Source organism: Streptomyces sp. NPDC048504 (genome assembly GCF_043200035.1).
Classification (GTDB): Bacteria; Actinomycetota; Actinomycetes; order Streptomycetales; family Streptomycetaceae; genus Streptomyces.
Window position 1 is genome coordinate 56,334 of sequence record NZ_JBICXA010000013.1, and the last position, 115,343, is coordinate 171,676.

Annotated in this window: 97 protein-coding genes, 1 pseudogene and 1 riboswitch (2 of these 99 cut by a window edge); of the genes and pseudogenes, 71 read left to right on the plus strand and 27 right to left on the minus strand. The window is 70.5% G+C overall.

The window, feature by feature from the left end:
• The 3 genes from glyA to gcvT form a co-directional block, all read right to left on the minus strand.
• Positions 1 to 1,076: the 5' portion of a serine hydroxymethyltransferase gene (gene glyA / locus ACGFY9_RS29580; protein ID WP_393759172.1), read on the minus strand. Its footprint begins 199 nt before the window's first position; 1,076 of the gene's 1,275 nt are visible here — the first part of the coding sequence; it begins with the start codon at positions 1,074 to 1,076; its stop codon lies beyond the left edge, outside the window.
• 15 nt (positions 1,077 to 1,091) lie between these two features.
• The gene (gene gcvH / locus ACGFY9_RS29585; RefSeq protein WP_019058529.1) at positions 1,092 to 1,469 is read right to left on the minus strand and encodes a glycine cleavage system protein GcvH; all 378 of its coding nucleotides are present in this window, start codon (positions 1,467 to 1,469) and stop codon (positions 1,092 to 1,094) included.
• A gap of 111 nt (positions 1,470 to 1,580) precedes the next feature.
• A complete protein-coding gene (gene gcvT, locus ACGFY9_RS29590; RefSeq protein ID WP_393759174.1) occupies positions 1,581 to 2,723 on the minus strand; it encodes a glycine cleavage system aminomethyltransferase GcvT in 1,143 nt (380 codons plus the stop codon).
• 142 nt (positions 2,724 to 2,865) lie between these two features.
• Positions 2,866 to 2,965: riboswitch (glycine riboswitch) on the minus strand.
• A gap of 149 nt (positions 2,966 to 3,114) precedes the next feature.
• Between gcvT and ACGFY9_RS29595 the strand changes: the two genes are divergently transcribed.
• The 10 genes from ACGFY9_RS29595 (at position 3,115) to ACGFY9_RS29640 (ending at position 14,427) form a co-directional block, all read left to right on the plus strand.
• Entirely contained in the window at positions 3,115 to 3,798 is a 684-nt protein-coding gene (locus ACGFY9_RS29595) for an AAA family ATPase (protein WP_393759522.1), read from the plus strand.
• Between the two features lie 64 nt (positions 3,799 to 3,862).
• The gene (locus ACGFY9_RS29600) at positions 3,863 to 4,648 is read left to right on the plus strand and encodes an enhanced serine sensitivity protein SseB (RefSeq protein ID WP_393759176.1); all 786 of its coding nucleotides are present in this window, start codon (positions 3,863 to 3,865) and stop codon (positions 4,646 to 4,648) included.
• Between the two features lie 176 nt (positions 4,649 to 4,824).
• On the plus strand, positions 4,825 to 5,613 hold the full coding sequence (locus ACGFY9_RS29605) for an enhanced serine sensitivity protein SseB C-terminal domain-containing protein (protein WP_393759178.1): 789 nt from the start codon (positions 4,825 to 4,827) through the stop codon (positions 5,611 to 5,613).
• Positions 5,614 to 5,956: 343 nt separating this feature from the next.
• Positions 5,957 to 6,955, plus strand: coding sequence for an ABC transporter permease (locus ACGFY9_RS29610; RefSeq protein ID WP_033282773.1), 999 nt, complete (start codon positions 5,957 to 5,959; stop codon positions 6,953 to 6,955).
• Positions 6,956 to 7,008: 53 nt separating this feature from the next.
• On the plus strand, positions 7,009 to 8,757 hold the full coding sequence (locus tag ACGFY9_RS29615) for an ABC transporter substrate-binding protein (protein WP_393759180.1): 1,749 nt from the start codon (positions 7,009 to 7,011) through the stop codon (positions 8,755 to 8,757).
• Between the two features lie 75 nt (positions 8,758 to 8,832).
• Entirely contained in the window at positions 8,833 to 9,840 is a 1,008-nt protein-coding gene (locus tag ACGFY9_RS29620) for an ABC transporter permease (RefSeq protein ID WP_033282771.1), read from the plus strand.
• On the plus strand, positions 9,837 to 10,943 hold the full coding sequence (locus tag ACGFY9_RS29625; protein ID WP_393759182.1) for an ABC transporter ATP-binding protein: 1,107 nt from the start codon (positions 9,837 to 9,839) through the stop codon (positions 10,941 to 10,943). Before ACGFY9_RS29620 ends, ACGFY9_RS29625 begins: the two co-directional genes overlap by 4 nt.
• Positions 10,940 to 12,235: an ABC transporter ATP-binding protein gene (locus ACGFY9_RS29630; protein ID WP_393759184.1), complete on the plus strand. Its 1,296-nt coding sequence runs from the start codon at positions 10,940 to 10,942 to the stop codon at positions 12,233 to 12,235. Before ACGFY9_RS29625 ends, ACGFY9_RS29630 begins: the two co-directional genes overlap by 4 nt.
• 97 nt (positions 12,236 to 12,332) lie before the next feature.
• Complete coding sequence (locus ACGFY9_RS29635) at positions 12,333 to 13,724, plus strand: M1 family metallopeptidase (RefSeq protein WP_393759186.1); 1,392 nt, start codon at positions 12,333 to 12,335, stop codon at positions 13,722 to 13,724.
• A 46-nt stretch (positions 13,725 to 13,770) separates the two neighbouring features.
• Positions 13,771 to 14,427: a trimeric intracellular cation channel family protein gene (locus ACGFY9_RS29640; protein WP_393759188.1), complete on the plus strand. Its 657-nt coding sequence runs from the start codon at positions 13,771 to 13,773 to the stop codon at positions 14,425 to 14,427.
• On the opposite strand, the gene ACGFY9_RS29645 is transcribed toward ACGFY9_RS29640, so the two are convergent.
• Positions 14,336 to 15,574, minus strand: coding sequence for an alpha/beta hydrolase (locus ACGFY9_RS29645; protein ID WP_393759190.1), 1,239 nt, complete (start codon positions 15,572 to 15,574; stop codon positions 14,336 to 14,338). The genes ACGFY9_RS29640 and ACGFY9_RS29645 overlap by 92 nt on opposite strands.
• Positions 15,575 to 15,737: 163 nt before the next feature.
• On the opposite strand from ACGFY9_RS29645, the gene ACGFY9_RS29650 reads away from it, so the two are divergent.
• A complete protein-coding gene (locus ACGFY9_RS29650; protein ID WP_393759192.1) occupies positions 15,738 to 16,601 on the plus strand; it encodes a thioesterase family protein in 864 nt (287 codons plus the stop codon).
• Here ACGFY9_RS29650 and ACGFY9_RS29655 read toward each other — a convergent pair.
• Positions 16,594 to 17,181 (minus strand): TIGR03086 family metal-binding protein, encoded by a 588-nt coding sequence (locus ACGFY9_RS29655; protein ID WP_393759194.1) that lies wholly within the window; start codon positions 17,179 to 17,181, stop codon positions 16,594 to 16,596. The genes ACGFY9_RS29650 and ACGFY9_RS29655 overlap by 8 nt on opposite strands.
• Before the next feature lie 78 nt (positions 17,182 to 17,259).
• Here ACGFY9_RS29655 and ACGFY9_RS29660 point away from each other — a divergent pair, with 78 nt between their 5' ends.
• The gene (locus ACGFY9_RS29660) at positions 17,260 to 18,237 is read left to right on the plus strand and encodes a helix-turn-helix transcriptional regulator (RefSeq protein WP_393759196.1); all 978 of its coding nucleotides are present in this window, start codon (positions 17,260 to 17,262) and stop codon (positions 18,235 to 18,237) included.
• A gap of 140 nt (positions 18,238 to 18,377) precedes the next feature.
• Positions 18,378 to 18,749 (plus strand): hypothetical protein, encoded by a 372-nt coding sequence (locus tag ACGFY9_RS29665; protein ID WP_318018966.1) that lies wholly within the window; start codon positions 18,378 to 18,380, stop codon positions 18,747 to 18,749.
• 468 nt (positions 18,750 to 19,217) lie between these two features.
• On the opposite strand, the gene ACGFY9_RS29670 is transcribed toward ACGFY9_RS29665, so the two are convergent.
• Entirely contained in the window at positions 19,218 to 19,841 is a 624-nt protein-coding gene (locus tag ACGFY9_RS29670; protein WP_393759198.1) for a TetR family transcriptional regulator, read from the minus strand.
• 149 nt (positions 19,842 to 19,990) lie between these two features.
• On the opposite strand from ACGFY9_RS29670, the gene ACGFY9_RS29675 reads away from it, so the two are divergent.
• From ACGFY9_RS29675 to ACGFY9_RS29685, 3 genes are all read left to right on the plus strand, one after another.
• On the plus strand, positions 19,991 to 20,158 hold the full coding sequence (locus tag ACGFY9_RS29675) for a hypothetical protein (RefSeq protein WP_365306810.1): 168 nt from the start codon (positions 19,991 to 19,993) through the stop codon (positions 20,156 to 20,158).
• Positions 20,159 to 20,223: 65 nt separating this feature from the next.
• Positions 20,224 to 20,520 carry a DUF4190 domain-containing protein gene (locus ACGFY9_RS29680; RefSeq protein WP_393759200.1) on the plus strand — a complete coding sequence of 99 codons (297 nt, stop codon included), beginning with the start codon at positions 20,224 to 20,226 and terminating at the stop codon, positions 20,518 to 20,520.
• Between the two features lie 74 nt (positions 20,521 to 20,594).
• On the plus strand, positions 20,595 to 21,758 hold the full coding sequence (locus ACGFY9_RS29685) for a cysteine desulfurase family protein (RefSeq protein WP_393759202.1): 1,164 nt from the start codon (positions 20,595 to 20,597) through the stop codon (positions 21,756 to 21,758).
• A gap of 13 nt (positions 21,759 to 21,771) precedes the next feature.
• On the opposite strand, the pseudogene ACGFY9_RS29690 reads toward ACGFY9_RS29685, so the two are convergent.
• Positions 21,772 to 23,334: pseudogene (locus tag ACGFY9_RS29690) on the minus strand (multicopper oxidase family protein); the annotation flags it as partial.
• A gap of 214 nt (positions 23,335 to 23,548) precedes the next feature.
• A complete protein-coding gene (locus tag ACGFY9_RS29695) occupies positions 23,549 to 24,298 on the minus strand; it encodes an N-acetylmuramoyl-L-alanine amidase (RefSeq protein ID WP_393759204.1) in 750 nt (249 codons plus the stop codon).
• Positions 24,299 to 24,358: 60 nt separating this feature from the next.
• Here ACGFY9_RS29695 and mnmA point away from each other — a divergent pair, with 60 nt between their 5' ends.
• A complete protein-coding gene (mnmA, locus tag ACGFY9_RS29700) occupies positions 24,359 to 25,489 on the plus strand; it encodes a tRNA 2-thiouridine(34) synthase MnmA (RefSeq protein WP_393759206.1) in 1,131 nt (376 codons plus the stop codon).
• A gap of 82 nt (positions 25,490 to 25,571) precedes the next feature.
• Here the strand turns inward: mnmA and ACGFY9_RS29705 are convergent, their stop codons facing one another.
• Positions 25,572 to 26,357, minus strand: coding sequence for an alpha/beta fold hydrolase (locus ACGFY9_RS29705; RefSeq protein WP_393759208.1), 786 nt, complete (start codon positions 26,355 to 26,357; stop codon positions 25,572 to 25,574).
• A 57-nt stretch (positions 26,358 to 26,414) separates the two neighbouring features.
• Entirely contained in the window at positions 26,415 to 26,738 is a 324-nt protein-coding gene (locus tag ACGFY9_RS29710; protein WP_393759210.1) for a DUF427 domain-containing protein, read from the minus strand.
• A gap of 50 nt (positions 26,739 to 26,788) precedes the next feature.
• Between ACGFY9_RS29710 and ACGFY9_RS29715 the strand changes: the two genes are divergently transcribed.
• The 5 genes from ACGFY9_RS29715 (at position 26,789) to ACGFY9_RS29735 (ending at position 33,868) form a co-directional block, all read left to right on the plus strand.
• Entirely contained in the window at positions 26,789 to 27,328 is a 540-nt protein-coding gene (locus ACGFY9_RS29715; RefSeq protein ID WP_393759212.1) for a TIGR00730 family Rossman fold protein, read from the plus strand.
• A 7-nt stretch (positions 27,329 to 27,335) separates the two neighbouring features.
• On the plus strand, positions 27,336 to 28,034 hold the full coding sequence (locus ACGFY9_RS29720; RefSeq protein WP_393759214.1) for an SDR family oxidoreductase: 699 nt from the start codon (positions 27,336 to 27,338) through the stop codon (positions 28,032 to 28,034).
• A 104-nt stretch (positions 28,035 to 28,138) separates the two neighbouring features.
• A complete protein-coding gene (locus tag ACGFY9_RS29725; protein ID WP_393759216.1) occupies positions 28,139 to 29,146 on the plus strand; it encodes a methionine synthase in 1,008 nt (335 codons plus the stop codon).
• A gap of 15 nt (positions 29,147 to 29,161) precedes the next feature.
• A complete protein-coding gene (gene ligA, locus ACGFY9_RS29730; protein ID WP_393759218.1) occupies positions 29,162 to 31,354 on the plus strand; it encodes an NAD-dependent DNA ligase LigA in 2,193 nt (730 codons plus the stop codon).
• Positions 31,355 to 31,624: 270 nt separating this feature from the next.
• Positions 31,625 to 33,868, plus strand: coding sequence for a putative bifunctional diguanylate cyclase/phosphodiesterase (locus ACGFY9_RS29735; protein ID WP_393759220.1), 2,244 nt, complete (start codon positions 31,625 to 31,627; stop codon positions 33,866 to 33,868).
• A 92-nt stretch (positions 33,869 to 33,960) separates the two neighbouring features.
• On the opposite strand, the gene ACGFY9_RS29740 is transcribed toward ACGFY9_RS29735, so the two are convergent.
• Complete coding sequence (locus tag ACGFY9_RS29740) at positions 33,961 to 34,545, minus strand: TetR/AcrR family transcriptional regulator (RefSeq protein ID WP_393759222.1); 585 nt, start codon at positions 34,543 to 34,545, stop codon at positions 33,961 to 33,963.
• A 97-nt stretch (positions 34,546 to 34,642) separates the two neighbouring features.
• Here ACGFY9_RS29740 and ACGFY9_RS29745 point away from each other — a divergent pair, with 97 nt between their 5' ends.
• The 6 genes from ACGFY9_RS29745 to gatB all read left to right on the plus strand — a co-directional run bounded on the left by ACGFY9_RS29745 (position 34,643) and on the right by gatB (position 39,221).
• Positions 34,643 to 35,014, plus strand: a complete 372-nt coding sequence (locus ACGFY9_RS29745) for a DUF4267 domain-containing protein (RefSeq protein ID WP_393759224.1) — start codon at positions 34,643 to 34,645, stop codon at positions 35,012 to 35,014.
• 46 nt (positions 35,015 to 35,060) lie between these two features.
• Positions 35,061 to 35,555 carry a cupin domain-containing protein gene (locus ACGFY9_RS29750; protein ID WP_393759226.1) on the plus strand — a complete coding sequence of 165 codons (495 nt, stop codon included), beginning with the start codon at positions 35,061 to 35,063 and terminating at the stop codon, positions 35,553 to 35,555.
• A 92-nt stretch (positions 35,556 to 35,647) separates the two neighbouring features.
• On the plus strand, positions 35,648 to 35,944 hold the full coding sequence (gene gatC / locus ACGFY9_RS29755; protein ID WP_007384860.1) for an Asp-tRNA(Asn)/Glu-tRNA(Gln) amidotransferase subunit GatC: 297 nt from the start codon (positions 35,648 to 35,650) through the stop codon (positions 35,942 to 35,944).
• A 5-nt stretch (positions 35,945 to 35,949) separates the two neighbouring features.
• Positions 35,950 to 37,452: an Asp-tRNA(Asn)/Glu-tRNA(Gln) amidotransferase subunit GatA gene (gatA, locus tag ACGFY9_RS29760; protein ID WP_033282745.1), complete on the plus strand. Its 1,503-nt coding sequence runs from the start codon at positions 35,950 to 35,952 to the stop codon at positions 37,450 to 37,452.
• Complete coding sequence (locus tag ACGFY9_RS29765) at positions 37,449 to 37,691, plus strand: hypothetical protein (RefSeq protein WP_019068646.1); 243 nt, start codon at positions 37,449 to 37,451, stop codon at positions 37,689 to 37,691. Before gatA ends, ACGFY9_RS29765 begins: the two co-directional genes overlap by 4 nt.
• 15 nt (positions 37,692 to 37,706) lie before the next feature.
• Positions 37,707 to 39,221: an Asp-tRNA(Asn)/Glu-tRNA(Gln) amidotransferase subunit GatB gene (gatB, locus tag ACGFY9_RS29770; protein ID WP_393759228.1), complete on the plus strand. Its 1,515-nt coding sequence runs from the start codon at positions 37,707 to 37,709 to the stop codon at positions 39,219 to 39,221.
• Between the two features lie 51 nt (positions 39,222 to 39,272).
• On the opposite strand, the gene ACGFY9_RS29775 is transcribed toward gatB, so the two are convergent.
• A complete protein-coding gene (locus tag ACGFY9_RS29775; RefSeq protein WP_393759230.1) occupies positions 39,273 to 40,055 on the minus strand; it encodes an SAM-dependent methyltransferase in 783 nt (260 codons plus the stop codon).
• 117 nt (positions 40,056 to 40,172) lie between these two features.
• Here ACGFY9_RS29775 and ACGFY9_RS29780 point away from each other — a divergent pair, with 117 nt between their 5' ends.
• From ACGFY9_RS29780 to ACGFY9_RS29810, 7 genes are all read left to right on the plus strand, one after another.
• Positions 40,173 to 40,466 carry a hypothetical protein gene (locus tag ACGFY9_RS29780; protein ID WP_393759232.1) on the plus strand — a complete coding sequence of 98 codons (294 nt, stop codon included), beginning with the start codon at positions 40,173 to 40,175 and terminating at the stop codon, positions 40,464 to 40,466.
• 218 nt (positions 40,467 to 40,684) lie between these two features.
• Entirely contained in the window at positions 40,685 to 42,928 is a 2,244-nt protein-coding gene (locus ACGFY9_RS29785; RefSeq protein WP_393759234.1) for an MMPL family transporter, read from the plus strand.
• Complete coding sequence (locus tag ACGFY9_RS29790) at positions 42,906 to 43,481, plus strand: GNAT family N-acetyltransferase (protein WP_393759236.1); 576 nt, start codon at positions 42,906 to 42,908, stop codon at positions 43,479 to 43,481. Before ACGFY9_RS29785 ends, ACGFY9_RS29790 begins: the two co-directional genes overlap by 23 nt.
• A gap of 35 nt (positions 43,482 to 43,516) precedes the next feature.
• A complete protein-coding gene (locus tag ACGFY9_RS29795) occupies positions 43,517 to 44,125 on the plus strand; it encodes a hypothetical protein (protein WP_393759238.1) in 609 nt (202 codons plus the stop codon).
• Positions 44,126 to 44,334: 209 nt separating this feature from the next.
• Positions 44,335 to 44,520, plus strand: coding sequence for a hypothetical protein (locus ACGFY9_RS29800; protein ID WP_393759240.1), 186 nt, complete (start codon positions 44,335 to 44,337; stop codon positions 44,518 to 44,520).
• 113 nt (positions 44,521 to 44,633) lie between these two features.
• Positions 44,634 to 47,696 carry an AAA family ATPase gene (locus ACGFY9_RS29805; RefSeq protein ID WP_393759242.1) on the plus strand — a complete coding sequence of 1,021 codons (3,063 nt, stop codon included), beginning with the start codon at positions 44,634 to 44,636 and terminating at the stop codon, positions 47,694 to 47,696.
• A gap of 46 nt (positions 47,697 to 47,742) precedes the next feature.
• Positions 47,743 to 48,204, plus strand: a complete 462-nt coding sequence (locus ACGFY9_RS29810) for a DUF6191 domain-containing protein (RefSeq protein ID WP_393759524.1) — start codon at positions 47,743 to 47,745, stop codon at positions 48,202 to 48,204.
• A gap of 145 nt (positions 48,205 to 48,349) precedes the next feature.
• Here ACGFY9_RS29810 and ACGFY9_RS29815 read toward each other — a convergent pair whose 3' ends face one another.
• On the minus strand, positions 48,350 to 49,510 hold the full coding sequence (locus ACGFY9_RS29815) for a PQQ-dependent sugar dehydrogenase (RefSeq protein WP_393759525.1): 1,161 nt from the start codon (positions 49,508 to 49,510) through the stop codon (positions 48,350 to 48,352).
• A 200-nt stretch (positions 49,511 to 49,710) separates the two neighbouring features.
• Complete coding sequence (locus tag ACGFY9_RS29820; protein ID WP_393759244.1) at positions 49,711 to 50,709, minus strand: aldo/keto reductase; 999 nt, start codon at positions 50,707 to 50,709, stop codon at positions 49,711 to 49,713.
• Positions 50,710 to 50,785: 76 nt separating this feature from the next.
• Between ACGFY9_RS29820 and ACGFY9_RS29825 the strand changes: the two genes are divergently transcribed.
• The 6 genes from ACGFY9_RS29825 (at position 50,786) to serA (ending at position 60,937) form a co-directional block, all read left to right on the plus strand.
• Positions 50,786 to 51,748: a 2-hydroxyacid dehydrogenase gene (locus ACGFY9_RS29825; protein WP_393759246.1), complete on the plus strand. Its 963-nt coding sequence runs from the start codon at positions 50,786 to 50,788 to the stop codon at positions 51,746 to 51,748.
• 446 nt (positions 51,749 to 52,194) lie between these two features.
• Positions 52,195 to 55,173 (plus strand): putative bifunctional diguanylate cyclase/phosphodiesterase, encoded by a 2,979-nt coding sequence (locus ACGFY9_RS29830; protein WP_393759248.1) that lies wholly within the window; start codon positions 52,195 to 52,197, stop codon positions 55,171 to 55,173.
• Positions 55,174 to 55,410: 237 nt separating this feature from the next.
• Positions 55,411 to 57,264, plus strand: coding sequence for an acetolactate synthase large subunit (locus ACGFY9_RS29835; protein ID WP_393759250.1), 1,854 nt, complete (start codon positions 55,411 to 55,413; stop codon positions 57,262 to 57,264).
• Positions 57,265 to 57,284: 20 nt separating this feature from the next.
• A complete protein-coding gene (ilvN, locus tag ACGFY9_RS29840; RefSeq protein WP_033282732.1) occupies positions 57,285 to 57,812 on the plus strand; it encodes an acetolactate synthase small subunit in 528 nt (175 codons plus the stop codon).
• 141 nt (positions 57,813 to 57,953) lie between these two features.
• The gene (gene ilvC, locus ACGFY9_RS29845) at positions 57,954 to 58,952 is read left to right on the plus strand and encodes a ketol-acid reductoisomerase (protein ID WP_019058578.1); all 999 of its coding nucleotides are present in this window, start codon (positions 57,954 to 57,956) and stop codon (positions 58,950 to 58,952) included.
• 395 nt (positions 58,953 to 59,347) lie between these two features.
• Positions 59,348 to 60,937 (plus strand): phosphoglycerate dehydrogenase, encoded by a 1,590-nt coding sequence (serA, locus tag ACGFY9_RS29850; RefSeq protein WP_393759253.1) that lies wholly within the window; start codon positions 59,348 to 59,350, stop codon positions 60,935 to 60,937.
• 123 nt (positions 60,938 to 61,060) lie between these two features.
• Here serA and ACGFY9_RS29855 read toward each other — a convergent pair whose 3' ends face one another.
• Positions 61,061 to 62,602, minus strand: coding sequence for an MFS transporter (locus ACGFY9_RS29855; RefSeq protein ID WP_393759255.1), 1,542 nt, complete (start codon positions 62,600 to 62,602; stop codon positions 61,061 to 61,063).
• Positions 62,603 to 62,700: 98 nt separating this feature from the next.
• On the opposite strand from ACGFY9_RS29855, the gene ACGFY9_RS29860 reads away from it, so the two are divergent.
• Positions 62,701 to 63,291 (plus strand): TetR/AcrR family transcriptional regulator, encoded by a 591-nt coding sequence (locus ACGFY9_RS29860; RefSeq protein WP_393759257.1) that lies wholly within the window; start codon positions 62,701 to 62,703, stop codon positions 63,289 to 63,291.
• 9 nt (positions 63,292 to 63,300) lie between these two features.
• On the opposite strand, the gene ACGFY9_RS29865 is transcribed toward ACGFY9_RS29860, so the two are convergent.
• Complete coding sequence (locus ACGFY9_RS29865) at positions 63,301 to 64,515, minus strand: helix-turn-helix domain-containing protein (RefSeq protein WP_393759259.1); 1,215 nt, start codon at positions 64,513 to 64,515, stop codon at positions 63,301 to 63,303.
• A gap of 126 nt (positions 64,516 to 64,641) precedes the next feature.
• Positions 64,642 to 64,788 carry a hypothetical protein gene (locus tag ACGFY9_RS29870; protein ID WP_393759261.1) on the minus strand — a complete coding sequence of 49 codons (147 nt, stop codon included), beginning with the start codon at positions 64,786 to 64,788 and terminating at the stop codon, positions 64,642 to 64,644.
• A gap of 212 nt (positions 64,789 to 65,000) precedes the next feature.
• On the opposite strand from ACGFY9_RS29870, the gene ACGFY9_RS29875 reads away from it, so the two are divergent.
• From ACGFY9_RS29875 to ACGFY9_RS29925, 11 genes are all read left to right on the plus strand, one after another.
• Positions 65,001 to 66,182: an NADP-dependent malic enzyme gene (locus tag ACGFY9_RS29875; protein WP_393759263.1), complete on the plus strand. Its 1,182-nt coding sequence runs from the start codon at positions 65,001 to 65,003 to the stop codon at positions 66,180 to 66,182.
• A 54-nt stretch (positions 66,183 to 66,236) separates the two neighbouring features.
• Entirely contained in the window at positions 66,237 to 67,523 is a 1,287-nt protein-coding gene (locus tag ACGFY9_RS29880) for an adenylosuccinate synthase (RefSeq protein ID WP_393759265.1), read from the plus strand.
• A 72-nt stretch (positions 67,524 to 67,595) separates the two neighbouring features.
• A complete protein-coding gene (locus ACGFY9_RS29885) occupies positions 67,596 to 69,107 on the plus strand; it encodes an FAD/NAD(P)-binding protein (protein WP_393759267.1) in 1,512 nt (503 codons plus the stop codon).
• A 32-nt stretch (positions 69,108 to 69,139) separates the two neighbouring features.
• Positions 69,140 to 70,057 (plus strand): formyltransferase family protein, encoded by a 918-nt coding sequence (locus ACGFY9_RS29890; protein WP_393759269.1) that lies wholly within the window; start codon positions 69,140 to 69,142, stop codon positions 70,055 to 70,057.
• Positions 70,058 to 70,108: 51 nt separating this feature from the next.
• A complete protein-coding gene (locus ACGFY9_RS29895) occupies positions 70,109 to 71,188 on the plus strand; it encodes a thioesterase domain-containing protein (RefSeq protein WP_393759271.1) in 1,080 nt (359 codons plus the stop codon).
• A 43-nt stretch (positions 71,189 to 71,231) separates the two neighbouring features.
• Positions 71,232 to 72,515, plus strand: a complete 1,284-nt coding sequence (locus ACGFY9_RS29900) for an MFS transporter (protein WP_393759273.1) — start codon at positions 71,232 to 71,234, stop codon at positions 72,513 to 72,515.
• Positions 72,516 to 72,554: 39 nt separating this feature from the next.
• Complete coding sequence (locus ACGFY9_RS29905) at positions 72,555 to 75,782, plus strand: amino acid adenylation domain-containing protein (protein WP_393759275.1); 3,228 nt, start codon at positions 72,555 to 72,557, stop codon at positions 75,780 to 75,782.
• A 33-nt stretch (positions 75,783 to 75,815) separates the two neighbouring features.
• Entirely contained in the window at positions 75,816 to 77,399 is a 1,584-nt protein-coding gene (locus ACGFY9_RS29910) for an amino acid adenylation domain-containing protein (protein ID WP_393759277.1), read from the plus strand.
• Positions 77,396 to 78,712, plus strand: a complete 1,317-nt coding sequence (locus ACGFY9_RS29915; protein ID WP_393759279.1) for a hypothetical protein — start codon at positions 77,396 to 77,398, stop codon at positions 78,710 to 78,712. The genes ACGFY9_RS29910 and ACGFY9_RS29915 overlap by 4 nt, the downstream gene beginning before the upstream one ends.
• Positions 78,709 to 79,155: an NUDIX hydrolase gene (locus tag ACGFY9_RS29920; RefSeq protein ID WP_393759281.1), complete on the plus strand. Its 447-nt coding sequence runs from the start codon at positions 78,709 to 78,711 to the stop codon at positions 79,153 to 79,155. The genes ACGFY9_RS29915 and ACGFY9_RS29920 overlap by 4 nt, the downstream gene beginning before the upstream one ends.
• Complete coding sequence (locus ACGFY9_RS29925) at positions 79,152 to 80,522, plus strand: MFS transporter (RefSeq protein WP_393759283.1); 1,371 nt, start codon at positions 79,152 to 79,154, stop codon at positions 80,520 to 80,522. Before ACGFY9_RS29920 ends, ACGFY9_RS29925 begins: the two co-directional genes overlap by 4 nt.
• A gap of 21 nt (positions 80,523 to 80,543) precedes the next feature.
• Here the strand turns inward: ACGFY9_RS29925 and ACGFY9_RS29930 are convergent, their stop codons facing one another.
• The 4 genes from ACGFY9_RS29930 to ACGFY9_RS29945 form a co-directional block, all read right to left on the minus strand.
• Positions 80,544 to 81,800 (minus strand): MFS transporter, encoded by a 1,257-nt coding sequence (locus ACGFY9_RS29930; RefSeq protein WP_393759285.1) that lies wholly within the window; start codon positions 81,798 to 81,800, stop codon positions 80,544 to 80,546.
• Positions 81,801 to 81,833: 33 nt separating this feature from the next.
• Positions 81,834 to 82,532 carry a Type 1 glutamine amidotransferase-like domain-containing protein gene (locus tag ACGFY9_RS29935; protein WP_393759527.1) on the minus strand — a complete coding sequence of 233 codons (699 nt, stop codon included), beginning with the start codon at positions 82,530 to 82,532 and terminating at the stop codon, positions 81,834 to 81,836.
• 72 nt (positions 82,533 to 82,604) lie between these two features.
• Entirely contained in the window at positions 82,605 to 83,264 is a 660-nt protein-coding gene (locus ACGFY9_RS29940) for an HAD family hydrolase (protein ID WP_393759287.1), read from the minus strand.
• 30 nt (positions 83,265 to 83,294) lie between these two features.
• On the minus strand, positions 83,295 to 84,569 hold the full coding sequence (locus tag ACGFY9_RS29945; RefSeq protein ID WP_393759289.1) for a PucR family transcriptional regulator: 1,275 nt from the start codon (positions 84,567 to 84,569) through the stop codon (positions 83,295 to 83,297).
• Between the two features lie 129 nt (positions 84,570 to 84,698).
• Here ACGFY9_RS29945 and ACGFY9_RS29950 point away from each other — a divergent pair, with 129 nt between their 5' ends.
• From ACGFY9_RS29950 to ACGFY9_RS29965, 4 genes are all read left to right on the plus strand, one after another.
• On the plus strand, positions 84,699 to 85,625 hold the full coding sequence (locus tag ACGFY9_RS29950; protein ID WP_393759291.1) for a proline dehydrogenase family protein: 927 nt from the start codon (positions 84,699 to 84,701) through the stop codon (positions 85,623 to 85,625).
• A 59-nt stretch (positions 85,626 to 85,684) separates the two neighbouring features.
• Complete coding sequence (gene pruA / locus ACGFY9_RS29955; RefSeq protein ID WP_393759292.1) at positions 85,685 to 87,316, plus strand: L-glutamate gamma-semialdehyde dehydrogenase; 1,632 nt, start codon at positions 85,685 to 85,687, stop codon at positions 87,314 to 87,316.
• 100 nt (positions 87,317 to 87,416) lie between these two features.
• Complete coding sequence (locus ACGFY9_RS29960) at positions 87,417 to 87,956, plus strand: GNAT family N-acetyltransferase (protein WP_393759293.1); 540 nt, start codon at positions 87,417 to 87,419, stop codon at positions 87,954 to 87,956.
• Positions 87,957 to 88,223: 267 nt separating this feature from the next.
• Positions 88,224 to 88,355, plus strand: coding sequence for a hypothetical protein (locus ACGFY9_RS29965; RefSeq protein WP_366362211.1), 132 nt, complete (start codon positions 88,224 to 88,226; stop codon positions 88,353 to 88,355).
• A gap of 77 nt (positions 88,356 to 88,432) precedes the next feature.
• Here the strand turns inward: ACGFY9_RS29965 and ACGFY9_RS29970 are convergent, their stop codons facing one another.
• A complete protein-coding gene (locus tag ACGFY9_RS29970; protein ID WP_393759295.1) occupies positions 88,433 to 90,031 on the minus strand; it encodes a purple acid phosphatase family protein in 1,599 nt (532 codons plus the stop codon).
• Between the two features lie 142 nt (positions 90,032 to 90,173).
• On the opposite strand from ACGFY9_RS29970, the gene ACGFY9_RS29975 reads away from it, so the two are divergent.
• From ACGFY9_RS29975 to ACGFY9_RS29990, 4 genes are all read left to right on the plus strand, one after another.
• Positions 90,174 to 91,217, plus strand: a complete 1,044-nt coding sequence (locus tag ACGFY9_RS29975) for a 3-isopropylmalate dehydrogenase (protein WP_043680300.1) — start codon at positions 90,174 to 90,176, stop codon at positions 91,215 to 91,217.
• A 263-nt stretch (positions 91,218 to 91,480) separates the two neighbouring features.
• Entirely contained in the window at positions 91,481 to 92,587 is a 1,107-nt protein-coding gene (locus ACGFY9_RS29980; protein ID WP_393759297.1) for a branched-chain amino acid aminotransferase, read from the plus strand.
• Between the two features lie 92 nt (positions 92,588 to 92,679).
• Complete coding sequence (locus ACGFY9_RS29985) at positions 92,680 to 93,750, plus strand: hypothetical protein (RefSeq protein WP_393759299.1); 1,071 nt, start codon at positions 92,680 to 92,682, stop codon at positions 93,748 to 93,750.
• Positions 93,751 to 93,851: 101 nt separating this feature from the next.
• A complete protein-coding gene (locus ACGFY9_RS29990; protein WP_393759301.1) occupies positions 93,852 to 95,084 on the plus strand; it encodes a KamA family radical SAM protein in 1,233 nt (410 codons plus the stop codon).
• A gap of 100 nt (positions 95,085 to 95,184) precedes the next feature.
• On the opposite strand, the gene ACGFY9_RS29995 is transcribed toward ACGFY9_RS29990, so the two are convergent.
• Complete coding sequence (locus ACGFY9_RS29995; protein ID WP_393759302.1) at positions 95,185 to 96,786, minus strand: cytosine permease; 1,602 nt, start codon at positions 96,784 to 96,786, stop codon at positions 95,185 to 95,187.
• A gap of 117 nt (positions 96,787 to 96,903) precedes the next feature.
• Between ACGFY9_RS29995 and ureA the strand changes: the two genes are divergently transcribed.
• The 6 genes from ureA (at position 96,904) to cimA (ending at position 105,032) form a co-directional block, all read left to right on the plus strand.
• Positions 96,904 to 97,584: an urease subunit gamma gene (gene ureA / locus ACGFY9_RS30000; protein ID WP_393759304.1), complete on the plus strand. Its 681-nt coding sequence runs from the start codon at positions 96,904 to 96,906 to the stop codon at positions 97,582 to 97,584.
• Entirely contained in the window at positions 97,581 to 99,266 is a 1,686-nt protein-coding gene (locus tag ACGFY9_RS30005) for an urease subunit alpha (protein WP_393759306.1), read from the plus strand. The genes ureA and ACGFY9_RS30005 overlap by 4 nt, the downstream gene beginning before the upstream one ends.
• A gap of 23 nt (positions 99,267 to 99,289) precedes the next feature.
• The gene (locus ACGFY9_RS30010; RefSeq protein ID WP_393759308.1) at positions 99,290 to 100,306 is read left to right on the plus strand and encodes an agmatine/peptidylarginine deiminase; all 1,017 of its coding nucleotides are present in this window, start codon (positions 99,290 to 99,292) and stop codon (positions 100,304 to 100,306) included.
• Between the two features lie 24 nt (positions 100,307 to 100,330).
• Positions 100,331 to 100,939, plus strand: a complete 609-nt coding sequence (locus ACGFY9_RS30015; protein WP_393759310.1) for a TetR/AcrR family transcriptional regulator — start codon at positions 100,331 to 100,333, stop codon at positions 100,937 to 100,939.
• A gap of 121 nt (positions 100,940 to 101,060) precedes the next feature.
• Positions 101,061 to 103,118 (plus strand): hypothetical protein, encoded by a 2,058-nt coding sequence (locus tag ACGFY9_RS30020; RefSeq protein ID WP_393759312.1) that lies wholly within the window; start codon positions 101,061 to 101,063, stop codon positions 103,116 to 103,118.
• A 309-nt stretch (positions 103,119 to 103,427) separates the two neighbouring features.
• Positions 103,428 to 105,032, plus strand: a complete 1,605-nt coding sequence (cimA, locus tag ACGFY9_RS30025) for a citramalate synthase (RefSeq protein ID WP_393759314.1) — start codon at positions 103,428 to 103,430, stop codon at positions 105,030 to 105,032.
• Between the two features lie 139 nt (positions 105,033 to 105,171).
• On the opposite strand, the gene ACGFY9_RS30030 is transcribed toward cimA, so the two are convergent.
• Positions 105,172 to 107,040: a ricin-type beta-trefoil lectin domain protein gene (locus tag ACGFY9_RS30030; RefSeq protein WP_393759315.1), complete on the minus strand. Its 1,869-nt coding sequence runs from the start codon at positions 107,038 to 107,040 to the stop codon at positions 105,172 to 105,174.
• Positions 107,041 to 107,174: 134 nt separating this feature from the next.
• Here ACGFY9_RS30030 and ACGFY9_RS30035 point away from each other — a divergent pair, with 134 nt between their 5' ends.
• On the plus strand, positions 107,175 to 110,186 hold the full coding sequence (locus ACGFY9_RS30035) for a glycoside hydrolase family 3 N-terminal domain-containing protein (RefSeq protein ID WP_393759317.1): 3,012 nt from the start codon (positions 107,175 to 107,177) through the stop codon (positions 110,184 to 110,186).
• A 36-nt stretch (positions 110,187 to 110,222) separates the two neighbouring features.
• On the opposite strand, the gene ACGFY9_RS30040 is transcribed toward ACGFY9_RS30035, so the two are convergent.
• Both ACGFY9_RS30040 and ACGFY9_RS30045 read right to left on the minus strand, forming a co-directional pair.
• A complete protein-coding gene (locus ACGFY9_RS30040) occupies positions 110,223 to 111,335 on the minus strand; it encodes a sensor histidine kinase (protein WP_393759319.1) in 1,113 nt (370 codons plus the stop codon).
• Entirely contained in the window at positions 111,328 to 112,014 is a 687-nt protein-coding gene (locus ACGFY9_RS30045) for a response regulator transcription factor (RefSeq protein WP_393759321.1), read from the minus strand. The genes ACGFY9_RS30040 and ACGFY9_RS30045 overlap by 8 nt, the downstream gene beginning before the upstream one ends.
• Before the next feature lie 87 nt (positions 112,015 to 112,101).
• Between ACGFY9_RS30045 and ACGFY9_RS30050 the strand changes: the two genes are divergently transcribed.
• Complete coding sequence (locus tag ACGFY9_RS30050; RefSeq protein WP_393759529.1) at positions 112,102 to 113,100, plus strand: endonuclease/exonuclease/phosphatase family protein; 999 nt, start codon at positions 112,102 to 112,104, stop codon at positions 113,098 to 113,100.
• A gap of 65 nt (positions 113,101 to 113,165) precedes the next feature.
• Positions 113,166 to 114,515 (plus strand): hypothetical protein, encoded by a 1,350-nt coding sequence (locus ACGFY9_RS30055; protein WP_393759323.1) that lies wholly within the window; start codon positions 113,166 to 113,168, stop codon positions 114,513 to 114,515.
• Positions 114,516 to 114,631: 116 nt separating this feature from the next.
• On the opposite strand, the gene ACGFY9_RS30060 is transcribed toward ACGFY9_RS30055, so the two are convergent.
• Positions 114,632 to 115,054 carry a MarR family winged helix-turn-helix transcriptional regulator gene (locus ACGFY9_RS30060; RefSeq protein ID WP_393759325.1) on the minus strand — a complete coding sequence of 141 codons (423 nt, stop codon included), beginning with the start codon at positions 115,052 to 115,054 and terminating at the stop codon, positions 114,632 to 114,634.
• A gap of 62 nt (positions 115,055 to 115,116) precedes the next feature.
• Between ACGFY9_RS30060 and ACGFY9_RS30065 the strand changes: the two genes are divergently transcribed.
• A protein-coding gene (locus ACGFY9_RS30065; protein WP_393759327.1) for an FUSC family protein crosses the window boundary here: on the plus strand, positions 115,117 to 115,343 show its 5' portion. It continues 844 nt past the right edge of the window; 227 of the gene's 1,071 nt are visible here — the first part of the coding sequence; it begins with the start codon at positions 115,117 to 115,119; its stop codon lies beyond the right edge, outside the window.

The following is a 115,343-nucleotide window of genomic DNA, read 5'->3' on the forward strand; positions in this document are numbered from 1 at the left end:
GGGGGCCGCGGGTCGTTCGGGACGGCGTTGCGGTTGACCGTGATGCCGACCTCGTGGAGCCGGTCCTCGGCCTGCTGACCGTCGAGTTCGGAGTTCCGCAGGTCGACCAGGACGAGGTGCACGTCCGTGCCGCCCGACAGGACGTCGACCCCTACGGCCTTCACGTCGTCCCGCACCAGGCGCTCGGCCAGCAGCCGCGCACCCTCCACGGTACGCCGCTGCCGCTCCTTGAAGTCCTCGCTCGCCGCGACCTTGAAGGAGACCGCCTTCGCGGCGATCACATGCTCCAGCGGACCGCCCTGGAAGCCCGGGAAGACGGAGGAGCTCAGCTTCTTCGCGAACTCCTTCTTCGCCAGGATGATGCCGCCGCGCGGGCCGCCCAGCGTCTTGTGGGTCGTGGACGTGACGACATCGGCGTACGGCACCGGGTTCGGGTGCAGACCCGCGGCCACCAGGCCTGCGAAGTGCGCCATGTCGACCCACAGGAAGGCCTCGACCTCGTCCGCGATCCGGCGGAACTCCGCGAAGTCCAGCTGGCGCGGGTACGCCGACCAGCCCGCGATGATCACCTTCGGCCGGTGCTCCTTGGCGAGCTTCTCCAGCTCGGCCATGTCGACCAGGCCGGTCGTCGGGTCCACGTGGTAGGCGACCACGTCGAACTGCTTGCCGGAGAAGTTCAGCCGCATTCCGTGGGTCAGGTGACCCCCGTGCGCCAGGTCCAGGCCGAGGATCGTGTCGCCGGGCTTGGCCAGCGCGAACAGGGCGGCCTGGTTCGCGGAGGCGCCCGAGTGGGGCTGCACATTGGCGTACTCGGCGCCGAACAGCTCCTTGACCCGGTCGATCGCGATCTGCTCGGCCACGTCGACGTACTCGCAGCCGCCGTAGTAACGACGGCCCGGGTACCCCTCCGCGTACTTGTTGGTGAGGACCGAGCCCTGCGCCTCCATCACCGCGACCGGAGCGAAGTTCTCCGAGGCGATCATCTCCAGCGTGGACTGCTGCCGGCGCAGCTCGGCGTCGACCGCGGCGGCGATGTCCGGGTCGAGCTCGTGCAGGGGCGTGTTCAGAACAGACATCAGGTGTACGACTCCTCAGCCGGCGGAAAACGCGGTGTACTCGTCGGCGGAGAGGAGGTCGCCCGGCTCCTCCGCGACGCGCACCTTGAACAGCCAGCCGCCCTCGAAGGGGGCCGAGTTCACCAGTGACGGGTCGTTCACCACGTCCTCGTTGATCTCGGTGACCTCGCCGCCGACGGGCGAGTACAGGTCGGACACCGACTTCGTCGACTCCAGCTCACCGCAGGACTCGCCCGCGGTCACCGTGGAGCCGACATCGGGGAGCTGGGCGTAGACGACATCGCCGAGCGCGTTGGCCGCGAACTCGGTGATGCCGACCGTCGAGACGCCGTCCTCGGCGACCGACAGCCACTCGTGCTCCTTGCTGTAGCGCAGCTGCTGGGGGTTGCTCATGGCCTGAATTCTCCTGTACGCGGGGGAGTGCTGATGAATGGGGGACAACGGAGGACATCGGCAGGCAGGGGCGATCCGCCCGGGGTCACAGACGTGACGCTACGACGACTGTCACTTCTCGCGCTTGTAGAACGGCAGCGCCACGACCTCGTACGGCTCGTGACTGCCCCGGATGTCCACGCCGACACCGGCCGTGCCCGGCGCCGAGTGCGCGGCGTCGACGTAGGCCATGGCGATCGGCTTGCCCAGCGTGGGGGAGGGGGCGCCGGAGGTGACCTCGCCGATGACCTGGCCGTCGGCGACCACGGAGTACCCGGCGCGCGGGACCCGGCGGCCCTCGGCGACGAGCCCGACGAGGACGCGCGGCGGCTGTGAGGCGGCGCGCTCGGCGGCGGCCTCCAGGGCGCTGCGCCCGACGAAGTCGCCGTCCTTCTCGAACTTCACGACCCGGCCGAGCCCGGCGTCGAAGGGGGTCAGCTCCGTGCTCAGCTCGTGCCCGTACAGCGGCATGCCCGCCTCCAGTCGCAGCGTGTCCCGGCAGGACAGTCCGCAGGGGACCAGCCCGACGCCCTCGCCGGCCTCGGTCAGCGCCTGCCACAGCTCGACGGCGTGCTCCGGCTTCACGAACAGCTCGAAGCCGTCCTCGCCGGTGTACCCGGTGCGGGCGATCAGCGCGGGGACGCCCGCGACCGTGCCGGGCAGACCGGCGTAGTACTTCAGGCCGTCGAGGTCGGCGTCGGTGAGCGACTTGAGGATGCCGGGGGACTCGGGCCCCTGGACGGCGAGCAGGGCGTACGCGTCACGGTCGTCACGGACCACGGCGTCGAAGCCGTCGCTCCGCTCGGTGAGCGCGTCCAGCACCACCTGCGCGTTGGAGGCGTTGGCCACGACCATGTAGTCAGAAGACGCAGCCTCGGTCTCGGCGAGCCGGTAGACGATCAGGTCGTCCAGGATGCCGCCGTCGGCCCGGCAGATCATGGTGTAGCGGGCGCGGCCGGGGCCCACGGAGGCGATGTTGCCGACGAGGGCGTAGTTGAGGAGACGGGCCGCGTCCGGGCCCGTGACGGTGATCTCGCCCATGTGGGAGAGGTCGAAGAGGCCGGCCTTCGTGCGGACAGCGAGGTGCTCGTCGCGCTCGGAGCCGTAGCGCAGCGGCATGTCCCAGCCGGCGAAGTCGGTCATCGTCGCACCGAGCGAGCGGTGCAGCGCGTCGAGCGCGGTGCGGCGCTTCTCAGGGGTGGCGGTACTGCTCATCGGTCGGTCTCCCAAGGCATGACGGCGAGGTCGTTCCTCCCCATCTGTCATCGGGACCTGAGAGGTTCGCCATGACCGCACGGGCCATGGGTTGCACCTTGGGTGGGACCACCGTCACCGGCGGTCCGCTTTTCAGATGTGCCTCGCCCGCGCGGTAACGGGGCCTGAGAGATTCAAGGGAGGGACTTGCTCCTTCGGCGCCCCAGGTGATGTACGACTGGGGACTCTCCCGCGCGGATTCAAGCGGCCGGTATGCAGTTAGGCGGGCACATCATCGCACAGGCTTTGTAACAGGCCTGTGGCTGGACGCGAACGGAACCGCGAGACACCGTGCATTACCTTCTCTTTACGTTCAGTGGGGAGAACCTTTCCTGACCCCGCAGGGAGGACGATCACGGTGACAAGGACCACGGTGTACGCCACGACCTCGGCCGTAGCGCTGCCCAAGCAGCCCTCGGCCCCGGCCAGGGAGGCATGCCCGGCCCGCCCGGTACCGACGGTCCGCGATCTCCGCGAGCGCGCCGGCCACAGCCCGCACGGACTCCGCTTCGGCCCCCGCGACCTGGTCGTGGTCACCGGCCTGCCCGGCAGCGGCAAGTCCACACTGATGCGGCGAGCGGTGGCGGGCGGCGACGGCGTCCGAGTCGACAGCCAGGACACCCGCGACCGCTGGGACGCCCGCATGTCCGGCTTCCTCCCCTATGCGATCTACCGCCCCCTGGTCCGCCTCGCCCACTACGCCGGACTGCGCCGCGCGCTGCGTTCCGCGTCCGGAGCCGTCGTGCACGACTGCGGTACGCAGACCTGGGTGCGCGGCTGGCTGGCCCGCGCCGCCGGGCGCCGGGGCGGCACACTGCACCTGGTGTTCCTCGACGTCACCCCGGACACCGCGCTCGACGGCCAGCGCGAGCGGGGCCGCGGAGTCTCGCGGTACGCGTTCCTGCGCCACCGCAGGGCCGCCGCTCGCCTGTTGCGCGCGGTGGAGCGCGGCGACCTGCCGCACGGAGTGGGTTCGGCGGTCCTCCTGGACCGGGACGCGGCGGACGTGCTGCGCCGGATCGACTTCGCGGACTGAGCCGCTAGCCTTTTCAGCCACAGCAGGGTTACAGCAGGCGGTTTCACCAGCAGGCGGTAGGTAGATGGACTTCCCGGCGGACTTCCCCGGTCAGGCGTACCCCCACCCCCATCCGCACGGCGGTTGGCCGGGCAACGAGCTGGAGGAGGTGCTCTCGGCGTCCCTCGGCATGCCCACGGCCGGCGGCCGGATCGTCGAGGTGCTCGGCCGCAGCTTCGTCTGGGTCCCGCTCCCCAGCGGCGGCGGCCCGCAGACCGGTCCCCTGGACCTGCCGACGCTGGACATCGAGGGGCAGGCGTACGTCCCGGTCTTCAGCTCCGAGGAGCAGTTCCGCCAGGTCGTCGGCTCGCATCTGTCGTTCACGATCGCGCCCGCGGTGGAGTTCGCCCGCGGGCTGCCCCCGCAGGTCGGCATCGCGGTGAACCCGGGCGGCATGGTCGGCGTCCCGCTGCCGCCCCTCGCGGTGGCCGAGCTGTGCCGCATCGGCCGCACCGCCCTCGACGGTCCCACCAGTGGCGGCCGCGTCCGCCTCTTCGAACCCGACTGGCAGGACGACCCGGTCGACTTCCTCGCCGCCGCCTCCGCCGAGTTCGCCGCGATCGGCGTCGTCGGCTCGGCCCGCCGCTGCCTGGCCTCGATCGAGACGGCCGCCCCGGTCATGTTCGTAGGCGTAGAACTCACCAACTGGGACGGCGACTTGAGAGCGGCCCCGATGGAAGCGCTTGCCCGAGCCCTGGGCCAGGTAACGGTCCAGTGGCAGGTCAACCTGGTCCTCCTGGACGTAACCCAGGACCCGGTGGCGGACTGGATGCGCCAGACGGTACGTCCTTTCTATACACAGGGTCACTAGCAAGCTCGCAAGGGGCAACCAACCCAGGGGCGCGGGGCTGTGTCGATTTGCGGCTCCGCCGCGTGGGCGCGCCCAGCCACGAACGACCCGCACTCGCCAACGCACACAAGGCCCCCACCCTTTGGGCGCTTAAGCTGTTTCCCAACGCAGGCCAACTACCAGAAGGGGCGGTACACGTGAGCGCCAGCGGCACCGCGACCGGCCAGGTCGAGCACATGCTGCGCCAGGTGACGCCCGGGCGCTACGACGCCTACGAGGCGCTCCTCCGCGCCCTCGCGACCCCCCACTCCGGTCAGATCTGGATGCTCCTGTGGCACGGCCAGTCCGGCTCCCCGGACGCCCAGTACGGAAACATGCAGGTCGACAAGTACGGCTACGCCCCCTGCGTCACCTCCGCCCAGGAACTCTCGGCGAGCGGCTGGAACCGCTCCTACGAGGTGGTCGACGGCCTCGACGTGGCCCGCACCCTCTACCCCGACCACTTCGGGCTCTGGCTCAACCCGCACGCGCCGGGCGGCGGCGTCGGCATTCCCTGGCTCGACCTCCGCCGGATCGCCACCGGCCTGGAACGCCAGCCGGCCGGCCCCCTGCGCCTGTCGGAACCGGGCATCGAGATCCCGCAGTTCTACGCCCTGCTCACACAGAACGCCCACCGCACCCCGGCGGTCCGCGCGCTGCGCCGCGCCTGGGTGCAGCCCGCGCTCGGAGCGCCGTATCTCGCGATCGGGCTGGACGTCTACGACACCAGCCCGCCCGCCGTCGACTCGGTGCGCGGCATGATGCAGCAGTCGATCGGCGCGGTCCCGGACGGGCTGCCGGTGTCGACCGTGGCGATGTCCGACGACTACGACCCGGTCGCGCTCTGGCTGCGGGCGAACGCCCGCCCGTTCTACGACCGTGAGGCGCACGCGGCGCCCGCCCAGGCGGGTGGGTACGGATACCCACCCGTCCGTGGTGGATACTGAACCCGCGAGTCCTCTTCCCAGCTTCTCCGCAGGATTTACGTCTACGACACATTTCTTCGCGCGTAGACGGCGGTGTGGTGCCCCGAAAGACGCCGAATCTCCATTCTGTCCCATCTGTCCGGCGTCCGAGGGGCGTTACCCACTGTTCGGATAACGGAATCCCTAGTTAAGCATCACGGTTGCGCATACTTTCGCCGTCAGGCCTGGCGGGTGATCGCAGCCACGCTGAAGACTCGCGACTCAGACACAGGGTCCGGGGACCCATGTCCACTGCAAGTCGACAAAGCCGCTAATCCGCGGCAGGCGTAAGCCGGTAACCACCGGCGAGAGGGGTCGGGTCACAGTGACCGCACCGATCGAGACCACGGGGGCGGAAGCCGGGGCGCAGCCGGAGGCTGTGCTCGCCGGCGCCGAGAAGGGGCAGATCGAGGGCCGTTCCCTTGGACAGATCGCCTGGACCCGGTTCAAGAAGGACAGAGTCGCCGTCGCCGGCGGCGTCATCGTCGTCCTGCTGATCCTGGTCGCGGCACTCTCCCGTCCGATCCAGTCGGTGTTCGGGCTGGATCCCGACGCCTTCCACCAGAACCTGATCGACGCCAACACCTCGCTGCCCAAGGGCGGTTGGGGCGGCATGAGCTGGGACCACCCGCTCGGCGTGGACCCGCAGTTCGGCCGGGACGTCGCCACCCGCATCCTCGAAGGCTCCTGGGTGTCGCTGGTGGTCGCCTTCGGCGCCACGATCCTGTCGAACGTGATCGGCACGATCCTCGGCGTCGTCGCCGGGTACTACGGCGGCCGGGTCGACTCGATCATCAGCCGGCTGATGGACACCTTCCTCGCCTTCCCCCTGCTGCTCTTCGCGATCGCCATCTCGGCGACCCTGCAGGGCGGTGCCTTCGGCCTCAACGGCCTGCCGCTGCACCTGAGCGTGCTGATCTTCGTCATCGGCTTCTTCAACTGGCCCTACCTGGGCCGGATCGTCCGCGGCCAGACCCTCGCCCTGCGCGAGCGGGAGTTCGTGGACGCCTCCCGGGGCATGGGCGCCAAGGCGCCGTACATCCTCTTCCGGGAGCTGCTGCCCAACCTGGTCGGCCCGATCATCGTCTACTCGACGCTGCTCATCCCGACGAACATCCTCTTCGAGGCGTCCCTCAGCTTCCTCGGGGTCGGTATCCAGCCCCCGCAGGCATCCTGGGGCGGCATGTTGCGGGACGCGGTCACCTATTACGAGGTCGACCCCGCGTACATGATCGTTCCCGGCCTCGCCATCTTCGTGACCGTCCTGGCGTTCAACCTGCTGGGCGACGGTCTCCGCGACGCTCTCGACCCCCGCAGCCGCTAGGGCCCGCACCCGAGAGTCCACCAAGTTTCCGACAATGGAGGAAGCAGACCATCATGCGAAGGTCAGCGCTGGCCGCAGTTGCGGCCATCGGCTCCGCGACACTGCTCATGGCAGGTTGCAGCAAGGCCGATGACAGTAAGAGTGACAACGGTACGAAGGCGGCTGGGGCCAACGCAGCGACCAAGGACGTCGTCAACGCCTCTACGCACAAGGGCGGGACGGTCACCTACGAACTGTCCGACGTTCCGGACTCGTTCGACCCGGGCAACACGTACTACGCGTACATGTACAACTTCAGCCGGCTGTACGCCCGTCCGCTGATGACGTTCGAGCCCGGCCCCGGTTCCAAGGGCAACACCCTGGTCCCGGACCTCGCCGCGAGCAAGGGTGTCTCCAGCGACGGCGGCAAGACCTGGACGTACAAGCTGCGTTCGGGCCTGAAGTACCAGGACGGCACGGCGATCACGTCCAAGGACGTCAAGTACGCCGTGGAGCGTTCGAACTTCGCGCGTGACGTGCTCTCCCTCGGCCCGAACTACTTCCAGCAGTTCCTGGTCGGCGGCAAGGACTACAAGGGCCCGTACAAGGACAAGAGCGCCGAGGGCCTCAAGTCCATCGCGACCCCGGACGACACCACGATCGTCTTCCACCTGAACACGGCCTTCCAGGAGTTCGACTACCTGGTCGCGGCGCCGCAGACGGCTCCGGTGCCGCAGGCGAAGGACACCGGCGTCGACTACGTCAAGAACATCGTGTCCTCCGGCTCGTACCAGTTCCAGAGCTACCAGGACGGCAAGCAGGCCGTCCTCGTGCGCAACAAGAACTGGAACGCGGCGACGGACCCGCTGCGCAAGCAGTACCCGGACAAGATCGTCGTGAACCTGAAGGTCAACGCCGACACGATCGACAAGGACGTCCTCGCGGGCAACGCGATCGACATGGGCGGTACGGGTGTCCAGGCCGCGACCCAGGCGCAGCTGCTGACCTCCGCCGACAAGAAGGCGGGCACGGACAACACCTTCGGTGGCCGTCTCGTCTACATGGCGATCAACACCAAGGTGAAGCCGTTCGACAACGTGGCCTGCCGCAAGGCCGTCGAGTACGCCATCGACAAGGTCTCCGTGCAGACCGCCGAGGGCGGCCCGATCCGCGGTGAGATCGCCAGCACCGTCCTGCCGCCGGACATCACCGGCTACGAGAAGGCCGACCAGTACGCCACCACCGGCAACAAGGGTGACGTCGCCAAGGCCAAGGCGCAGCTGCAGGCCTGCGGCAAGACGTCGATCTCGACGAACCTCTCGGCCCGCAGCGACCGCCCGCAGGAGATCTCCGCGGCCACCGCGATCATCAACTCGCTGAAGGCCGTCGGCATCAACGCCAGCCTGAAGCAGTACCCGTCGGGCAAGTACTTCACCGACTACGCGGGTGTCCCGAAGTTCACCGAGCAGCAGAACATCGGCCTGATCATGATGCAGTGGGGTGCCGACTGGCCCTCCGGCTACGGCTTCGAGCAGCAGATCCTGAACGGTGAGGCGATCGGCGCGTCGGGTAACACCAACCTGTCGCAGTACGACAACAAGTCGGTCAACGCCCTCCTCGCCAAGGCCATCGGCACCGAGGACGTGGCCACCCGCAACAGCATGTACGCCCAGATCGACAAGCAGACCATGAGCGACGCGGCCCTCGTTCCGCTGACCTACTTCAAGGTCCTGCTCGCCCGTCCGGCGAACTACAGCAACCTGGTGTCGACGGCGGCCTTCAGCGGCCAGTACGACTACCTCAACATCGGCACCACGAAGTAGTCGTAGCCCCGGAAGGCAGGTGAAGGCATTGGTGCCCGCGGGCTTTGCGGCCCGCGGGCACCAGCGCCGATCCCCGTGATCTCGTACATTCTCCGTCGGACGGTCGCAGCGGTGATCCTGCTGCTGGTCGTCTCCGCGGTCACCTTCGGCATCTTCTTCCTGCTGCCACGGCTCGCCGGCCAGACCGCGGACCAGCTGGCCCAGCAGTACATCGGGAAGAGCCCGTCGGCGGCGGACATCGCCGCGGTCAAGCACAACCTCGGTCTGGACCAGCCCCTTTACCTGCAGTACTGGCACTTCATCAAGGGGATCGTGGCGGGCGCCACCTACAACCTCGGCCCCACCACGGTGCACTGCGACGCGCCCTGCTTCGGCTACTCCTTCAAGGACCACGTCGAGGTCTGGCCGCAGCTCACCTCCCGCCTTCCGGTCACCATCTCGCTGGCCTCCGGCGCCGCCGTGCTCTGGCTGCTGTCCGGTGTCACGGTCGGTGTGATCTCCGCGCTCAAGCCGCGGTCGTTCTTCGACCGCGCCTTCATGGGCGTGGCGCTCGCGGGTGTCTCGCTGCCCATGTTCTTCACGGGCAACCTGGCCATCCTGCTCTTCACGTACCAGTGGCCGATCTTCGGCCGCACCTACGTCCCGTTCACCGAGAACCCCGCGCAGTGGGCCAACACGCTGTTCCCGGCGTGGTGTTCGCTCGCGCTCCTCTACTCCGCCATCTACGCGCGGCTCACCCGCTCGGGCATGCTGGAGACGATGAACGAGGACTTCATCCGCACGGCCCGAGCCAAGGGCCTGCGGGAACGCAACGTTGTTGTCAAGCACGGTCTGCGGGCCGCCCTGACGCCGATCATCACCGTCTTCGGCATGGACCTCGGTCTGCTGCTCGGCGGTGCGCTGATCACCGAGTCGGTGTTCTCCCTGCACGGCATCGGCCAGTACGCGGTGCAGTCGATCGAGAGCAACGACCTGCCCCCGATCCTCGGCGTGACCCTGCTCGCAGCGTTCTTCGTAGTGATCGCAAATCTCCTGGTGGACCTGTTGTACGCCGCCGCCGACCCGCGGGTGAGGCTCTCGTGACCGACCTTGATCCTTCCTCTGCGACTGACGCCGCAGTGGGCGAGCCCGTCAACTCGCCGTCGGCCGCCCCGAGTTCGTTCCTCGAAGTCCGCGACCTCAAGGTGCACTTCCCGACCGACGACGGCGTGGTCAAGTCCGTCGACGGGCTCAGCTTCTCGCTGGAGAAGGGCAAGACCCTCTCCATCGTGGGCGAGTCCGGCTCCGGCAAGTCCGTCACCTCGCTGGCGATCATGGGTCTGCACCGGCTCGGCCCGCGCGGCAAGAACGTGCGGATGACCGGCGAGATCTGGCTCGACGGCCAGGAACTCGTGGGCGCCCAGCCGGACGAGGTGCGCAAGCTCCGCGGCCAGCAGATGTCCATGATCTTCCAGGACCCGCTGTCCGCGATGCACCCGTACTACAAGATCGGCGACCAGATCGTCGAGGCGTACCGGGTCCACCACGACGTCAGCAAGAAGGCCGCCCGCACGCGCGCCATCGAGATGCTCGACCGGGTCGGCATCCCCGAGCCCGCCAAGCGTGTCGACGGCTATCCGCACGAGTTCTCCGGCGGTATGCGCCAGCGCGCGATGATCGCGATGGCCCTGGTCAACAACCCCGAACTGCTCATCGCGGACGAGCCGACGACCGCCCTGGACGTGACCGTCCAGGCGCAGATCCTCGACCTGATCCGGGACCTGCAGAAGGAGTTCGGCTCCGCGGTCGTCCTGATCACCCACGACCTCGGTGTCGTCGCCGAGATCGCCGACGACGTCCTGGTCATGTACGGCGGCCGGTGCGTGGAGCGCGGTCCCGTCGACGAGATCTTCGAGAAGCCGCAACACCCGTACACCTGGGGCCTGTTGGGCTCGATGCCGCGCATCGACCGGGAGACCTCGGAGCGGCTCATCCCGGTCAAGGGCCAGCCGCCGAGCCTCATCAACGTCCCCTCGGGCTGCGCCTTCCACCCGCGCTGCCCGTACGCGGACATCCCCAAGGGCGACGTCACGCGAACCGTGCGCCCCGAGCTGGAGCTGGTCGACGGCGGGCACTGGTCCGCCTGCCACCTCCCGGCTGCGGACCGTACGCGGATCTGGACCGAAGAGATTGCGCCGAAGCTGTGAGCGATACGAACAAACAGGCCGCCACCGCGGTCGTACCGGAGCAGGCGGCCTCCTCGGAGGACCGTGAGGTGCTGCTCAAGGTCGAGGGCCTGAAGAAGCACTTCCCCATCAAGAAGGGGATCCTGCAGCGTCAGGTCGCCGCGGTGAAGGCCGTCGACGGCATCGACTTCGAGGTGCGCAAGGGCGAGACCCTGGGCGTCGTCGGTGAGTCGGGCTGCGGCAAGTCGACCATGGGCCGGGTCATCACCCGGCTCCAGGACCCGACGGGCGGCTCGATCCACTTCGAGGGCCAGGACATCACGACCCTGAACGCGGCCGGGATGCGCCCGCTGCGCCGGGACATCCAGATGATCTTCCAGGACCCGTACGGCTCCCTGAACCCCCGGCACACCATCGGCTCGATCGTCTCGGCGCCGTTCCGGCTCCAGGGCGTGGAGCCCGAGGGCGGGGTGCGCAAGGAGGTCCAGCGCCTTCTGGAGCTGGTCGGTCTGAGCCCCGAGCACTTCAACCGCTACCCGCACGAGTTCTCCGGCGGTCAGCGCCAGCGCATCGGCATCGCCCGCGCGCTCGCCCTCAAGCCCAAGCTCGTGGTGGCGGACGAGCCGGTCTCGGCGCTCGACGTGTCGATCCAGGCGCAGGTCGTCAACCTCATGGACGACCTCCAGACGGAGCTCGGCCTGACGTACGTGATCATCGCGCACGACCTCTCCGTCGTACGCCACGTCTCGGACCGGGTCGCGGTGATGTACCTCGGCAAGATCGTCGAACTCGCCGACAGCACCAAGCTGTACGAGTCACCGATGCACCCGTACACCAAGGCCCTGATGTCGGCCGTGCCGGTGCCGGACCCCAAGCGCCGGGGTGCCAAGAGCGAGCGCATCCTGCTCAAGGGCGACGTCCCCTCGCCGATCTCCCCGCCCAGCGGCTGCCGTTTCCACACGCGCTGCTGGAAGGCCACGGAGATCTGCCGCACGAAGGAACCCCAGCTGGTCGAGCTCCGGCCCGGCCAGCAGGTCGCCTGCCACCACCCGGAGAACTTCGCGGACCAGGCCCCGCAGGACACCGTCCTGCTGAGCGCCGCGAAGGAAGCGGTGGAGCTGGTGGGCGCCGCGGTCCTGGAGAAGCCGGCGGAGACCGAGCCCGAGGCGGAAGCCGGGGCAGAGGCGGAGGAGGCCGCGGCTGAGAAGCCCGCGACCGCCGAAGCCCAGGCCACCTCCGAGGAGACCCCCGAAACCCCGGCCCCCGCTTCCCCCGAAGCGGAATCCGGCGACCAGGAGTCAACTGCCAAGTAGGGCATGACAAGTTGGTAAAGTCATGACCATGACGAAACGGGAGAGTGCAGAGTCGAGCGTGTCCGACTGATCGGAAACGCACCCGAAGGGACGACTCATGGCACTCTCCCGTTCGGCACGTTTAGGGGCCCTCGCTACCGCGGCGGCCTCTTTTCTTGTCATAGCCGCCTCCTCCGCCCCCACCCCCGGCGCCGACGGCATCGGTGACTCCTACTTCCCGCAACTCGGCAACGGCGGCTTCGACGCCCGGCACTACGCCCTCGACGTCGCCTACAACCCCGACACCGACCGCCTCGACGGCCGTACGACACTCACGGCACGCGCCACCCAGAACCTCTCCTCCTTCGACCTCGACCTGCAGAAGCTGGAGGTCACCAAGGTCCAAGTGAACGGAAGACAGGCCCAGTTCACCCGCACCGGCGACGAACTGCGCATCACCCCGAGGGACTCGCTCCGCAAGGGCAGGGACTTCACGGTCACCGTCACCTACGGCGGGGTGCCCGAACCCCTCAACGGACCCATCGTGTTCGGCTCCGACTACGGCTGGATGAAGACCACCGACGGAGTGTTCGTCGCGTGCGAACCCAACGCCGCCTCCACCTGGTTCCCGTCCAGCGACCACCCCTCCGACAAGGCCACCTACGACATCCGCATCAAGGCCCCCAAGGGCCTCACCGGAGTCTCCAACGGCCGGCTCGTCTCGACGTACGACAAGGGCGACTCGACGTACACCCACTGGCGCGAGAGCAAGCCCATGGCGACCTACCTCGCGACCGCCACCATCGGGAAGTTCGACGTGAAGACGGGTACGACCCCCGGCGGCACCCCGATCTACGTCGCCATCGACCCGGTCCTCGCCAACAGCAACAGCGTCGACGTGTACGCCGTGACCGCCGCCGCCACCGACTACTGGTCGCAGGTCTTCGGGCCGTACCCCTTCGAGGAGACCGGCGCGATCGTCGACGACATGCCGGAGGCCGGGTTCTCGCTGGAGGTGCAGAGCAAGCCCGCCTACTCGGCCGTGCGCAACGAGACGACGATCGTGCACGAGCTGGCCCACCAGTGGTTCGGCGACTCCGTGTCGGTCGCGCACTGGAAGGACATCTGGCTCAACGAGGGCTTCGCGACCTACGCCCAGTGGCTGTGGGCCGAGCACCAGGGCACCCGCACCGCGCACGACTCGTTCCTGGCCGGCTACAACTCCCGCCCCGCCGACAGCGCCTTCTGGCAGACCGTCGTAGCGGACCCGCAGCGGGACACCATGTTCGCGTCGGCCGTCTACCAGCGCGGCGCGATGACCCTCCAGATGCTCCGCGAACGCATCGGCGACACCGCGTTCTTCAAGCTGCTGCCCACCTGGACGAAGCTTCACCGCTACGGCAACGCGAGCACCGCCGAGTTCATCAAGCTCGCCGAGAAGATCAGCGGCCGGCAGCTCGACGACCTGTTCCAGACCTGGCTGTTCACGCCAGGGAAACCGACCCTGTAACCCTTGCTTTGAAAGGGAGGCACCCTTCCGCAGGTAAGAATGTGGGGTGCTTCAGCAACTGTTCAGCCCCTCCGTCCAGCACACGCTCGACCTCGTCGGCATCTTCGTGTTCGCCATCTCCGGCGCGCTGCTGGCCGTCCGCAAGAACTTCGACGTGTTCGGCATCGCCGTGCTCGCCGAGGTCACCGCGCTGGGCGGAGGGGTCTTCCGGGACCTCATCATCGGGGCCGTACCCCCGGCCGCCTTCACGGACCTGGGCTACTTCAGCACCCCGCTCGTCGCCGCGCTCCTCGTGTTCTTCCTCCATCCGCACGTGGAGCGCATCCAGGCCGGCGTCAACGTCTTCGACGCGGCCGGCCTCGGCCTGTTCTGTGTCACCGGCACGGTGAAGGCGTACGACTACGGGCTCGGCCTGACCGCCTCGGTGGCCCTCGGCCTCGGGTCCGCCGTCGGCGGCGGCGTGCTGCGGGACGTCCTGGCCAACGAGACTCCGTCCCTGCTCCGCTGGGACCGCGACCTGTACGCGGTCCCGGCGATCGTCGGCGCCACCATGGTCGCCGTCTGCATCCGCTACGACGCGCTGGGCCCGTTCACCAGCGGGCTCGCGGTCGTCACCGCTTTCGTGCTGCGCCTGCTCGCGATGCGGTTCCACTGGCGAGCTCCGCGTGCGTGGAACCGGAGGTCGACCGTCCGTGAGGAGTAGTCGTCCCGGTCTTCGCGTGCGGGTGGTTCTTGCCCATCTCCAGCGTCAGCCAGCGGAAGACCGCCTTCACCTGCGGCCGCCACAGCGCCATCGTGTGGCCGCCGTCACTGCGTGGCAGGAACACCACGTGCACGGTCGTCGGCGCCTCGGCGACGGAGGCCAGAGCGGTGCCCGCCTGGTAGCCGTCGCCGGACTCGCCGGAGATGTACAGGGCGATCGGCGGCGGGGTCTTCTTCGCCTTGAGCAGCAGGTACGGGTTGTTCGCGGCGCGCAGGGCCGGGCTCGCGGCGGCGAGTGAATTGCGTTCGGCGATCGGGTCGTTGTAGCCGGACATGCCCACGGCCGCGCGGTAGCGGTCCGGGTGGGCGACGGCGAGCTTGACCGCGCAGTGCGCCCCGGCCGAGTAGCCGGCCACCGCCCAGCCCGAAGGGGCGGGCTCGGCGCGGAAGTTGTCCATGACCATCTTCGGTACGTCGACGCTCAGCCAGGTGTCGGCGTTGACCGTGCCGGTGATGTTGGCGCAGCCGGTGTCGACGCCGGCCAGCAGGTTGGTGCGCGGCGCGACCAGGATGAAGGGCGCGACCCGCCCGCTCCTCATCAGCGGCAGCAGCTGCTCGTTCGCGTGCAGCGACCCGAACCAGGCCTTCGCCGAGCCGGGATAGCCCGGCAGCAGTTCGACGACCGGGAACCTGTGGTGCCGGTAGGCGGGTTCCTTGTACTGCGGCGGCAGCCACACGTACACCTCGGCGTTGACCCCGGAGACCTGGCCCTTGAGCTGGGTGACCTCGACCCCGCCGGCCGCGCGCATGCCGGGACCCTCGGCGGGGGAGAAGGCCTGCTTCACCTTGGGCAACCGCTTCAGCGAGATGTTTCCGGTGCCGTTCTTGCCCAGGTCGGCGGCCTGCTGGACGTGATTGCCGGTGCCGAGGAGGTCGGCCCAGTTGTCGTAGAGGTTGTTCTGGTTGTTGACCATGACGAAGACCAGGGTGACGGCCGTCGCCTGGGCGAACAGCAGCATCAGGGCCCGTGCCGCCACGCGTACGGCCTTGGGGCCGCGCGTCCGCGACCACAGCACGAGCGGCAGTATGAGGGCGACGATCGTCAGCACGACGGCGGTGTAGAGGAACGGAGTCCCGGTGAGGCTCATGTCCCCAAAGAGGGGGATCACGGGCCGCGCGTCACGGACGAGTTCGGACACTTACCAAGAAATTGCCGGTTCCTCACCCGCCCGGCCGATGGTCTGGCGGTGGTTTCATATGCCCGCAACAACAAAGCTACCGCTTAGTAATGTCATGTTGTACGGTTCATCCATGCGAGAAGCAGCATCCGCCCCGGCGCCCACGCGGGCCACGATCGGCGACAGCGAGTTCGACCGCGACACCGCGGTCACCCGTCGCGCCCCGGGCGTCTACGACATCGACCTCTCGGCCGGCTGGACGATCATCAGCGCTGTCAACGGCGGCTACCTCCTCGCCGTCCTGGGCCGAGCCCTGGCGGACGCGCTGCCCCACAACGACCCGTTCACGATCTCGGCGCACTACCTGACCGCGTCCCAGCCCGGCCCGGCGGTCATCCGCACGGACACCGTCCGCACCGGCCGCACCCTCTCCACCGGCCAGGCCTCCCTCTTCCAGTACGACGAAGAGGGCGGAGAGGTCGAGCGCATCCGGGTCCTGGCCTCCTACGGCGACCTGGACACCCTCCCGGACGACGTCCGCACGACGGCGAAGCCGCCCTCTTTCCCGCCCATGGACCAGTGCTTCGGCCCGGAAGACGGCCCCACTCCCGTCTCCGGCAGCTCGGCCATCGCCGACCGCCTGATGCTCAAGCTCGACCCGTCCACCCTCGGCTGGGCCCTGGGCGCCCCCTCCGGCAAGGGCGAGATGCGCTCCTGGTTCGGTCTGGCGGACGGCCGGGACGCGGACCCCTTGTCCCTCCTCCTCGCGGTGGACGCCCTCCCCCCGACCGCCTTCGAGATCGGCCTGAAGGGCTGGGTCCCCACGGTGGAACTCACCGTCCACGTCCGCGCCCGCCCCGCACCGGGACCGTTGAGGGTGTCGATCACCACCCGCAACCTGGCCGGCGGTTTCCTGGAGGAGGACGCGGAGGTCTGGGACAGCGAGGACCGACTGGTCGCCCAGTCGCGGCAGTTGGCACGCGCCCGCCTCAGCTGACCGGCTTCCGCCCCAGCCAGGCGGCCAACTGCCCGTACGCGTCGGCCCCTTCGGCCACCGGCACGGCCGTGTCGAAGGGTGTGCCGGCGTCCCGCTGCTCGTCCGGGAGGACCCGGCGGGCGATCGCGAGGGCGAACTCCGCCAGTTCCGGGTCGAGTTGGAGAGGGTGGCCCAGGGCCTCGGAGAGGTCCCAGGTGTGCGTGACGCCCTCCATGAGGTAGCCAGAGAGGGCGATATGGCCCGGGGCCTTGCCCCACGGGACCTGGACCAGGGCCTCCAGCCGCGTGTCGTCCGCCCATGCCTCCCGGACCCGGACGCGGGCCTCCTCGTACGCGGCCGGCCAGCTCTCGTCGGTCACACCGTCCACGAAGGGGTGTACGGCCATGCCGTCGCCGCCCTCGCCGATCGTCGCGATGCGGTGGGTGCCGCCGACGAGGTGGCTCAGCAGGGTCCGGACATCGAACTCCGTGCACGGGGTCGGGCCGGCCAGCTGTTCCGGTCGTACCGTCCCGATCAGGGCGGCGGCCTGCTCGGTGGCTCGGGTGTACAGGGGACGGGGGTCGTTCGCGTTGGGGTTCATGGCAGGGATGGTGGATCCATAACCTGACAGATTCCGTCAGCATTTGCCGGAGGGTTTCCGGCCGTGGATCCTGGGGGTGTGAAGGCCGACCGACTGCTCTCGATCCTGTTGCTTCTGCAGACCCGTGGCCGCGTCCCCGCGCGTGAACTCGCCGACCGGCTTGAGGTGTCGGTGCGGACCATCTACCGGGACGTCGAGGCGTTGTCCGCCTCCGGGGTGCCGGTGTACGCCGAGCGCGGGCGGCACGGCGGGATCGAGCTGCTCGCCGGGTTCCGTACGGACGTGACGGGACTGACCGCCGACGAATCGCGCGCCCTGTTCATCCTGGCCGCGCAGGGCGCCCACGCCGCACTCGGCCTCGACGCCGCGCTCGGTTCCGCGCTGCGCAAGGTGATGGCCGCGCTGCCGGCGCCGTACCGGCCGGCCGCCGAGGTGACCTCGCGGCGCATCCTCGTCGATGCCACGCGGTGGAAGGGCGGGCCCCAACCCGCCGTGGATCTGGACGTGTTGCAGGACGCGGTCTTCGCCGACCGGCGGTTGCGACTGCGCTATCGACACAGCGGGGCGAAGGAGCCGAGCACCTACACCGTCGACCCGTACGGCCTCGTCTCCAAGGCCGGTGTCTGGTATCTCGTCGCCGACCGCCGTGCGCGCCCCCGCCTCTTCCGCGCCGACCGCGTGCACTCGGCCACCCTCCTCCCCGACCCGGTGAAGCGCCGCCCGGGCGTCGAACTCGCCGACGCCTGGGAGGAGTTGCGCCGCCAGGTCGAGGAACGCCCCGGCGGACTCGACGTCACCGTCCGCGTCCGCCGCTCCCGCCTCGACATGTTCCTGCGCCTCAACGCCTCCTCGCTCACCGAACTCCCCGAGGACGAGGGCGAGAACGAGTGGGTGACGGTCCGGCTGTCGTACGGCGTCGTCCGCGAGGCACGCCAACTGCTCCAGTTCGCCGACGCGTTGGAGGTCGTATCGCCGCCGGAGGTGCGCGCCGAGGTGGCTGCGGCGGCCGCTTCTGTCACGGAGCTGTACCAGCGAGTAGGCGCGGCCCGGCCGTGAAGTCGCAGGTCAGGGTGGTCTCTTGGGCTGCCCTTTACTCCGCGCACAGGGTGAGGACAGGGCTCGGACAACGAAGCCCTAAGCGGCGTTGGTTGAGTTCCCGTCACAAGACATCCTCATCGTTTTTGGAGTTGTTTCTCATGAAGCGTGCGCGTCTCATCCCCGCAGTGGCCCTGCTGGCGCTCTCGCCCCTGGCCCTGGCGGCCTGCGGGTCGAGCGACTCGTCGTCGTCCTCCGGCAGCGGCAACTCCGGTTCCACGCAGTCCTGTTCCGCCTCCGGCATGCCCACCGGCAACGCCACGGCACGGCCCAGCGGCGCCCCCTCGGGCGCGCCCACGGGCGCCGCGGCCTCGGGCAAGCCGACGGGCATGCCGACCGGCAACGCCTCCGGCATGCCGACCGGTGGCCCCGGCGGGGGCGGCGGACAGGGCGGCCAGGGCGGCGGCCCCGGCGGCGGGTGCGGCGGCGGCCCGGGCGGCGGCCAGATGAGCGGGGCCCCGCAGCAGGGCTGACCGCGGCTCCCGCACAACAGGGGCGGCACACTCGCACACCGGGCGTGCCGCCCCTGTCGCATGCCCGCCGTCCGCACGGAACTCCCGGCCGCAGGTGCGGAGTTGCTACCGGCGTGGAACTTCCGGCCGCTGGTGTGGAGTTGCTACCGGCGTGGAACTTCCCGCCGCTCGTGTGGAGTGGCGACCGGCAGGGAATTCCCGGCCGCTGGTGTGGAGTGGTGACCGGCGCGGAACTTCCGGCCGCTGGTGTGGAGTGGTGACCGGCGCGGAACTTCCGGCCGCTGGTGTGGAGTGGTGACCGGCGCGGAATTCCCGGCGCCGGTGCGGACTTGCTACCGGCAAGGAACTCCCAGCCCCCGGTGCCTAGTTGCTACCGGCGCGGAATTCCCGGCCGCCGGTGCGGACTTGCTACCGGCACGGAGCTGTCGGTCGGCGATGGAGAATTGCCCGGCGGCACCGCACCGCACCTCAGCCCAGCCAGTGCCTCCGGCCCACGCTGATCAACCGCATCTGCTGCTGGGCGAGTTGGGCCACGCGCTCGCGCTCCTCGGGCGACGCCTCCAGTGCCTCCAGGAAGAGTGAGGCCGTGATGAGCATCTGGTCCACATAGAGGTGGGCCAGCATCAGCAGGTCGTCGTCGCGCCAGCCCCGTGACTCGGGGTCTTTGGCCAGCTCGGCCTTCACCTCCTCGGCGAACCGGGCTAGTTGGTCCCGGATGGCCTCCCGCACCGGCTGCACCCCGCCGTGCCGCTCGCGCGCGATGAAGCGGACGTGTGCCGGGTGCGAATCCACGTGATGGGCGATCAACTCGACGGCCCGCGTGATGCGTTGGCCGCTGTCCGCCGGGGCCACCGTCTGCCGGATCATCGGATGCAGACTGCCCAGTGCCTCCTCGACGAGCGCGACCCCGAGGTCGGCCGTGGAGCGGAAGTGCCGGTAGAACGCGGTCGGGGCGACGCCCACGGCCCGGGTGACCTCGCGCAGGCCCAGACTGCTCAGGCTCTGCTCCTCCAGCAGCCCCAACGCGGCGTCCAGCAACGCCTGTCGGGTCTTCTGCTTCTGTACCTGCCGGATGCCGAGGGTGTGACTCATGTCATCCAGTTAACAACTGTTCTCCGTAATTGGAAAGTCGCCGGACGCGCTAGACTCAAGTTCAGTGAACAAGTGTTACTACAACCGTTCACCGAAACGTAACGAGAGCCGTCCGGACGTCCCGGTCGGCTCGGAGGGGGATTCATCCCATGCTGTTCCTCGTCGTAGCGCTCCTGCTGTTCGGCGTCGTGGTGGGCACCGTGGCCCACGCGCCGCTCGCCTTCACCGCCGTCGCCGCCACCGTCATCGCCGTATGGCTGGGCATCTTCGCGCTCCGCGAGCGGCACGGCCGCCGCAGCCGTACGACCGCCAACTGACCGTCCGCGGCTGCCAGTCGACCGCCCGACCCACCACCCGCCCGATCATCGGGAGCTGAACCCACATGCAACTCACCGCACCGGCAACCAGCAGCACCACCAACGACAACGCCGACGTGAAGCCCACCGGCCGTCGTGACGCCGACGGCATGGCCGTCGCGTCCTTCATCCTCGGCCTCGTCGGTCTGCTCGTGCTCAACGTGTTCCTCGGCCCGATCGCCATCGCCCTGGCCGGCGCGGCGCTGTGGCGCGGCACCGCCCGTCGCGGCCGTGCCTTCCTCGGCCTCGGACTCGGCATCGCCGATCTGCTGGTCCTCGTCGCCTTCATGCAGCTGGACAGCACGGTCTCCTGGAGCTTCTAGGAGACCCGCCGGATCCCGCCAGGCGTGCCCGCCCCTCCGGGGTGCGCACCGGGGCCCGTAGAATCGGCGTCACCATGGCATACCTCGACCACGCCGCGACCACCCCGATGCTTCCCGAGGCAGTCGAGGCGATGACGGCCCACCTGAGCATCACGGGCAACGCCTCCTCCCTCCACGCTTCCGGCCGCAAGGCCCGCCGTACGGTCGAAGAGGCCCGGGAGACCCTCGCCGAAGCGCTCGGCGCCCGCCCCAGCGAGGTCGTGTTCACCTCCGGCGGCACCGAGGCCGACAACCTCGCGGTGAAGGGCCTGTACTGGTCCCGCCGCGACGCCGACCCGGCCCGCACCCGGGTCCTGGCCAGCCCCGTCGAGCACCACGCCGTCCTGGACGCCGTCCACTGGCTGGGCGAGCACGAGGGCGCCACCGTCGAGTACCTCCCCGTCGACTCCTACGGCCGGGTCCGCCCCGAGGTGCTGCGCGAGGCGATCGCCCGCAACCCCGACGACGTCGCCCTGGCGACCGTGATGTGGGCCAACAACGAGATCGGCACGGTCCTGCCGGTCCGTGAACTCGCCGATGTGGCGGGGGAGTTCGGCATCCCGCTGCACGCCGACGCGGTGCAGGCCTTCGGTCAGGTTCCGGTCGACTTCGCCGCCTCCGGGCTCGCCGCGGCGACCGTCTCCGGGCACAAGATCGGCGGACCGTACGGCATCGGCGCCCTGCTGCTGGGCCGCGAGTACACCCCCGTACCCGTTCTGCACGGCGGCGGCCAGGAACGCCATGTCCGCTCCGGCACCCTCGACGTCCCCGCGATCGCCTCCTTCGCGGTCGCCGGCCGGCTCGCCGCCGAACAGCGCGAGTGGTTCGCCCGCGAGATCGGCGCCCTGCGCGACGAGCTGGTCTCCGCCGTCCGTACGGCGGTCCCGGACGCGATCCTCGGCGGCGACCCGGTGGACCGCCTCCCGGCCAACGCCCACTTCACGTTCCCCGGCTGCGAGGGCGACTCCCTGCTGCTCCTGCTGGACGCCCAGGGCATCGAGTGCTCCACCGGCTCGGCCTGCACGGCGGGCGTCGCCCAGCCCAGCCACGTCCTCCTGGCCACCGGCACCGATCCGGACCTGGCCCGCGGCACCCTGCGCTTCTCTCTCGGCCACACCTCCACGGAGGCCGATGTGGATGCCGTCGCGAAGGCGATCGGCCCGGCGGTGGACCGTGCTCGCGCCGCCGGGCTGACCTGACCGTCGCTGCCTAACTGTCCGTCACCATGAGGGCGGCCATCATGCCCTCGTCCTCGTGTTGGAGGAGATGGCAGTGGAGCATGTACATATACGTGTCGTCGGAGAAGTCCGTGAACTCCATGGCGATCTCGATCGAGCCGCCACCGACCACTTCGTAGGTGTCGTACCAGCCGAGTTCGACGCCTGTCGGTGTCTCGCCGTTGATCGATATGAGCTGGTACGGCACGTCGTGCAGATGGAACGAGTGTTCCAGCTGGGTGCTGTTCTTGATCGTCCAGATCTCCTTGGACCCCAGCGTGGTGCTGATCATCGCCATGGAGGACATGCTGGTGCCGGCCGAGCCGTTGATCAGCATGGTCGTGCCGCTCTGGCCGAGCGTGATGGTGCGGGCCGTGAAGTCGCTGGTGTCGTAGCGGTCGATCGTGTTGAGGGTGCTGGGGAGGTCGTCCGGGGTGTCGGTGCCGCTCGCGGTGATGGCGAGGACGTCGTAGGTGCCGCTGCCGCCGCGGACCCAGCCGGTGGTGATGACGGCCTGGAGCGTCGCGTCCGCGCTCAGGTCCATCACGAACTCGGCGCGGGCGCCGGCCACCAGCCGGATCGACGTGACGTCGGTCGCCTCGGTCAGATAGCCCTGGTCGGTGGCGATCTGGCTGAGCGTGCCGCCGTCGCTGCGCTGGACGGTGATGATGTCGGAGGGCGAGGCGTTCAGCACGCGGAAGCGGGTGCGGGTCTTGGTGGCCGTGAAGCCGAGCGTGGTGGAGTCGACGTTCGTGCCGTTCAGCAGCAGCGGGTAGCTGAGACCGCTGCTGAGGTAGCCCGCCAGGTCGTACTTGATGTCCCCGGCGCTGTCGGTGGCCAGGCACTGGAAGATCAGCGGGATGTCGTCGACGCCGTAGTCGCTGGGCAGGTCCGACGAGGTGGTCGAGTCGTCCTCGACGATGATCATCCCGGCCAGCCCGTGCACCGCCTGCTTGGCCGTGGTGCCCAGCGCGTGCGGGTGGTACCAGAGGGTCTTAGCGTCGTCGTCGACCGTGAACGTCGGCGACCAGGTGGTCCCGTCGGAGAACGCGACCTGCGGGCCGCCGTCCATCTTGGCCGGGACGTGGGCGCCGTGGAAGTGGACAGTGGTGTCCGCGCCCAGGCTGTTGGTGATGTTCAGCAGCACTGTGTCGCCGTTGGTCCACTTCATGGTGGGACCGAGGAACGACTGGTTGTAGCCCATGGTGCTGCTGGTGACGCCGCTCAGCACCTCGGCGGTGCCGGTCTTGGCCTCCAGGGTGAAGGTCGTGGTGCTGTCGCTGGTCGTGCCCTCCAGGAGGTCCGGGATGACCAGGGTGCTGTCCGCCGCGGACGCCTTGTTCTTCGCCGCGTCGTTCAGCAGTGAGAAGGCGCCTCCCGCCGCGGCGACCGCCGCGATGCCGGCCCCGGCCATACCGCCGAGGAACTTGCGCCGGTGCAGACCCTTGCCCCGGGCCGCGATGTCCTTGCCGTGCTCGCGCTTCTCGGCCGTGGACTTGCGGTGGTAGCCCTTCGCGTCTCTGTTCTCTCCGGACGCGGGCTCGCTGGTGTGTGTCATGGGGTCAGAGATTTGACCTAAGGACTGTGTAAAGACTGGGGAGTTGTTAGTAGTCAGCCGGGCAATCTGTGAAAGGTAAGCGTGCGCGGTCGCTCCCCAACTCCCCTTGAATCAAAGCGGAGTTGGCGTGCCCCAGGTCACATCCGGAGCGGGGGACGCATCGGACACCGCCGTGACTGAAACGACTCATAGCCAAACCGCCATGTGACGCGAGTCACGCTTGTGTCCGGTGTGCCCGCCTTACGAGTGCCATGTACCGGTCCCAGTCCCAGTACCGCCCCGGGTCCGTGTGATCGGTCCCCGGCACCTCCACGTGCCCGATGACATGCTTCCGGTCCACAGGGATTCCGTAGCGCCGGCATATCTCCGCCGTCAGCCGCGCGGAGTTCGTGTACATCACGTCCGTGAACGACGACTTCCGCTCCACGAAGCCCTCGTGCTCGATGCCGACACTGCGTTCGTTGTACTCGCGGTTCCCCGCGTGGAAGGCCACGTCCAGCTCGCGGATCATCTGCGTGATGTCCCCGCGCTGCCGGACGATGTAGTGCGCGGCCGCCTGGTGCGAGGGGTCCTCGAAGGCCTTCACCGCGCTCTCGTAACTGCCCTGTGTGACATGGATGACCACCCGGTCTATCGCGTAGTCGTCCGGCCGGTCGGCCCGCCGGTAGTTCGCCGAGGACGCCGCCACCCACGTGGCCCCCCGGAAATCGACGGCCCCCGGAGTCCGCGGCTTCTCCACCCCCGGCGTCCGCCACCACAACCGCGCCAACTCGTCCCGAGCCACCACAGCGGTCCCTACGGCGGCCACGACCCCGCCGATGAGCAGCGCACGCCGCCCGGGCCGCCGGCCGGCGGGACCCGGTGAGGTGTCCGCGGGACCCGGCGGCTTCCCCGCCCGATCGCCCGGATCGCCCTGACTGTCCTGACGACTTTGATGGTTCTGATCGCTCTGTGTCTCCCCCATGTGATCGTCAACGGATACTCGCGGGCCCCGGTTCCCGAGGACCCGTACCCTGGAAGGGTTATGACTGAGACCTCGCAGCGCCCCCGCCCCCTTCGCGTACTCGCCGCCATGTCGGGCGGCGTCGACTCCGCCGTCGCCGCCGCCCGCGCCGCCGAAGCCGGCCACGACGTGACCGGCGTCCACCTCGCGCTCTCCGCGAACCCGCAATCGTTCCGCACGGGCGCGCGTGGCTGTTGCACGATCGAGGACTCACGGGACGCCCGCCGCGCCGCCGACGTCATCGGCATCCCGTTCTACGTCTGGGACCTTGCCGACCGATTCCGTGAGGACGTCGTCGAGGACTTCGTCGCCGAGTACGAGGCCGGCCGCACCCCGAACCCGTGCCTGCGCTGCAACGAGAAGATCAAGTTCGCCGCGCTCCTCGACAAGGCCCTCGCCCTCGGCTTCGACGCGGTCTGCACCGGCCACTACGCCCAGGTGATCGTGAACGAGGACGGCACCCGCGAACTGCACCGCGCCTCCGACATGGCCAAGGACCAGTCGTACGTCCTCGGTGTCCTGGACGAGCGGCAGCTCGCACACGCGCTGTTCCCGCTCGGCGACACCGTGACGACGAAGGACGAGATCCGCGCGGAGGCCGAGCGCCGTGGCCTCGCGGTCGCCAAGAAGCCCGACTCGCACGACATCTGCTTCATCGCCGACGGCGACACCCAGGGCTTCCTGGCCAACCGCCTCGGCAAGGCCGAGGGCGACATCGTCGACGAGTCCGGCTCCGTCATCGGCTCGCACGAGGGCGCGTACGGCTTCACCATCGGCCAGCGCAAGGGCCTGCGGATCGGCACCCCGGCCGCCGACGGCAAGCCGCGCTACGTCCTGGACATCTCCCCGGTCGACAACACGGTGACGGTCGGCCCGGCCGCCTCCCTGGACGTCAGCGGCCTCACCGCCGTCAAGCCCCGCTGGTGCGGCACGGCCCCCTCCGGCCCCGGCACCTACACCGCCCAGCTCCGCGCCCACGGCGGCGAGACCGAGGTCACCGCCGAACTCGTCGACGGCACCCTGGAGGTGTCGTTCACCGAGCCCGTGCGGGGCGTGGCCCCCGGGCAGGCGATCGTGCTGTACGACGACACGCGCGTGGTGGGGTCGGCGACGATCGCGACGACCACGCGCGCGGCGACGGCGATGGCCTGAGACCACATACTGAGATCAGGGCGCCTGAGGTCGGTCTTGCGATCAGGGCCTGAGACCGGGGTCAAGTCGTCGGGCGGCCGGGTCAGTTCGAGTCCGCGAAGAACTCGGCGAGCACGGGCGCGAGGACGGTCGGGTCCACCATGTGGGTCTGACCGTCCAGGGTGCGATACGTCCCGTCCGGCGCCGCGTCGGCCACGGCCCGCGCGGCCTCCCGCATCCACTCGGCGCTCGCGCCGCCCGCGATGGTGAGCACCGGGACGGACAAGGACGCCAGCCGGTCCGTCGGCACCAATCCGTCCCCCATGGCCGCGTCGTCGTAGGCGAGGGTCGGGGCGATGGCCTCCATGCCGGGCCACACGGGGGAGTGGCGGGCGCCGTCGATCATCTCCGGGGGCGCGCCGGTGAGTGCCATGAAGAGCGCGACGGCGTCGCCGTGGCGGCCCTCGGCGAGGAGTTCCGTGAGGCGCTCGGTGTACTCGGCGCGCTCCTTGGCGCCGGTCGCGTCGAGGGCGAACGGCGGCTCGTACAGGGCGACTTGGGTGACGGGGAGGCCGCTCGCCGCCGCGTGCAGGACGAGGGCGGCGCCGGACGAGTGCCCGTAGAGGGACGCGCTGCCGCCGACGGCGTCGATCAGCGCCGCGAGGTCCTCGACCTCCCGGGCCACCGCGAACGGGGCCGTGTCGCCGCTCGCGCCCCGGCCCCGGCGGTCGTACGGGACGGCCGCGAACCGGTGCGCGAGCTGCGCGGCGAGCGGCAGCAGGCCGTCGCCCGTCGTCATCGCGCCCCCGACCAGGACGACGGGCGGACCCGCACCGATGCGTTCGTACGCGATGGCGGTGCCGTCGCGCGAAACAGTCTTCTTCTCCATGTCGGTGAAGACTGCCGAAGGAACGCCGATTAATCGGTCACGACACTTCTCAATCGGTCACGACACTTCTACTTCGTAGAAGCAGAGGTGGTCCTTGATCTGTGCGACGTCGGGCTTGGGGTCGGGGTACGCCCACACCAGGTCGGGGGCGTCCGGCAGGGACCAGTAGGACGCGTCGCCCTTGAAGGGGCAGTGCGTGTGGGTCTCGGAGGGGGTCAGGAGGTCGAGGCGTACATCCTCCGGAGGGAGGTAGTACCGCACCGGAGAACCGGTCTCCTTCAGGACGAGGGGGCGGTCGCTCTCCGCCAGCACCTGGTCGCCGTGGACGACGCGGACGTGCCGGTCGCCCTGCTCGATCGTGATCGTGTGTCCTTGGGCCATACCGGAAAAGCACTCGCGGGCCCCTGGTTCTTCCCGCGTACGGTGACGACATGAAGATCTGTGTGTTTCTCTCCGCGGCCGACCTGGACGAGCGCTACACGCGCCCCGCGCGGGAGTTCGCGGAACTGCTAGGCAAGGGCGGGCACACGCTTGTGTGGGGCGGTTCGGAGGCCGGGCTGATGAAGGTGGTCGCCGACGGCGTACAGGCGGCCGGCGGGCGGCTGGTGGGCGTCTCGGTGACCTTCCTGGCGGCCTCGGCACGGGCGGACGCGGACGAGATGGTGATCGCCGGCGACCTCGCCGAACGCAAGAAACTGCTCCTGGAGAAGTCCGACGCCGTGGTCATCATGGTGGGCGGCACCGGGACGCTGGACGAGGCCACGGAGATCCTGGAGCTGAAGAAGCACGGCCACACCGACAAGCCGGTGGTACTGCTGAACACCGCGGGCTTCTACGACGGCCTGAAGACCCAGTTCCGGCGCATGGAGGACGAGGGGTTCCTGCCCGTCCCGCTCACCGACCTGGTGTTCTTCGCGGAGGAGCCGGTGGGGGCGCTGGCCTACCTGGAGGAGTCTCTGGGCATCCACTGATGCGAGCATGGCGGACATGGCTACACATGTGATCACCGGAGCCGGTTCCGGCATCGGCGCGGCCGTCGCCCGCCGGCTGCACGCGCGCGGGGACCGACTCGTGCTCCACGCGCGCGACGCGGGCCGCGCGAAGGAACTGGCGGCGGAGCACCCGGGGGCGAGCACCCTGGTGGGCGACTTGGCGGACCCGGACAAGCTCAGCTGGGCGTTCTCGCACCAGAGCCTGCCCGACCGCGTGGACACGCTCCTGCACATCGCCGGGGTGGTCGACCTCGGCCCGGTGGGAGAGCTGACCCCGAAGACCTGGCGCCACCAGCTCAACGTCAACCTGATCGCCCCCGCCGAACTGACCCGCCACTTCCTGCCCCAACTCCGGCTGTCCGGCGGCCACGTCCTCTTCGTGAACTCCGGCGCGGGCCTCCGGGCGAGCGCCGACTGGTCCGCGTACGCCGCCTCCAAGCACGGCCTGAAGGCCCTCGCGGACTCCCTGCGCCACGAGGAACACGCCAACGGCGTCCGCGTCACCTCGGTCTACCCCGGCCGCACCGCCAGCCCCATGCAGGCCAAGGTCCACCAACAGGAGGGCAAGCAGTACGACCCCTCCCAGTGGATCGACCCCGAGTCGGTCGCGACGACGATCCTGATGGCGATCGACCTGCCGGGGGACGCGGAGGTCAACGACCTGACGGTGCGGCCGGGGCGGTGAGGTTGCCCCGGTGAGGTTGCCCCCTAGGGCTCCGCTCAGACCCCGCCAAGGGGCGCAGCCCCCGGGGGCGTCACCCCTGCCCCAGGGTTCCGTAGGCTGCCGGGGTGAGCAACAAACCTACGTTCAGCTTCGGCGCAGCCACCGGCATCGGCTCCCTCCCCGGCACCGATGCCCGGGAAGCCGCGAAGACCGCGACCGGTGCCTTCGAGGACTTCCCGTTCCTGCCCGAGCTGCCCGCCCGGGGACCCGGCGCGGACATGATCGGCCGGACCGCCGGGCTGCTCGTCGAGGTGTACGCGCGTGTGGAGCCCAGCGGCTGGCGGATCGGGGACCGGCCGGGGCGGGACACGAAGCGGGCGTGGGCGTGGCTGGGGGAGGACCTCGACGCGTTCGAGGAGTTCACCCAGGGGTACGAGGGCCCGCTCAAGGTGCAGGCCGTGGGGCCCTGGACCCTCGCCGCCGGCCTGGAGTTGAGGAACGGCGAGGCCGTCCTTTCCGACCCCGGCGCCTGCCGGGACCTCGCGGGCTCGCTCGCCGAGGGCCTGCGCAACCACCTCGCCGACGTACAACGCCGCGTCCCCGGCGCCCAGATCGTGCTGCAACTCGACGAGCCGTCCCTGATCGGCGTACTGCGCGGACACGTCAGGTCCGCCAGCGGCTACCGCACCTACCGCGCCGTAGACCGCCAACTCGTCGAGAGCACCCTCCGCGAGGTGGTCGGGGTGCACGCGAGCGGCCCGGTCGTCGTCCACTCCTGCGCACCGGACGTGCCGTTCGCCCTGCTGCGCCGGGCGGGCGCGGCAGGGGTGTCCTTCGACTTCTCGCTCCTCACCGAGCGTGACGACGACGTGATCGGCGAGGCGGTCGAGGCCGGCACCCGGCTCTTCGCCGGTGTCGTGCCGGGCACGGACACCGCGTTGTCAGACCCTGCCGGTAGCGTCATGGGTGTCAGGACGCTGTGGCGCAGGCTGGGGCTGCGACCGGGACTTCTCGCGGAGGCGGTCACGATCACCCCGTCGTGCGGACTCGCGGGGGCTTCTCCCGAGTACGCGCGCCAAGCCCTCGCCCACTGCGTCCGGGCGGCGAGATCCCTCGCGGACAACCCTGAGTGACGGAAGGACAACACGGTGGCCGGCGACAGGCAAGCGGAGACGACGGTGCCCGCAGAGGCACGGGAGAAGCACGCGCAGCTCGCTGAGCAGATCGAGGAGCACCGCTTCCGGTACTACGTGAACGACGCCCCGGTCGTCAGCGACGCGGACTTCGACAAGCTCCTGCGCTCCCTGGAGGCGCTGGAGGAGGAGTACCCGGAGCTGCGGACGCCGGACTCGCCGACCCAGAAGGTCGCGGGGGCGTACGAGACGGAGTTCACCTCCGTCGTCCACCGCTCCCGCATGCTCTCCCTGGACAACGCGTTCGACGACCTGGAGCTGGCGGCCTGGGCCGAGCGCGTCCAGAAGGACGTCGGCACCTCCGACTACCACTTCCTGTGCGAGCTGAAGGTCGACGGCCTCGCCGTCAACCTGACGTATGAGCACGGCCGTCTCACGCGCGCGGCGACCCGCGGCGACGGCCGGACGGGCGAGGACATCACGCCCAACGTCCGTACGATCGCGGAGATCCCGGACCGGCTGACCGGCGACCGTGTGCCCGACCTCGTGGAGATCCGAGGCGAGGTCTACTTCCCGATGGAGAAGTTCGAGGAGCTCAACGCCCGCCTGGTCGAGGCCGGCGACAAGCCCTTCGCCAACCCCCGTAACGCGGCGGCGGGTTCACTGCGCCAGAAGGACCCCCGCGTCACCGCCACCCGCCCCCTGCACATGGTCGTGCACGGCATCGGCGCCCTGGAGGGCTTCGACCCCCTCACCCGCCTCTCCGAGGCGTACGCCCTACTGAAGACCTGGGGCCTGCCCACCTCCCCGCACAACAAGGTGGTCGACGACCTCGACGGCGTACGCGAGTTCATCCGGTACTACGGCGAGAACCGCCACTCCGTGGCGCACGAGATCGACGGCGTCGTCGTCAAGCTCGACGAGATCCCCCTCCAGGGACGGCTCGGTTCCACCTCCCGTGCCCCGCGCTGGGCGATCGCGTGGAAGTACGCGCCCGAGGAGGTCAACACCAAGCTCGTCAACATCCGCGTGGGCGTGGGCCGTACGGGCCGGGTCACGCCGTACGCCCAGGTCGAGCCGGTGACGGTGGCCGGCTCGGAGGTCGAGTTCGCGACGCTGCACAACCAGGAGGTCGTCAAGGCCAAGGGCGTCCTCATCGGAGACACGGTGGTGCTGCGCAAGGCCGGCGATGTCATCCCGGAGATCCTCGGCCCGGTCGCCGACCTGCGCGACGGCAGCGAGCGGGAGTTCGTGATGCCGGCCGAGTGCCCCGAGTGCGGCACGCCGCTGCGGCCGATGAAGGAGGGCGACATCGACCTCCGCTGCCCGAACGCCCGTGCCTGTCCTGCCCAGTTGAGGGAGCGCCTCTTCTACCTCGCGGGCCGCAAGGCGCTCGACATCGACCACTTCGGTTACGTCTCGGCGGCCGCCCTCACCAAGCCGCTGGAGCCCGCGGACCCGCCGCTGCGCGACGAGGGAGACCTGTTCGGGCTCACCATCGAGCAGTTGCTGCCCATCAAGGCGTACGTCCTCGACCAGGACAGCGGGCTGCCCAAGCGCGACCCGAAGACCGGCGAGGAGAAGATCGCCACGGTCTTCGCCAACCAGCAGGGCGAGCCCAAGAAGAACGCGCTGGCGATGCTGGAGACCATCGCCGCGGCCAAGGACCGCCCGCTGGCCCGCATCCTCACCGGCCTGTCGATCCGTCATGTCGGCCCGGTCGCCGCCGAGGCGCTGGCCCGCGAGTTCCGTTCGATCGAGCGGATCGAGCAGGCCACCGAGGAGGAGCTGGCGAACACCGACGGCGTCGGCGCGATCATCGCCGCCTCGCTCAAGGAGTGGTTCGCCGAGGACTGGCACCAGGAGATCCTGCGCAAGTGGCGGGCCGCCGGGGTCCGCATGGAGGAGGAGGGTTCCGCCGAGGACGAGGGCCCGCGCCCGCTCGAAGGACTGACGGTCGTCGTGACCGGCACACTTGAGCACTTCACGCGGGACGGGGCGAAGGACGCCCTGCAGAGCAGGGGAGCGAAAGTGACCGGTTCTGTTTCGAAGAAGACCTCTTTCGTTGTCGTAGGTGACAATCCTGGTTCGAAGTACGACAAGGCAATGCAGGTCAAAGTGCCTGTTCTGAACGAGGACGGCTTCACCGTCCTGTTGGAACAGGGACCCGAGGCGGCCGCCGAAGTCGCGCTTCCGGTCGAGGAGTAGCGAGGAGCAGCGGTTGAAGGCCACCCGATCGGCGCATACCAGATGCATACGGGTGGCCGGGTCGCATTCGGGCAACCGTCTACGACCGCTGCCCGTGGAAGCCTTCTGCGGCCTACTGTTGAGGTGTGCACCTGCCGTGCCCAGCTGCGGTTGGGGCAACCCCCTGCTCTTGGTGAGCAGGGGGAGGGGTTTTCCAAACGCGGTGCCGTTGACGGAAGTCGGGCATCGGACCGCGTGGCGTGGGCACCGCCGGCTGTGAGAGGGACGGGAATGGAACCGACCGAGAGCGCCCCCCCGGACTCACTGCTGCGCCGGCTCACCGGCGCCTGGCGGGAGAGTCGTTGGGGAGCGCGACCCGTGGAGCGTCCGGGCGCCCAGCCGCGCGCCACCGGACAGTACTCCACACCTGATGCCCGCTACTCCGCGCCACTCTCCGCCGACCCAGGCTCCGACGGCGAACGTCATCTGACCTGGCCCGCGCTGCCCACGGCTGTCGTGGTCGCGGCCGGGTTCGTCCTCGGCGCCGGCTTCTTCCGGGCGTTCACCGGCGGCCACGCGCTCTTCCCGTCCGGCACGGTCGGCTGGTCGCTCGCCGTCCTGACCGGCATCATCGTCGGCCACCTCGTCGCCCTCGGCCGCGCCCGCTGGTGGGGCGGCACCGGCTCGGGCGCCGCCCTCACCCTCGGCGTCCTGCTGCTCTACGGCTGGGTCGCCGCCGGCATGGTCAGCCTCACCGTCGTCGTCCTGGTCGGCATAGCCCGCCGCAACCGCTGGCGCCAGGGCATCCTGCACGGCGCGGTGGACATCCTCGGCATCGCCGCCGGCGCACTCGTGCTGGGCGCCTTCGGCCGGGTGCCGTCCGTCGAGACGCCCTGGAACCCCGACACCTGGACGGTCTACACCGCCCCCGAAGTGGTCCTGGTCGCCGTCGCCTATCTCGCCGTGACCCGCACCCTGCTCTGGTATCTGCACGCCCCGCGCCACGGCGGACTGCCCACCGTCGCCCGCACCGCCCTGCTCAGACAGGGCCTGGTCGCCGTAGCCCTGCTCGGCATCGCGCCACTCATCTGCGTGGTCGCCGTAGCCCAGCCGATCCTGCTGCCCCTGTTCTCGATCCCGCTCATCGCCCTCGACTCCACCCTGTGGATGGCCCGGGCCAGGGCCGAGGAGCAGCTGCGCGACCCGCTGACCGGGCTGCCCAACCGGCAGTGGCTCCTGGAGCGCATCTGGACCGCCCTGGACGACGCCGAGCGCATCGGCGCCAAGGCCGCGCTCATGCTGATCGACCTCGACCGGTTCCGGTCGGTCAACGACACCCTGGGCCATCTCGCCGGTGACCGGCTGCTGTTGCAGATAGCCGACCGGCTGCGGGTGGCGCTGCCGCGCGGGGCGGAGGCCGCGCGGCTCGGCGGCGACGAGTTCGCCGTCCTGCTGCCCGTAGCCGACTCCACGACGTCCGCGACCCGGGTCGCCCGCAACCTCGTCGCCGCGCTCAGCTCCCCGCTCGACCTCGACGGGCTCACCCTCGTCCTGGAGGCCAGCGCGGGTGTCGCCGTCTTCCCCGACCACGCCCTCGATGCCGAGGGGCTGCTGCGCCGGGCCGACGTCGCGATGTACCAGGCGAAGCGGGACCGTACGGGCGTCGAGGTCTACGAGTCCAAGCGGGACTCCAACACCCCGGACCGGCTCGGCCTGCTGGGCGATCTGCGCCGCGCCCTCGACGCGCACGAGGTGCAGCTGCACTACCAGCCCAAGGTCCGCTTCGACGGCCAGGTCGCCGGCCTGGAGGCGTTGGTGCGGTGGGTGCACCCGGAGCGCGGGAAGGTGCCGCCGGACGAGTTCATAGCGATCGCCGAGTCGTCCGGGCTGATGCCCCACCTGACGGAGTACGTGCTCGACACGGCCCTCGCCCAGGTCGCCAGATGGCGCGCCCAGGGCCTGTTCGTACCGGTCGCGGTGAACGTCTCCCCGCGCGACGTCCACACCCCCGGCTTCGCCGGCTCGGTCGCCGCGCGCCTCGCCCGGCACGGTGTCCCGCCGGGCTCCCTCCAGCTGGAGATCACGGAACACGTCCTCCTGGAGGACCCCCAGCGCGCCGCCGACACCCTCAACGGGCTGACCGGGCACGGCGTGAAGATGTCCCTCGACGACTTCGGCACGGGGTATTCGTCCCTGGTGCATCTACGGCGGCTGCCGGTCAGCGAGTTGAAGATCGACCGGTCGTTCGTGGCCCGGCTCGCGGTGGACACGGAGGACGCGGAGATCGTGCGGTGCACCGTTGATCTCGCGCATTCCCTGGGGTTGCTCGTCGTGGCTGAGGGGGTTGAGGACGACGAGACGTGGGAGCGGTTGCGGGATCTGGGGTGTGACGCCGTGCAGGGGTGGCTTGTCGCTGCGGCGATGCCTCCGGAGGACATGACGGCGTGGTTGCGGGCGCGGGGTTCGCGCGGTTGGCAGCGGCCTCGCGCCGCGTTGCCTGCGGCTGCGGCGGATGATCCGGGGCGGATCGGCTGAGGTCGCTGCGCCTATTGGGGTGGGGGCTTCTAATCGTTTGCGGCTGCGGGGCCGTCGTGGCTTGTCGCGCAGTTCCCCGCGCCCCTGAGGGGTCAGCTCACGCCTGTTGTGAAGTGGGCGATCAGTAGCGCCAGCCGCTGCTCGTGGGCCTTCTCGGGTAGGCGGCCGCTGCGCATCAGCGTGACCAGGCCATGGAGGCCCGCCCAGTACGTCTCCGTCAGCAGGCCGGGGTCGTCGCCCTCGGCCGCGATGGGCTCGACGGCCTGGAAGATCTCGCCGAAGGCCGCCTGCAAGGGCGCCGGTGCCTCCGGGGTGGCGAACGGCAGGTCGACCATGTGCGTGAACATCGCGTCGTAGAGGGCCGGGCGGCGGCGCGCGAACGATGTGTACGTCTCGCCGACCGCGCTCAGCGCCCCGCGCGTGCCCTTCGCCGCTGTGCGCGCCGTGTGCAACTCGGCGGCCAGTACGGCGCAGCCCTCCACCGCCACCGCCGCCATGATCGCGCCCTTGTCCTTGAAGTGGCTGTAGAGGACGGGCTGGCTGTACTCGATCTCGGCTGCCAGGCGCCGTGTTGTCACCGCGTCCCAGCCCTCCGTCTCGGCCAGTTCCCGTGCGGCCGAGACGATCAGTTGCTCCCGCTCCGCCCGCTCGCGCTCCCGGCGCGTCTGAATCGTCATGACCCGGATTCTAGCATCGCTAGCGTTCCTGTCGACGCTCTGCTAGCTTCGCTCCAAGAGCTAGCGCTGCTAGAAAACACTCGTGAGGAGAAACGACGTGACCGTCACCGCCTACACCCTGGCGATCGTGCTCGACCTGTTCTGCCTGTTCCTGGGCTACCGGTTCCTGTTCCAGCCGGGCCCTGCCGCCGCCGGTTACGGAGTCCCGGCCGATCCCGCGGGTGACGCCGGCGCCTACCTCACGATCAAGGGCCTCAGGGACGGCACGCTGGGTCTGGTGGGCCTTGCGGTGCTGGCCTTCGCCGGGGCGCATGCCGAGGCCTGGTTCATGCTCTGCGTCGCGGTCGTGCCGTTCGGCGACACCCTGATAGTGCTGCGCCACGGCGGAGCGAAAGCCGTGGCCTTCGGGATCCACTTCGCCACGGCGATCGTTGTACTGATCAGTGCCGTGCTGCTGTTCCTTGCCTGAGCCGTCCGAGCCGCACTCCTCTTCCTCATCCGAACGGGGTCCCGAAATGTCGTTGCTCGTACCGAAGTTCGACGAGTCCGTGATCGTGCGCGATGCCGAGGCCGAGGTGGTGGGCCGGGCGCCGACCACCGTGAAGCTGCTCGCGGACAGCAGCGCGACCGGCGGTGCGCTGTCCACCCAGCGCGTCACCCTCAGCGGGGGAGCGGACGGCGCGAAACCGCACTGGCACGACAACTCCGCCGAGATGTTCTTCTTGCTCGACGGCGCCGCCGAGATCCTCTCCGGCGACCAGGTCGTCACCGCTGGACCCGGTGACCTGGTCGTCGTCCCGCCGGGCCTGCCCCACGCCTTCGCCGCCGCACCCGGCACCGACGCCGACCTCCTCATCGTCATCACACCCGGCGTCGAGCGCTTCGAGTACTTCCGTCACCTGCAGCGCATCTCCCTCGGAGAGGTCGGCCCGGAGAGCCTCCTGGAGGTGCAGGAGCTCTACGACAACCACTTCACGAAGAGCCCGGTGTGGGACGCGCGAGGCCGGTGACCGGGGCTCCGGAGAAACCGTTTAACGGCTGAGGGCCCCCGCCCCATAGGATTGGCGCCAAACCACACACACTCACCCCAGAGGAACGCTGCATGCCTGGCATCACGCGCGAGGAGGTCGCCCACCTCGCCCGGCTGGCGCGTCTGGAGCTGAAGCCCGAAGAGCTCGAACACTTCGCGGGACAGCTGGACGACATCATCGGCGCGGTCGCCCGCGTCAGCGAGGTCGCCGACCAAGACGTACCGCCGACCTCTCACCCGCTGCCGCTGACGAACGTCATGCGCGCGGACGAGGTCCGTCCCTCGCTCACCCCCGAGCAGGCGCTCTCCGGCGCCCCGGCCCAGGAGCAGCAGCGTTTCAAGGTGCCGCAGATCCTGGGGGAGGACTAACCACCATGACGGACCACAGCAGCATCATCCGGCTCACCGCCGCCGAGATCGCCGCGAACATCGCGTCCGGCGTGCTCACGGCCGTCGAGGTCACCGAGGCCCACCTCGCCCGTATCGAGGAAGTCGACGCGAAGGTGCACGCCTTCCTGCACGTCGATCGCGAGGGCGCCCTCGCGCAGGCCCGCGCCGTCGACGAGAAGCGGGCCCGGGGCGAGCAGCTCGGCCCGCTGGCCGGCGTCCCGCTCGCGCTCAAGGACATCTTCACCACCGAGGGCATCCCGACCACGGTCGGCTCCAAGATCCTCGAAGGCTGGATCCCGCCGTACGACGCGACCGTCACCAAGCGGCTGAAGGCCGCCGACGTGGTCATCCTCGGCAAGACCAACATGGACGAGTTCGCCATGGGGTCGAGCACGGAGAACAGTGCTTACGGGCCCACCGGCAACCCCTGGGACCTCACCAAGATCCCCGGCGGCTCCGGTGGCGGTTCCTCCGCCGCGCTCGCCTCCTTCCAGTCGCCGCTCGCGATCGGCACCGACACCGGCGGTTCCATCCGCCAGCCGGCCGCCGTCACCGGCACGGTCGGCGTCAAGCCGACGTACGGCGCAGTCTCCCGCTACGGCATGGTCGCCTTCTCGTCCTCCCTCGACCAGGGCGGGCCCTGCGCCCGTACGGTCCTGGACGCGGCGCTGCTGCACGAGGCCATCGCCGGACACGACCCGCTGGACTCCACGTCGATCGACGCCCCGGTCCCGCCGGTCGTCGAGGCCGCCCGCAACGGCAGCGTGCAGGGCATGCGCGTAGGCGTCGTCAAGCAGTTCCGCGGCGAGGGCTACCAGGCGGGTGTCATCCAGCGCTTCGACGAGGCCGTCGCGGTGCTGAAGGAACTGGGCGCGGAGATCGTCGAGCTGGACTGCCCGTCCTTCGACCTCGCCCTGTCGGCGTACTACCTGATCGCGCCCTCCGAGTGTTCGTCGAACCTGGCCCGTTTCGACGGCCTCCGCTACGGCCTCCGCGTCGGCGACGACGGCACCCACTCGGCCGAAGAGGTCACCTCGATCACCCGTGAGGCGGGCTTCGGCCCCGAGGTGAAGCGCCGCATCATGCTCGGGACGTACGCGCTGAGCTCCGGCTACTACGACGCGTACTACGGCAGCGCCCAGAAGGTCCGTACGCTCATCACCCGCGACTTCGAGAAGTCGTTCGAGAGCGTCGACGTGATCGTGTCGCCGACGACGCCGACCACCGCCTTCCCGATCGGCGAGCGTGCCGACGACCCGATGGCGATGTACCTCGCGGACCTGTGCACCATCCCGACCAACCTGGCGGGCAACTCGGCCATGTCGCTGCCCTGCGGTCTCGCTCCGGAGGACGGTCTCCCGGTCGGGCTCCAGATCATCGCCCCGGCGCTGAAGGACGACCGCCTTTACAAGGTCGGCGCCGCCGTCGAGGCCGCCTTCGTGGAAAAGTGGGGCCACCCGCTGCTTGAGGAGGCACCGTCGCTGTGAGCAACGCACTGTCGAAGGCCAAGGGCTTCAAGAAGTCCAAGTCCGGCACCTATGTGTCCATCGCCACCACCGCGTTCGGCGCGCTGGGCGTCGCCAAGCAGATCAAGAAGGCGCGCACCGAGCACGACACGCTCCGTCTGATCGACGCCACGGTGTCCGCCGTCGCGATCGTCACCGGCCTCGCCATCCTGTACCGCGAGCTGAAGCGGCTGGGCGACGACGACGTCCTGCTGGGCTGAGAGGGAAAGTTCACCGTGACCACCACGACCGACCTGGAGTCGTACGAGGGCGCTCTCGCGTCGTACGACCCCGTCATGGGCCTTGAGGTCCATGTCGAACTCGGCACCAAGACCAAGATGTTCTGCGGCTGTTCGACCGAACTGGGCGCCGAACCGAACTCGCAGACCTGCCCGACCTGCCTCGGCATGCCCGGCGCGCTCCCGGTCGTCAACGCGATCGGCGTCGAGTCCGCGATCAGGATCGGCCTCGCGCTGAACTGCGAGATCGCCGAGTGGTGCCGCTTCGCCCGGAAGAACTACTTCTATCCGGACATGCCGAAGAACTTCCAGACCTCCCAGTACGACGAGCCGATCGCCTTCAACGGCTATCTGGACGTCCAGTTGGAGGACGGCGAGACCTTCCGGGTGCAGATCGAGCGCGCCCACATGGAGGAGGACACCGGCAAGTCGCTGCACGTCGGCGGCGCGACGGGCCGTATCCACGGCGCCTCGCACTCGCTGCTCGACTACAACCGGGCCGGCATTCCGCTCATCGAGATCGTCACCAAGCCGATCGAGGGCGCCGGTGAGCGTGCACCCGAGGTCGCCAAGGCGTACGTCGCCGAGCTGCGCGAGCTGATCCGGGCGCTCGGTGTGTCGGAAGCCCGCATGGAGCAGGGCCAGATGCGCTGCGACGTGAACCTGTCGCTGCGCCCGCACGGCCGCGAGAAGTTCGGCACCCGGAGCGAGACGAAGAACGTCAACTCGCTGCGTTCCGTGGAGCGTGCCGCCCGCTACGAGATCCAGCGCCACGCCGCGGTGCTGAACTCCGGCGGCACGATCATCCAGGAGACCCGCCACTTCCACGAGGACACCGGGTCGACGACCTCGGGCCGCGTGAAGGAGGAGGCGGAGGACTACCGGTACTTCCCGGAGCCGGACCTGGTGCCGGTGGCCCCCTCGCGCGCGTGGGTCGAGGAGATCCGCGCCGGACTGCCCGAGCAGCCGCTGGCCCGCCGCAACCGGCTGAGCGAGGAGTGGGGGATCACCGCGTTCGACATGCAGTCGATCCTCAACGCCGGTGCCATCGACCCGATCGTCGCCACGATCGACGCCGGTGCCGACGCGGCCTCCGCGCGCAAATGGTGGATGGGTGAACTCGCCCGCAGCGCCAACGAGTCCGGCAAGGCGCTCGACGAGCTGCCCATCACGCCGGAGCAGGTCGCCCGGGTCACCGCGCTGGTCACCGCAGGCGACCTGAACGACAAGCTCGCCCGCCAGGTCATCGAGGGCGTCCTCGCCGGCGAGGGCACCCCGGACGAGGTCGTCGAGAAGCGCGGCCTGAAGGTCGTCTCGGACGAAGGCGCTCTCACCACAGCCGTCCAGGAGGCCATCGCCGGCAACCCGGGCATCGCCGACAAGATCCGCGGCGGCAAGGTGGCGGCGGCCGGCGCACTGGTCGGCGCGGTCATGAAGGCCACCCGAGGCCAGGCCGACGCGGCCCGTGTCAAGGAGCTCATCCTGGAGCAACTGGGCGTCAGCGAAGGCTGAGCCAGTACACCGTGCACGGCCCCGGGGACCTGATCTCCGGGGCCGTTCCGGTTATACCCGGCGGCCCACGACCCGCGCGAAGCCGAGGGTGCGTCCTTCATCGGCGCGCACCAACTCCACCGACTCCCGGGCCATGTCCGCCATCCACGCGTACGGACTCTCCTCGGCGCACACCTCGCTCCACAGCAGCCAGTCCTTCCAGCCGTCGGGCTGCCAGTCGGCGGTCTCGACCTCCACGGTGCCGCCGCGGGTCCAGTGGCGGCGCCACCAGGCGGGGGAGTGGAACGCCCAGAAACCGGGGTCCCAGAAGGGCTTCAGGTGCTCCGGTGGTTCGTCGCCCGCCAGTTCCTCCCGGAGGGCGGGGACGACGATCCCGATCCGGCCGCCCGGCTTCAACAGCCTTGTCAGAGTGGGCAGGTAGAGGTCGGCGGTACCGAAGTACTGGTAGGCGTCGACCGACACGATCGCGTCGAACGTGCCGTCCCCGAAGGGGAGATCGTGCGCCTCCACATGCAGGGGGAGCACCCGGTCGGCGACACCCGCCTCGGCGATCCGCACGGCGTTCTCCTCCGGCTTCACCCACAGGTCGGCGGCGGTGACCTGGAGGTCGTACTCCTTGGCGAGGAAGACGGAGGTCATGGCGCGCCCGCAGCCCAGGTCCAGGACACGGGCGCCCGGGCACAGGGTGTCCAGGCCGAGCGCCGGGGCCAGCCATTCCAGCAGCCACAGGGCGTGCGGGCCCATCTGGTTCTCGATGGTCCAGCGGGCGTCGTAGCCGTTGCTGCGTGGATGGCGGGGATGGGTCAGGCGGGCGGACAGGTCGGTGTCGGGCATCGGTGAACGGTGTCCTCCGGTTCTGCGTAGGTTCCAATGAGGAAGCAACGAGATTGTGGAGGACGTCGGTTGGCCGCGCACCAGGTTTCTCAGGCGGAGGCGCTACGCTCGCCCGCCATGGACGGACGCGGAGATTCCGAGATACCGGACTTCGGGGACACGGCGCTGGACGCGCGGCGGGCCCGTTGGACGGCCGCGCTGACCGGTGCCGTACTGGCTCTCGCGGGGGTGGCCGCCGCGGTGCTGCGGGCGAGTGGGGCCGCGCCGGTGCTCGTTCCGGCCGCCTATGCGGTGGGCGCGGCGGTCTGTGCGCTCGCGTCCGTGCTCGGGTCCAGGGGCCGCACCAGGCGGGCGCTTTGGCTGCTGGTCGTCGGGGCGATGGTGATGGCCCTGGGGGACCAGTTCGACTGAGGCGACGGTCAAGGCGGCAGTCCGGGCTACAGAGTTGCCGTTACTGTCCTGTGATCTGGCTCCCACTCCCGTGATTCGGCGCACGAACGTCATGAACGATCATTTTCTGCTGCAAGAGTGGGCTCCGTATTGCTCATGCGTTCTTTGCGGGCTGTTCATCCCTTGAACCAGGATTCCCGGTCAAAGATCCACAATTCGCCATCCCCGGGAGCACGTTCGTGGCAGCCCTTGCCCGCTGGTGTGTTCGGCACCGCCTTGTCGCCGTCCTGTTGTGGCTCGTCGCGTTCGGCGGGGTCACCGCGGCCGCCGCCGTCACCGGCTCGGCGTACTCGAACGACTACGAGGCCCACGGCACCGAGTCAGGTCGTGCGACTCAGCTGCTCAAGGAGGGGTTTCCGGATCTCGGCGGCGACAGCGACACCGTCGTCTGGCGCACCTCACCCGGCTCCGTCCGCGCGGCCGCCGTCGAACAGACCATGAGCGACGCCCTGGACAGGATCACCGACCTGCCCGGAGTCGCCTCCGTCGTCAGTCCGTACGACGGACAGGGCACGGGCCGGATCAGCGCCGACGGACGCACCGCCTACGCGACCGTCACCTTCGCGCACCAGGCCGAGGACATCGACAAGTCCGAGGCACAGGCCGTGGTGAGCGCCGCCAAGGCCGCCCAGACCGACGGACTCCAGGTCGAGTTGGGCGGCAGCGCCATCGCGCTCACCGAGGCGTCGAGCGGGCACACCGCCGAGATCGTCGGGGTCGCCGTCGCCGCCCTCGTGCTGTTCCTCGCCTTCGGCTCGCTCGCCGCCTCGCTACTGCCCATCGGCACCGCCCTGGTGAGCGTCGGCACCGCGTACGCGGCGATCGTGCTGCTCGGGCACGCCCTGACCGTCGCCGACTTCGCGCCCATGCTCGGCATGCTGATCGGGCTCGGCGTCGGCATCGACTACGCGCTGTTCATCGTGACCCGGCACCGGCGCGGGCTGAAACGCGGGCTGTCCGTCACCGAGGCGGTCACCAACGCGGTCGTCACCACCGGACGCGCGGTCGTCTTCGCGGGCGCCACGGTGTGCATCGCCCTCCTGGGGATGCTGATCCTGCGGCTCGGCTTCCTCAACGGGGTCGCGATCGCCGCCTCGTTGACCGTGGTGCTCACCGTCGCGGCCTCCGTGACGCTTCTCCCGGCCCTGCTGTCCTTCATCGGCCCCCGCGCCCTCAGCCGCCGCGAACGGCGCCGACTGGCCGAGCACGGGCCCCAGCCGGAGCTCCCCACCGGCCTCGCCGCCCGCTGGTCCGCGTTCGTCGAGCGCCGGCCCAAACTGCTCGGCACCCTCGCCCTGATCGTCATGGCCGTCCTCGCGCTGCCCACCCTCGCCCTCCACCTGGGCACCTCCGACCAGGGCAACGACCCCAAGGCGTCGACCACCCGCCAGGCCTACGACCTCCTCGCGGCCGGCTTCGGGCCCGGCGTCAACGGCCCCCTCACCCTCGTCACGAAGATCGACGGCGCCGAGGACAAGCTCACCCTCGACAACCTCGACGCCACCCTGCGCACCACCGAGGGCGTCGCCTCCGTGACCCCGGTGACCTACGACGCCGGCGGCTCCACCGGGTACTTCAGCGTCCTACCGGACTCGGCACCGCAGTCGCAGCGGACCAGCGACCTCGTCGACCGGCTGCGCACCGAGGTGCTGCCGCGGGCCGAGACGGGCACCTCGCTCGACATCCACGTCGGCGGGGTGACGGCGAGCTACGACGACTTCGCCGACGTGATCGTCGGCAAGCTCCCGCTGTTCGTCGGGGTCGTCATCTCGCTCGGCTGTGTCCTGCTCCTGCTCGCCTTCCGGTCGATCGGCATCCCGCTCAAGGCCGCCGCGATGAACGTCGCCGCCGTGGCCGCCGCCTTCGGGGTCGTCGTCGCGATCTTCCAGTGGGGCTGGGGGAGCGAGTTCCTCGGCCTGGGACGCGCCGGACCGATCGAACCCTTCCTCCCCGTGATCATGGTGTCGGTCCTCTTCGGGCTCTCCATGGACTACCAGGTCTTCCTGGTGAGCCGGATGTACGAGGAATGGCTGGAAACCGGCGACAACCGCCGCGCCGTCCGCGTCGGCCTCGCCGAGACCAGCCGGGTGATCAACTCGGCCGCCGTCATCATGATCTCGGTCTTCCTCGCCTTCGTGCTCAGCGGGGACCGCGTGATCGCCATGTTCGGCATCGCGCTCGCCTCCGCCGTCGCCCTGGACGCCTTCGTCCTGCGCACCCTCCTGGTGCCGGCCCTCATGCACCTGCTCGGCGGCGCCAACTGGTGGCTTCCCCGCGGCCTCGACCGCGTCCTGCCCCGCATCAGCATCGAGCCCCCCGAGTGCCGCGCCGCCCATGAGAGGCTGGCCGCCGCGACGGACGCCGAGGTGGCGGACGTCCTGGCGAAGGAGCAGGAGCAGGATGTACGCGATATCCCTGGGTGACGACGGAGCCGAACTACGTCCCCTGGAGCCGTGGCACGCCGAGGAGTTCCTCGCGCACCTGGACCGCGGCCGCGAGTTCATCGGCCAGTTCATCACCTTCGGCTCCAAGGCGACGGACGTCGACTCCGCGCGGGCCATGCTCCAGCGCTACGCCGACCTCCGCGCCGCCGACGAAGCGTCCCTGCACGGCATCTGGCTCGACGGCAAACTCGTCGGCGGGGTCCTCTTCCTGAACTTCCACGCCGACCAGGGCAACTGCGAGGTCGGCTGCTGGCTGGAACCCTCCGCTGCCGGGCACGGGCTGATCACCCGGGCGATACGGATTCTCATCGACTTCGCGATCGAGCGGCGCGGCATCCACCGCGTCGAATGGCACGCGGCCGCAGGCAATGAGAAGAGCCTGAATGTTGCCCGCCGCATGGGCATGACCAGGGACGCGATCCTGCGCGAGTCACACCCCCACGGGGGTCTAAGGCACGACATAGAGGTGTGGTCCGTGCTCGCCCCCGAGTGGCGCGAGGCACGCGCGCGTGCGCAACACAGCGATCTTTAAGGAACTTCTCAGACTTCACCCCTACCGTGCGCATCATGGGTACCAAGACTGTTGACGAGGCCGCGAACGAGGCCACCGAGGTGAAGAGCGACGCGGAGACCGTCGATGTCACCAAGACCGACGAGGAAGTGACCGAGCCGGAAACCGCGAACACCGAGGCCGAAGCCGCCGAGGACGAGGACGACCTCTCCGAGGAGGAGTACGCGGCCGAGCTCGCGAAGCTCCAGCTGGAGCACCCCGAGGAGGGCCCCTCCGGCGTCGGCCAGGGCGCGGCCGCGGTCGTCTCCGCCGCGCTCGGCTTCATCTCGCTCTCCGGCGGCTGGGTCGGCACCGTCGCCGCCGCCCGCGAGACCCTCGTGGGCCAGCTCCACACCGCCTCCACCGCGAGCGTGTCCACCCAGATCAAGGAGGTCTACGGCGACGCCTGGCACACCACCGCGCTGTGGGCCGGCATCTTCGCCCTGGTCGGCGCGCTCGTCGGGGTCGCGGCTCTCGTCCGGCCCGCGTTCGGCACCCCGGGCAAGCCGCAGGCCACCTGGATCAAGTCGGTCGCCTGGGCGGGCGTCGCGCTCGGTGTCGTAGGACTGCTCCTGGCCGTCCTGAAGTACACCGACGTCCTGCTCAGCCTGCCGTCGGCCACCTGACCGTCGGCTCGCGCCACCGCACGTAACCAGGGGTCTTAGGGCCTCCGTAAGCACCTTACGGAGGCCCTAAGACCCCTTACGCATGTCTAAGGCCCGCCCGGCCCGGCAAGATGCGGAACTCTCCCGATGTGGCGGACCCCCCTTGGAGACGAAGGTTGAGGCATCGCAACAAGCGAAGCCGAAAAACCGCCTCCACCAAGGGACTTGAGATGTACGAGTACGAACTCCACCAGATCCGTTCCGCCGAACTGCGCCGGCAGGCCGCCAACGAGCGGCTGGCCCGCGAGGCCGTGCGCGGGGCCCGTGCCGCCCGTCGCGAGCAGGCCCGCCGGGCCGCCGAGGGGGAGGTGCATACCCAACGCCCCCGTCGGCACCTGTTCGCCCGCGTCTCGTGACCGTCCGGGCCCGGGAGGACGGCCGTACGGCGCCCGCCCGGCAGGTTCGCGGGGCGCTCCTCCCCGCGGCCGCCCTCCCGAAAACCGGTGCCGCGTTGTCAGACCCGCGTGACATGCTCGCAGGCGTGGAGACCAGGTCCGTCAGTCCGGTCTTCGTCGGCCGCGCCGACGAACTGGACACGCTGAACGATGCGCTCGCCCGCGCCGCCGCGGGCGAGCCGCAGGCGTTGCTGCTGGGCGGCGAGGCGGGCGTCGGCAAGACCCGGCTCGTCGAGGAGTTCGCCACCGCCGCCTGCCGCCGGGGTGCCGTCGTCGCGCTCGGCGGCTGTGTCGAGATCGGCGCGGACGGGCTGCCCTTCGCCCCGTTCTCCACGGCCCTGCGCGCGCTGCGCCGCGAACTGCCCGACGAGCTGTCCGCCGCGGCAGCCGGCCAGGAGGAGGAACTCGCCCGGCTGCTCCCGGAGTTGGCGGAGACGGCCACCTTCCAGCGGGCCGGCCGGCACGACGAGGAGGGCATGGCCCGCCTCTTCGAACTCACCGCGCGTCTCCTGGAGCGCGTCGCCGCCGAGCGCACGGTCGTCGTCGCCCTGGAGGACCTGCACTGGGCCGACGCCTCCACCCGCCACCTCCTCGCCTACCTCTTCCGCACCCTGCGCACCGGCCGCCTCGTCGTCCTCGCCACCTACCGCGCTGACGACATCCACCGCCGCCACCCGCTGCGCCCCCTGCTCGCCGAACTCGACCGGCTCCGCACGGTCCGCCGGATCGAACTGGGCCGCTTCAACCGGCAGGAGGTGGGCCGTCAGATCGCCGGCATCCACGCCGCCGAACCCGACCCCGCCCAGGTCGACGAGATCTTCGAACGCTCCGACGGCAACGCCTTCTTCGTCGAGGAACTCGCCGTCGCCGCCCACGACGGCTGCCGCAGCAACCTCACCGACTCCCTGCGCGACCTGCTCCTCGTCCGGGTCGAGTCGCTGCCCGAGAGTGCCCAGCGGGTCGCCCGGATCGTCGCCGAGGGCGGCTCCACCGTCGAGTACCGGCTGCTCGCCGCCGTCGCCCGGCTCGCCGAGGACGACCTCATCGAGGCGCTACGGGCGGCCGTCGGCGCCAACATCCTCCAGGTGGCCCCCGGTGACGACGGCTACCGCTTCCGCCACTCCCTGGTCCGCGAGGCCGTCGGCGACGACCTGCTGCCCGGCGAGCGCTCCCGCATCAACCGCCGCTACGCCGAGGTCCTGGAGGCCGACCCGACGCTCGTCCCGGCCGACCAGCGCGTCATGCGGCTGGCGAGCTACTGGTACCACGCCCACGACGCCGCCAAGGCCCTCCCCGCCGTCCTGGACGCCTCCGTGGCGGCCCGGGGCCGGCACGCCCACTCCGAGCAACTCCGGCTCCTGGAGCGGGCGATGGAGCTGTGGGACACCGTCCCCGACGCCGTACGCGCGGGGCTGCGCCCCGTCGACTACACCGAGGTGTACCCGCCCTGCGGCTGCGACCCGGAGACCACACCGTTGCGCTACCTCGACCTGATGGCGGAGGCCGCCGTCGCCGGGCGGCTGAGCGGGGAGCGCGAGCGCGCCCTGAAGATCACCAAGCGGGCCCTGCACCTCCTGGAGGACGAGGGCGACCCGCTGCGCGCCGCCTGGTTCTGGGTGCAGCGCTCCGTCCTGGTCCGGTCCCAGGCCCGCGGAGACGGCTGGCCGGAACTCGCCGCCGCGCAGGAGCTGGTCCGCGGACTGCCGCCCTCCGAGGTGCACGCGGAGGTCCTCGCCAAGGTCGCCGGCTGGTCCATGGTCCATGTCCCGGGACCCGACGCCTACGTGGCCGCAGAGCGCGCGGTCGAGTACGCGCGCATGGTCGGCGCCCGCGAGATCGAGATGGACGCCCGCCTCACCCTGGCCGGCCTCATGGTCGCCTCCGGAGACGTCGAGGGAGGCCTCGCCGAACTGGTCGAGGTGAACGAACGGACGGTCGCCGAGGGCATCTCCGCCGTCGCCGGCCGCAGCTATGTGAACCTTCCCTCCTTCCTCGAAACGGTCGGCCGCTCCCGCGAGGCCGTGCCCATCCTGGAGACGGGGCTCGCCTTCGCCAGGAAGTTCGGCCAGTTCGACAAAGAGGCATGGATCTGGGGGAACCTCGCCGAATCCCTGGTCAGCCTGGGCCGCTGGGACGAGGCCGCCGAGGCTGCGACCAAAGCGGAGCGCGTGGACCAGAGCGCCAAACCCCGCGGCTTCCACGCTCGGATCCGCGCCGAACTCGCGCTCGCCCGAGGCGATGTGGCAGAGGCCCGCCGCCAACTGGCCGCCGCCCGCGAGCACTTCGGCACCCACGACGCCGCCCCCCAGCACCATCTGCCACTGGAGCGGATCGAACTCCAGATCGCCACCGCCGAAGGCCGCCTCCTCGACGCCCGCGCCACCCTCGGACTCGTCCTGGACTCCGGTTTCCTCCCCGGCACGTATTTCGAGGTCTGGCCCCTCCTGGTCACCGCGGCCGCCGCCGAGACCCAGGCCGTCGGCCTGCCCGTCGCCGACCCCGGCCGCGCCAAGATCCTCGAACGCATCCGGGAGGCCGCCAAGCCGGTCCCCACCAACGTCCCCGTCTGGCAGGCCCACGAACGCTGGCTCCGCGCCGAACTCCTGCACGCCGAGGGCCGCTCCACCCCGGACGACTGGTCCGAGGCGGTCGCCGCCTTCGAATGCCTCGACCGCCCCTACGACCTCGCCCGCGTCCGGCACCGCCTCGCCGAAGCGCTGCTGTCCGACCCCGACGGGGGTGACGACGAGCGGGACCGCGCCACGGAACTGCTCCGCCTGTCCGCCGCCGTCGCCGACCACCTCGGCGCCCGCCCGCTCGCCGACTCCGTCGCGCTGCTCGCCCAGCGGGCCCGGCTGACGCTCACAAAGGTCCCGGCGCGTAGAGCTGCCCCCGCCGACCCCGTCGAGGCGCTCGGCCTCACCAGCCGTGAGCGGGACGTCCTGCGGCTGGTCTCCGCAGGCCGCACGAACAGACAGATCGCCGAGGAACTCTTCATCTCCCCGAAGACCGCGAGCGTCCACGTCTCGAACATCCTCGGCAAGCTCGGCGTCTCGGGCCGGGGAGAGGCGGCCGCCGTCGCCCACCGCCTTGAGCTGTTCCCGCCCGACCCGCTCACCGCGCGCTCCGCACGATGAGTCGTACGCTGTAGGGGACCGGCACAGGGGAGGCGCCGTGTTCAACATGTTCGAGGAGTTGTTCTCACCGGGCCGCAAACACACCCAGGACGAGGCCAACCGGCTTGAGCTGACCGGGGTCGACGTCGCGGACGGAGACCCCGGGCGTGGGCCGATAGACCTGGAGTCCGGCAGGGTCGTGGTGCGGTTGCGGGAATCCGGGGCGGAAGCCGAGTCCGGTGCCGCGTCCGATCCGGGCGCCGATGCCGGTTCCGAAACCGATCCCGGTTCTGAAGCCGGTTCCAGCGCCGGGCCCGATTCCGGCCCCCTTCCCGCTGCCGAAGCCGATTCCCGCACCGAGACCGGTTCTGGTACCGCGCCCGACTCCCGGTCCCGTCCTGACGCGACCCCAGAGCCCGATCCCGATCCCGAGTCCGCTTCCGGGTCCGCTCCGGAGTCCGAGCCCGAGGCCGCTTCCGATCCGGAGTCAGCTTCCGCTCCCGATCCCGGCCCGGAGTCGGATCCCTAGGCCTCTCCCGACCCTGAGTCCGACCGGGAGTTCGCTTCCGATCCGGAGTCCGCTCCGCCGCCCGGGACCGTGTCGCCCCGGTCCGCTCCCGCGTCCGGACCTGCCTCGCCCGGGTCTGTGTCACCTGGACTTACGTCACCTGGACCTACGTCACCTGGATCTCCAGAATCCGGTCGTCGCCCGATTTGGGTGTGCCCCGGCCGTCCGTGTTGCTGGTGATGAGCCACAGCTTGTCGTCGCCGGCCGAGACGACCGTGCGCAGGCGGCCGTACTCGCCGGTGAGGAAGGCTTGCGGGGCGGCGGATGCCTTCGTGCCGTTCAGGGGGATGCGCCACAGGCGCTGGCCCTTGAGGCCCGCCATCCATATGGAGCCCTCGGCATAGGCGATGCCGCTGGGGGAGGCGTCGTCCGTGTGCCACTGGGTGATCGGGTTGTGGTACTCGGGGTTGTTGCCCTTGCCTTCCGCGTTCGGCCAGCCGTAGTCGTCGCCCGGTGTGATCGCGTTCAGCTCGTCCCAGGTGTCCTGGCCGAACTCCGAGGCGAACAGGCGCTGTTTGGAGTCCCAGGCGAGGCCCTGCACATTGCGGTGGCCGTAGGTGTACACCGGCGAGTTCGGGAACGGGTTGCCCGGCGCCGGGTCGCCCTCCGGGGTCAGCCGAAGGATCTTGCCGCCGAGGGACTTCTTGTCCTGCGCGAGACCCCGCTGACCGCTCTCGCCCGTGCCCGCGTAGAGCATGCCGTCCGGGCCGAAGGCGATGCGCCCGCCGTTGTGGATATAGCCCTTCGGGATGCCCTTGAAGATGGTGTCCGGCGCGCCCAGCTGCTCACCGGCCGGCTTCTTCTCGTCGTACAGGACGCGGACGATGCGGTTGTCCGAGGCCGAGGTGAAGTACGCGTAGATCATGTGGTCCGAGGCGTAGTCCGGGGAGAGCGCGATGCCGAGGAGGCCGCCCTCGCCGGCCGGGGAGACCCCGGACACCTTCCCCAACTCGGTCTTCTTGCTGGTCTTCTCGTCGATCCGGGTGATCGTGCCGTCGTCGCGCGAGGACACGAGCAGGTTCCCGTCGGGCAGCGGGGCGAGGCCCCAGGGCGTCTTCAGGCCCTCGGTGACGGTGCGCAGCACCTTCACGGTGCCCTTGGCGGGCGGGGTCTGCTCGGCGGCCTGCTGGGAGGGGGAGGCGCCCGTAGCCGTACCACCGGACGACGTACCGGAGGGCGCACTCGTGCCGTCGCCCGGAGAACCGCCCCCGTCGGAGGAACAGCCGGCCGTCAGCAGGAGCGCGGACACGGCCAGGGCGGCCGACACGACTCGACGTTGCACGATCAGGTCCTTTCGACGGGCGGGTTCTACTTTTCATACACCGCTCGCGCCGCCCGGGTTCCCGATCACCGAGCACCGACGCACGATCGAGCCGTCGGGCCCGGAGAGCGGGGGCCCCGGTCGGTCCCAGGCGCTCCGGAACCGGTACGGCTGTCAGCCACGAAGCCGGAGAAGCCCCCGCCCCCTCAGTCCCAAGACCCCAACGCCCCCGGCAACTCCGCCACCTCCGCGAGATCCTCCGGCGTCAACCGCAGCCCCGCCGCCCCCGCGTTCTCCGTGACCCACCGCTCCCGCTTCGTGCCCGGCACCGCCACCACATGCGCCCCCTGCGCCAGCACCCACGCCAGGGCCACCTGCGCCGGGGTCACCTCCGGACCGTGGCGGCGGGCCACCCGGCGCAGGCCGGCGACGATCGGCTGGTTCGCGGCGGTCATCTCGGCGGTGAAGCGGGGGTGGCGGGCGCGTACGTCGTCCGGTTCGAAGCCCTCGCCCGGGGTCAGGGTGCCGGTCAGGAAGCCGTTGCCCAGGGGCATCGCCGCGAGGAAGCCGACACCGCGGGCCGCGCACCACGGCAGGAGCGCGTCCAGGGCCTCCGGGGACCACACCGACAGTTCGGCCTGTACCGCCGTGACCGGGAACACCTGTTGTACGCGCTGGAGTTGGCGGATCGTTCCGTCATGGAGGCGTGCCCCGGGGCGGCGGGCGGAGCGGGCGCCGACCGCGCACATGCCCAGCGCCCGTACTTTTCCGGCCTGTACGAGGTCCGCCATCGCGCCCCAGGTCTCCTCGACCGGGACCTCGGGGTCGGCGCGGTGCAGTTGGTAGAGGTCGATCACGTCCGTCTGGAGGCGGCGCAGCGACGCGTCGCACGCGCGTTTCACGTAGCCGGGGCGGCCGTTGGCCACGATGTGCTGTTCGCCGACCAGCAGGCCGACCTTGGTCGACACGAACGCGTCCGCGCGCCGCTCCTTCAACACCCGCCCCAGCAACAGCTCGTTGGTGAACGGGCCGTACATGTCGGCGGTGTCCAGCAGCGTCACCCCCAGATCGAGCGCCCGGTGCACGGCCCTGACCGACTCGTCGCCCCGTCGCCGCGACCCGCTGTAGGCCCAGTGCATCGGCATGCAGCCGAGTCCGACGGCCCCCATCGCGAGCGCCCCCGCGCCGATCGTCCTGCGCTCCACCTGCTCGTGACCTTCCTTCTTCTCGCACCCCAACCTAACCTCTACGCGCGCGTGGCCCTGACATAGCCTCCTGACCATGACTGTTGACGTGTGGCTGCCCATCCCGCCGGAGGAGATCGAAGGGCTCCCCGAGGGACCCAACTACCTGTTCTGGGACGGGGGGGAGGACGGCGGTCAGGCGTTCCCCGGTGATCCCGCCGACTGCGTCCTCTACGTAGTGCCGTACATGAAGCGTCAGCCCGTGAAGACGCGGCCGCTGGAGCGGATGCGGAATCTGCAGGTCATCCAGACGCTCACCGCCGGAATCGACGACATGACCGCGAGCCTCTCGTCGATCGCCCCCGGGGTGCGGCTGTGCAACGCGCGCGGAGTGCACGAGGCGAGCACCGCCGAGCTCGCGCTGGCCCTGACACTCGCCTCGTTGCGCGGTATCCCGGGGTTCGTGCGGGCGCAGCAACAGGAGCACTGGCAGGGGGACTTCCACCCGGCGCTCGCCGACCGGTCCGTCCTCATCGTCGGCTACGGGGCGATCGGTTCCGCCATCGAGGACCGGCTCACTCCCTTCGAGCTCGCGCGGGTGGCGCGGGTGGCGCGCTCCGCGCGCGCCACCGCGCGCGGGCCGGTGCATCCACTCGCCGAACTGCCCGCCCTCCTCCCGGAAGCGGACGTCGTCATCCTCTCCACGCCCCTGAACGAGAGCACCCGTCACCTCGTCGACGCCGAGTTCCTGGCCCGGATGAAGGACGGGGCGCTGCTGGTCAACGTGGCGCGCGGTCCCGTCGTCGACACCAAGGCGCTGCTCGCGGAGCTGGAAACCGGCCGTATCACCGCGGCGTTGGACGTGACGGATCCCGAACCGCTGCCCCAGGGGCACCCGTTGTGGCACGCGCCCGGCGTGCTGATCAGTCCCCATGTCGGCGGGCCCACCTCGGCGTTCCTGCCGCGTGCGAAGCGTCTGGTTGTCGACCAGTTGGGACGATTCGTGAACCGGCAGCCGCTGCGCAACGTGATCCTTACGACAGGCGAAGCGGGGAACTAGCCACAGCAGGGCGGTAATCCGCTTCCGGCACCCTCCGCAACCTTTCGGAAGCGGGGTGTGTACACATCTCCGCTGGTCGTTACGGAGCGTAGAGGAACTATGTCCCTGAGTGACGAGACTGGTGTATCGTCCCGGCAGGGGCTGCGCCGCGCACCGTTCGGCGCCGGGGATGGACATTTCAGACTGTGAGGGGGGCGACGGGCGATGCACGGCCTATGGACGAGCGATCCGACGCGGCGGGGCCGCCGACGGCGACCCTGGCGCACCGCCGCGCGCAGCCGCGGCCATCACGCCGAGCACTGCGGTCGCGGCGGCCATGGCGGCCGCGGCGGACATCACGGCAGCCACAGCCATCACCACCGCAGGCCCAACAGCCGCCGCAGGCACGCTCATCCGGCGCACCGGGGCCCGCGGGACCCGGGAGCGACGCGGACCGGGAGGGCCCGGTGAGTTCGCCACCGTCTCCGACGACCACCCTCAACGGGGCGCTCCGGGACCGGACTTCACCCGGGGCGCGGCAGCCACGACCGCCGGCGACCGGCGGCACGTGGAGCCTGGTCCAGCAACTCGTCCTCGCCCTGGTGTGCGCGGGATACGCCGTCGGTTCCGCGCTCGACTGGGGTTCCCGCCAAGTCGCCCTGATCATGGGTGACTTCGGGCTCAGCGCTGCGGCCGGTGCCGCTGCCGTCTCGTGCTTCCTCTACGCGCGAAACCGCCGTATCCGCTTTCGGCCCGCCTGGCTGCTGTTCTCGCTCTCCTCGGCGATGGCGGCACTGGGCAACGGAGTCTGGGGGTGGTACGAGGTCGTGCTCGAACGGACCGTGCCCAGCCCCAGCTTCGCCGACCTGTTCTTCCTGTGCTTCGCGCCGCCCGCCATCGTCGGACTCCTCGTGCTCGCCAAAAGGCCCGTCACCAAAGCGGGTTGGATCTGTCTGGCGCTGGACGCCTGGCTGATCGGGGGCTCGCTGCTCACGCTGTCCTGGAGCCTCGCGCTGGCCCAGGCCGCCAAGTTCGACGGGCCGAGCGTGGCCCACACCGCGCTGTCGCTGGCGTACCCGCTGCTCGACATCGCGCTGGTCAGCATGGTGCTCGCGCTGCACTTCCGGCGCTCCTCGGTCAACCGCACCGCCGTGAACACCGCGATCGGCGCCCTGGCCCTGACCGTGATGTGCGACGCCCTGTTCACCTCGCCGCTGCTCCACAACAACTACCACTCGGGTCAGTTGCTCGACGCGGGCTGGTTCGCCGGCTCGCTGCTCCTCGCCTACGCCCCCTGGGCCGCACCCCGGCACATCCAGGCCGAGGACGACGGGCACACGCGCGTGGTGCACGAACACCGGCCAGGACAGCGCACCGGCATCCCGCCGCAGGCCTCCGCGCCCGGCGCCGACCAGGGGCGGTATCCGGCCACCCGGCCCATCGCGGGTTCGCTGGCCGCGCTCACCCCGTATCTCGCCGCCGCCGTCTGCACATTGGGGATTCTCTACAACGTCCTCAACGGCCGCAGCCCCGACCGCGTGGTGCTCATCACCGCGGGCTGCGTGGTCCTCGCCCTCGTGGTGCGCCAGGGCATCATGCTCATCGACAACATCACCCTCACCCAGGAGCTGGCGCAGAAGGAGAACCACTTCCGCTCCCTGGTGCAGGGCTCCAGCGACGTCATCATGATCGCCGCCCCGAACGGCATCCTCCGCTACGTCTCCCCGGCCGCCGCCGGTGTCTACGGCAAGGCCGCGGAGGAGCTGGTGGGGACCGAACTGGCCTCGCTCATCCACCCGGAGGACCTCGGCTGCGTGGTGCACGAGGTGCGCCGCTTCCTCACCGCGAACCCCTACGAGGAGTCCACGACCCGCATCGAGTGCCGCTTCCGCTCCGGCGACGACGGCTGGCTGAACGTCGAGTCCACCGTCAACCGCCACCACGGTGGCCTCATCTTCAACAGCCGCGACGTGACCGAACGGGTGCGCCTCCAGGCGCAGTTGCAGCACAACGCCGAGCACGACCCGCTCACCGACCTGCCCAACCGCGCGCTGTTCACCAAGCGCGTCCAGCAGGCCCTGTCCGGCCGCCGCTCCACCGACCGCGGCACGGCCGTCCTCTTCATCGACCTCGACGGCTTCAAGGCCGTCAACGACACCATCGGCCACCAGGCCGGGGACGAACTCCTCATCCAGGCCGCCCGCAGACTCGACGGCGCGGTCCGGCACGGCGACACCGCGTCCCGGCTCGGCGGCGACGAGTTCGCGGCCCTGATCGTCGGCGACGGCACCCGGGACCGCACCGCCCGCGAGCGGCACATCATGGAGCTCGCCGACCGCCTGAGAATCACCCTGTCCCAGCCGTACCTCATCGACGGCAACGATGTCCGGGTCGCCGCCTCCATCGGCGTCGCCTTCGCCGAACCGGGCCTGGGCGCGGGGGAGTTGCTGCGCAACGCGGACCTCGCGATGTACCGCGCCAAGGGCGCAGGCAAGGGCCGCGTCGAGCTGTACGCACCGCAGATGCAGCAGGACGTCGTACGGAAGGCGGAGCTGGCCACGCGGCTGCGGGCGGCGCTGCACGACGGCGAGTTCGCGCTGCTGCACCAGCCCGTGGTGTCGCTGGTGGACGGCCGGATCGCGTCGGTCTCCACACAGGCGCGCTGGCGGTCCTCGCAGGGCGTGCTGTTCACGCCGGCCGAGTTCCTGCGGGTGGCCGAGGACAGCGACAAGACCGCCGAGCTGGGGCGCTGGATGCTGGAGGAGGCCGTAGAACAGGCTGCCGAGCGCACGGCGACCGGGCTCGCCGTGTCCGTCGCCGTGCGGATAAGTGCCCGGCGGCTGCTGGACAAGTCGATGCCGCTCGGCTCGATCGAGGCCCTGCTGACCCGGCACGGGCTGCCGTCCGGTTCGCTGGTGATCGAGCTGTCCGACACCGACCCGAGGATCTCCCTGGACGAACTGGAGCGCCGTCTGACCGCGCTGCGGCGGCTCGGCGTCCGGATCGCCCTCGACGGCTTCGGCAGCGGCTACGCGGCCATCACGACGCTACGGCGGCTCCCCGTCGACGTACTGAAACTGGACCGCAGTCTGGTCGAGGGCGTCGTCGAGTCCGCGCGGCTGCACAAGATCACCAGCGGGCTGCTGCGGATCGCCTGCGATCTCGGACTGCAGTCCGTCGCCGACGGCGTCGATCTGCCGGAACAGGTCGTCGCCCTGCGCGCGATGGGCTGCACGCACGGACAGGGCATGGCCTTCTCCGCGCCGCTGGACGAGTACCGGCTGCGCCGGGCCCTGTCGCGCGGCCACTATCCGGTGCCGCACGGCCCGGCGGAGCCCGCGTTCGCGGGTGGCGCGCTGGGGGTGTACACCAGTGGTGTGCCCGCGGTTTTCGGTGGCGGAACGGCCCTCCGCTCACATAATGAGACTCCCGTCCCACCCACTTGACAGTGGATGCGTGCCGGGGGGAGGGTCAATGCCATGCGCACCCGAATTCTCGTACTTGGAAAGCGCGTCGGCTGAAGCTGGTGACGTCCGGACGGACCCGGAACTCCCAGCGACCGCACCCGGCGCGCTCCCCTCGCTTGCCTCACGGCACGAGGGGTTTTTTGTTGCACAGGATCCAGTCGTGCAGCAGCTAAACCCCGCACAAACCTCGCAAAAACCCTCAGCATCGAGAAGAGAATGACGATGACCGAGCAGGCCACCGGGGCCCATCCGCAGCCGCGGCCCCGATCCGGAGGACAGCAGTCCGCCCCCGAGCACGTCACGGGCGCGCAGTCCCTCATCCGCTCTCTCGAGGAAGTCGGGGCCGACACGGTATTCGGCATCCCCGGCGGTGCGATCCTTCCGGCGTACGACCCGCTGATGGACTCGACGCGGGTGCGTCACGTCCTGGTCCGGCACGAGCAGGGCGCGGGTCACGCGGCCACCGGCTACGCGCAGGCCACCGGCAAGGTCGGTGTCTGCATGGCGACCTCGGGCCCCGGCGCCACCAACCTGGTGACCCCGATCGCCGACGCGCACATGGACTCGGTGCCGCTCGTGGCGATCACCGGGCAGGTCGCGTCGAAGGCGATCGGCACGGACGCCTTCCAGGAGGCGGACATCGTCGGCATCACGATGCCGGTCACCAAGCACAACTTCCTGGTCACCAAGGCCGAGGACATCCCGCGCGTCATCGCGCAGGCCTTCCACATCGCCTCCACCGGCCGCCCGGGCCCGGTGCTGGTCGACATCGCGAAGGACGCCCTCCAGGCGAAGACCACCTTCTCCTGGCCGCCGGTCATGGACCTGCCCGGCTACCGCCCGGTGACCAAGCCGCACGCCAAGCAGATCCGCGAGGCCGCCAAGCTGATCACCACCGCGAAGCGGCCCGTCCTCTACGTCGGCGGCGGTGTCCTCAAGGCACACGCCACCGCCGAGCTGAAGGTCCTCGCAGAACTCACCGGAGCGCCCGTCACCACCACCCTGATGGCGCTCGGCGCATTCCCCGACAGTCACGAGCTGCACGTGGGAATGCCGGGCATGCACGGTGCGGTCACCGCCGTCACCGCGCTGCAGAAGGCCGACCTGATCGTCGCCCTCGGAGCCCGCTTCGACGACCGCGTCACCGGCAAGCTGGACAGCTTCGCCCCGTACGCCAAGATCGTCCACGCCGACATCGACCCGGCGGAGATCGGCAAGAACCGCGCCGCCGACGTGCCGATCGTCGGGGACGCCCGCGAGGTCATCGCCGACCTCGTCCAGGCCGTCCAGAAGGAGCACAGCGAGGGCCACACCGGCGACTACAGCGCCTGGTGGAAGGACCTCAACCGCTGGCGCGAGACGTACCCGCTCGGCTACGAGCAGCCCGACAACGGCTCGCTCTCCCCGCAGCAGGTCATCGAGCGCATCGGCCAACTCGCCCCGGAGAACACCATCTTCGCGGCGGGCGTCGGCCAGCACCAGATGTGGGCCGCGCACTACATCCAGTACGAGAAGCCCGCGACCTGGCTCAACTCCGGCGGCGCCGGGACGATGGGCTACGCGGTCCCGGCCGCGATGGGCGCCAAGGCCGGAGCGCCGGACCAGACGGTCTGGGCGATCGACGGCGACGGCTGCTTCCAGATGACCAACCAGGAACTCACCACCTGCGCCCTGAACAACATCCCGATCAAGGTCGCCATCATCAACAACGGCGCCCTTGGCATGGTCCGCCAGTGGCAGACCCTGTTCTACAACCAGCGCTACTCCAACACCGTGCTGCACAGTGGCCCGGAGGCCGACGGCAAGCAGCCGAGCGCCGGCACGCGCATCCCCGACTTCGTCAAGTTGTCGGAGGCGATGGGCTGTTACGCGATCCGCTGCGAGTCCCCCGACGACCTGGACAAGGTCATCGAGGAGGCGAACTCGATCAACGACCGCCCCGTCGTGATCGACTTCATCGTCCACGAGGACGCCATGGTCTGGCCGATGGTCGCCGCCGGCACCTCGAACGACGAGGTCATGTTCGCCCGGGACGTCCGCCCCGACTTCGGCGACAACGAAGACGACTGAGCGAGAGAGACCACAGAGAAATGTCCAAGCACACGCTCTCCGTCCTGGTGGAGAACAAGCCAGGTGTCCTCGCCCGGATCACCGCCCTGTTCTCCCGGCGCGGCTTCAACATCGACTCCCTCGCCGTCGGTGTCACCGAACACCCCGACATCTCCCGCATCACGATCGTGGTGAACGTGATCGAGGCACTCCCGCTCGAACAGGTCACCAAGCAGCTCAACAAGCTCGTCAACGTGCTGAAGATCGTCGAGCTGGAGGCCGGATCGGCCGTTCAGCGCGAACTCGTTCTGGTGAAGGTGCGCGCCGACAACGAGACGCGCTCCCAGATCGTCGAGATCGTCCAGCTGTTCCGCGCCAAGACGGTCGACGTCTCCCCGGAGGCCGTCACCATCGAGGCCACCGGCAGCAGCGACAAGCTGTCCGCCATGCTCAAGATGCTGGAGCCGTACGGCATCAAGGAGCTGGTCCAGTCCGGCACGATCGCCATCGGCCGCGGCGCCCGCTCCATCACCGACCGCTCGCTGCGCGCGCTCGACCGGTCCGCGTAACCCTCGTAGAAGATTCATCTACGACCGGAAACGGGCGGCCGACAGCAGCCGGCCGCCCGCATTCCGAGACCCGGAGACTTCCCCTCCCGCCGCCGTCATACGGTGGGACGCAACACCTGCACACCAAGGAGAGAACCCAAAGTGGCCGAGCTGTTCTACGACGCCGACGCCGACCTGTCCATCATCCAGGGCCGCAAGGTCGCGGTCATCGGCTACGGCAGCCAGGGCCACGCCCACGCGCTGTCGCTCCGTGACTCCGGCGTCGACGTGCGCGTCGGTCTGCACGAGGGCTCCAAGTCCAAGGCGAAGGCCGAGGAGCAGGGCCTGCGCGTGGTGACCCCGTCCGAGGCCGCCGCCGAGGCCGACGTCATCATGATCCTCGTGCCGGACCCGATCCAGGCCCAGGTCTACGAGGAGTCCATCAAGGACAACCTCAAGGACGGCGACGCGCTGTTCTTCGGCCACGGCCTGAACATCCGCTTCGACTTCATCAAGCCCCCGGCCGGTGTCGACGTCTGCATGGTCGCCCCCAAGGGCCCGGGTCACCTCGTGCGCCGCCAGTACGAGGAGGGCCGCGGCGTTCCGTGTATCGCGGCCGTCGAGCAGGACGCGACCGGCAACGGCTTCGCGCTCGCGCTGTCGTACGCGAAGGGCATCGGCGGCACCCGCGCCGGCGTCATCAAGACGACCTTCACCGAGGAGACCGAGACCGACCTGTTCGGTGAGCAGGCCGTGCTCTGCGGTGGTACGGCCGCGCTGGTCAAGGCCGGTTTCGAGACGCTGACCGAGGCCGGTTACCAGCCCGAGATCGCGTACTTCGAGTGCCTGCACGAGCTGAAGCTCATCGTCGACCTCATGTACGAGGGCGGCCTGGAGAAGATGCGCTGGTCGATCTCCGAGACCGCGGAGTGGGGCGACTACGTCACCGGCCCGCGCATCATCACGGACGAGACCAAGGCCACGATGAAGCAGGTCCTCGCCGAGATCCAGGACGGCACCTTCGCCCGTGAGTGGATGGCCGAGTACCACGGTGGCCTGAAGAAGTACAACGAGTACAAGCAGAAGGACGCCGACTCCCTGCTGGAGAGCACCGGCAAGCAGCTCCGCAAGCTGATGAGCTGGGTCGACGAAGAGGCGTAAGCCTTGAGGCCGAGGGGCCGGAGCAACAGCTCCGGCCCCTTTGTCCAACCCGTCCAGCCTCGGACGGGTGATCCTTCCGCAGAGGCGCAGGACGACTGTCGGAGCGCCACTACACTGCCGTACTAATACGCGTCAGGCCCACAGCGTCGTGCGTCTCCACGCGGCCCCATAGCGACACCGAGGAATGTCAGGCACACCCCCGCGCCGCCCGGCACGCACTCTCGCCGCACCGGCCGAAGGCCCTAGTAGCTCCGCTACGAGAACCTTCGTCCGGCACGCCGAGAGCACGCACCGAACGACGCGGGAGCCCACCTGACATTCCCCGGCGCCGCTGCCTCCACCGCCTGCGGCCGTCGGGACGGCCGTCCGCACGCAATGGACTTGTGAGGACTCACGTGAGCTCGAAACCTGTCGTACTCATCGCTGAAGAGCTGTCGCCCGCGACGGTGGACGCCCTCGGCCCGGACTTCGAGATCCGGCACTGCAACGGCGCCGACCGGGGCGAGCTGCTCCCCGCGATCGCCGACGTGGACGCGATCCTGATCCGCTCGGCCACCAAGGTCGACGCCGAAGCGGTCGCCGCAGCACGGAAGTTGAAGGTCGTCGCACGAGCCGGCGTCGGCCTCGACAACGTGGACGTCTCCGCCGCCACCAAGGCCGGCGTGATGGTCGTCAACGCCCCCACCTCGAACATCGTCACCGCCGCCGAGCTGGCCTGCGGTCTGCTGCTGGCGACCGCACGCCACATCCCGCAGGCCAACGCCGCACTGAAGAACGGCGAGTGGAAGCGCAGCAAGTACACGGGCGTCGAGCTCGCCGAGAAGACCCTCGGTGTCGTGGGTCTGGGACGTATCGGCGCCCTCGTGGCGCAGCGCATGTCCGCGTTCGGCATGAAGGTCGTCGCCTACGACCCCTACATCCAGCCCGCGCGGGCCGCCCAGATGGGCGTCAAGATCCTGTCGCTGGACGAGCTGCTCGAAGTCTCCGACTTCATCACCGTGCACCTGCCCAAGACCCCCGAGACGGTCGGTCTGATCGGCGACGAGGCGCTGCGCAAGGTCAAGCCGACCGTCCGCATCGTCAACGCCGCGCGCGGCGGGATCGTCGACGAGGAGGCGCTGTACTCCGCGCTCAAGGAGGGCCGCGTCGCCGGCGCCGGGCTCGACGTGTACGCGAAGGAGCCCTGCACGGACTCCCCGCTCTTCGAGTTCGACCAGGTCGTCTCCACCCCGCACCTCGGCGCCTCCACGGACGAGGCGCAGGAGAAGGCCGGCGTCTCTGTCGCCAAGTCGGTACGCCTCGCCCTCGCCGGTGAACTCGTCCCCGACGCGGTGAACGTCCAGGGCGGCGTCATCGCCGAGGACGTCAAGCCGGGCCTGCCCCTCGCCGAGAAGCTCGGCCGCATCTTCACCGCACTCGCGGGCGAGGTCGCGGTCCGCCTCGACGTCGAGGTCTACGGCGAGATCACCCAGCACGACGTCAAGGTGCTCGAACTCTCCGCGCTCAAGGGCGTGTTCGAGGACGTCGTCGCCGAGACCGTGTCGTACGTCAACGCTCCGCTGTTCGCGCAGGAGCGGGGGGTCGAGGTGCGGCTGACGACCAGCTCCGAGTCCGCCGACCACCGCAACGTCGTCACCGTGCGGGGCACGCTGGGCAGCGGCGAGGAGGTCTCGGTCTCCGGGACCCTCGCCGGTCCGAAGAACCTGCAGAAGATCGTCGCGGTCGGGGAGTACGACGTCGACCTCGCGCTCGCCGACCACATGGTGGTGCTGCGGTACGAGGACCGTCCCGGGGTTGTCGGCACGGTCGGCCGTGTCTTCGGTGAGGCCGGGATCAACATCGCGGGGATGCAGGTGTCGCGGTCGGTGGCCGGGGGCGAGGCGTTGGCCGTGCTGACGGTCGACGACACGGTTGCCGCGAATGTGCTGGCGGAGGTTGCCGAGGAGATCGGGGCGACGTCCGCCCGCTCGGTGAACCTGGTCTGAGGCTGAGGTGGTGCTGGGGGCTCCGCCCCCAGACCCCCATCGGCCCTGAAGGGGCCTCGTCCTCAAACGCCGGACGGGCTGGACAACCAGCCCGTCCGGCGTTTTCTGTGCCCGTGGGTCCTCTCAAGCCGAGACCTTCTCCTGTTCCGGTACCGCCAGGCCCCGCAGGGTCCGTGCCGCCGCGAACGCCGCCCCCAGGAGCAGCACCGCACCGGCGATCGCCGCGCCGTGCATGCCGTCGGTGAAGGCCTCGCGGGCAGTTGCGATCAGGGCGTCTCCCGTGCGCCCCGGCAGCTGGTGGGCGACGGCCAGGGCGCCGCCGAGGGTCTCGTGGGCCGGGGCGGGGGCCGAGGCCGGGATGCCGTGGCGGTAGATCGCCGTACCGATGGAGCCGAGGACGGCCATGCCGAGGGCGCCGCCGAACTCCGCGCCCGTTTCCATCAGGGAGGACGCTACGCCCGCCTTCTCGACCGGGGCGCTGCCCATCGCGAGGTCCATGATCTGGGACATCACCATCACGATCCCGGAGGCCAGGACACCGGCGGCGGCCAGGGCCGGCCAGAGGGAGTCGGTGCCGGTGAGGGCGAGCATGCCGTAGCCGCAGGCGGCGAGCGCGAAACCGGCGGTGACTACGTAGGCGCGGTCAACTCCCTTCTGGACCAGGGTGGTTGCGAGCGGGGCCGCCATGCCGATCGGTACCGAGGGGAGCAGGGCCCACAAGGCCGCCTCCATCGCGCTCTTGCCGAGCACCGACTGCAGGTACTGCGTGGTGAAGAAGGCCGAGCCCAGCATCCCGAAGGCGGAGAGGAGGTTGAGGACCACGGAGGGGGTGAAGCCCCGGGCGCGGAAGAGGGTGGGGTCGATCATCGGGGAGGCGGTGGTGCGCTGGCGGTGGACGAACAGGGCCGCGAAGAGCAGGCCTACGGTGATCGAGACGACGTACTGCGCGTGCCAGCCCTCGGAGGGGATCTCCTTGAGGCCGTAGATCACGGGCAGGACGCCGGCCATCGACAGGGGGACGCTCGGCCAGTCGAAGCGGCCGGGGGCGGGGTTCTTCGACTCGGGGAGCAGGAACGGGCCGATCAGGAGCAGCAGTGCCATCGCGGGGAGGTTGACCAGGAAGACCGAGCCCCACCAGAAGTACTGGACCAGGACACCGCTCATCACCGAGCCGAGAGCTACGCCCGCGGTCATCACGCCGGACCACAGACCGATCGCCTTCGCGCGCTGGCCGGGGTCGGTGAACATCGTGCGCAGCAGCGCCATCGTCGAGGGCATCAGGGTCGCGCCGCCGATGCCGAGGACCGCGCGGGCGGCGATGAGGGTCTCGGCGCTGGTCGCGTAGGCCGCGATGACCGAGGCGGTACCGAAGGCGGCGGCGCCGATCAGGAGGAGCCGGCGGCGGCCGATGCGGTCGCCGACCGAGCCCATCGTCATCAGCAGGCCGGCCAGGACGAAGGCGTAGATGTCGAAGATCCACAGCTGCTGGGTGCCGCTGGGCGCCAGGTCCGCGCTGATCGCCGGGATGGCGAAGTAGAGGACGGAGACGTCCATCGAGACCAGCAGGAGCGGCAGCATCAGGACGCCGAGTGCGGTCCATTCGCGGCGTCCCGCAAGGGAGTTGGGGGCGCTCGGGGCGTTCGGTGAGTGCGTCGAGTTCGTCATGGCAGTGAATGTACGCGCGTCTTAAACGCTTGTCTAGAACGCTTGTATAGGTCAGGCGTCTAGGACGGTTGTATGGAATCGGCGGTACGGTGTGGGGCATGGGACACCGTGAGGATCTGCTCGAAGGCGCGAAGCGCTGCCTGCTGGAGAAGGGGTTCGCGCGGACCACTGCGCGCGACATCGTCAAGGAGTCGGGGACCAACCTCGCGTCCATCGGCTACCACTACGGCTCGAAGGACGCGCTGCTCGCCCAGGCGTACGTGTCGCTCGTCGAGAACACGTCCGACGCCTTCGAGGGGGGCGACGGCGATGCCGCCGCCGGGATCGAGGGGGAGCCCGGTTCGCTGGAGCGCTTCCGCTGGGTGTGGTCGAACATCGTCGCCACCATGCGGGAACCCGGCTCCGTCTGGCGGCTCAGCATGGAGGTCATCACCAGCGAACTCCCAGAAGTGCGCGAGCACTTGGCCGCCGCGCAGCGCGAGGGCGGACGCGGGCTGGTGGCCCTGCTGACGGGAGTGCCGGAGGAGGAGGTGACCGACGAGAGCGCGGACACGCTCGGCCGGTTCTATCTGACGCTGATGACCGGGCTGATCGCCCAGTGGACGTTCGATCCGAAGACGGCGCCGGACGGGGAGGCGCTCACCGAGGGGTTGCGGCAGGTGGTGGAAGGGATACGGAAGGCGGGGTGACCCGGCGGCCTACGCCGACGGCTCCGCCACCGCCCGCCAGATCGCGACGGCCAGGTCCGGCATGCCGGCCTCCTGCACCGTTTCGGCCAGCTTCCGCAGCCGGTCCAGTGCGCCCGGGGTGCCCGCGCGGATGTCGAGGAGACCGCGCAGGGCCTCCAGACGGACCCGGTCGCGGTACGACAAGAGCGCGGAGCCTTCCTCGGCGCGGGCGCAGAGCCGCTCGGCGCCGGTCAAGTCGCCCCTGAAGTACTGGAGTTGGGCGTGCAGGAAATGGAACTCATGACGGTGCAGCGGGGAGCCGACCAGATCGAGGGCGGACTGCACCGCGTCGAGCCATGAGGCGGCCTCGTCGATGCGCGGCGGCGTGGTCTGCAGCGCGAGTGATGCCGCCGCGAGCCGCAGTCGCAGCCACAGGGTCAGGTCCTCGTGGCTGTCCAGTGCGGCGACCGCCCGCCCGAGCAGCTCGGACGCCTGGGTGTACCGGCCCAGCCGGGTGTGGACGGTAGCGGCGACCCAGAAGGACTCCGCGGCGAGCGTGCCCTCGGTCCGGGGCAGCGTGTCGCACACCTCTCCGGCCAGCCGGGCGGCCTCCGCGAGGTTGCCCAGCTCGGCCTCGGTGGAGGCGAGCAGCAGCTTGCTGCGGGACACGTCGGCGGAGGGCACGTGCAGCCGGTGCTGTTCGCTCAGCCGCAGCGCCTCCCCGACGAGGTGGCGCGCGGTCTCGGGCTCGCCCAGGTTGCGCGCGGAGCGGGCGAGCCGGATCAGGGCGTGCACCTTCAGGGCCGGGCGCGCCAACTCGTCGCTCAGGCGCCGCAGTTCCTCCAGGGCGGCGCGCTCCTCCTGGTGGTTGCCGAGTACCCCGTGCAGTCGCGCGAGGTGGGCGAGTGCCTGCCAGCGCGTCTGCGGGTCGGCGCTGCCGGGCTCCGCGAGGGCATCCTGGAGCATCTCCCGGATCTCGGAGTCCCGCTCGCTTCCGGAGAGCGTGAACAGGGTCGCGAGTACATCGCTGAGGTCCGTTCCCGGCGGTTGTTCGAACGATTCAGTGGAGAGGCCGAGTCGCTCCGCGAGAAACGTGACGGCCCGGGGCGTGGGAGGTCGGGCGCCGGATTCCAGGCGGGACAGATAGGTGGGGGACATGCCCGGGCCCGTGAGATCCGCCTGGGACTTTCCCTGCTGCCGGCGCAGTTGTCGCAGACGCCTGCCGAACTGCGGCTGTTCCAGCATCCACCGTCACCACCCGAAGAAAACGTTGTCGAACGGACCTGGCCACCGGAGCCCGCCGCCTTGGCAAGGATTGCCTAAAAGAGGCAACCACTCTACAGGCCTGACGGGCCACCGATGGCCACGAGGCTATGGCCAGTCGATGTCGGAGTAGGTCGACACCGCGCCGCTCGCCACCGTGCTCCCGGTGGGGGCTCCGCCGCTGAACGACAGGACGGTCAGCGACAGGACGGTGGACAGGGCGAAACCGGTCATCATCCGTAGTGCGGTCTTCATCGGTTGATCTTTCCGTGGTGTTTCCGCGTGACACCGTCCCCGTCGTGTCGGACCGGGACGCCCCCCTTGGGCCAGTGGATGCGAGGGAACCGTAACCACAGGTCAGCCGCTTGGCAATGGTTGACAAACTTGGCAAGGTCTCCGTAACTTCGCTGAGTCGAGCCGAGACCGACGGTATGCGGTCGGCGCCGGGCCGTGACGAAAGGGCAACGATGACCAGCCAGTTGGACCGTTCCGCAGCGATCGGGGACCCGGTCTTCGCGTACCACCGGGGCGGCAAGCTCGCGGTGCGCGCGACGGCACCGCTCCAGGACGCCGACGACCTCTCTCTCGCCTACACACCCGGTGTGGCCCGGGTCTGCACGGAGATCGCACGGCGCCCGGAGGCGGTCTACGACTACACCTGGAAGTCATCCTCGGTGGCCGTCGTCAGCGACGGCACCGCGGTGCTCGGTCTCGGCGACATCGGCCCCGAAGCCTCCCTGCCCGTGATGGAGGGCAAGGCGATCCTGTTCAGGCAGCTGGCCGGAGTCAACGCGGTCCCGCTGGTGCTGGACTGCACCGACACCGACGAGATCATCGAGACCGTGGTGCGGCTCGCCCCGGCCTTCGGCGGGATCAACCTGGAGGACATCTCGGCGCCCCGCTGCTTCGAGATCGAACGCCGGCTCCAGGAGCGGCTGGACATCCCCGTCTTCCACGATGACCAGCACGGCACGGCCGTCGTCACCCTTGCCGCCCTGTGGAACGCGGCCCGGGTGACGGGCCGTCGACTGGGCGAGCTGCGCGCCGTGATGGCCGGCGCGGGCGCCTCCGGTGTGGCGGTCGCCCGGATCCTGCTGGACGCGGGCATCGGCGACATCGTGGTCTGCGACAGCAAGGGCATCGTCCACGAGGGACGCGAGGACCTGAACGACGAGAAGCGCAAGCTCGCCGCCGCCACCAACCGGCGCGGCCTCACCGGCACCATCGCCGACGCGATGCGCGGCGCCGACGTGTTCATCGGCCTGTCCGGCAGCCCCATGGCCGAGGAGCCGTTCGCCACCATGGCACCGGACGCCATCGTCCTCGCGCTCTCCAACCCGGACCCCGAGATCATGCCGGACCGGTCCGCCCGTTACGCGGCCGTCGTCGGCACCGGCCGCTCCGACTTCGCCAACCAGGTCAACAACGTCCTGGCGTTCCCCGGCATCTTCGCCGGAGCGCTTCAGACACGGGCCCCGCGCATCAGCGAGGGCATGAAGCTGGCGGCGGCCCGCGCCCTGGCCGACGTGATCGCCGACGAGGCGAGTGCCGACCGTATCCTCCCCGACTCCTTCGACCCGCGCGTGGCCCCCGCCGTCACGGCGGCGGTCGCCGCGGCGGCGCGCGCGGAGGGGCTGGCGCGCGTCTGAGAGCGGGACCGGGACAAGCAACAGACACAGCGACGAGGAACGAGAAGACACGTCATGACGCTGCACGCCGTCGTCGGCATCAACTGGGGCGACGAGGGGAAGGGCCGGATGATCGACTACCTCGCCCGGGACGCGGACCTCGTCGTCCGCTACCAGGGCGGGAACAACGCCGGTCACACGGTCGTCAACGATCTGGGCACCTTCAAGCTCCGGCTCGTCCCCTCCGGCATCTTCCAGCCCGGCACGGTCAACGTGATCGGCCCCGGCACCGCCGTCGACCCCGAGTCCCTGGACGGCGAACTCGCCGAACTGCGCGACCGCGGAATCGACACCGGAGGGCTGCTGGTCTCCGACCGGGCCACCGTGGTCTTTCCCTTCCACCGCGACCAGGACGCCTGGGAGGAGGACCGGCTCGCCGACCGGCCCTTCGGCTCCACCCGGCGCGGTATCGCCCCCGTCTACGGGGACCGCCACCTCAAGCGGGCACTCGTCCTCGGTGAACTGTTCGACGAGGAACTGCTGCGCGCCCGGCTGGCCCCCGTCGTCGAGTGGAAGAACCTCGCCCACACCACGCTCTACCCGGACCGGCCGCCGATCGACCTGGACGACATGGTCAAGTGGGGCCTGGAGTACGGCAGTCGGCTGCGCCCGTACGTCCGCGACGTCACGCCCGCACTCGCGGCGGCCGAGCGGCGCGGCGCGCACATCATGTGCGAGGCCCAGCTGGGCGCCCTGCGCGACGTCCTGTACGGCATCTATCCCTACACGACCTCGGCCAGCACCCTCGCGGGCTACGCCCCGGTCGGCTCCGGGCTGCCCGGCACCCCGCTGTCGCGGGTGACCGGCGTGATGAAGGCGTTCTCCACCTGCGTGGGCGAGGGCCCCTTCGTCACCGAGGAGCACGGCGGGTGGGCGGACGCGCTCCGCCTGGCCTCCGGCGAGTACGGCGTCAACACCGGCCGGCCGCGTCGCATCGGCCACTTCGACGCCGTCGCCTCCCGCTACGGAGTGCTGCTCCAGGGGGCGGACGAGCTGGCACTGACCAAGCTGGACAGCCTCAGCGGGCTGCCCGAACTGCGGATCTGCACCGGATACGAGCTCGACGGCCGCACCACCGGAGACTTCCCGCTGCCGCACCTCCTCGACCGGGCCCGTCCGGTGTACGAGACCGTGCCCGGCTGGGACGAGGACCTCACCGGGGTGCGGAACTTCGCGGACCTGCCCCCGGCCGCAGCGGCCTATGTGCTGCGCGTCGAGGAACTGGTCGGTGCCCCGGTCCGGTTCGTCTCCGTCGGCCCCGAGCGCGACCAGCTCGTCGACCGCGGCCCGCGTGGCAGTTGAAGATCCCCGGACACCGCCCCAGTTCCGTTCACCACGAGACGACACGACACGAAAGGCCCCGACTCCACCACCATGTCAGCCGAAAACGGGGAAGTACCGCCGCCCGGAGCGGCGCACAGGTTCGCGGTCGTCGGCATGGGGGCGACCGGGGTCGGCGTCTTCGTCGCCCTCGTCCGCTCCCTGGTGGCGGCCGGGCAGGCGGCCGGGACCGAGCTGCACATCTTCGAGACCAAGGAGCGCCTGGGCGCGGGCGTCGCCTACAGCACGCCGCACGACTGCCATCTGCTGAACATGCGGGCCGCCACGATGAGCGTGCACGCCGACGACCCGGACCACTTCGTGCGCTGGCTGGCCGGCCGCGCGGAGCCCGGTCCGGCGGACGCGGGGGAGTACGTGCCGCGCCGGCTCTTCGCCGAGTACCTTCAGGAGTTCTTCGACGAGGCGCTCACCGAGGCCCGGCGGCACGGCACCAAGGTCGTGACCCACAAGTCGGTGGTGAGCGACTGCCGTGAGGACGCCCACGGGGTGCATCTCATCGCGGCCCTCGACCACTTCGTCTTCGACCGCGTCTTCCTGTGCCTGGGTGACCTTCCCTCCACGGAGTACCTGGAGTTCACCAAGCTCCCCACCTACGTCCACTCCATGTGGCAGGGCGCCGGCCTGGAGGCGGTCGACCCGGACGCCATCATCGGCGTGCTGGGTACCAGCCTGACCGCCGTGGACGCACTGCTCCAACTGCGCGCCGCCGGACACCGGGGAGCGGTCACCTGTTTCTCCCGGCGCCGCTCGCTGCCCAAGGTCCAGGGCCCCCGGGTCCTGCACACCCTGCGGCACGTCACCGAGCGGCGGCTGCGTGAACTCACCGGGGACTTCACCCGGCAGCTGGAGTTCGCGGAGGTCGCCGAGCTGTTCCGGTGCGAGCTGGAGGACGGCCTCGGGATCGCCATCGACTGGAAACGGGTCCTGGCCCGTCCTGAAGAAACGTTCACCCGCACCCTGGCCAAGGACGTCGAACTCGCCGAGAAGGGCCAGACCCTCTGGTACTCGATCCTCGACGCGACCTCCGAGATCGTCCCGCTGGTGTGGCGGACCATGTCGGCAAAGGCCCGCGCCTCCTTCATGACCGAACACCTCTCGATCTGGTCGATGTTCCGCCACTGCATGCCGCTGGACAACGCCCGCCGCCTGCTCGACATGGCCACCGACGGCGCGTTCGGCGTCGCCAGCGAACTCACCGCCGTGTCGTACGTCGAGGGGTCCGGGACGTTCCGGGTCGACGCGGCCGGTCGCACCCATCACGTCGAGTGGCTGGTCAACGCCACCGGCACCGGCTTCGCCCTGGACTGCAGCGACTCCTCGCTGATCCAGAACATGCTGATGCGCGGCGACATCGCCCCGCATCCGCTGGGTGGCATCGACGTCGACTTCGACACCCTGCGCGTGGTGCGCCGCGACCGGTCGCTCTCGGGCCGCGCCCACTACATCGGCCCCCTCACCCGGGGCGTGCACTTCTACACCAACTCCTTCGAGACGAACCTCGCCAACGCGCACAGCGCCGTGGCCGCGGCCCTCGGGCCGTCTTGAGTCCTGTTTCCGCACACCGTCAGGAGATCCCTATGCGGGTTGCGTTCCTCGTCGGCAACGACCTCACGTCCCACCTGATCGTCGGACGGGTCCTCGACGACGTCCTCCGCGCCGGCCACACGCCGTACGTCTGCTACACCCACCAGCCGCCCAATCCCCGGGCCGAGCCCGAACTGCGCGAACTGTTCACCTACGAGCGCACCCTGCTCAACAGCTGTGTGTACCCCTACCTCGACAGCCTCCCGGCGCCCCTGCACGGCGCCCTGCTGTCCCCGGCCGGAATCGCCAAGCTGTACCGCGACAAGGTGGTAGTCCGGGTCGTCGAGGACGTCAACGCCCCCGACTTCATCGACTACTTGGCGGCCGAGAACGTCCGCGTCGGTTTCTCCGTGCGCTGCTACCAGAAGTTCCGGGCACCGCTCATCGACCACTTCCGGCCCGAGCCGGACGCGCCCGCGCTCTTCGCCAACCTGCACCCCGGCATCCTGCCCCGCTATCGCGGAGTGCTGACCTTCGCCCGGTCCATGCTGCACGGCGAGCGCGAGGCCGGGTTCACCCTGCACAGGGTCAACGAGGACTGGGACGCGGGCGGTGTCATCGCCCTGTCCACCGGCCCGCTCGACTACGGCAGTTCGGTGCTGGAGAACATGGCCGGCCAACGCGACCGGGCCGCCGGCCTGCTGCTCGACGCCATCGGCACGGCCGCCGCCGACGGCGACTGGACCGATCTCCCGCAGGACCCCGAGGCGGCGGGCTACTACTCCCACCTTCGCCGCGCCGACCTCGACGCACTGCACCGCGAAGGCGTCGAACTGTTCCGGCACCGCCCGGTGATCGACCTGCTCACCGGCGCCTACACCCCGCCCGGCTCACCCGAGCGCTTCGAACTCGGCGGCATCCTCGCCGGGATCACCAGCCGCCGTCCGCAGACCGCCGCTCTGCCCGGCTGACGCCGACACCCGTCCCCCGACACCGAGTTCAACGAAACGAGAGGAATCGCCATGGCGCAGGACCGCGCAGACATCGTGCAGATCATCAGTGAGATCTGGGAGGAACTCCTCGACGTCGACGTGGAGGAGGACGACGACTTCTTCGACCTCGGCGGCTACTCGCTGCTGATCGTCAACGTCGTCACCGAGGCCCGCAAGCGAGGCCTGGAGCTGTCGTCCAACGACCTCTACACCCACAAGACCCCGGCGGCCCTGGCCGCCGCCCTCGGCACCCCGGCCGGTGCCCGGGAACAGGTCGCCCCCGCCGACCCCGACTTCAGCACCGTGTGGGAGACGGGCCTCGGCCCCCTGGAGACCGAGCCGACCCCGACACTCGTCCCGCTCGCCCCCGAGGGCACCGGCACCCCCGTCTTCACCTTCCACTGGGGCACCGGAAACGTCCGCTTCATGGCCGGCCTCGTCGACTCCTTCCGCGGCGAACGCCCGGCCTACGGACTGGAGATGGTCGGCATGTGGGGCCGCGAGCGGCCCGCGCTGTCCCTCGTCGAGATCGCCACCCGCTACCTGCGCGAGATCCGCACGGTCCAGCCCGAGGGCCCGTACCTGTTCGTCGGCCCGTGCGCGGGCGGCCGTATCGCCTACGAGATCGCCCGGCAGTTGCGGGACCAGGGACAGGAGGTCGCGGTCCTCGCCGTCGTCAACACCATGCCGCCCGGCAGCACCGAACTCGACCCCGCCTGGGGCCTGCGCGAGCTCTACGACTTCCGTCTCGCCTCGCTCCGCGAGCGCTTCGGGGTACCGGACCTGCTCACCGACCAGGAGAGGCTGATGCGCGGCATGGTCGAGATCGCCTGGCTCGACGAGCACGTCGACCCGGCCGACCTGCACTGGCGCCAGGCCGTGTGGGCCGCGGGCATCTTCGCCCAGGAGCACTACGAGCCGCGTCCCTACGACGGCGAGGTCACCGTCTTCCAGCTGGCCGAGCACGCCGACCGCCCCGCCGCCGACTGGGGCCGGGTGGCCGCCGCCACCGAGACGCACACCCACGAGTCCGCGGGCACCCTGCCGCTGCTGCGCGACCCCGAGTTCGCCCGGGCCCTCGCCAAGAAGCTGGCGTCCCACCCGGCCTGACCGGCACCGCCGCCAACGACCGTACAACCGAGGTGAATTGACAGTGGCAGGCAACAGGGCCGTGAACGCGGTCCGCACCTGGGCCGCCGAGACCGTGCCGGCCCCCGGACCGGCCCGCAGGCTCGCCGTGCTGACCGTGGTGCAGTCCGTCGGCTTCGGCCTCTTCCTCAGCTCCAGCGCCATCTTCTTCCGGCGGTCGGTCGGGCTGACCGCCGCCCAGGTGGGACTCGGGCTCTCCGCGGCCGGCCTCGCCGGACTGCTGTGCACGGTGCCGATCGGCAGGCTCGCCGACCGGTTCGGCGCCCGGCGCCCGCTGATCACCGTGTACGCGGCGCTCGCCGCACTGTTCACCGGGTACTGCGCGGTCGGCGGCTTCGCCGGATTCGTGGCACTGGCCTGCGCGATCTCCGTGTGCGAGACGTCCTCGCACCCCCTGCGGATGACCCTCACCCACGAGGTGTTCGACGCCGGGGCACGGGTGCGGGTCAGCGCCCAGATGCGGTCGCTGTTCAACCTCGGCTTCATGCTGGGCGCGGCCGTGGCCGGCGGTGTGCTCGCCGTCGGCGGCCGGGGCGCGTTCGTCGCGATGATCCTGCTGACGGCGGTGGCCCACGCCTGCTGCGCGGTGCTCACCGGACGCCTGCCGGGCCGTACCGTGGAGGCCGCGCCGGCCGGCCCCGGCGCGCCGAAGCGGCGGTCCGGGCTGCGGGACATCCGCTTCGTGACGCTCTCGCTGCTGTGCGGGGTGCTGGAGCTGTACCAGCCGATCCTCACCGTCGCACTGCCGCTGTGGATCATCGGCCGCACCCGGGCCCCCGGAGCCGTCAACTCCGTGCTGCTGATGCTGGACACGGTCCTCGTGATCGCCTTCCAGGTGGCCGCGAGCCGGGGCGCCGAGACCGCACCCGGGGCGGCCCGGCTGCTGCGCCGCTCCGGAGTCCTGCTCGCCGTGTGCTGCCTGGTCTTCGCGCTCACCCAGGACCGGGGCCCGCTGGTCGCCGTACCGCTGCTGCTGCTCGGCACCGTGCTGCTGGTCGTCGGCGAACTCGGCCAGGCGGCCGGCTCGTGGGGACTGTCCCTGCATCTGCCGCCCCCCGGTCGGCAGGGCGAGTACCAGGGCGTGTTCGCCCTCGGCCGCGGCCTCCAGCAGACCGTCGGCCCCTACCTGGTCACCGCTCTCGCGGTGGGCGCCGGCCGGCTCGGCTGGGCGCTGCTCGCCGCCCTGCTGCTGCTCGCGGGTCTCGTCTGCCCGCCGCTGGCCGGGGCGGCGCTGAAGACGCGCGAGACGGCCGAGGCACCGCTGCCCGAGCCCGTGGCCAACCCCTGACCCGATCCGCTCCGATCCCTCACCGACGAGAGAGAACGCATGCAACCGTCCCCGCGCTGGAACGACACCGCCCACCCCTACCCCCAGGGGGTCTCGGTCCACGGCATCGTCTCCGCCCACGCGGCGGCGGCCCCGGACGCGGTGTGCCTGGTCGACGGCGACCGGACCGTCTCCTACGGCCTCCTCGACCGTGCCTCCGACGCCTACGCCGTCCGGCTCGCGGCCCTCGGCGTGCGCCCCGGCGATCTGGTGCCGGTCCGGTTGCCGCGCGGTGCGGAACTCGTCGCCGCCGTGCTCGCCGTACTCAAACTCGGTGCGGCCTACGCCCTGGTCGACCTCGCCTGGCCGCCCTCCCGGATCGCGGACGTGCTGGAACAGCTCGACGCGCGGCTCCTGGTGGACTCGCCGGACGCGCACCACGAGGGCGTCGTCCGCTGGTGTCCGCCGCCGGGCTCCCTGGCCGCGGTGGACGGCGAGGGAACCGGCTTCCGGGCCGTGCCGGCCGGCGGCGAGGACCCCTGCTGCGTGTTCTTCACGTCCGGAACCACCGGGCGCCCCAAGGGAGTTCTCACCCCGCACCGGGCGACCGTGCGGCTGTTCAGGCCGGACGCCCAGGTCGCCCGCTTCGCCGCGGACACGGTCCTGCCGCAGGCCGCGCCCGTGCCCTGGGACGGCTACGCGCTGGAGCTGTGGTCGGTGCTCCTCAACGGCGGCACCTCCGTCGTCGTACCCGAGCCGTATCTCACCCCCGAAGCGCTGCGTGCCGGGACCGGGCGGCACGGCGTCGACACCGTGTGGCTGACCGCGAGCCTCTTCAACATGATCGTGGACGAGGACCCGGACGCGTTCCTCGGACTCCGTCAGGTCATGACCGGCGGCGAGCGCCTCTCCGTCCCCCATGTGCGCCGCTTTCTCGACCGCCACCCCGGCATCGCGCTCGTCAACGGCTACGGACCCGTGGAGAGCACGGTGTTCGCGACCACCCACCGCATCCGGCCCGAGGACTGCGACCGGCCCGGCGGCATCCCGATCGGGGGTCCCGTGCCCGACACCCAGGTCCACGTCCTCGACGGCGACCGGGTGTGCGCCGTCGGGGAGACGGGTGAACTGTGCGTCGCGGGCCACGGACTCGCGCTGCGCTACCTCGGCCGCCCCCAGCTGACCGCCGAGAAGTTCACCGAGGTACGCCTCGACGGCACACCCGTCCGCGTGTACCGCACCGGCGACCTCGCCGCCTGGGACGAGGACGGCCTGCTGCACTACCGTGGCCGCGCCGACCGGCAGGTCAAGATACGCGGCCACCGGGTCGAACCGGCCGAGGTGGAACGGCAGATCGAGGCGCTGCTGCCCGCGGTGCGCCGGGCCACGGTGCTCGCCCTGCGCGACCAGGACGGCACCTGCCGGGGTCTGGCCGCGTTCTGCGTGCCGCGCCGGGCGGGCGATCCGCTGGCCGGCGCGCTGGAGACCGTGCGCGCGTCCGTCGTCTCCTACCACCGCCCCGACCAGCTGCTGAGCATCGACGAACTCCCGCTGACCGGCAACGGGAAACTGGACGAACGGGCGCTGCTGGAGCTGTCGGCCGGCTCCGGGGTTCCGGCATCGCTGGGCGGGAGCGAGGCGCGGACGCCGGCCGTGCCCGGAATCCCGGCGCCGGGAACCCCCGCCCCCGGAACCCCGCTCACCGACCTCGTCGCCGCCGTCTTCGCCGAGGTGCTCGGTGTCGCCGCCGTACCCCTGGACGTCGAGTTCACCGCGCTGGGCGGGACCTCGCTGGCCGCCGGGCGGGTGTGTGCCCGGCTCGGGGCGCGGCTCGGGCGACCGGTGCCGCTGGCCACGCTCCTCACCCACCCCACGGCCGCCGCACTCGGTGCCCGGCTGGCGGACCCCACCGACGCGGCCGGCGCGCCCACACCGGACCGGGCGCCGGACGAACTGCCCCTCACCTCAAGCCAGTCGGGCTTCCTGATCCGGCACCTGCTGGAGCCGGACGACCGGTCCGCGCACTGTCTCGCCGCCTGGACACTCGACGGCGATCTGGACCGCACGGCCCTCGGCGCGGCCCTCGCCGACGTCCATCTCCGGCACCACGCGCTGCACACCGTGTACCGCACCGACCGCGCCCGCACGTTCGCCGTCCCGGGCGGGCAGCCGCCGCCCGAGCCCGTCGAACTCCCGGCCACTCACTCCACCGAGGCCGCCCTGGCCGTCGTACGCACGGATCTCACCGCCCCGCTGGACCCGGTGGACGGACCCGTGTGGCGGGCGGTGCTCGTGCCGGTGGCCGGCACCCGGAGCACGGTCCTCGGGTACGCCGTCCACCACATCGCGTTCGACGGCTGGTCGGAGTCCGTGCTCGCCGCCGATCTGGCCGTCGCCTACAACGCCCGGACCGCCGGGGTCGCCCCCGCGTGGCCGTCGGCGCCCACCGCGGCCCAGGTATGGGCGGTGCGCGAACGCCACGCGCTCGCAGCCGACCTGGCGCGGCAGCGGGAACGGCTCACGGACGCGCTCACCGGCGTACCGGAGCTGCGCCTGCCGACCCCGGCGACCCGCGTCGGCGAAATCCCGCGCACCGGGGCCGGGTTGACCACCACCGCCGGGCGGCCGGTCGCCCGGGGCGGCGAAGTCCCGTCGGCCGTCGCCGAGTCCGGTGTCCTCCGGGTCGAAGTCCCCTTGACCGCACCCGAGGCCGCCGGCGTCGACCGGCTCGCCGACCGGGCCGGGCTCACCCGCTTCCCCGTACTGCTCTCGCTCTACGGCCGGGCACTGGCCGATCTCACCGGGCAGGACGACTTCGGCGTGGGCGTGCCCGTCGCCCAGCGGGTGGACCCGCTGCTGGAGACGGCCGTCGGCTGTCACATCGGCATGGTGTGCGTCCGGTTGCGCGGCGAGGCCCTGCACGAGACGGCCGTCCGGCGGGCGGCCGCGACCGGTCACCTGGTCAGAGACGCGTTCGCCTGTCAGGACGTTGGCTTCGCCGAGGCCGTACGGCTCGTCAACCCGCCGCGCTCCACGCGCGGTCCGCTGTTCCAGACCGTGTTCGCGCTCCAGGACAACCGCACCGCCACCCTGCCCCTCGCCGGGCTGCGCACCGCATTCCACCGGCTGCCCTACCCCGGTATCCCCGCCGAGATCCAGACCGAGATCTGGCCGGAGCCCGGCGGAGGCCTGCGTGTGGTCCTCAACTCCCGTGCGGACGCGGTGGATTCACCGTCCGCCGCCGCCCTCGCGAAGACGTTCGCGGACCTGATCCGCACCACCGCCTGACCATTCACTCCACCCGAAGGACGAAGACTCCGTATGACGACGACCTCCGCCGCGCCCCGGCTCGACGCGGCCCGCTCCCTGCCCGCGCTCTTCCGGCTGGTGGCCGCCGAACGGGCCGACGCCACCGCCGTGCGCGACGGCGACCGCACCCTCACCTACACCGAACTCGACCGCGCCTCCGACCGGTTGGCCGCTCGCCTCGCCCACGCCGGCGTCCGCCCGGGCGACCTGGTCGGACTGCTCCTGGAACGCTCCGCGGACATCCCCGTCGGCATCCTCGGCGTGCAGAAGGCGGGCGCCGCCTATGTACCGCTCGACCCGTCCTACCCGGGGGAGCGGCTGCGCTACATGGTCGCGGACGCCGGTGCGGCCATCGTCGTCGGCGACCCCGGACAGGCGGCCGAGCGCGGGCTCGACACGGTCGCGGTACTGCCGCCGTACGACGAATCGGCCCCCGAACTCCCGGTACCGGCACCCGAGTCGACCGGCGACGAGCCGGCCTACGTCATCTACACCTCCGGTTCGACCGGCAACCCGAAGGGCTGTGTCGTCGGGCACCGTCAGGTGCTGGCGCTGCTGCGCGCCGCGCTTCCCCTGTTCGACGTCGACGCGGACGACCGCTGGGCGCTGTTCCACTCGTTCAGCTTCGACGTCTCCGTCTGGGAGCTGTGGGCCTGCCTGGCCACCGGCGCCACCGCCGTGACCGTGCCGCTCGCCGTCGCCCAGAACGCGGCCGACCTCCTCGCCCTGCTCGCCGCCGAACGCGTCACCGTCCTCGGCCAGGTACCGTCCGTCTTCCGCTCCCTCGCGATGGCGTACGAGGAGACCGGGCGGCCCGAACTCGCCCTGCGCCACCTGGTGTTCGCGGGCGAGAGCATCGACCTGGACGTGGTCGCCGCCTTCCTCAAGTCGTACCCGGGCAACGCGCCCACCGCCGTCAACATGTACGGCCCGACCGAGACCACGGTCTACGCCACCCACCGCGTCCTGACCGACGCCGACTTCGACGGCACGGTGCGCTCGCCGATCGGCGCGGGCCTGCCGCACCTGCGGCTGGAGATCCGCGACCAGGACCTCAAGCCGCTGCCCGACGGCGAGAGCGGCGAACTGCTCATCGCCGGACCGGGCGTCGCCGACGGCTACCTCGGCCGCCCCGAGCTCACCGCCGAACGCTTCGTCACCCTGGACGGACCGGCGGGCCCCGACCGCTACTACCGCACCGGCGACCTGGCCCGCCGGCTGCCCGACGGCTCCTTCGAGTACCTGGGCCGCAACGACCAGCAGATCAAGCTGCGCGGCTACCGCATCGAACTCGGCGAGGTCGAGACCGCGTTGCGCGGCCACGACAGCGTCCGGGACGCCGCCGTCACCGTGATCACCACGGCCGCCGGCGCCACCTTCTTCGTCGCCTGCGTCGTCCTCGCCGAGGGCGCGCCCGACAAGCCCGCCGCCGAACTGCGCCGGCACGCGCAGACGGTCCTGCCGCGCTACACGGTCCCCGACCGTTACCAGGTCGTCGACGCCCTGCCGCTGACCGGCTCCGGCAAGCTCGACCGCAAGGCGCTCACCGCCCTGGCCTCGGCCCGTCCGGCGCGCACCCCGAAGGCGGCCCGATGACCACGCGGCACGACCACGGCACGTACGGCCTCGCCGTCATCGGCGCCGGCCCCGCCGGACTGGCCGCCGCGCACCGGCTGTCCGGGACCGGCGTCTCCACCGTACTGATCGACGGTGGCAGACCCGTCGCCGAGCGCGACCGGTACGCCGCCGAGGACCTGACCCGCGGCCACGGCGGCGCGGGACTGTTCTCCGACGGCAAGTTCTCCTTCTTCCCGTCCGCGAGCGAACTGTGGGAGCTGCCGCGCACCGCGGACCTGCGCGCCGCGTACGACTGGACCTGCGCACTGCTCGGCTCGTACGGCCTGGACACCCCGCCCTTCCCCGAGGACCCGACCGCCTACACCGTGGGCGCCGGCGAGTGGGTCCTGAAGGACTACCCCTCCGACTACCTCTCCCTGGACGCCCGGCTCCGCCTCACCGCCGACCTGGTGGCCGGACTCGACGCCACGCTGCTCGACGGGACGGAGGTGACCGGCGCCGCGTACGACTCCGACGCCGACCTGTTCCGGCTGGAGCTGCGTGACGCCAAGGGGCAGGAGACGCGGCTGACGGCGCGCCGGCTGCTGCTGGCCGGCGGACGGTTCGGGCCGCTGGGGCTGCGCGAGATCACCGGCCGGCGATCGTTCAAACGGCTGGAGGTCGGCTTCCGGATCGAGCAGTGCGCCGACCGCGCGTTCTTCCGGGACATGACGCAGCTCGACCCCAAACTGCGGTTCCGGGAGGCCGACGGTGGCCTGGAGTGGCGCACCTTCTGCGCCTGCCGCCAGGGCGAGGCCTCACTCACCGAGACCCAGGGCCTGTGGACGGTCTCCGGCCGCTCCGACTGTCCGCCCACCGGCCGGTCCAACGTCGGCTTCAACACCCGCATCCTCGACGAGTCCGTCGCCGAACGGACCCTGGGCCCCGCCCTCGCCGCGCTGGCCGACGAGGAGAACCACTTCACCGTCGCGCTGACCGACCTGCTCGCCGGGCACCCGGACACCGTGGCCCTCTTCGACCGGGTGTACGGGCCGGAACTCCGGGTCGCGATGACCCTCGGGCTGACCCGGCTGGCGGAGGCGTTCCCCGAGGTCGAGGACGCCGACACCCGGCTCATCGGCCCGACCCTGGAGGGCGTGGGCTGGTATCCGGCAGTCGACGGCGACCTGCGGCTGCCGGACGCCCCGGCCTGGGTGGCCGGTGACGCCTGCGGGCTCTTCCGGGGTATCGTCGCCGCGTTCATCAGCGGCCACTACGCGGCCTCCTCGGCCCTCGGGGACCCGGCGCTCGCGCCGCGCCCGGGGTCGTACGAGGGAGAGGTGCTCCGATGACTCCCGTGGTCGGCGTCGGCGCGCTGCTGACCGGTCCGGACGGGCGGATCCTGATCGGGCACCGCGTCAAGGCGGGCGAGCCACCGACCTGGTGCCTGCCCGGCGGGCATGTGGAACCGGGGGAGAGCTTCGAGCAGGCCGCCGTGCGAGAGGTCGTCGAGGAGACCGGCATCGCGCCCCGGCTCCTCGGCGATGTCCGTGTCTTCGGCATCGCCCTGCGCACCGGGGCCCCGGTCACAGCGGTCACCGCGTTCGTCAGCGCGACGCTTCTGGCACCGGCCGAGACCGTCCTGACCGAACCGGATGTCTTCGCGGAGTGGCGCTGGGTCCGCCCCGAGGAGCCGCCGACCCCACTGTTCCCCGCGAGTGCCGCCCTCCTCGCCACCCGCTACGGCCGCCGGACCCCCGAAGGCTGGACGGTCCACCCGGTGGTCGCGCCATGACCACCCCGGCCGCCTCGCCCACCACCGCTCCGGCACCCCCCGCCACCTTCGACCGGGCCACCTGGCTCCGGCTGCTCGTGCTGTGCACGGCCGTGCTCTTCGAGGGCATGAGCCTGTCCGGGATCAACATCCAACTCGCCGACATACGCCGGGATCTGGCGCTGTCGCCCGACCGGCTGCAACTGGTCTCCAGCGCCTTCCTCGCCGCCTACGCCGGTTTCCTCCCGGCGGGCGGCCGGTTCGCGGACCGCTGGGGCAGACGGCGGATGTTCCGCACCGGCGTGACCCTCTTCGGCGCGGGTTCCCTGGCCGCCGCCCTGGCCCAGGGACCGCTGCTGCTGGTCGCCGCGCGCGCACTGCAGGGCCTCGGTGCGGCGGTGACCGCACCGGCGGCCGTGGCGCTCATCGTCACGGGCTTCCCCGAGGGCACCGCCCGCAACCGCGCGCTCGGCGTGTTCAGCGCGATGGGCGCTGCCGGGTTCTCGCTCGGCGTGGTCCTCGGCGGCCTGCTGACCGACGGCACCGGCTGGCGTGGCGGCTTCCTGGTGTACGTACCGCTCAGCCTGCTCGTGCTGGCACTGGCCCGACGCCTGCCGCCCGACGGGACGGCCGTTCCCGCCGGGCGCATCGGCTGGGCGCAGCCCGCGCTGCTGGTGGCCGGTCTGGTCACCACCGTGTACGCGGTGGGCCGGGCCGGTACCGGTTCACCCACCGCCGTCGGGGCGATCGCCGCCGTCGGCCTTGCCGCGCTCGCGTTGTTCGGGCTGGTCCAGTCCCGCTCGGCCCGGCCGCTGCTGCCCCCGCGGCTGGCCACCGACCGTCGCATGGTGGCCGCGTCACTCTGCCTCGGCGGCGGGTTCGCCGCCATCACCGGGGCGATGTTCCTGGTGGCGACCGACCTCCAGGACGAACGGGGCTGGTCCCCGCTCGACAGCGGGCTCGCGTTCCTGCCCCAGGGTCTGGCCGTCGCCCTGCTCTCGACCGGCGCGGCCCGCCTGGCGGACCGTCGTCCGCCCTCCCGCCTCCTGCTGGCCGGACTCGCGGTGCTCGTCCTCGGCCAACTCGCCTACGTCACCGTGCCGTCCGGCACCTACGCCACCCACCTGCTGCCCGCCGCGCTCCTGGTGGGCGCCGGTATCGCGATCGCCTACCCGGCGGCGGCCCTGCTCGCCTCGGCCGCGGCCCCCGCCGTCGACCAGGGCGCCGCCTCGGGCCTCCTCACCACCTGCCAACAGGCGGGCGGCGCTCTGGGCGTGGCCGCGGTCACCGCCCTGGAGTCCGCGTCCCCGGGCACGGGCCTGTGGGGCTGTTTCGCCTGTACGGCGGTGACCTTCGCGGGGTGCGCCGTTCTGCTGCGCAGGCCTTGAATCCGCCCTACGGCATGCCGCTCACGGGGCCGGCCGACGCGCTGTGACCCCGTCCTCGCGCCGCCGGTCCCGCAACGCCGGCGCCACCGCCCCCAGCATCAGCAACGCGGTCAGCGCGAAGGCCCACGGGTAACCCGTCAGGCCCGCCGCGACGCCGAAGCCCGCCGCGCCTACGCCCATTCCGCCGTCGTAGGCCAGGTTCCACAGGGCGCTGACCGTGCCGTACGAGGCGGCGGAGACGCGGGTGTACATCACGGCCAGCGTGGCATTCTGGGTGATGCCGAAGCCCGCGCCGAACACGGCGGTGCCCGCGATGACCGCTACCGGGTTGGCAGTCGGGGCGATGACCAGGACGCCCGCCGCCGACAGGAGCAGGCCGGGGAGGACGAGCCGCGCGCTGCCGTGCCGGTCGCCGTGGCGGCCCGCGAGCCAGCGCGTCAGGGTCGAGGCCGCGGTCTGCATGAACAGGGCCACCGCGACGACTCCGGCGGACGCCGACGGGAGGGCCAGTGGCAGGAAGGTGACCACGATGCCCGCGGCCGTCGCGGTGGCCGCGAAGACCAGAACCGGCCGTAGAAGTGCGCCTGTTCGCAGTCCCCGTACGACACCCAACGGCTGCTCGCTGCGGTCCGCCCGGTCGGCCCGGTCCGGCAGTCCGAGGACGAAGACGATCGCGGCCAGCGCGGCGAGGCCACCGGTGACGGCGACCGGGCCGTAGCCCACGCGGTCGGCCAGCCACAGTCCCAGCGGCAGCGCGACCAGTGACGGCACCCCGGACACCACACCCACCAACGCGAGCCCCTCGCCCCGGCGTTCGTCCGGGATCAGCGACGCGGTGAGGGCACCGCCCGCGACGATCGTCAGCGCGAAACCGAGCCCCCGTACGAAGCACACCCCGACGATCCACGCGGCCTGCCCCGAGACGGTCAGCACCAACGCCGGTGCCCCGAGCAGGAACAGCCCGGCGATCAGGGTCAGCCGATACCCGAAGCGCGCGACCAGCCGGGGCGTGACCAGTTCCCCGAGCACCGTCGCGAGCATCAGCGAACCCGTCGCGAGCCCCGCCGCGCCCCCGCCACCCCGCTCGGCCGCGTACGCCGGTACGACCGACAACAGCAGGAAGAAACTGAGACTGGCCCCGACCATGCTGACGAAGCGGAGGAGGAGGGGGCGGGTGAGGAGCGGGGGGTGCGTTCCCGAAGTTGCCTCAGGGGCGGGCGAGTTGGGGGAGCCGGAGGTTTTCGGGGTGGGGCAGTCGGGGGACGGGCCGGTCGTCATGACGTCGACACTAGGGTTCTGCCGGGGTGGCGGTCAGCTCCAATTCCGGGCCACTGGACCGGTCGCTCCGTCGAACAGCCTCCAGTGCCCCTCGGACACGACCTCGACACCACCACCGTCGGTCACCTTGATCGCGGTCTGAGCGTCGATGGCGTACGCCGGACCCGTTGTCGCGGCGGCCCATCGTTCTGCCTCGGCCATGGTGTTCTCCGGACAGGCCGGGCTGTCGAGGTGCGGGAAGAGGGAGAAATCGACGACTCCCAGCGCGCTGTCGTCACCGGAGGGCGGCTTCCAGTCGGCGAAGGTCTCACCGATGCGCGGCGTCAGCACCATGCTTCCGGCGCTGAGCCCGACGTAGACCGTGTCGCGCAGGGACGGGAAGAGGTCGGCCAGGCCGGACTCGCGCATCCAGTGGCACAGGTACAGCGCGTCACCGCCGTTCACCAGCAGGGCGTCCGCCCCCCGGACCCAGGAGACCCAGCGTTCCTTGTCGATGCCGGGCAGTGCGGTGAGTTCCAGTACGCCCACCGACTTCCAGCCCAACTCGGTCATGGGGCTGGCGGATTGACCGCTGATGAAACGCCATGGCCCGCCCGGGTCGCCGTACGGGCCGCCGTATCCCGTCGGGATGCAGAGCGCGCTCGCCTCGGCGATCGGTTTGCCCAGGAGGTCGACCAGCGCTGCCAGGATGCTCGCGTTCCTGACACCGGAGTCGGTGAGGAGGAGTTTCATCACGGCCCCACTCTGATCGTGTGAGGGAAACAGTCGGGCGACGTTAGCATCGCCGCGTCCAACTGCCGCTGTTCAGCCGGATGTTCGCCGGGCTCCGACGACGTGATGGAGCGCGGACGCGGCGTCGACGGCGATGTGCGTGGGGCGGAACGTCGGCTCGGTCCAGGGGCGGCCGTTCGACACCCACACGCTGCGTGCGTCGATGCCCGTCGCGCCCCGGATGTCGGCGTGTGCCGAGTCGCCGATGACCCAGGACGAGCGGAGGGACGCTCCGACCGTGGCCGCCGCCGTGTGGAAGATCTCCGGTGCGGGCTTCTTGTGGCCGGCCGCCTCGGAGATCACCCATCCGTGGACGATCGCGTCGAGCCCGGTGTGCCGGATCTTCAACTCCTGCTGCACGACACGGCCGTTGGTGACGATCACGCACGTCCAGCCCGCGGCGACGGCCTCGGCGAGGGCGGCGCGCGTGGGCTCGGGCAGGGTGACGCGGTCGGCGGCGCCCCGGTCGAGAAGGGTCCGGACCGCGTCGCCGGTGACGTTCCCGCCGTAGCGCTCGGTCATGGCCTCGGCGATGGCCCGCCTCGGCGTGTAGCCACTGGCGTCGACCGACATCAGCCAGGCGAGGTCGTCCGGCGGCAGACCGTGCGCGGCCAGGAAGTCGGTGACCGCGTCCCGGAACGCGGCGTCACGGTCGACCAGGGTGTTGTCCAGATCGAGCATCAGCAGGGGCATGCCGGGCAGTAGATCACCGGCCGGCCGTCTCTACAGCCGCGCGCTCTTCAACGCCATGTGCAGCAGGAGCCGGTCCTCCCCGTCGTCCAGGTCCAGCCCCGTCAACTGCTCCACCCGCGACAGCCGGTAGTACAGCGTCTGCCGGTGGATCCCCAACTCGGCCGCCGCGCGCCCCGCTTGGCCCGCGCAGTCGAGGTACACCTCGGCCGTGCGGGCGAGTTCGTGGTGGGTGGGGGAGAGGAGCGGGGCCACCGCGGGGTCGTGGGGGGACTCGGGGGAGAGGGAGGTCAGGAGGCGGTACGGGCCGATGCGGGACCAGTCGGCGACCGGGGCGAAACGGGGTTCCGCGAGGGCCGCGCGGCACGCCGCCGTGGCTTCCTGCCAGGCGGTGCCCAGATCGGTGAGGCCGATGCGGGGGGTGCCGATACCGGCGGCCGGGACGCTCTGCCTCGGCGGCCGTTCAGCTCTGCTCGTGGCGGGAGCGCGTCCGTCCGCCGGTACCCGTGCGGTGGGGCTCCCCGCCGGAGCCCGCACATCCGCCAGCAGTCGTGCGGCAGTGCTCGCCGCCGGAGTCGGTACATCCGTCGTCCGCAGCCGTACCAGCACCGCCAGGCACTGCTGCTCCGCCGCACCCCACGGCACCGTGCACAGCGCCGTCGCGTGCGGCACCGTACGGGCCGACGGGGCGTCGTCCGGGTCGGCGGACGGCCACGGCGCGACGCAGACCACCGCGTGCGGGCCGTCGCCGCGCGGGCCGAGGGCGGTGCGGAGGGCGGCCACCGCCATGTCCCGTTGCCAGCCGCGTTCGGCGGTGAGGACCGCGCGCAACTCACGCGTGAGGTCGGCTCCCGCCTGTGCCTCGTCCGCGAGGAGCGCGCCGATCCGGGCCGTCACCTCCATCGCCGCGTCCAGCTGCTCAGCGGAGGGACCCGGATCGTCGTCCAGGAGCCAGACGTAGCCGAGGACGACACCCCGATGGCGTACGGGGAGGCAGATACGGCCGCGGTAGACGCCCGCCTCGGGGGTCGGCGGGATGCGGACCGGGCCGGTGGCGCGGGTGATGCCGAAGCCCTCGAACCAGGTGCGGATCGCCGCCGTGGAGCGCCGGGTCAGGATCGAACGGGTGCGGACCGGGTCCAGCGCGGACGGGTCCAGGTCGCCCTCACCGTCGTAGGCCCCGAAGGCGATCAGCTCGAAGTCGCGGTTCTCCAGGGTCGCGGGGGCGCCGAGGAGCTCCGAGATCTCGTCCACGAGCTCCTGGTAGTCGCCGCTGGAATCGGATGTCACCCGGGCATTCTCCCGCATTCCCGCCGGGCCTTCATACATCTGTCTGAGATCTGCGGCACGGATGCGTGACAGCTGTCGATGGCCGACGATCGGAGAGATCCCTAGGTTTCACGGTGGTCCTGTCTGCTGGTTCTGTGGAGGTGCCCCGTGCTGGGTCCCGTGATTCTCGCCGCCTCGCGCAGCGATCAGATGCGTCGGCTGATCTCGGCGGCGCCGGTGACCAAGCAGGTCGTCGACCGCTTCATCCCCGGCGAGACCGTGGACGAGATCGTGCCGATCGTCCAGGACCTCACCGCCAAGGGTCTTGAGCTGACGATGGACGTCGTCGGCGAGGACATCACCACCCCCGAGCAGGCCGCCGCCGCCCGCGACGCCTATCTGACCCTCGTCGACCGGCTCAAGGAGCTGGAGCTGGGCACCCGGGCCGAGATGTCCATCAAGCTGTCCATGTTCGGGCAGGCGCTGGACGGCGGTCACGAACTCGCCCTCGCCAACGTCCGGCCCGTCGTCGAGGCCGCCGCCGCCATCGGGACGACCGTCACGCTCGACGCCGAGGACCACACCACCCTCGACTCGATGTTCGCGATCCACGAGGAACTGCGGAAGGACTTCCCGCAGACCGGCTGCGTCATCCAGGCCTACCTCTTCCGCACCGAGTCCGACGCCCGCCGCCTCGCCGAGGCCGGCAGCCGGGTCCGGCTCGTGAAGGGCGCGTACAAGGAGCCCGCCGAGGTCGCGTACCAGCAGAAACACGAGATCGACAAGGCGTACGTCCGGATCCTGCGCATCCTGATGGAGGGCGAGGGATACCCGATGATCGGCTCCCACGACCCGCGCCTCATCTCCATCGGCCAGGAACTCGCCCGCCGCGCGGGCCGCAAACCCGACGAGTACGAGTTCCAGATGCTCTACGGCATCCGCAGCGACGAGCACCTGCGGCTCGCCGCCGAGGGACACCGCATGCGCGTCTACACCGCCTACGGCACCGACTGGTACGGATACTTCATGCGCCGCCTGGCGGAGAAGCCGGCCAACCTCCTCTTCTTCGCACGGTCGACCCTTACCAAGGGCTGACCGAGGCTGACCAGGGATTGACCCCAACACCCGCTCACGTACAAGGAGTTACGGATCTCATGGACGCTGTGACCCAGGTCCCCACCCCCGTCAACGAGCCGGTGCACGGCTACGCGCCCGGCTCTCCCGAGCGCGCCCGTCTTGAGGTCAAGCTCAAGGAGCTGGCCGAGAACCCGATCGACCTGCCGATGACCATCGGCGGCGAGAAGCGGCTGGGCGGCGGCGCGCGCGTGGACGTCGTACAGCCGCACAACCACAAGGCGCGCATCGGCACGTACGCCAACGCGACCCAGGACGACGCCCAGGACGCGATCGACGCCGCCCTCGCCGCCGCGCCCGCCTGGCGCGCGATGTCGTTCGACGACCGCGCGGCGATCATCCTGCGCGCGGCCGAGCTGCTCTCCGGCCCGTGGCGCGAGACCCTCGCGGCCTCCACCATGCTCGGTCAGTCCAAGACCGCCCAGCAGGCCGAGATCGACTGTCCCTGCGAGCTCGTCGACTTCTGGCGCTTCAACGTCAAGTACGCCCGCGACCTGCTCGCCGAGCAGCCCCCGGCGAACTCCCCGGGCGTCTGGAACCGCCTCGACCACCGTCCGCTCGAAGGCTTCGTCTACGCGATCACGCCCTTCAACTTCACCGCGATCGCGGGCAACCTGCCGACGGCCCCGGCTCTCATGGGCAACGTGGTTGTGTGGAAGCCGAGCCCGACGCAGACCCATTCCGCGGTCCTCCTCATGCAGCTGCTGGAGGAGGCGGGTCTCCCCAAGGGCGTCATCAACCTCGTCACCGGCGACGGCATCGAGGTGTCGAAGGTCGCCCTGGAGCACCGCGACCTGGCGGCCATCCACTTCACCGGTTCCACCAAGACCTTCCAGTACCTGTGGAAGACGGTCGGCAACAACATCGAGAAGTACCGCTCGTATCCGCGTCTGGTCGGCGAGACCGGCGGCAAGGACTTCGTCGTCGCCCACCCGAGCGCGGACCGCGCCGTGCTGAAGACGGCGCTGACCCGGGGCTCCTTCGAGTACCAGGGCCAGAAGTGCTCCGCGAGCTCCCGGGCGTACATCCCGGCGTCGATCTGGAACTCCGGGTTCAAGGAGGAATTCGCCGCCGAGGTCGACTACTTGACGATGGGTGACGTCACCGACCTGTCGAACTTCATCGGCGCGGTCATCGACGAGCGCGCGTTCGCCAAGAACAAGGCGGCGATCGACCGCGCGAAGGCGGACCCCGACTGCACGATCGTCGCGGGCGGTTCGTACGACGACTCGGTCGGCTACTTCGTCCGCCCGACGGTCGTGGAGTGCAGCGACCCGACGAACGAGGTCTTCACGACGGAGTACTTCGGCCCGTTCCTCGCCGTGCATGTCTACGAGGACGAGAACTACGACGAGATGCTGACCCAGATGGAGTCGGTGTCGGACTACGCGCTGACGGGCTCGGTCATCGCCAACGACCGTGCGGCGGCGGCCTACACGATGGAGAAGCTCCGCTACGCGGCCGGCAACTTCTACGTCAACGACAAGTCCACCGGCGCGGTAGTCGGCCAACAGCCCTTCGGCGGCGGCCGCTCCTCCGGCACCAACGACAAGGCCGGCGCCCCGCAGAACCTGATGCGCTGGACACTGACCCGCGCCATCAAGGAAACCCTGGTCGCGCCGACGGACTACACGTACCCGCACATGGGCTGACGTTCTTTCGGTTGACTTGAGGGGCCGGGCGATCGCCCGGCCCCTCGGCGTTTCTCCGAATGGGCCGGGCCGGTGAGGCCTCGTCTCCGATACTGACCCCGTGACCATCCGTATGCGCACCGTCCACACGGCCGACCTCACCCCGGCCGACCTCCGCGCCGCCCGCGAACTGCTGGACGCGGCCTTCGGCGGCGATCTCACCGACCAGGACTGGGAGCACGGCCTCGGCGGCGTCCACGCGTTGCTCGCCGACGACACCGGGCTCGTCGCGCACGGGTCGGTCGTCATGCGCCGGGTGCGGTACCGGGGGCGGTGGCTGCGGGTCGGGTACGTGGAGGGGGTCGGGGTGCGGCCCGATGCCCGGCGCAAGGGGTACGGGGGGCTGGTCATGGCCGAGTTGGAACGGATCGTCGATCACGCCTACGACGTCGGGCTGCTCGGCGCCAGCGACGACGGGGCCCGGCTCTACACCGCGCGCGGCTGGCGGCTCTGGGGCGGCAAGATCTCCGCTCTCGGCCCGGACGGGATCGTTCATCTGCCTGAGGAAGAGGACAGTACGTACGTCCGGCCCGCGCTCGCCGGGCCGCTCGACCTCGGCAGCGATCTCCTCTTCGACTGGCGTGACGGGGACGTGCTCTGACGCCTCACCGCGTTTTGTGAAACCGCAGGTCAGCGGCGTGTGACTCGTTTCACCGTCTCAGATAGTAGGAAGTCCGAGTAATTGTGGAGACAGATGCGCGGTCCTGTCCTAGCTTTGTAGGAGCCGAACGTCTCGCTAGACCAAGCGAATGGCGGTCGTGAGCCGGACATCATGCAGGCAACCCCTGCGGTCCGTGACTCCCCGCCCCCTCCGGCGTCTCGTAACCCCCTTCCGCACTCCAGGAATTATCGAAGGAGTCGATTCTCCATGGCCGAGACGACCGCCCGCCGCCGAGTCCGCCACGTGTCCCGCACGAGCGAGTCCGAGCGCAAGAACGCCGCCGCCGCCCTCCAGCGCGCCCTCGACCGCCGGGACAACGGCGGCGAGACCGGCCACTGAGCCGCAGCAACACCCCCCACCAGCAGCAACACCACCCATTAGCCGGGAGCCGCGCCCGCACGGGGTGCGGCGCGGTCTCACCGACCGCGCCGCACCTCGAAGTGGTCGACGCGCTTGCCGTTCTGGTCCAGCGCCGACACCTTCAGCCGGGGCGTGCTGCCGCTCTCCACCTCCACCGAGAGCAGCGAGAAACCCCGGTAGCGCACCCGCGACCACTCCACCGTCTCCGCCTTGGTGTGCTGGCCCTTCTCCCACCGCACGGTGTCGACCGTCCCGTGCCGCGTGACGTGCCCCTCGTAGCTCTCCATGACGCCCGCCGGGAAGCCGTACAGATCACGCCCGCCGCCGCCCGCCGTGACGTAGACGATCCCGTCCCGCGTCGGATCGGTGGACGCGCCGATCGGTACCGCCCGGCCGACCGCGTTGTTCCTGATCGCGTCGGTCCGCTCGTAGACGTGGTTGTGCCCGTTGATCACCAGGTCCACCTGGTGCTTCGCGAACAGCGGCAGCCACGCGCTCCGCACCCCGCCGTCCGAGGCGTGGGCGGAGGTCGAGTAGGCGCAGTGGTGGAAGAAGACCACGAGGAAGTCGACCCCCTTCGCCGCCCGCACTTCGCCCAGCCTGCGGTCCAGCCACTTCGTCTGCTTCCCGCCGGTGTAGCCGAGGTTGGCGGTGATCTCGTACGACACGTCGTTCGCGTCGAGCGCCACGATGCCGACGTTGCCGTAGAGGAAGGAGTACACGCCCGGCGCGTGCGTCGGGTCGAAGCCGTTCTCCGGGAGGGACCAGCGGGCGAGTTGGCCGCCGTAGCCGTCGGGGGAGTACCAGGCCTCCATGTCATGGTTGCCGGTCGTCACCATCCACGGGACCGAGCGTGAGACCGGCTCGTTCTGCTTGAGGAACAGGTTCCAGTACGTCGGGTCGTAGCCGTCCGTCGTCCTGCCCTGGCCGTTGGTGTCGGCGTAGCAGATGTCGCCGGCGTGGAGGTGGAAGGCGGGGTTCTCGCGCAGGACGACGTGGTCGTTGGCGGCGGCGGCGTTGCTCACGCCCTGGTCGCCGAAGGCCGTGAACACGAACTTCTCGGGGTTCGCCGGTGCGGTGCGGAACTCCCCGATGGTCGAGCGGTGTTGCGGCTCGGCCGGGTCGTAGCCCTCGTGGCCTACGCCGTAGTAGTACGTCGTGCCGGGGTGGAGGTTGTCCAGGGCCGCGTGGACGTAGTACTGCTCGACCGCGGGGCGGACGCCGGTCAGCCCGGGGGTGTGCAGGTCGCGTACCTCGGCGGTGATCCGGCGGCTCAGGTCGTCCGGCTTCAACCCCACCCGTACGTACGGCTTCCTGACCGCGAACGGGACCTGCCAGGAGATCCGCATCGCCGTCTTCGGGTCGGCGCCGAAGGCGAGATGGCGGCCGAAGGGGGTGACGACGGCGCCGGGCACCTTCGACGTGGCGGGGGAGGGCGTCGACGCCCTGCTGTCGGTGGTGCCGCTCTTGCCCGCGCATCCGGTCAGCAGGCCGCCCGCCACCATGCCCGCCGTCACCAGCGTGCGGCGCCGGGACAGCTTCGTGCGCAGGTACTCGTACTGCTCGGCCATGCTCATCCGGACCGCGAGGTGTTCCGGGATGCCGACGTCGGGTACGGGGGGTTCGGGGGGTGTCCCCCCGAAAAGCGCAGTCATGTCGATGAAGCTCCCCCACAAGTCCAACGGGCGCCATGCGTAAGGGTGAACGTACGTCGAACGGCCGACGCCGGTGGCCGAGGTGCGTCCGCATCATGGACACCCGGTGTCATCCCATGGGACGCGGAGTACGGTGTCGGGCATGTCTCGCAGCATCGATCTCGCAGTGATCCCCGGTGACGGCATCGGTCAGGAAGTCGTGGCCGAAGGTCTGAAAGTCCTCTCCGCCGTCCTTCCGCAGGATGTGAAGCTGGAGACCAAGGAGTTCGACTTCGGCGCCCGCCGCTACCACGCGACTGGTGAGACCCTCACCGACGCCGACCTGGCCGCGCTGAAGCCGCACGACGCGATCCTGCTGGGCGCTATCGGTGACCCGAGTGTCCCGTCCGGGGTGCTGGAGCGCGGCTTCCTGCTGAAGCTCCGCTTCGCCTTCGACCACCACGTCAACCTGCGGCCGTCGAAGCTGCTCCCGGGAGTGGCGACCCCCCTCGCCGGTGAGCCGGAGATCGACTTCGTGGTGGTCCGCGAGGGCACCGAGGGCCCGTACACCGGCAACGGCGGCACCATCCGCAAGGGCACCGAGCACGAGGTCGCCACAGAGGTCTCCGTCAACACGGCCTTCGGTGTCGAGCGCGTCGTCCGGGACGCCTTCGCCCGCGCCCAGGCCCGTCCGCGCAAGAAGCTCACGCTGGTCCACAAGAACAACGTGCTGACCTTCGCGGGCCACCTGTGGACGAACGTCTTCAACAAGGTCGCGGCCGAGTTCCCCGAGGTCACCACCGACTACATCCACGTGGACGCGGCGACGATCTACCTCGTCACCGACCCGGCCCGCTTCGACGTGATCGTCACCGACAACCTCTTCGGCGACATCATCACCGACCTCGCCGCGGCGGTCTCCGGCGGCATCGGCGTCGCCGCGAGCGGGAACATCAACCCGTCCGGCGAGTTCCCCTCGATGTTCGAGCCCGTGCACGGCTCCGCGCCCGACATCGCGGGCCAGGGCAAGGCCGACCCCACCGCCACGGTCCTGTCCGTCGCCCTCCTGCTGCGCCACCTCGGCTACGAGTCCGAGGCCGTCCGCATCGAGGACGCCGTCTCCGCCGACCTCGCGGACCGCACCGGCAAGCCCGCGCGCAGCACCACCGAGATCGGCGACGCGCTCGCCGTACGAGTAGCCGGCTGACCCCGCCGCCACTCGAAAAACTCACGCAGTATTTCGAAGCCGCCGGGTCGCAACCGCACCCGGCGGCTTTTCTTACGTCCCCGCCGGGTGCCACCATCATCCCTGGGTCGCATTCACGCCGTTTTCGTCCACGGTCCACCTCGCGCGATAATCGAACGCGGAGCCGCGGAATGAGGCAATGCTCGGACGTCCTAACACTGGCCACTGGCAGTCGAGGGCGTGAGCGCGGCCCGTCACACACAACCGGTGAAGGACAACCACTCATGACGACGCCCACGATCGAGCTCAAGCCCTCGGCCTCGCCACTTTCCGCCGCCGAGCGCGACGCCATTCTGACGAACCCCGGGTTCGGCCGCCACTTCACCGACCACATGGTGACGATCAAGTGGACCGAGGGCCGCGGCTGGCACGACGGCCAGCTCGTGCCGTACGGCCCGCTCTCCCTCGACCCCGCGAACATGACCCTGCACTACGCGCAGGAGATCTTCGAGGGCCTCAAGGCCTACCGGCAGGCCGACGGCTCCGTCGCCACCTTCCGCCCCGAGAAGAACGCCCGCCGCTTCCAGACCTCCGCCCGCCGCCTCGGCATGCCCGAGCTGCCGGTCGAGACGTTCATCGAGGCCTGTGACGTGCTGGTCCAGCAGGACCGCGACTGGGTCCCGGCGCACGGCGGCGAGGAGTCCCTCTACCTGCGCCCGTTCATGATCGCGACCGAGGTCGGCCTGGGCGTGAAGCCCGCCAACGAGTACCTCTTCCTCGTCATCGCCTCCCCGGCCGGCGCCTACTTCCCCGGTGGCGTGAAGCCCGTCTCCATCTGGGTCTCCGAGGACCACGTCCGCGCCGTCCCCGGCGGCATGGGCGACGCCAAGACCGGCGGCAACTACGCCGCCTCCCTCCTCGCCCAGGCCGAGGCCGCCGAGCAGGGCTGCGCCCAGGTCTGCTACCTCGACGCGGTCGAGCGCAAGTGGGTCGAGGAACTCGGCGGCATGAACCTGTACTTCGTGTACGGCGCCGAGTCCAACGAAAAGCCGGTGATCGTCACCCCCACCCTCACCGGCTCCATCCTGGAGGGCGTCACCCGCGACTCCCTCCTCACCCTCGCCCGCGACCTCGGCTACGAGCCGCAGGAGGGCCGGGTCTCCATCGAGCAGTGGCAGCGCGACTCCGAGAACGGCACGCTGACGGAGGTCTTCGCCTGCGGTACGGCCGCGGTCATCACCCCGGTCGGCACGGTCAAGCGCACCGGCGCGGAGTGGACGCAGTCGGGCGGCGAGCCCGGCGAGGTCACGCTGAAGCTCCGCGCGGCACTCCTCGACATCCAGCGCGGCGACAGCGTCGACAAGCACGGGTGGATGCACCGGCTGGGCTGAGCCCGACTCCCGGTCGAGCGCCGGAAGTCGGTTCGACGCGTAGCTCCTCCCCCGTACGGGTATCTCCTGAATCCACGGGGGAGGGAGCACGGGTGAACGGACGGTCGCCGCTGGCGAGGCCGAGCTGGCTGCTCCGCGCGTTACGCACCCCACGCCGCCCGCAGAGCCTCACGGTGCTCCTCCTGCTCGCCGCCTGCGCCGGGTTGCTGCTCTGGTTCGCCAAGCGCATGGGCAACTACGGCGAGAATCTCGCCCTCAACCTCGGCACCGACATCGTCGGCGTCGTCATCACCGTCTTCGTGATCGGCCCGCTGATCTCCCGCGCCCAGGAGGGCCGGGTCCGCGAACACACCCGGCTCGACTACGAGTGGTTCAGCGCCCAGGTCTACGGCTCGACGTCGAACGTGAAGGTGCTGGACACCTTCTCCAACCTGTTCGGGCCGCAGTACTCCGACCGCCTCTTCCGCGGCATCCGGTCGGCCACCGCGCACGGTGCCCGGGTGCAGATCCTGCTCCTCGACCCCGACTCCCTCGCCGTGATCCTGCGCGGCCGTGAACTGGGCGAGCAGAGCGCCGACATACGTCGCGACATCTTGCGCAACCTGCGTACGCTCAGCCAGTTCGTGCGCCGACTCGACGACACCTCTGGCCAGTTCCTCGAAGTACGGCTCTGCTCGACCTCGCCCGGTGTGACTCTCTACCGCTGGGACGAGCGCTCCCTCGTCTCCTTCCTGACGGTCGGCCGGCTCTCCGGCGAGGGCGTCCAGCTGGAGGTCGCCGTCCGCTCGCCGCTCGGCGCCTTCGTGGAGCAGCGTTTCGACGAGCTGTGGCAACAGAGCAAGCCGATGGACCGGTTCACCCATCTGCCGGTGACCCTCGTCGACGCGACCGACGGCCGACGCGAGTTCACCTGCCGCTTCGTCCACGTCGACGACAGCCTGTACGTCGCCGGGCACGACCTGGTCTCGTACATGGCACGCCACCGCCTCGATCAACTCTCCGCGTACAGCGAGGCCTTGAACGTGTCAGGCGCCCACGAGCTGTTCGTCGTCGACGACGAGAGCGAGCTGCACGAGCTGCTGAGGCAGCACTTCGCGGAGAAGTACGATGCGTCGGCGACCGCATTCGTCGAATTGCGGCCGGCGGTCCTGGTCACGGAATAGAGGCACTGGCACAGATGAGTTCAGCGCTCCACCTCGCTCCACACACGAGCCCCCGTTTTCGCGCCTTCACACCCCGTGACCTGGACGGACTGCTACAGCGCGTGTCCCTCCCGGCCACCGAACGGCTGGCCATCCGAGCCGTCTCAACGGTGCTGCCGTTCCGCACGAACACGTATGTCGTCGACGAGTTGATCGACTGGTCGGCGGTGCCCGACGACCCGATCTTCCGGCTGACGTTCCCGCAGGCCGGGATGTTGCCGGAGCCCGATCTCAAGCAGATGGCGGACCTCCTCTCCCAGGAGGCGCCGAAGGCCGAAGTCCTGCGCGCGGCCCACGAGATCCGGATGAAGCTGAACCCGCACCCCTCGGGCCAGCTCGACGCCAACGTGCCCGTGCACGAGGGGGAACGACTGGAAGGGCTCCAGCACAAGTACCCCGAGACGGTGCTGATCTTCCCGCGCCAGGGCCAGACCTGCCATGCCTACTGCACGTACTGCTTCCGCTGGCCCCAGTTCGTCGGCGAGTCCGAACTCCGCATCGCCACCGACGACATCGGCACCACCAGCGCGTACCTCAAGGCCCACCCCGAGGTCACGAGCGCGCTGATCACGGGCGGCGACCCGCTGGTGATGAGCACCGAGGTCCTTCGCCGCTACGTCGATCCCCTCCTGGAGATCGACACGATCCGCTCGATCCGCATCGGCACCAAGTCCCTCGCCTTCTGGCCGTACCGTTTCACCACCGACCGCGACGCCGACGACCTGCTGCGCCTCTTCGAGAAGGTGGTGGCGAGCGGCCGTCACCTGGCCCTGATGGCCCACTTCACCCACCCGCAGGAGCTGCGCCCGCCGGTCGTACGGGACGCGATGCGCCGGGTGCGGGGCACGGGCGCCGTGATCCGCTGCCAGGGCCCGCTGGTGGCCGGCATCAACGACAGTGCCGAGGCCTGGGCCGAGCTGTGGGACGAGACGACCACGCTCGGCGCGGTGCCGTACTACCAGTTCGTGGAGCGCGACACCGGCCCCCAGGGCTACTTCGGCGTCCCCCTGGCCCGCGGCCACCAGATCTTCCGCGACGCCTACGCCCGCGTCTCCGGCCTCGCCCGTACGGTCCGCGGCCCGGTCATGTCCGCGATGCCGGGCAAGGTCTGCGTCGACGGCATCGCGGAGATCGCCGGCGAGAAGGTCTTCGTCCTCCACCTGATCCAGGCCCGCGACCCGTCCCTCGTCGACCGCCCGTTCTTCGCGGCCTACGACGAGAACGCGACCTGGTTCAGCGACCTGAAGCCCGCTTTCGGCGCGAGCCGATTCCTGCCGGGCCTTGAGGCCGGCTGAGGCGAGGGCCGCCTTCGCTTTTTCCCAACGGTAGGGCGTGCCTGTCCGCCGATGTCTGTTCACCCGTACAGAGAGGTCGACTTGTCATGCCCACAAACGCTCAGCTCCTCTTGGCCTGGGGTTGTGTGGTGTTGCTGGCCAGTCTGCTGGTCGGAGCCTGCGCCGCGCTGCTCGCGCTGAAGGAGGAGAAGCCCTGGCCGGAAGTGGTTCGGGCGGCGGCCGTCGCGGCGGGAGCCGCACTTGCCCTCGCGCTCTCTATCCTCAATGCCTTGGGGCCGTAGCGCCCCCGCGCTACGGACCGGGGCGAGATGCCCGGGCCTGTGGTTGCCCACGGCGTGAGCAGCAGGTACAGCAGCCCGCCCACCACGCCCGACAGCACGAAACTGCAGTCCACCCCGCCGGTCAGCGACAGCAACGGCCCCTCGTACGACGGCAGCGACACCGCGAGCAGACCGATCCCCGCGCCCACCGCCCAGGAGATCGCCGCCTGGATGTTCCAGCCCGCGCGGTACCAGTAAATCCCGCCCCGCGAGCGGCGGTTGAAGACCTGGAGGGCATCGGCGTCGTACACCCCCCGGCACCGCACGAAACCGATGAGCGTGATGACCGCCCACGGTGTGCCGATCGCCGTCAGGAGCAGGACGAAGGACGTCATCGCGGACTGGGCGTTCCAGGCGTAGTGGCCGACGAAGACGCAGACCATGGCGACGACCGCGACCGCGCACGTGGCCCGGGCCCGGGACGCGCGGGGCAGGATCGCGTCCAGGTCGAGGCCCATGGAGTAGAGCATCAGCCCGGCGTTGCCGACCGACCCCGCGGAGGCGGCGAGCAGTAGCGGGACCAGGTACCAGCCGGGCGACGCCGACACCAGCGGGCCCGCGTAGTCGAGAGCCGCCCGTGCCCCGAACGCCGTGAACGTGCCGAAGAGTTGGGGGACGAGGAGACCGGCGATCAGCCCGAGCCAGGTCGCGTGCAGGACCCGGCGTGAGGTGTGACGGGCCGGGGAGATGTACCGCGTGTAGTCGCCGAGGAGGGTGATGAACGCGATCGGCCCGGACAGTCCCGCCGCCACCGTCGCCAGACACCACGTCGGCCAGAACCCGCCCAGCAGATAGCCGCCCGCCTCCGGCAGCGCCCCGGTCGTGAAGTGCGGGGCGTACGCGATCACGCCGAGGACCAGCAGCGCCGTCATGCCGACGGACAGGACCCGGGACATGGCCAGCAGCACCCGGTAGCCGTACACCGCGCCCGCCACGGTCGCCGCCGCGAGCAGCGCGTACACGACGGCGTACGACGCCCCGTCCGCCGGCAGCCCGAACAGCCGCCCCAGTACACCCACCATCACATCGCCGCCGATCCACACGGTCAGCGCGGTGTAGCCGAGGGCGAGGAGCAGGCCGACCACCGAGCCGACCAGCCGGCCCCGCACCCCGAACTGGGCGCCGGACGACGTCGACAGGTTGGTCGCGGTGCGCAGGGAGACCAGCGCAAGCGGTGCCGTGAACAGTGTGCCGACCACCGTGCCCGCGACGATCGAGAAGACCGAGGCCCACCAGCCCAGCCCGAACGACGGCGGCAGCCAGCCGAAGATGATCACGCCGAGGCAGAGGTTGGAGCCGAGCAGGATCGACACGAGATCGCGCGGGCCGCTGGTGCGTTCCGCGTCCGGGACGGTGTCGACTCCGCGCTGTTCTATCGGCATGGTGGGCCACCTCTTTCTTAGAGTGACGTTCAATGTGAACCGAGTGAAGGGCGCGCGTCAAGCATTCCGTATATGGCTTTTACCATTTAGAGTGATGCTCTAAAGGAGGGATACGGGATGAGGCTCACCCCCACGGAACGCGACCGTCTGCTGCTGTTCTCGGCCGCCGAACTGGCCCGCGCCCGCAAGGCGCGCGGCCTCAGACTCAACGTGCCGGAGGCCACCGCGCTCATCGCGGACACGGTGTGCGAGGCGGCCCGGGACGGTGCCCGGCTTGCCTTCGCGATCGAGCGCGCGCGGTCCGTCCTCGGTCCCGACGACGTTCTCCCAGGCGTCGCCGACGTCGTCACCGAGGTGCACGTCGAGGCCGTCTTCGACGACGGTTCGAGGCTCGCGGTGGTCTCCGACCCGATCGGCGGGGGGCTGGCCGGGGACGCCCCGGGCGCCCTGCTCCCGGGCCCGCCGCACGCCGAACCCGAGGCCGTCGTCCGCGTCACGGTCACCAACACCGCGACCGTCCCCGTCTCCGTGACCTCCCACTTCCACTTCTTCGAGGCCAACCCACGCCTCGACTTCCCCCGCGCCGAGGCCTACGGCATGCGGCTCGCCGTACCCGCCGGATCCTCCGTCCGCTTCGGCCCGGGCGAGAGTGCCGAGGTCGGCCTGCTGCCCATCGGTGGCGAGCGCGTCGCGATCGGTTTCGCGGGCCTCGTCGACGGCCCGCTGGACGCGCCGGGCGCGAAGGAAGAGGCCCTGCGCCGGGCAACTGCCTGCGGCTACCTGGGAGTTGAGCAGTGAACCCGTACGAGTACGCTGCCACCCACGGCCCCCGCGCCGGCGACCGTGTCCGCCTCGGCGACTCGGGGCTGACGATCCGCGTGGAGTCCGACTCGCAGCGCTACGGCGACGAGTTCCTCGCCGGGTTCGGCAAGACGGCCCGCGACGGACTGCACCTGAAGGCCGCCGCCGTACGCGAGACGTGTGACGTCGTGATCAGCAACGTCGTCGTGATCGACGCGGCGCAGGGCATCCGCAAGGTGTCCATCGGGATTCGGGAAGGGCGGATCTGCTCGATCGGGCGGGCCGGCAACCCCGACACCCTCGACGGCGTGGACGTCGTCGTCGGCACCGGTACCTCCATCGTGTCCGGCGAGGGGCTCATCGCCACCGCGGGCGCAGTCGACACCCATGTGCACCTCCTCTCGCCGCGCATCATGGAGGCCTCGCTGGCGTCCGGGGTGACCACGATCATCGGGCAGGAGTTCGGCCCGGTGTGGGGCGTCGGCGTCAACTCGCCCTGGGCGCTGCGCCACGCGTTCAACGCCTTCGACGCCTGGCCGGTCAACATCGGCTTCCTGGGCCGGGGTTCGTCGTCCGACGCGGCTCCGCTGGTGGAGGCCCTCGCCGAGGGAGGCGCGTCCGGCTTCAAGGTGCACGAGGACATGGGCGCCCACACCCGCGCGCTGGACACCGCGTTGCGGGTCGCCGAGGAGCACGACGTCCAAGTCGCCCTGCACAGCGACGGGTTGAACGAGTGCCTGTCCGTCGAGGACACCCTGCGGGTCCTGGAGGGCCGGACGATCCACGCCTTCCACATCGAGGGCTGCGGCGGCGGACACGTGCCGAATGTCTTGAAAATGGCGGGAGTCGCGAACGTCATCGGCTCCTCCACCAACCCCACCCTGCCCTTCGGCAGGGACGCGGTCGCCGAGCACTACGGCATGATCGTCTCCGTCCACGACCTGAAGACCGACCTGCCCGGCGACGCCGCGATGGCCCGCGACCGTATCCGCGCCGGGACGATGGGCGCCGAGGACGTGCTGCACGACCTGGGCGCGATTGGCATCACCTCGTCCGACGCGCAGGGCATGGGCCGGGCCGGCGAGACCGTGCGCCGTACGTTCGCGATGGCCGGGAAGATGAAGGCCGAGTTCGGCGCGCTCGGCGGTTCTCCGGAGACGGACCACGACAACGAACGCGTCCTGCGGTACATCGCCAAGCTGACCATCAACCCCGCGATCGCGCACGGACTTTCGCACGAGGTCGGCTCCATCGAGGTCGGCAAGCTGGCGGACATCGTGCTGTGGCGGCCGGAGTACTTCGGCGCGAAACCGCAGCTCGTCCTGAAGTCCGGGTTCCCGGCGTACGGCGTGGTCGGCGACCCCAACGCGGCGACCGACACCTGTGAACCCCTCGTCCTGGGACCGCAGTTCGGCGCGCACGGCTCGACGCCCGCCGACATCTCCGTGGCCTTCGTCGCGCAGGCCGCCCTGGACCAGGGCAACGACTCGATGCCAACTCGCCGCCGACGCGTGGCAGTTCGCGGCACGCGGGGTATCGGGCCCGCCGACCTGCGGCTCAACTCCCGTACCGGAGCGGTCGATGTGGACCAGCGGACCGGCCTGGTCACCCTGGACGGCGAACCGCTGCGCTCGGAGCCCGCCGACTCGGTCGCCCTCAACCGCCTCTACTTCCTTTAGCACCAAGAGACTTGGGACTTCTGATGAGCTTCCGTATGCCGCCCGAGTGGGCCCCGCACGAGCGCACCTGGATGGCCTGGCCCGGCCCCAACCCGACCTTCACCAACGCCGAGGAACTGGCGGAGGCCCGCGCCGCCTGGGCGTCCGTGGCCCTCGCCGTGCGCCGGTTCGAACCGGTGACGATGGTGCACGGGCCGGGTCAGGGCGAGTCGGCGCGCGAACTCCTCGGCCTGGACGTCGAGTTGGTCGAGCGCGAGCTGGACGACGCGTGGATGCGTGACATCGGCCCGACGTTCGTCACCGATGGCCGTGAACTGGCCGCCGTGGACTGGACGTTCAACGGGTGGGGCGGCCAGGACTGGGCCCGCTGGGAGCACGACTCCAAGATCGCCCGCCATGTCGCCGACCTGGCCGGAGTCCCCGCACTCAGCAGCACGCTCGTCAACGAGGGCGGCGCGATCCACGTCGACGGCGAGGGCACGGTGCTGCTCACGGAGACGGTCCAGCTCGGCGCCGGCCGCAACCCCGGCTGGACGCGCGAGCAGGTCGAGGCGGAGATCCACGCCAGGCTCGGCACCACCAAGGCGATCTGGCTCCCGCACGGCCTCACCGGCGACTACGGCGTCTACGGCACCCAGGGCCACGTCGACATCGTCGCGGCCTTCGCCGCGCCCGGCACCGTACTGGTCCACAGCCAGCGCGACCCGGCCCACCCGGACCACGCCCGCTCGCAGGAGTACCTCGCCCTCCTCCGCGCGGAGACCGACGCGAAGGGCCGGCGCCTGGAGGTCGTAGAGGTTCCCGCGCCGACCGTGCTCCAAGACGAGGCCGGCGACTGGGTCGACTACTCCTACATCAACCACTACCTCTGCAACGGCGGGGTCGTGCTCTGCGCCTTCGACGACCCGGGCGACGAGGACGCGGCCGGCGTCTTCCGCCGTCTCTTCCCCGAGCGGGCGGTCACGCTGGTGGACGCCCGTACGATCTTCGCGGGCGGTGGAGGCATCCACTGCATCACCCAGCAACAGCCGAAGGTCTAGGACCCGGCGGGAGGGAGTCGGACGATGGCCGGTGCGCGGAAGAACGCGCCGCCGCGCGAGGACGTCCTCGCCGCGGCCATGGGCATGATCGCCGAACGTGGCCTGGAGCAGCTCACCATGGCGGCGCTCGGCCGCGAGGTCGGCATGAGCAGCGGCCATCTCCTCTACTACTTCCACTCCAAGGACGAACTCCTGCTCCAGGCCCTGGAATGGAGCGAGGGCAGACTGGGCGCCGAGCGCGGCCGCCTGCTCACCCGCACGGGAGCCACGGCCCGCGAGCGCCTGGACGCGTACGTCGACCTGTACGTCCCCGAAGGCCACCGCGACCCGCACTGGACGCTGTGGCTGGAGGTCTGGAACCGCTCGCAGAGCGCTGCCGCCGACGCTGTCGCCCGCGACCGGCAGGCCGCCATCGAGGGCGTCTGGCACCGCGACCTGGTCGCACTGATCGCGGAGGGCGTCTCCCGGGGCGAGTTCCGGGCCGTCGACCCGGACCGGTTCGCCGCCCGGCTGCGCGCTCTCCTCGACGGTTTCTCCATCCACGTGGCGATCGGGCTGCGGGGCACGGACCGGGCGCAAGTTCTCGGCCACGTACGGGAGTTCATCGACGAGGGGCTCCTCGCGGACGCGTGACCTTCCGTCCCGGTTGTACGCAAGACGGCCGATTGACCCTGTGGAGCCCGGTGCGTTTGCATCCCTGTGGGTTCCCGGTGAGGGACCGGGGGACGACGAGGTTTCGGGGGAAGCCATGTTGATGTCCAGACGTACCTCCACCATGTCCTTGGGCGCCGCGCTGCTCCTCGCGCTGGGTGCCACCGCCGTCCCGGCCGACGCGGCACCGCACCGGCCGCCCGGTGCGGAACGGGTCAGCACCGCCGCCGACGGCACCCAGGCCGACGGTTCGTCCGCCGAGGCGGCGATCAGCGCCGACGGCCGTTCCGTGGCGTTCACGTCGACCGCGCCGAGCTTCGGCTGCGCACGCTCCTTCTCGTGCCTGCGGGTGAAGAACCTGACGACCGGCGGGGTGACCGCGATCGACCTCGGTCCCGGATACGCGTACAGCGCACCGGTGTTGAGCGCGGACGGGGGCCGGGTCGCGTACTCCGCGGGCACCCGCTTCACAGCCCCGTACCTGTACGACCGCACCACCGGCAGTTCGACGAAGCTGTGGCCCGAAAACCCGCCCGGATCGAACGAGTTGGGCCGCGTGGAGTCGCTCAGCCCGGACGGCGCACACGTCGCGTACACCCTCGGCAACCGCAACGGTCCGGACGCCACCCGGCTCCTGTATGTCCGCGACACGGCCACCGGCACCGACGAACTCGTCTCACCGGCCGAGGAGGGCGACAAGAACGGCGCCTCGGTGAGCGGCGACGGAAAGCGGGTCGCGTACGGCGTCCGCACCGGCTCCGAGGACGACCCGGCCGACGTCTACGTCAAGGACCGGGCGACGGGCGAGCGAACCCAGGTCGACACGGGTCTCGGAGCCGCCTACCTGGTCCGCGTCACCGCGGACGGCCGCCGCGTCCTCCTCGATGCCGAGGGCGGCCTGTACGTCCATGACCTGCGCACGGGGGAGTCCCGGCGCGTGGCCGATGGGCGTCCGGAGTCGGTCACGGCGGACGGCCGGTACGCCGTCGTCTCGGGCGAGGACGGCACCCGGGTGCGCGACCTGCGGACCGGGCGAAAGGGCGCGGCGTTCCCGCGCGACACCCAGGTCGGACCGGACGCGCTGACCGCCAACGGCCGCACGGTGACGTTCAGTTCGGCGGCGTCGTACCTGGTGCCGGACGACACCAACGGGGAGTCGGACGTGTTCGTCTACTCGGGCGAACTCGCCATGCGCCCGGCCCCGATGCCGTACGTCACCGAACGGATCAGTCTCACGCGGGACGGGCAGCAGCGCACCACCGCGTCCCACGACCCGGTGATCGCGGACGACCGCAACCTCTCCTTCACGTCGGACGGCAGTGTCTTCGTCAACGCGCCCGGAGGTGTCTCCCAGGTCAACGACGCCACCCAGAAACCCTCGGCCGAAGGCACGCCCTGCACCAGCGGACGCATGGTCGGCTACGTGGCGCCGCACGCGACCGACGGTGCCCCGGAGGTCTTCATCCGCAACCGCTCGGTCGGCAAGCTGACCGGCCTGGCCTCCTACCAGGGCGTCCGCTTCACCTGGATGGGACAGCCCGCGATGGAACCCGGCTGCCGGTGGATCACCTACGCCGCGACCCTGCCCGCCACCACCACCGACCCCGCACCCCGGCCCCGGATCTACCGCTTCACGTTCAACGGCGGCGCCACCGACGTGGTCAGCGCCCCCACCGGCCAGGCGGCGACCAACCCGTCCATCAGCTACGACGGCCGGTACATCGCCTTCGAGCAGGGCGGCGCCGTCCACGTCCGCGACCTGGACACCGGCACCCTGGAGAAGGCCGCCGCCAAGGCATCGGCACCCTCCATCAGCGATGACGGCCGCAAGGTCGCCTTCCAGCACGGCCGTGACGTCTACGTCCGTGACCTCGACGCCGGGACCACGGTCCGGGTCGGCAGGGGCGCGGAGCCCTCGCTCTCCGGGGACGGAGCACGGGTCGCGTACGCCTCGGGGGGTTCCGTGTACCTGCTCGAACTCGCCACCGGCAAGCGGCAGTTGATGAGCGCCGACCGCTGGGGCGGCCGTAGCGACCTCCCGGCGCTGCACCCGTCCGTCAACGACGACGGCATGGTCGTCGCGTTCGAGTCGGCGTCGCCCGACCTGGTGCCGGGGGACACCAACGGGGTCTCGGACGTGTTCGTACGCCAGGCGAGTTGATCAACCGACTGTTCGCATCATGAGACGGACGGTGAGCACGGGCGCGGGTGTGCCAGACTGCGTCCGTGTTCTCGTTCGCCACGATTATTGGCAGCAGGCGCGCCGGTCCGCAGTGACCGCCTCGTACGACCACGTACGGGCGGCCACCGTCGTCACTCGACCCGCGCGCAGACCTCTCGCACCCGCGAGGGGTTTTTCGCTTTTCTGGCCCACCCGCAGCCGGGAAAGCAGTGCGAGGGATCATTGAGGGACGGTGGAGCCGGTCATTCCGGTACAGACCGAGATTCAGATCCTCAGGAGCCAGACACCATGACGGAAACCAGCGAACTCGACGATTCGTTCCACGTCTTCGACACGACCCTGCGTGACGGCGCGCAGCGGGAGGGCATCAACCTCACCGTCGCGGACAAGCTGGCCATCGCACGGCACCTGGACGACTTCGGCGTCGGCTTCATCGAGGGCGGCTGGCCCGGCGCCAACCCGCGGGACACCGAGTTCTTCGCCCGCGCCCGGCAGGAGATCGACTTCAAGCACGCCCAGCTGGTCGCGTTCGGCGCCACCCGGCGGGCGGGCGCGAAGGCGGCCGAGGACCCGCAGGTCAAGGCGCTCCTGGACTCCGGCGCGGACGTCATCACCCTGGTCGCGAAGTCCCACGACCGGCATGTCGAGCTGGCCCTGCGCACGACCCTCGACGAGAACCTGGCGATGGTCCGCGACACCGTCTCCCACCTGGTCGCCCAGGGCCGCCGCGTTTTCGTCGACTGCGAGCACTTCTTCGACGGCTACCGCGCCAACCCCGAGTACGCGAAGGCGGTCGTACGGTCCGCCGCCGAGGCCGGCGCGTCCGTCGTCATCCTCTGTGACACCAACGGCGGGATGCTTCCGGCGCAGATCCAGGCGGTCGTCTCCACGGTCCTCTCCGACACCGGCGCCCGGCTCGGCATCCACACCCAGGACGACACGGGCTGCGCGGTCGCCAACACCCTCGCCGCCGTCGACGCCGGCGCGACCCACGTCCAGTGCACGGCGAACGGCTACGGCGAGCGCGTAGGCAACGCCAACCTCTTCCCGGTGGTCGCCGCCCTTGAGCTGAAGTACGGCAAGAAGGTCCTCCCCGACGGCAAGCTCCGCGAGATGACCCGCATCTCGCACGCGATCGCCGAGGTGGTGAATCTGACCCCCTCGACGCACCAGCCGTACGTCGGTGTCTCCGCCTTCGCCCACAAGGCGGGCCTGCACGCCTCCGCGATCAAGGTCGACCCGGACCTGTACCAGCACATCGACCCCGAGCAGGTCGGCAACACCATGCGGATGCTGGTCTCCGACATGGCGGGCCGTGCGTCGATCGAACTCAAGGGCAAGGAACTCGGCGTAGACATCAGCGGCGACCGCGAGCTGGTCGGCCGGGTGGTGGAGCGCGTGAAGGAACGCGAACTCAAGGGCTACACATACGAGGCGGCGGACGCGAGCTTCGAGTTGTTGCTCCGCGCGGAGGCGGAGGGCAAGGCCCGCTCCTACTTCGAGGTCGAGTCCTGGCGCGCCATCGTCGAGGACCGCCCCGACGGCACCCACGCCAACGAGGCCACGGTCAAACTCTTCGCCAAGGGCGAGCGCATCGTCGCCACCGCCGAGGGCAACGGCCCGGTCCACGCCCTCGACCGCGCCCTCCGCGTAGCCCTCGAAAAGATCTACCCCCAGCTCGCCAAACTGGAGCTCGTCGACTACAAGGTCCGCATCCTGGAGGGCAAGCACGGCACGTCCTCCACGACCCGCGTCCTGATCGCCACGTCGGACGGTTCGGCGGAGTGGTCGACGGTGGGCGTCGCGGAGAACGTCATCGCCGCGTCCTGGCAGGCACTGGCGGACGCGTACACGTACGGCTTGCTGCGCGCGGGAGTTGAGCCGGCGGAGTAGGGGAGCCAAACGCCGGAGGGGCTAAAAATCAGCCCCTCCGGCGTTTGAGGAGCGGGGGTCCAGGGGGCAGAGCCCCCTGGCGGGGTCTGGGGCGGAGCCCCAGAAGGATGGGACGGGCAGGGGCGGCGGGGGCGAAAACCTACTGCAGATGCCACTTCTGGTTGGCAGCCCCCGTGCACGTCCAGATCTGCGCCCGGGTCCCGTTCGTCGACGTGTTGCCCGTGACGTCCAGGCACTTGTTGGCCGCAGTATTCACCACATCACCGGTACTCGCGTTGTACGACCACTGTTGCGCGGCGGTTCCATTGCAGTCGTACAACTGGACCTTCGCCCCGTCCGCGGTCGAAGCCGACGTCACGTCAAGGCACTTGCCGAGCGCGCGGACCGTGCCGTCGGTGCCCACGGTCCACTGCTGGGCGGTCGAGGAGTTGCAGTCGTAGAGCTGGACGGCCGTGCCGTTGGTGGTCGAACCCCCGGCCACGTCGAGGCACTTGCTCGCGAGGCCGACGAACGCGCCGGTCTGGCTGCCGCCGCCGGCCTGCGTCCCCGTCCAGGTGAAGGTGGCGGACGTCTTGCCGGGGAGGGAGTAAGTCGCGTGCTGGCCACCCCAGTTGATGGTGACGGTCTTCGCGGTGGACGCGTCGTTGTACGCGATCAGCGCCTTCGAACCGTCCGGGTTGCGCCACGCCACGTTCGGCACGTTCGTGGACGCCGTAGAAGCGATCCGCTGGGCACCAGGCCGTACGAACTTGGTCAGTTGGCCCATCGTGTAGTACTCGACGGTGTAGTCGACGGTCCCGCTCGCGCCGTCGCCGTTGTGCACGGTGATCAGGCCGGTGCAGGTGCCGCAACCGCCGTTGTGCGGGCCCATGTTCTGGTCCACGGCGAGGGACCACTTGGTCACCGACTTCGCCCAGTTGCGGGTGTAGTCGATGATGTTGTTCATGTCCTCGCGCTGCTGGTTGGCGATCCAGGTGCCGCCGGAGTGCTCGGTGCCGAAGGCGTCGAGGGTGGGGTACTGGTTGTGGACGGTGGTCTGCTTGGTGACGTCACCGCCGTAGCCGTGCCAGGCGATGCCGCCGAAGTTGGGGTTCGAGCGGACGGCCGCGTCGTCCACCGTCGAGGCGGCGTACGAGTCGTATACGTCCCAGTTCCAGTCGTGCGCCAGCACCTTCGTGGTCAGGCCGGACGCGTTGAGCTTCGGGAGCAGCTCGCTCTTCGTGAAGTAGGCGAGCCCGGACGCGTTCCAGCTCATCGACGGGTACCCGGAGCAACACGTCGGCTCGTTCTGGACGGTCACGTACGAGACCGGAACGCCCTGGTCCTTGTACGCCTGGAGGTACTTGACGAAGTAGTTGGCGTAGGCGCCGTAGTCCTCGGACTTCAGCCAGCCCCCGTTGAGCGAACCGCTGTCCTTCATCCACGCCGGTGCCGTCCATGGCGAGGCCATGACAGTCAGCGACGGGTTCAGCGAGAGCGCCTGCTTGGTGAGCGGCACGACATCGGCCAGGTCGTGCGCGATCGAGAAGGAGTTGAGGTTCGGGTCGGTCTGGCCGGCTGCCACGTCGTCGTACGAGTAGCCGTAGCGGGCCAGGTCGGAGGCGCCCATCGGGTTGCGCAGGAACGACAGCCCGATCCCGTCGGTAGGCGAGAACAGCTTCGTCATGGTCGCGTTGCGGGTCGCCGCCGACAGCGCGCCGCTGCTGTTCATCAGCCAGGCAGCGGTGTCCGTGAAGGACGCGCCGCCACCGGTGAAGGTCTGGTAGCGGGTGTTCTCGTCGACGGTGATGTTCTCGCCGCTGCCGCCCGTCCCGGACGAGAAGGCGAACGGCGTCTGGGCCTGGAGGCCGCGGGTGACATGGCGTCCGGCGGTGTCGTCGGTGGTGGTGAGCCAGGCCGTGACCTGTTCACCGGCCGCGTGTGCGGGGGGTACGGCCGCGGTGAAGCCGGCCACGGAGAGCAGTCCGGCGAGCAGCAGCCGGGCCGTGCGGGGGGTTCTCCTGGACATGGATGCGTTAGCCCTTCCTGACGAGATGTCTTGACGGGTCTGCGGGCCGTTAGTTAACTCACGGCGTGATCTAAGTCATGAGTGAACTGTGCGAACCCAGAGTGAACCAGAGCTCCAGAGCCGAGGGAAGGTCCATGCCAAGAACCGCCCTGCTCGTTTCCACCGCCCTGTGCGCCGCGCTGCTGTCACCGGCCGCCGTCTCCCAGGCGGCCGCCGCCGCCGACCCAGCCCCCACCCCCGTCGACCGCTTCGAGGGCGAGGTGCCCTTCGCGAGCCAGCCCGCCGAGGGCATCTTCACCTGGGGCGGTGACACGGACGACCCGCCTCAACTCGCCCTGACGGCGAGACCGGACGCCCCCGAGGGCGCGAAGGTACTCACCGGCACGTACGACATCAGCGGCTACGGCGGCTTCACCCACGACTACGCCGCGACCGAACCCGGCCACGACTGGTCGGCGCACCAAGGCATCCGTTTCTGGTGGGACGGCCAGAACACCGGCAAGGCCACCAACTTCGAGATCAAGGACGGCGGCGCGAACGGCGAGGCCTCCGAGCTGTGGACGACGTCCTTCACGGACGACTTCACCGGCTGGAAACAGATCGAGATCCCGTTCACCAACTTCGTATACCGCACGGACTACCAGCCCGTCGGCGGCATCGACCACGTCCTCGGCCTCACCCAGATGTGGGGCTACGCGGTCACCCTCCCGGTCGGCATCCACGGCCAATTCGCCATGGACGACGTCGAGTTGTACGGCAAGGCCGACCAGTCCCTGCGTGCCTCCGTCACCACCGACTCGGCCGTCTACCCGGTCAAGCAGGGCGGTACGGCCGCGGTCAAGGTCACCGTCTCCACCACCGGCGCCGTCCCGCTGGACGACCCGGTGACCGTCGCCTACGCGTCCGACGGCGGCACCGCCACCTCCGGCAAGGACTACACCCCGGTCTCCGGCACGCTCACCTTCCCGGCGGGCACCGCGTCCGGCACCACGCAGACCGTCAAGGTCCGCACGCTCAAGGACAGGTCGGCCGAGAACGCCGAGACGATCCCGCTGAAGCTCACGGTCACCGGCGCGAAGGCCCCGACCGAGAACCCGCAGGTCGTCATCGACGCGCACGGACTGCCGTACCTGGACAGCAAGTTGCCCATCAAGAAGCGCGTCGCCGACCTCGTCAAGCGCATGTCGCTGGAGGAGAAGGCCGGCCAGATGACCCAGGCCGAGCGCGGCGGCATCGGCACGGGCGCCGACATCGCCTCCTACGACCTCGGCTCCCTGCTCTCCGGCGGCGGCTCGACCCCGACGCCCAACACGGCAGCCGCCTGGGCGAAGATGATCGACTCGTTCCAACTCCGCACGCAGGCAACGCGGTTCCAGATCCCGCTGATCTACGGTGTCGACGCGGTCCACGGCCACAACAACCTGGCCGGCGCCACGATCATGCCGCACAACATCGGCATCGGCGCGACCCGCGACCCCCAACTCGCCGAGCAGGCAGGCGCCGTGACGGCCAGTGAGGTCCGCTCGACCGGCGTCCCGTGGGACTTCGCGCCCTGCCTCTGCGTCACCCGCGACGAACGCTGGGGCCGCTCCTACGAGTCGTTCGGCGAGGACCCGGCGCTCGTCCAGTCCATGGAGACGGTGATCCAGGGTCTCCAAGGCGCCGCGAACGGCAAGCAGTTGAAGGACGACGACAAGGTCCTCGCCACCGCCAAGCACTTCGTCGGCGACGGCGGTACGGCCTACGGCTCCTCCACCACCGGCACCTACACCATCGACCAGGGCGTCACCACCGTCACCCGGCAGCAGCTGGAAGCCATCCACCTCGCGCCTTACCAGACGGCCGTGGACCGGGGCATCGGCACGGTCATGCCGTCCTACTCCTCGCTCGACATCGTCGGCGACGGCCTCGGCCCGGTGAAGATGCACGCACGCGCCGACATGATCAACGGCGTCCTCAAGAACCGCATGGGCTTCGACGGCTTCGTCATCAGCGACTGGAACGCCATCGACCAACTCCCCGGCGACTACGCCTCGCACGTCGACACGGCGGTCAACGCGGGCGTCGACATGATGATGGTCCCGTACAGCTACAAGGACTTCAGCTCGACGCTCATCGCCGAGGTGAAGGCGGGCCACGTCACCGAGAAGCGGATCGACGACGCCGTATCGCGCATCCTCACCCAGAAGTTCAAGCTCGGCCTCTTCGAGAAGCCGTACGCCGACACCAGCAACGCGTCGAAGATCGGCTCGACTTCGCACCGGGCCGTGGCGCGACAGGCGGCGGCGGAGTCGCAGGTGCTGCTGAAGAACGCGGGCAACGTCCTCCCGCTGAAGAAGTCGCAGAAGGTCTACGTCGCCGGTTCCAACGCCGACGACCTCGGCAACCAGACCGGCGGCTGGACCATCACCTGGCAGGGCGCGTCCGGCACCAACACCACCGGCACGACGATCCTCCAGGGGATGAAGAACGCCGGCGGGAACGTCACGTACTCGAAGGACGCGTCCGCCTCGACCGGTGGTTATGACGTGGGGGTTGTCGTCGTCGGCGAGACCCCGTACGCCGAGGGCATCGGCGATGTCGGCAACGGCAACGACCTGACCCTCACCCCGGCCGACCAGGCAGCCGTGGACAAGGTGTGCGCGGCGATGAAGTGCGCGGTGCTGATCGTCTCCGGGCGACCGCAGCTGATCGGGGACCAACTCCCCAAGATCGACGCCCTGGTGGCCTCCTGGCTGCCCGGCACCGAGGGCGACGGCGTGGCCGACGTGCTCTACGGCAAGCGGTCCTTCACCGGTCAACTCCCGGTCACCTGGCCGAAGTCGGAGGCTCAGCTCCCGATCAACGTGGGTGACACGTCGTACGATCCGCAGTTCCCGTACGGCTGGGGACTGACGACGCTGACGAAGGCGCCGACGGGTGGCACGGCCGCCCTGAAGGCGCTGGAGGCCGCTGCGGGGAAGGCCCGCTCGGCGGCGACCGGCAAGGCGCTGGTCACCAAGGCGCGGCTGCTCGTGCAGGCGAAGGTGGGGCAGAACGTGACGGCGGCGGTGTCGAAGCCGTTCGCCGACGCGGACCATCTGCTGCTGACGGGTAAGTACGCGGCGGCTGTGAAGAAGTTGGAGGAGGCGTACAAGGCGGCATAGCAACCGCCCCGTGGTCTCCCCGCACCCCCTGCGGCCTCAACGTCGCGGGGGGTGCGGCTGGTTGGCTGGTAGCTCTACCGTGACGCGGAGGCCGCCGGCCGGGCGCGGGGTCAGGGTGAGGGTGCCGTCGTGGGCGCCGGTGATGGTCTTGACGATCGCCAGGCCGAGGCCGACTCCCGCGTGGCCGGTGTGGACGCGTTCGGTCCCGCGCTGGAAGGGCTCGGTGAGGGTCGAGACCTGGTGGGGGGTGAGCGGGTCGCCGGTGTTCTCGACCGTGAGGACCGCGGAGTCGGGGCCGACGGCGGTGGTCACCCAGACGGTGCCCTTCTCGGGCAGGTTGTGGACGATCGCGTTCTGCACGAGGTTCGTGGTGAGTTGGAGCAGGAGCGGCTGCGAGCCTCGGGTGGGGGCGATGTCGCCGTCGGTCTCGATGGTGACGCCGTGCTTCTCCGCGAGGGGGAGCAGTGTCTCGGTGGCCTCTTCCGCGACGAGGGAGAGGTCGAGGGTTTCCCGGGTGAAGGACCGTTGGTTGGCGCGGCTGAGCAGGAGCAGTGCTTCGGTGAGGTCGATGGCTCGGGTGTTGACGGCGTGGAGGCGGTCGACGAGTTCACCGGTGTCGTGGTCCGGGTCGGTGCGGGCCACGTCGAGCAGCGCCTTCGAGATCGCCAGCGGGGTGCGCAGCTCGTGGGAGGCGTTGGCCGCGAATCTCCGCTGTTCGGCGTCGTGTGCTTCGAGCCGGGTGAGCATGGCGTCGAAGGCGTCGGCGAGTTCGCGGAACTCGTCCTCGCGGCCCGGGAGTTGGATGCGGTGGGAGAGCGAGCCGTCCGTGGCCATGCGGGTGGCCTCCGTGATGCGGGTCAGCGGGGCGAGCATGCGCCCGGCGAGGATCCACCCTCCGACCAGGCCGAACACCAGCAGGAACGCGAGGACCGCGGCCGCTCTCGGCGCGAAGACGTCCAGCAGGGCGGACCGGATGGGGAAAACCCCGGTGGGCCGGTCATCGGGGTTGATGAGCATCGCCCGGTTGGGGACATACCGGAGGAGGAACACCCACACCGCAGCGAGCAGCAAGGCACCGGCCACCATGAGGAATCCGGCGTAGCTGAGGGTGAGTTTGAGGCGGACGCTCAGCCCGGGCGCCCTATCCACGGTCTTCTCCGGTCTCCGCTTGCGTGTCGATGCGGTAGCCGACGCCCGGCACCGTGGCGATGATCCAGGGTTCGCCGAGCCGCTTGCGCAGCGCCGAGACCGTGATGCGCACGGCGTTGGTGAACGGGTCGGCGTTCTCGTCCCAGGCCCGCTCCAGGAGTTCCTCGGCGCTGACGACCCCGCCCTCGGCGACGACCAGGACGTCGAGCACGGCGAACTGCTTCCTGGTCAGCGCGACATAGCGGCCTTCCCGGTAGACCTCCCTGCGGAACGGGTCGACGCGGAGGCCCGCCAACTCCCTTACCGGGGGCCTGTTGTGGGCGCGGCGACGGTCCAACGCCCGCAGCCGGAGCGCGAGTTCCTGGAGTTCGAAGGGCTTCGTGAGGTAGTCGTCGGCGCCGAGTTCGAACCCGGTGGTCTTGTCGTCGAGTCGGTCGGCGGCGGTGAGCATGAGGATCGGCATGCCGCTGCCGGAGGCGACGATACGGCGGGCGACCTCGTCGCCGGAGGGGCCGGGGATGTCGCGGTCGAGTACGGCGATGTCGTAGGCGTTGACGCTCAGCAGCTCCAGCGCGCTGTTCCCGTCCCCCGCGATGTCGGCCGCGATCGCGGCCAGGCGCAGGCCGTCGCGGATGGCCTCCGCCAGGTAGGGCTCGTCCTCGACGATCAGCACACGCATGGGTCCGATGGTAGGAGTCGGCACATATCGTCCGCGTATCGAAAACTCCATACGCGCCGGCAACACCGGACCGCCTTGAGTGACGAGGTGAAGATCCCCCGGATTCCTCTCGAACCCTGGAAACGCCGCCCGGAGCTCGCGGTGCCGGCCCTGCTGCTCGGCCTGCTCATGCTGCTGCACGCCCGGATCCCGGACATCGCGGGAATCGGCAGCCTGGTGGAGAGCCTCCTGCCGTGGTTCGGCCTGTACGTGCCGGTGCTGCTGGCCGCGGCGCTGTGGCGCCGGTCCGCCGCCGGGGTGGTCGCGCTGGTGCTGCCGGTCACGGTGTGGCTGAGCCTCTTCGGCGGGCTGCTCACCGACAAGTCCCATCCGGGCGGCGACCTCACCGTCGTGAGCCAGAACGTCGACGCCGGCAACTCCGACCCGGTCGGCACCGCCCGCCGACTGGCCGCCTCCGGCGCGGACTTGCTGGCCCTGGAGGAGCTGACCGACCAGGCCCGGGGCACGTACGAGAAGGGGCTCGCGAAGACGTACCCCTACCACGCGGTGCGGGGCACGGTCGGGCTGTGGAGCAAGCTGCCGCTGTCGGACACGCGGCCCGTCGACGTCGTACGGGGCGATGCCGGGCCGCTGGCGAAGACCAAGCCGCCCGAATCGGCGGCGGAGGCGGCGGCCGAGGTCCGGGCGCTGCGCACCACGGTGACCACGGTTCACGGGCCGCTGGCGGTGTACGTGGCGCACCTGGGCTCCGTGCGGGTCATGCCCAGGCACGGCTTCTGGACGGACTCGCGCGACTTCGGCGCACGCGCGCTCACCAAGGCGATCGCCGCCGAACCGAACAAGCGGGTGGTGCTGCTCGGCGACCTGAACGGCACCACGGACGACCGCGTGTTCCACGGCCTCACCTCGCGGCTGACCTCGGCCCAGGAGACGGCCGGGAACGGCTTCGGCTTCACCTGGCCGGCGTCCTTCCCGATCGCGCGCATCGACCAGATTCTGGTACGAGGGGTGCGGCCGCGGAGCTCGTGGGTACTGCCCGCCACCGGCAGCGATCACCTGCCGGTGGCGGCCCGGATCAGCTGGTGAGCGGCGGCTGACGAGCGGCCACAGGTGGGCCGACCAAAGAGCCCCGCTTCGGGTAGCGTCGAGTCATGAAGGCCGTGATCCGGACCCGAAGCCTCCCGGGGCTCCTGCTGGTCCTCCTGCTCGCCGCCCTGACCATGGCGTCCCCCGCCGCCGCGGACACCAGCGTCTCGACGATCGGGCAGGCGTTGCGCAAGGGCCCGGTCTACGTCGACCCGGCGGCCGGCTCCGTGTTGTCGTCGGACGACGCCGACGCGCTCGCGCAACGCATCAAGAAGGCCGACAAACCGGTCTTCCTCGTGGTCCTCCCCGCCGGCTATCCGGCGACGAGCTTCACGACCCTCCGCACCGCGACCGGCATCACCGGCCTCTACGCTGTCCGCGTCGGGAACCAGTTCGCTGCCCGGGCCGACTCCTCCGTCCTGTCGAACACCGCCGTGCAGAACCTGGTCAGCAGCGTCCAGGGCGAGGACGCGAAGACCCAGCTCACCGACTTCACCGACCGCGCGCTCGCCGGCATGGGCGGCTCGGCCCCCGCGTCCTGGGGCGGCTCATCGGACGGCGGCGGGGGAGTCTCCGGTACGGCGCTGATCGTCGCGGGCGGGGTGCTGGTGGCCGGTGGCGCGGGGGCGTACACGCTGGTGAAGCGCGGCCGTCGCCGCCGCGAGGAGGAACAGCGGGCGGCGCTCGACAAGCTACGGGTGGTCGTGGACGAGGACATCACGGCCTTCGGCGAGGAACTGGACCGCCTCGAATTCCACCCGGCCGAACCCGGCGCCGACGACGCGATGCGCGCGGACTACGAACGCGCCCTCGACGCCTACGAACAGGCGAAGTCGTACATGGCGGCGGCCACGAAACCCGAGGACGTCCGGCCGGTCACCCAGGCCCTGGAGGACGGCCGCTTCTCCCTCGCCCAACTCGCCGCCCGCCGCGAGGGCCGCCCCCTGCCCGAACGCCGGGCCCCCTGCTTCTTCGACCCGCGCCACGGCCCCTCGGTCGCCGACGCCACCTGGACCCCGCCCGGCGGCGCACCCCGCGAGGTCCCGGTCTGCGCGGCCGACCAGGCCCGCCTCGCCGACGGCCGGGACCCGATGATCCGCGAGGTCGACACGGACTACGGCCGCCGCCCGTACTGGGACGCCGGCCCGGCCTACGGCCCCTGGGCAGGCGGCTACTTCGGCGGCGGCCTCCTCCCCGGCCTCCTCGTCGGCACGCTCCTCGGCAGCATGATGTCCACCCCGTCCTACGCCTCCGACTACGGCACGGGCTACGGCGACTTCGGCACCGGCGGCTACGACGGCGGCGACGTCTCCGGCGCGAACTTCGACCCCGGTGACTTCGGCGGCGGCTTCGGGGACGGCGGTGATTTCGGAGGCGGCGGCGATGGCGGCGGAGACTTCGGCGGAGGTTTCTGAAAGAGCGGCGGCGGGACATGGCAACACCGGGCACGGCAACCCCCTAGGGGCGCGGGGCTGTGACATTTGCGGCTCCGCCGCGCGGGCGCGACCAGCCCCCACCGGCCGGCAGCCAATCAACGACCTGCCAACCGCTCCATAATCGCCGCAGCCAACTCCAACACCCCTCGCTCAGTCGCACTCAACGCCCCCAACGCCTCCGCCAGCCACACATCCCGCTCGACCATGTCCTGGTCCAGTGCCCGGTGCCCCTTCGCCGTCAGGGTGAGGACGGACTGACGTCGGTCCACGGTGCCCGGCTCGCGTGCGATCAGCCCCTCCGTCTCCAGTTCGGCGAAGACGCGGGTGAGGGACTGCGGGCGCTGCCGCTCGGCCGCCGCGATCTCGCCGGGCGTCGCGGAGTGATGCCGGTGCAGATGTCCGAGGACGATCAGCTGGTTCGGGGTGAGCCCGGCCTCGTTGCCGCGTTCCTGCCGCAGTCGCCGGTTCAGCCGGACGACGCCACGACGGATGCGGGCGGCCTCGGAGAGATGATCCATGACGGATATCGTACGCGGATGCTTACTATCCAGAGTCTATGGAGCCCGCTATTCTCCCGAAAGTGACCGCAAAACTAATACGCAACGCGTACGAAGCGGCTCTGACGATGACCGCCGTGCTGCTCAGCTGGGGCTTCGCCCTCTGGCTGGAGGGCGCCGAAGGACTCCACACCGACGTGCTGGTTCTCGCGGTCGCGCTGACCCTCACCCTGGCCCGTTCCCAGCGCACCGCCGACACCCGCCGCCGGCTCACCGCGCTCGTCCTGCTGCCCGTCACGGCCGGTGCCTC

Excerpts from the sequence above, each read along its gene's own strand:
- ACGFY9_RS29980 (WP_393759297.1), top strand. The coding sequence starts at position 91,481 with ATGACGACGCCCACGATCGAGCTCAAGCCCTCGGCCTCGCCACTTTCC.
- ureA (WP_393759304.1), top strand. The coding sequence starts at position 96,904 with ATGAGGCTCACCCCCACGGAACGCGACCGTCTGCTGCTGTTCTCGGCC.
- ACGFY9_RS29825 (WP_393759246.1), top strand. The coding sequence starts at position 50,786 with ATGACTGTTGACGTGTGGCTGCCCATCCCGCCGGAGGAGATCGAAGGG.
- pruA (WP_393759292.1), top strand. The coding sequence starts at position 85,685 with ATGGACGCTGTGACCCAGGTCCCCACCCCCGTCAACGAGCCGGTGCAC.
- ACGFY9_RS29995 (WP_393759302.1), bottom strand. The coding sequence starts at position 96,786 with ATGCCGATAGAACAGCGCGGAGTCGACACCGTCCCGGACGCGGAACGC.
- gatA (WP_033282745.1), top strand. The coding sequence starts at position 35,950 with ATGACGGACCACAGCAGCATCATCCGGCTCACCGCCGCCGAGATCGCC.
- gcvT (WP_393759174.1), bottom strand. The coding sequence starts at position 2,723 with ATGAGCAGTACCGCCACCCCTGAGAAGCGCCGCACCGCGCTCGACGCG.
- ACGFY9_RS29930 (WP_393759285.1), bottom strand. The coding sequence starts at position 81,800 with ATGACGACCGGCCCGTCCCCCGACTGCCCCACCCCGAAAACCTCCGGC.
- cimA (WP_393759314.1), top strand. The coding sequence starts at position 103,428 with ATGACGGAAACCAGCGAACTCGACGATTCGTTCCACGTCTTCGACACG.
- ACGFY9_RS29970 (WP_393759295.1), bottom strand. The coding sequence starts at position 90,031 with ATGACTGCGCTTTTCGGGGGGACACCCCCCGAACCCCCCGTACCCGAC.
- ACGFY9_RS29855 (WP_393759255.1), bottom strand. The coding sequence starts at position 62,602 with ATGACGAACTCGACGCACTCACCGAACGCCCCGAGCGCCCCCAACTCC.
- ACGFY9_RS29965 (WP_366362211.1), top strand. The coding sequence starts at position 88,224 with ATGGCCGAGACGACCGCCCGCCGCCGAGTCCGCCACGTGTCCCGCACG.
- ACGFY9_RS29805 (WP_393759242.1), top strand. The coding sequence starts at position 44,634 with ATGCTCGCAGGCGTGGAGACCAGGTCCGTCAGTCCGGTCTTCGTCGGC.
- ACGFY9_RS29795 (WP_393759238.1), top strand. The coding sequence starts at position 43,517 with ATGGGTACCAAGACTGTTGACGAGGCCGCGAACGAGGCCACCGAGGTG.
- ACGFY9_RS30035 (WP_393759317.1), top strand. The coding sequence starts at position 107,175 with ATGCCAAGAACCGCCCTGCTCGTTTCCACCGCCCTGTGCGCCGCGCTG.
- ilvN (WP_033282732.1), top strand. The coding sequence starts at position 57,285 with ATGTCCAAGCACACGCTCTCCGTCCTGGTGGAGAACAAGCCAGGTGTC.
- ACGFY9_RS29735 (WP_393759220.1), top strand. The coding sequence starts at position 31,625 with ATGGAACCGACCGAGAGCGCCCCCCCGGACTCACTGCTGCGCCGGCTC.
- ACGFY9_RS29880 (WP_393759265.1), top strand. The coding sequence starts at position 66,237 with ATGACGCTGCACGCCGTCGTCGGCATCAACTGGGGCGACGAGGGGAAG.
- ACGFY9_RS29870 (WP_393759261.1), bottom strand. The coding sequence starts at position 64,788 with ATGAAGACCGCACTACGGATGATGACCGGTTTCGCCCTGTCCACCGTC.
- ACGFY9_RS29675 (WP_365306810.1), top strand. The coding sequence starts at position 19,991 with ATGCTGTTCCTCGTCGTAGCGCTCCTGCTGTTCGGCGTCGTGGTGGGC.
- gcvH (WP_019058529.1), bottom strand. The coding sequence starts at position 1,469 with ATGAGCAACCCCCAGCAGCTGCGCTACAGCAAGGAGCACGAGTGGCTG.
- ACGFY9_RS30045 (WP_393759321.1), bottom strand. The coding sequence starts at position 112,014 with ATGCGTGTGCTGATCGTCGAGGACGAGCCCTACCTGGCGGAGGCCATC.
- ACGFY9_RS29945 (WP_393759289.1), bottom strand. The coding sequence starts at position 84,569 with ATGCGGGAGAATGCCCGGGTGACATCCGATTCCAGCGGCGACTACCAG.
- ACGFY9_RS29680 (WP_393759200.1), top strand. The coding sequence starts at position 20,224 with ATGCAACTCACCGCACCGGCAACCAGCAGCACCACCAACGACAACGCC.
- ACGFY9_RS29895 (WP_393759271.1), top strand. The coding sequence starts at position 70,109 with ATGGCGCAGGACCGCGCAGACATCGTGCAGATCATCAGTGAGATCTGG.
- ACGFY9_RS29720 (WP_393759214.1), top strand. The coding sequence starts at position 27,336 with ATGGCGGACATGGCTACACATGTGATCACCGGAGCCGGTTCCGGCATC.
- ACGFY9_RS29635 (WP_393759186.1), top strand. The coding sequence starts at position 12,333 with ATGGCACTCTCCCGTTCGGCACGTTTAGGGGCCCTCGCTACCGCGGCG.
- ACGFY9_RS30010 (WP_393759308.1), top strand. The coding sequence starts at position 99,290 with ATGAGCTTCCGTATGCCGCCCGAGTGGGCCCCGCACGAGCGCACCTGG.
- ACGFY9_RS29665 (WP_318018966.1), top strand. The coding sequence starts at position 18,378 with ATGAAGCGTGCGCGTCTCATCCCCGCAGTGGCCCTGCTGGCGCTCTCG.
- ACGFY9_RS29685 (WP_393759202.1), top strand. The coding sequence starts at position 20,595 with ATGGCATACCTCGACCACGCCGCGACCACCCCGATGCTTCCCGAGGCA.
- ACGFY9_RS29910 (WP_393759277.1), top strand. The coding sequence starts at position 75,816 with ATGACGACGACCTCCGCCGCGCCCCGGCTCGACGCGGCCCGCTCCCTG.
- ACGFY9_RS29645 (WP_393759190.1), bottom strand. The coding sequence starts at position 15,574 with ATGAGCCTCACCGGGACTCCGTTCCTCTACACCGCCGTCGTGCTGACG.
- mnmA (WP_393759206.1), top strand. The coding sequence starts at position 24,359 with ATGACTGAGACCTCGCAGCGCCCCCGCCCCCTTCGCGTACTCGCCGCC.
- ACGFY9_RS29885 (WP_393759267.1), top strand. The coding sequence starts at position 67,596 with ATGTCAGCCGAAAACGGGGAAGTACCGCCGCCCGGAGCGGCGCACAGG.
- ACGFY9_RS29790 (WP_393759236.1), top strand. The coding sequence starts at position 42,906 with ATGTACGCGATATCCCTGGGTGACGACGGAGCCGAACTACGTCCCCTG.
- ACGFY9_RS29800 (WP_393759240.1), top strand. The coding sequence starts at position 44,335 with ATGTACGAGTACGAACTCCACCAGATCCGTTCCGCCGAACTGCGCCGG.
- ACGFY9_RS29600 (WP_393759176.1), top strand. The coding sequence starts at position 3,863 with ATGGACTTCCCGGCGGACTTCCCCGGTCAGGCGTACCCCCACCCCCAT.
- ACGFY9_RS29925 (WP_393759283.1), top strand. The coding sequence starts at position 79,152 with ATGACCACCCCGGCCGCCTCGCCCACCACCGCTCCGGCACCCCCCGCC.
- ACGFY9_RS29650 (WP_393759192.1), top strand. The coding sequence starts at position 15,738 with ATGCGAGAAGCAGCATCCGCCCCGGCGCCCACGCGGGCCACGATCGGC.
- ACGFY9_RS29860 (WP_393759257.1), top strand. The coding sequence starts at position 62,701 with ATGGGACACCGTGAGGATCTGCTCGAAGGCGCGAAGCGCTGCCTGCTG.
- ACGFY9_RS29810 (WP_393759524.1), top strand. The coding sequence starts at position 47,743 with ATGTTCGAGGAGTTGTTCTCACCGGGCCGCAAACACACCCAGGACGAG.
- ACGFY9_RS29715 (WP_393759212.1), top strand. The coding sequence starts at position 26,789 with ATGAAGATCTGTGTGTTTCTCTCCGCGGCCGACCTGGACGAGCGCTAC.
- ACGFY9_RS30060 (WP_393759325.1), bottom strand. The coding sequence starts at position 115,054 with ATGGATCATCTCTCCGAGGCCGCCCGCATCCGTCGTGGCGTCGTCCGG.
- ACGFY9_RS29695 (WP_393759204.1), bottom strand. The coding sequence starts at position 24,298 with ATGGGGGAGACACAGAGCGATCAGAACCATCAAAGTCGTCAGGACAGT.
- ACGFY9_RS29875 (WP_393759263.1), top strand. The coding sequence starts at position 65,001 with ATGACCAGCCAGTTGGACCGTTCCGCAGCGATCGGGGACCCGGTCTTC.
- ACGFY9_RS29655 (WP_393759194.1), bottom strand. The coding sequence starts at position 17,181 with ATGAACCCCAACGCGAACGACCCCCGTCCCCTGTACACCCGAGCCACC.
- ACGFY9_RS29750 (WP_393759226.1), top strand. The coding sequence starts at position 35,061 with ATGTCGTTGCTCGTACCGAAGTTCGACGAGTCCGTGATCGTGCGCGAT.
- ACGFY9_RS30030 (WP_393759315.1), bottom strand. The coding sequence starts at position 107,040 with ATGTCCAGGAGAACCCCCCGCACGGCCCGGCTGCTGCTCGCCGGACTG.
- ACGFY9_RS29740 (WP_393759222.1), bottom strand. The coding sequence starts at position 34,545 with ATGACGATTCAGACGCGCCGGGAGCGCGAGCGGGCGGAGCGGGAGCAA.
- ACGFY9_RS29940 (WP_393759287.1), bottom strand. The coding sequence starts at position 83,264 with ATGCCCCTGCTGATGCTCGATCTGGACAACACCCTGGTCGACCGTGAC.
- ACGFY9_RS29705 (WP_393759208.1), bottom strand. The coding sequence starts at position 26,357 with ATGGAGAAGAAGACTGTTTCGCGCGACGGCACCGCCATCGCGTACGAA.
- ACGFY9_RS29905 (WP_393759275.1), top strand. The coding sequence starts at position 72,555 with ATGCAACCGTCCCCGCGCTGGAACGACACCGCCCACCCCTACCCCCAG.
- ACGFY9_RS29935 (WP_393759527.1), bottom strand. The coding sequence starts at position 82,532 with ATGAAACTCCTCCTCACCGACTCCGGTGTCAGGAACGCGAGCATCCTG.
- ACGFY9_RS29775 (WP_393759230.1), bottom strand. The coding sequence starts at position 40,055 with ATGCCCGACACCGACCTGTCCGCCCGCCTGACCCATCCCCGCCATCCA.
- ACGFY9_RS29780 (WP_393759232.1), top strand. The coding sequence starts at position 40,173 with ATGGACGGACGCGGAGATTCCGAGATACCGGACTTCGGGGACACGGCG.
- ACGFY9_RS29670 (WP_393759198.1), bottom strand. The coding sequence starts at position 19,841 with ATGAGTCACACCCTCGGCATCCGGCAGGTACAGAAGCAGAAGACCCGA.
- ACGFY9_RS29615 (WP_393759180.1), top strand. The coding sequence starts at position 7,009 with ATGCGAAGGTCAGCGCTGGCCGCAGTTGCGGCCATCGGCTCCGCGACA.
- ACGFY9_RS29920 (WP_393759281.1), top strand. The coding sequence starts at position 78,709 with ATGACTCCCGTGGTCGGCGTCGGCGCGCTGCTGACCGGTCCGGACGGG.
- ACGFY9_RS29835 (WP_393759250.1), top strand. The coding sequence starts at position 55,411 with ATGACGATGACCGAGCAGGCCACCGGGGCCCATCCGCAGCCGCGGCCC.
- gatC (WP_007384860.1), top strand. The coding sequence starts at position 35,648 with ATGCCTGGCATCACGCGCGAGGAGGTCGCCCACCTCGCCCGGCTGGCG.
- ACGFY9_RS29975 (WP_043680300.1), top strand. The coding sequence starts at position 90,174 with ATGTCTCGCAGCATCGATCTCGCAGTGATCCCCGGTGACGGCATCGGT.
- ACGFY9_RS29915 (WP_393759279.1), top strand. The coding sequence starts at position 77,396 with ATGACCACGCGGCACGACCACGGCACGTACGGCCTCGCCGTCATCGGC.
- ACGFY9_RS29890 (WP_393759269.1), top strand. The coding sequence starts at position 69,140 with ATGCGGGTTGCGTTCCTCGTCGGCAACGACCTCACGTCCCACCTGATC.
- ACGFY9_RS29710 (WP_393759210.1), bottom strand. The coding sequence starts at position 26,738 with ATGGCCCAAGGACACACGATCACGATCGAGCAGGGCGACCGGCACGTC.
- ACGFY9_RS30055 (WP_393759323.1), top strand. The coding sequence starts at position 113,166 with ATGAAGGCCGTGATCCGGACCCGAAGCCTCCCGGGGCTCCTGCTGGTC.
- ACGFY9_RS30020 (WP_393759312.1), top strand. The coding sequence starts at position 101,061 with ATGTCCAGACGTACCTCCACCATGTCCTTGGGCGCCGCGCTGCTCCTC.
- ACGFY9_RS30015 (WP_393759310.1), top strand. The coding sequence starts at position 100,331 with ATGGCCGGTGCGCGGAAGAACGCGCCGCCGCGCGAGGACGTCCTCGCC.
- ACGFY9_RS29865 (WP_393759259.1), bottom strand. The coding sequence starts at position 64,515 with ATGCTGGAACAGCCGCAGTTCGGCAGGCGTCTGCGACAACTGCGCCGG.